General features: G+C 64.2%; 101 protein-coding genes, 2 tRNA genes and 1 riboswitch (2 of these 104 running past the window's edge). Of the genes, 65 read left to right on the top strand and 38 right to left on the bottom strand.

Features of this window, described 5'->3' with window-relative positions; genetic code table 11:
• From ABC729_RS08600 to pbpC, 4 genes are all read left to right on the top strand, one after another.
• A protein-coding gene (locus ABC729_RS08600; protein WP_495607209.1) for an LLM class flavin-dependent oxidoreductase crosses the window boundary here: on the top strand, positions 1-628 show its 3' portion. It extends 362 nt beyond the left edge of the window; the window shows 628 of its 990 coding nt (coding positions 363-990); the start codon falls outside the window, past its left edge; it ends in the stop codon at positions 626-628.
• 145 nt (positions 629-773) lie between these two features.
• A complete protein-coding gene (locus tag ABC729_RS08595) occupies positions 774-1,778 on the top strand; it encodes a sensor domain-containing diguanylate cyclase (protein WP_495607208.1) in 1,005 nt (334 codons plus the stop codon).
• Between the two features lie 87 nt (positions 1,779-1,865).
• Positions 1,866-6,800, top strand: a complete 4,935-nt coding sequence (locus tag ABC729_RS08590) for an alpha-2-macroglobulin family protein (protein ID WP_495607207.1) — start codon at positions 1,866-1,868, stop codon at positions 6,798-6,800.
• Positions 6,797-8,854, top strand: a complete 2,058-nt coding sequence (gene pbpC, locus ABC729_RS08585) for a penicillin-binding protein 1C (protein ID WP_495607206.1) — start codon at positions 6,797-6,799, stop codon at positions 8,852-8,854. The genes ABC729_RS08590 and pbpC overlap by 4 nt, the downstream gene beginning before the upstream one ends.
• Positions 8,855-9,220: 366 nt before the next feature.
• On the opposite strand, the gene ABC729_RS08580 is transcribed toward pbpC, so the two are convergent.
• Both ABC729_RS08580 and ABC729_RS08575 read right to left on the bottom strand, forming a co-directional pair.
• Positions 9,221-10,606 carry an L-serine ammonia-lyase gene (locus tag ABC729_RS08580; protein ID WP_495607205.1) on the bottom strand — a complete coding sequence of 462 codons (1,386 nt, stop codon included), beginning with the start codon at positions 10,604-10,606 and terminating at the stop codon, positions 9,221-9,223.
• Positions 10,607-10,693: 87 nt separating this feature from the next.
• The gene (locus ABC729_RS08575) at positions 10,694-11,764 is read right to left on the bottom strand and encodes a phytanoyl-CoA dioxygenase family protein (RefSeq protein ID WP_495607204.1); all 1,071 of its coding nucleotides are present in this window, start codon (positions 11,762-11,764) and stop codon (positions 10,694-10,696) included.
• A 113-nt stretch (positions 11,765-11,877) separates the two neighbouring features.
• Positions 11,878-11,965: riboswitch (glycine riboswitch) on the bottom strand.
• Between the two features lie 180 nt (positions 11,966-12,145).
• On the opposite strand from ABC729_RS08575, the gene ABC729_RS08570 reads away from it, so the two are divergent.
• The 4 genes from ABC729_RS08570 (at position 12,146) to ABC729_RS08555 (ending at position 25,152) form a co-directional block, all read left to right on the top strand.
• Entirely contained in the window at positions 12,146-13,837 is a 1,692-nt protein-coding gene (locus ABC729_RS08570) for a B12-binding domain-containing radical SAM protein (protein ID WP_495607203.1), read from the top strand.
• Between the two features lie 19 nt (positions 13,838-13,856).
• Positions 13,857-14,654, top strand: coding sequence for an enoyl-CoA hydratase/isomerase family protein (locus tag ABC729_RS08565; protein ID WP_495607202.1), 798 nt, complete (start codon positions 13,857-13,859; stop codon positions 14,652-14,654).
• 106 nt (positions 14,655-14,760) lie between these two features.
• A complete protein-coding gene (locus ABC729_RS08560) occupies positions 14,761-19,971 on the top strand; it encodes a trifunctional serine/threonine-protein kinase/ATP-binding protein/sensor histidine kinase (protein WP_495607201.1) in 5,211 nt (1,736 codons plus the stop codon).
• A gap of 120 nt (positions 19,972-20,091) precedes the next feature.
• A complete protein-coding gene (locus ABC729_RS08555) occupies positions 20,092-25,152 on the top strand; it encodes a hypothetical protein (protein WP_495607200.1) in 5,061 nt (1,686 codons plus the stop codon).
• A 12-nt stretch (positions 25,153-25,164) separates the two neighbouring features.
• Here the strand turns inward: ABC729_RS08555 and ABC729_RS08550 are convergent, their stop codons facing one another.
• Positions 25,165-25,932: a FadR/GntR family transcriptional regulator gene (locus ABC729_RS08550; protein ID WP_495607199.1), complete on the bottom strand. Its 768-nt coding sequence runs from the start codon at positions 25,930-25,932 to the stop codon at positions 25,165-25,167.
• 112 nt (positions 25,933-26,044) lie between these two features.
• The gene (locus tag ABC729_RS08545; RefSeq protein WP_495607198.1) at positions 26,045-26,506 is read right to left on the bottom strand and encodes a MarR family winged helix-turn-helix transcriptional regulator; all 462 of its coding nucleotides are present in this window, start codon (positions 26,504-26,506) and stop codon (positions 26,045-26,047) included.
• A 120-nt stretch (positions 26,507-26,626) separates the two neighbouring features.
• Between ABC729_RS08545 and ABC729_RS08540 the strand changes: the two genes are divergently transcribed.
• Positions 26,627-27,274: a LysE family translocator gene (locus ABC729_RS08540; RefSeq protein WP_495607197.1), complete on the top strand. Its 648-nt coding sequence runs from the start codon at positions 26,627-26,629 to the stop codon at positions 27,272-27,274.
• A gap of 2 nt (positions 27,275-27,276) precedes the next feature.
• Here ABC729_RS08540 and ABC729_RS08535 read toward each other — a convergent pair whose 3' ends face one another.
• Both ABC729_RS08535 and ABC729_RS08530 read right to left on the bottom strand, forming a co-directional pair.
• On the bottom strand, positions 27,277-28,086 hold the full coding sequence (locus ABC729_RS08535; protein WP_495607196.1) for a transglutaminase-like domain-containing protein: 810 nt from the start codon (positions 28,084-28,086) through the stop codon (positions 27,277-27,279).
• A 783-nt stretch (positions 28,087-28,869) separates the two neighbouring features.
• Positions 28,870-29,049: a hypothetical protein gene (locus ABC729_RS08530; protein ID WP_495607195.1), complete on the bottom strand. Its 180-nt coding sequence runs from the start codon at positions 29,047-29,049 to the stop codon at positions 28,870-28,872.
• 132 nt (positions 29,050-29,181) lie between these two features.
• Between ABC729_RS08530 and ABC729_RS08525 the strand changes: the two genes are divergently transcribed.
• The 3 genes from ABC729_RS08525 to ABC729_RS08515 all read left to right on the top strand — a co-directional run bounded on the left by ABC729_RS08525 (position 29,182) and on the right by ABC729_RS08515 (position 31,483).
• Positions 29,182-29,448, top strand: coding sequence for a ribbon-helix-helix domain-containing protein (locus ABC729_RS08525; protein ID WP_495607194.1), 267 nt, complete (start codon positions 29,182-29,184; stop codon positions 29,446-29,448).
• A gap of 71 nt (positions 29,449-29,519) precedes the next feature.
• Positions 29,520-30,359: a hypothetical protein gene (locus tag ABC729_RS08520; protein ID WP_495607193.1), complete on the top strand. Its 840-nt coding sequence runs from the start codon at positions 29,520-29,522 to the stop codon at positions 30,357-30,359.
• A 683-nt stretch (positions 30,360-31,042) separates the two neighbouring features.
• Entirely contained in the window at positions 31,043-31,483 is a 441-nt protein-coding gene (locus tag ABC729_RS08515; protein WP_495607192.1) for a DUF29 domain-containing protein, read from the top strand.
• Between the two features lie 238 nt (positions 31,484-31,721).
• On the opposite strand, the gene metH is transcribed toward ABC729_RS08515, so the two are convergent.
• From metH to ABC729_RS08500, 3 genes are all read right to left on the bottom strand, one after another.
• Positions 31,722-34,403, bottom strand: a complete 2,682-nt coding sequence (gene metH, locus ABC729_RS08510; protein ID WP_495607191.1) for a methionine synthase — start codon at positions 34,401-34,403, stop codon at positions 31,722-31,724.
• Between the two features lie 49 nt (positions 34,404-34,452).
• A complete protein-coding gene (locus ABC729_RS08505) occupies positions 34,453-35,520 on the bottom strand; it encodes a homocysteine S-methyltransferase family protein (RefSeq protein WP_495607190.1) in 1,068 nt (355 codons plus the stop codon).
• A gap of 96 nt (positions 35,521-35,616) precedes the next feature.
• Complete coding sequence (locus ABC729_RS08500) at positions 35,617-37,797, bottom strand: ATP-binding protein (protein WP_495607189.1); 2,181 nt, start codon at positions 37,795-37,797, stop codon at positions 35,617-35,619.
• Positions 37,798-37,968: 171 nt separating this feature from the next.
• Here ABC729_RS08500 and ABC729_RS08495 point away from each other — a divergent pair, with 171 nt between their 5' ends.
• The 6 genes from ABC729_RS08495 to ABC729_RS08470 all read left to right on the top strand — a co-directional run bounded on the left by ABC729_RS08495 (position 37,969) and on the right by ABC729_RS08470 (position 42,980).
• A complete protein-coding gene (locus tag ABC729_RS08495) occupies positions 37,969-38,499 on the top strand; it encodes a pentapeptide repeat-containing protein (RefSeq protein WP_495607188.1) in 531 nt (176 codons plus the stop codon).
• Positions 38,500-38,616: 117 nt separating this feature from the next.
• Entirely contained in the window at positions 38,617-39,039 is a 423-nt protein-coding gene (locus ABC729_RS08490) for a hypothetical protein (RefSeq protein WP_495607187.1), read from the top strand.
• Between the two features lie 148 nt (positions 39,040-39,187).
• A complete protein-coding gene (locus tag ABC729_RS08485; protein ID WP_495607186.1) occupies positions 39,188-39,589 on the top strand; it encodes an STAS/SEC14 domain-containing protein in 402 nt (133 codons plus the stop codon).
• Between the two features lie 76 nt (positions 39,590-39,665).
• Complete coding sequence (gene hisS, locus ABC729_RS08480) at positions 39,666-41,048, top strand: histidine--tRNA ligase (RefSeq protein WP_495607185.1); 1,383 nt, start codon at positions 39,666-39,668, stop codon at positions 41,046-41,048.
• Positions 41,049-41,277: 229 nt separating this feature from the next.
• Positions 41,278-42,048 (top strand): GIN domain-containing protein, encoded by a 771-nt coding sequence (locus ABC729_RS08475; RefSeq protein ID WP_495607184.1) that lies wholly within the window; start codon positions 41,278-41,280, stop codon positions 42,046-42,048.
• 134 nt (positions 42,049-42,182) lie between these two features.
• On the top strand, positions 42,183-42,980 hold the full coding sequence (locus ABC729_RS08470; RefSeq protein ID WP_495607183.1) for a GIN domain-containing protein: 798 nt from the start codon (positions 42,183-42,185) through the stop codon (positions 42,978-42,980).
• A 96-nt stretch (positions 42,981-43,076) separates the two neighbouring features.
• Here ABC729_RS08470 and ABC729_RS08465 read toward each other — a convergent pair whose 3' ends face one another.
• Together ABC729_RS08465 and ABC729_RS08460 are read right to left on the bottom strand one after the other, a co-directional pair.
• Entirely contained in the window at positions 43,077-43,385 is a 309-nt protein-coding gene (locus tag ABC729_RS08465; protein ID WP_495607182.1) for a hypothetical protein, read from the bottom strand.
• A 14-nt stretch (positions 43,386-43,399) separates the two neighbouring features.
• Positions 43,400-43,696, bottom strand: a complete 297-nt coding sequence (locus tag ABC729_RS08460; RefSeq protein WP_495607181.1) for a hypothetical protein — start codon at positions 43,694-43,696, stop codon at positions 43,400-43,402.
• A gap of 147 nt (positions 43,697-43,843) precedes the next feature.
• Between ABC729_RS08460 and ABC729_RS08455 the strand changes: the two genes are divergently transcribed.
• Entirely contained in the window at positions 43,844-44,821 is a 978-nt protein-coding gene (locus tag ABC729_RS08455) for an esterase-like activity of phytase family protein (protein ID WP_495607180.1), read from the top strand.
• Positions 44,822-44,828: 7 nt separating this feature from the next.
• Here ABC729_RS08455 and ABC729_RS08450 read toward each other — a convergent pair whose 3' ends face one another.
• The gene (locus ABC729_RS08450) at positions 44,829-46,628 is read right to left on the bottom strand and encodes a PHA/PHB synthase family protein (RefSeq protein WP_495607179.1); all 1,800 of its coding nucleotides are present in this window, start codon (positions 46,626-46,628) and stop codon (positions 44,829-44,831) included.
• A gap of 169 nt (positions 46,629-46,797) precedes the next feature.
• On the opposite strand from ABC729_RS08450, the gene ABC729_RS08445 reads away from it, so the two are divergent.
• The 12 genes from ABC729_RS08445 (at position 46,798) to ABC729_RS08390 (ending at position 61,280) form a co-directional block, all read left to right on the top strand.
• Positions 46,798-47,247, top strand: a complete 450-nt coding sequence (locus ABC729_RS08445; RefSeq protein WP_495607178.1) for a hypothetical protein — start codon at positions 46,798-46,800, stop codon at positions 47,245-47,247.
• Positions 47,248-47,525: 278 nt separating this feature from the next.
• Positions 47,526-48,755, top strand: coding sequence for an LL-diaminopimelate aminotransferase (locus ABC729_RS08440; RefSeq protein ID WP_495607177.1), 1,230 nt, complete (start codon positions 47,526-47,528; stop codon positions 48,753-48,755).
• Positions 48,756-48,767: 12 nt separating this feature from the next.
• On the top strand, positions 48,768-50,066 hold the full coding sequence (locus ABC729_RS08435) for a homoserine dehydrogenase (protein ID WP_495607176.1): 1,299 nt from the start codon (positions 48,768-48,770) through the stop codon (positions 50,064-50,066).
• A gap of 106 nt (positions 50,067-50,172) precedes the next feature.
• Positions 50,173-51,147 carry a class II fructose-bisphosphatase gene (glpX, locus tag ABC729_RS08430; protein WP_495608662.1) on the top strand — a complete coding sequence of 325 codons (975 nt, stop codon included), beginning with the start codon at positions 50,173-50,175 and terminating at the stop codon, positions 51,145-51,147.
• Positions 51,148-51,373: 226 nt separating this feature from the next.
• Complete coding sequence (gene recJ, locus ABC729_RS08425) at positions 51,374-53,173, top strand: single-stranded-DNA-specific exonuclease RecJ (RefSeq protein WP_495607175.1); 1,800 nt, start codon at positions 51,374-51,376, stop codon at positions 53,171-53,173.
• Between the two features lie 175 nt (positions 53,174-53,348).
• Positions 53,349-54,875, top strand: a complete 1,527-nt coding sequence (locus tag ABC729_RS08420; protein WP_495607174.1) for a hypothetical protein — start codon at positions 53,349-53,351, stop codon at positions 54,873-54,875.
• 95 nt (positions 54,876-54,970) lie between these two features.
• Positions 54,971-55,046: transfer RNA gene (locus ABC729_RS08415), tRNA-Glu, on the top strand.
• A 150-nt stretch (positions 55,047-55,196) separates the two neighbouring features.
• Positions 55,197-55,424: a hypothetical protein gene (locus ABC729_RS08410; RefSeq protein WP_495607173.1), complete on the top strand. Its 228-nt coding sequence runs from the start codon at positions 55,197-55,199 to the stop codon at positions 55,422-55,424.
• A gap of 153 nt (positions 55,425-55,577) precedes the next feature.
• The gene (locus ABC729_RS08405; RefSeq protein ID WP_495607172.1) at positions 55,578-56,006 is read left to right on the top strand and encodes a CopL family metal-binding regulatory protein; all 429 of its coding nucleotides are present in this window, start codon (positions 55,578-55,580) and stop codon (positions 56,004-56,006) included.
• A gap of 69 nt (positions 56,007-56,075) precedes the next feature.
• Positions 56,076-57,719 carry an efflux RND transporter periplasmic adaptor subunit gene (locus ABC729_RS08400; RefSeq protein ID WP_495607171.1) on the top strand — a complete coding sequence of 548 codons (1,644 nt, stop codon included), beginning with the start codon at positions 56,076-56,078 and terminating at the stop codon, positions 57,717-57,719.
• 6 nt (positions 57,720-57,725) lie between these two features.
• Entirely contained in the window at positions 57,726-60,857 is a 3,132-nt protein-coding gene (locus ABC729_RS08395; RefSeq protein ID WP_495607170.1) for an efflux RND transporter permease subunit, read from the top strand.
• Positions 60,858-60,869: 12 nt separating this feature from the next.
• Positions 60,870-61,280, top strand: a complete 411-nt coding sequence (locus ABC729_RS08390; protein WP_495607169.1) for a hypothetical protein — start codon at positions 60,870-60,872, stop codon at positions 61,278-61,280.
• A gap of 18 nt (positions 61,281-61,298) precedes the next feature.
• Here ABC729_RS08390 and ABC729_RS08385 read toward each other — a convergent pair whose 3' ends face one another.
• Positions 61,299-61,613: a type II toxin-antitoxin system RelE/ParE family toxin gene (locus tag ABC729_RS08385; RefSeq protein WP_495607168.1), complete on the bottom strand. Its 315-nt coding sequence runs from the start codon at positions 61,611-61,613 to the stop codon at positions 61,299-61,301.
• Entirely contained in the window at positions 61,610-61,876 is a 267-nt protein-coding gene (locus tag ABC729_RS08380; protein WP_495607167.1) for a CopG family ribbon-helix-helix protein, read from the bottom strand. The genes ABC729_RS08385 and ABC729_RS08380 overlap by 4 nt, the downstream gene beginning before the upstream one ends.
• Before the next feature lie 423 nt (positions 61,877-62,299).
• Between ABC729_RS08380 and ABC729_RS08375 the strand changes: the two genes are divergently transcribed.
• On the top strand, positions 62,300-63,196 hold the full coding sequence (locus tag ABC729_RS08375) for a tetratricopeptide repeat protein (protein WP_495607166.1): 897 nt from the start codon (positions 62,300-62,302) through the stop codon (positions 63,194-63,196).
• A gap of 70 nt (positions 63,197-63,266) precedes the next feature.
• Here the strand turns inward: ABC729_RS08375 and glmU are convergent, their stop codons facing one another.
• Positions 63,267-64,619 (bottom strand): bifunctional UDP-N-acetylglucosamine diphosphorylase/glucosamine-1-phosphate N-acetyltransferase GlmU, encoded by a 1,353-nt coding sequence (gene glmU / locus ABC729_RS08370; protein ID WP_495607165.1) that lies wholly within the window; start codon positions 64,617-64,619, stop codon positions 63,267-63,269.
• Positions 64,620-64,705: 86 nt separating this feature from the next.
• Here glmU and gph point away from each other — a divergent pair, with 86 nt between their 5' ends.
• Complete coding sequence (gph, locus tag ABC729_RS08365) at positions 64,706-65,383, top strand: phosphoglycolate phosphatase (RefSeq protein WP_495607164.1); 678 nt, start codon at positions 64,706-64,708, stop codon at positions 65,381-65,383.
• Positions 65,384-65,386: 3 nt separating this feature from the next.
• Here the strand turns inward: gph and ABC729_RS08360 are convergent, their stop codons facing one another.
• Positions 65,387-66,187, bottom strand: coding sequence for a DUF3108 domain-containing protein (locus ABC729_RS08360; RefSeq protein ID WP_495607163.1), 801 nt, complete (start codon positions 66,185-66,187; stop codon positions 65,387-65,389).
• Positions 66,188-66,359: 172 nt separating this feature from the next.
• Between ABC729_RS08360 and ABC729_RS08355 the strand changes: the two genes are divergently transcribed.
• Positions 66,360-66,434, top strand: a tRNA-Val gene (locus ABC729_RS08355).
• A 74-nt stretch (positions 66,435-66,508) separates the two neighbouring features.
• Here ABC729_RS08355 and ABC729_RS08350 read toward each other — a convergent pair.
• Together ABC729_RS08350 and ABC729_RS08345 are read right to left on the bottom strand one after the other, a co-directional pair.
• Positions 66,509-67,048: a thermonuclease family protein gene (locus ABC729_RS08350; RefSeq protein WP_495607162.1), complete on the bottom strand. Its 540-nt coding sequence runs from the start codon at positions 67,046-67,048 to the stop codon at positions 66,509-66,511.
• Complete coding sequence (locus ABC729_RS08345; RefSeq protein WP_495607161.1) at positions 67,045-67,764, bottom strand: SOS response-associated peptidase; 720 nt, start codon at positions 67,762-67,764, stop codon at positions 67,045-67,047. The genes ABC729_RS08350 and ABC729_RS08345 overlap by 4 nt, the downstream gene beginning before the upstream one ends.
• 234 nt (positions 67,765-67,998) lie before the next feature.
• Between ABC729_RS08345 and ABC729_RS08340 the strand changes: the two genes are divergently transcribed.
• The 4 genes from ABC729_RS08340 (at position 67,999) to gor (ending at position 72,968) form a co-directional block, all read left to right on the top strand.
• A complete protein-coding gene (locus tag ABC729_RS08340; RefSeq protein WP_495607160.1) occupies positions 67,999-68,259 on the top strand; it encodes a BrnA antitoxin family protein in 261 nt (86 codons plus the stop codon).
• A gap of 68 nt (positions 68,260-68,327) precedes the next feature.
• Entirely contained in the window at positions 68,328-70,658 is a 2,331-nt protein-coding gene (locus ABC729_RS08335) for a xanthine dehydrogenase family protein molybdopterin-binding subunit (RefSeq protein WP_495607159.1), read from the top strand.
• Between the two features lie 13 nt (positions 70,659-70,671).
• The gene (cysQ, locus tag ABC729_RS08330; RefSeq protein ID WP_495607158.1) at positions 70,672-71,454 is read left to right on the top strand and encodes a 3'(2'),5'-bisphosphate nucleotidase CysQ; all 783 of its coding nucleotides are present in this window, start codon (positions 70,672-70,674) and stop codon (positions 71,452-71,454) included.
• Positions 71,455-71,600: 146 nt separating this feature from the next.
• Positions 71,601-72,968 carry a glutathione-disulfide reductase gene (gene gor / locus ABC729_RS08325; RefSeq protein WP_495607157.1) on the top strand — a complete coding sequence of 456 codons (1,368 nt, stop codon included), beginning with the start codon at positions 71,601-71,603 and terminating at the stop codon, positions 72,966-72,968.
• A gap of 259 nt (positions 72,969-73,227) precedes the next feature.
• Here the strand turns inward: gor and rpmE are convergent, their stop codons facing one another.
• Complete coding sequence (rpmE, locus tag ABC729_RS08320) at positions 73,228-73,449, bottom strand: 50S ribosomal protein L31 (protein WP_102110875.1); 222 nt, start codon at positions 73,447-73,449, stop codon at positions 73,228-73,230.
• Positions 73,450-73,660: 211 nt separating this feature from the next.
• Between rpmE and ABC729_RS08315 the strand changes: the two genes are divergently transcribed.
• Positions 73,661-75,448 (top strand): ABC transporter transmembrane domain-containing protein, encoded by a 1,788-nt coding sequence (locus ABC729_RS08315; protein WP_495607156.1) that lies wholly within the window; start codon positions 73,661-73,663, stop codon positions 75,446-75,448.
• A 3-nt stretch (positions 75,449-75,451) separates the two neighbouring features.
• On the opposite strand, the gene ABC729_RS08310 is transcribed toward ABC729_RS08315, so the two are convergent.
• Positions 75,452-76,042, bottom strand: a complete 591-nt coding sequence (locus ABC729_RS08310; protein WP_495607155.1) for a TetR/AcrR family transcriptional regulator — start codon at positions 76,040-76,042, stop codon at positions 75,452-75,454.
• Positions 76,043-76,099: 57 nt separating this feature from the next.
• Between ABC729_RS08310 and ABC729_RS08305 the strand changes: the two genes are divergently transcribed.
• Positions 76,100-76,546 carry a VOC family protein gene (locus ABC729_RS08305; RefSeq protein ID WP_495607154.1) on the top strand — a complete coding sequence of 149 codons (447 nt, stop codon included), beginning with the start codon at positions 76,100-76,102 and terminating at the stop codon, positions 76,544-76,546.
• On the top strand, positions 76,488-76,937 hold the full coding sequence (locus ABC729_RS08300; RefSeq protein WP_495607153.1) for a cupin domain-containing protein: 450 nt from the start codon (positions 76,488-76,490) through the stop codon (positions 76,935-76,937). The genes ABC729_RS08305 and ABC729_RS08300 overlap by 59 nt, the downstream gene beginning before the upstream one ends.
• A 4-nt stretch (positions 76,938-76,941) precedes the next feature.
• Here the strand turns inward: ABC729_RS08300 and thiE are convergent, their stop codons facing one another.
• The 3 genes from thiE to ABC729_RS08285 form a co-directional block, all read right to left on the bottom strand.
• Positions 76,942-77,568: a thiamine phosphate synthase gene (thiE, locus tag ABC729_RS08295; protein ID WP_495607152.1), complete on the bottom strand. Its 627-nt coding sequence runs from the start codon at positions 77,566-77,568 to the stop codon at positions 76,942-76,944.
• 141 nt (positions 77,569-77,709) lie between these two features.
• A complete protein-coding gene (locus tag ABC729_RS08290; protein ID WP_444734610.1) occupies positions 77,710-78,639 on the bottom strand; it encodes a class I fructose-bisphosphate aldolase in 930 nt (309 codons plus the stop codon).
• 116 nt (positions 78,640-78,755) lie between these two features.
• Entirely contained in the window at positions 78,756-79,208 is a 453-nt protein-coding gene (locus tag ABC729_RS08285) for a hypothetical protein (protein ID WP_495607151.1), read from the bottom strand.
• A 138-nt stretch (positions 79,209-79,346) separates the two neighbouring features.
• On the opposite strand from ABC729_RS08285, the gene ABC729_RS08280 reads away from it, so the two are divergent.
• The 5 genes from ABC729_RS08280 (at position 79,347) to ABC729_RS08260 (ending at position 83,090) form a co-directional block, all read left to right on the top strand.
• Positions 79,347-79,697: a DUF1428 domain-containing protein gene (locus tag ABC729_RS08280; protein WP_495607150.1), complete on the top strand. Its 351-nt coding sequence runs from the start codon at positions 79,347-79,349 to the stop codon at positions 79,695-79,697.
• Positions 79,698-79,832: 135 nt separating this feature from the next.
• The gene (locus tag ABC729_RS08275) at positions 79,833-80,792 is read left to right on the top strand and encodes a DUF3034 family protein (protein ID WP_495607149.1); all 960 of its coding nucleotides are present in this window, start codon (positions 79,833-79,835) and stop codon (positions 80,790-80,792) included.
• A gap of 4 nt (positions 80,793-80,796) precedes the next feature.
• Positions 80,797-81,267 carry a group I truncated hemoglobin gene (locus tag ABC729_RS08270; RefSeq protein ID WP_495607148.1) on the top strand — a complete coding sequence of 157 codons (471 nt, stop codon included), beginning with the start codon at positions 80,797-80,799 and terminating at the stop codon, positions 81,265-81,267.
• 424 nt (positions 81,268-81,691) lie between these two features.
• Positions 81,692-82,003 (top strand): cupin domain-containing protein, encoded by a 312-nt coding sequence (locus ABC729_RS08265; RefSeq protein ID WP_495608661.1) that lies wholly within the window; start codon positions 81,692-81,694, stop codon positions 82,001-82,003.
• Between the two features lie 559 nt (positions 82,004-82,562).
• Positions 82,563-83,090 (top strand): RNA polymerase sigma factor, encoded by a 528-nt coding sequence (locus ABC729_RS08260; protein WP_495607147.1) that lies wholly within the window; start codon positions 82,563-82,565, stop codon positions 83,088-83,090.
• A 1-nt stretch (position 83,091) separates the two neighbouring features.
• Here ABC729_RS08260 and ABC729_RS08255 read toward each other — a convergent pair whose 3' ends face one another.
• The gene (locus ABC729_RS08255) at positions 83,092-83,430 is read right to left on the bottom strand and encodes a cupredoxin domain-containing protein (RefSeq protein WP_495607146.1); all 339 of its coding nucleotides are present in this window, start codon (positions 83,428-83,430) and stop codon (positions 83,092-83,094) included.
• 132 nt (positions 83,431-83,562) lie between these two features.
• Between ABC729_RS08255 and ABC729_RS08250 the strand changes: the two genes are divergently transcribed.
• The 7 genes from ABC729_RS08250 to ABC729_RS08220 all read left to right on the top strand — a co-directional run bounded on the left by ABC729_RS08250 (position 83,563) and on the right by ABC729_RS08220 (position 90,762).
• A complete protein-coding gene (locus tag ABC729_RS08250) occupies positions 83,563-83,886 on the top strand; it encodes an ArsR/SmtB family transcription factor (RefSeq protein ID WP_495607145.1) in 324 nt (107 codons plus the stop codon).
• Positions 83,879-84,415, top strand: coding sequence for an SRPBCC family protein (locus ABC729_RS08245; RefSeq protein ID WP_495607144.1), 537 nt, complete (start codon positions 83,879-83,881; stop codon positions 84,413-84,415). Before ABC729_RS08250 ends, ABC729_RS08245 begins: the two co-directional genes overlap by 8 nt.
• Before the next feature lie 133 nt (positions 84,416-84,548).
• Positions 84,549-85,793: a Bcr/CflA family multidrug efflux MFS transporter gene (locus ABC729_RS08240; RefSeq protein ID WP_495607143.1), complete on the top strand. Its 1,245-nt coding sequence runs from the start codon at positions 84,549-84,551 to the stop codon at positions 85,791-85,793.
• Positions 85,794-85,857: 64 nt separating this feature from the next.
• Positions 85,858-86,151, top strand: a complete 294-nt coding sequence (locus ABC729_RS08235; RefSeq protein WP_495607142.1) for a type II toxin-antitoxin system ParD family antitoxin — start codon at positions 85,858-85,860, stop codon at positions 86,149-86,151.
• A 6-nt stretch (positions 86,152-86,157) separates the two neighbouring features.
• Positions 86,158-86,514, top strand: a complete 357-nt coding sequence (locus ABC729_RS08230; protein WP_495607141.1) for a type II toxin-antitoxin system RelE/ParE family toxin — start codon at positions 86,158-86,160, stop codon at positions 86,512-86,514.
• Positions 86,511-88,733 (top strand): primosomal protein N', encoded by a 2,223-nt coding sequence (locus tag ABC729_RS08225; RefSeq protein WP_495607140.1) that lies wholly within the window; start codon positions 86,511-86,513, stop codon positions 88,731-88,733. Before ABC729_RS08230 ends, ABC729_RS08225 begins: the two co-directional genes overlap by 4 nt.
• A 94-nt stretch (positions 88,734-88,827) precedes the next feature.
• On the top strand, positions 88,828-90,762 hold the full coding sequence (locus tag ABC729_RS08220) for an alpha/beta hydrolase family protein (protein WP_495607139.1): 1,935 nt from the start codon (positions 88,828-88,830) through the stop codon (positions 90,760-90,762).
• A gap of 46 nt (positions 90,763-90,808) precedes the next feature.
• Here the strand turns inward: ABC729_RS08220 and ABC729_RS08215 are convergent, their stop codons facing one another.
• The gene (locus tag ABC729_RS08215; protein ID WP_495607138.1) at positions 90,809-92,053 is read right to left on the bottom strand and encodes a divergent polysaccharide deacetylase family protein; all 1,245 of its coding nucleotides are present in this window, start codon (positions 92,051-92,053) and stop codon (positions 90,809-90,811) included.
• Between the two features lie 183 nt (positions 92,054-92,236).
• Here ABC729_RS08215 and ABC729_RS08210 point away from each other — a divergent pair, with 183 nt between their 5' ends.
• From ABC729_RS08210 to ABC729_RS08190, 5 genes are all read left to right on the top strand, one after another.
• Complete coding sequence (locus ABC729_RS08210) at positions 92,237-92,839, top strand: anthranilate synthase component II (RefSeq protein ID WP_495607137.1); 603 nt, start codon at positions 92,237-92,239, stop codon at positions 92,837-92,839.
• 19 nt (positions 92,840-92,858) lie between these two features.
• Positions 92,859-93,884, top strand: a complete 1,026-nt coding sequence (gene trpD / locus ABC729_RS08205; protein WP_495607136.1) for an anthranilate phosphoribosyltransferase — start codon at positions 92,859-92,861, stop codon at positions 93,882-93,884.
• Entirely contained in the window at positions 93,881-94,699 is an 819-nt protein-coding gene (gene trpC, locus ABC729_RS08200; protein WP_495607135.1) for an indole-3-glycerol phosphate synthase TrpC, read from the top strand. The genes trpD and trpC overlap by 4 nt, the downstream gene beginning before the upstream one ends.
• Positions 94,696-95,181: a cyclic pyranopterin monophosphate synthase MoaC gene (moaC, locus tag ABC729_RS08195; protein WP_495607134.1), complete on the top strand. Its 486-nt coding sequence runs from the start codon at positions 94,696-94,698 to the stop codon at positions 95,179-95,181. Before trpC ends, moaC begins: the two co-directional genes overlap by 4 nt.
• Positions 95,182-95,285: 104 nt before the next feature.
• Entirely contained in the window at positions 95,286-96,485 is a 1,200-nt protein-coding gene (locus ABC729_RS08190) for a molybdopterin molybdotransferase MoeA (RefSeq protein WP_495607133.1), read from the top strand.
• Positions 96,486-96,500: 15 nt separating this feature from the next.
• Here the strand turns inward: ABC729_RS08190 and ABC729_RS08185 are convergent, their stop codons facing one another.
• Positions 96,501-98,180 carry a methyl-accepting chemotaxis protein gene (locus tag ABC729_RS08185; protein ID WP_495607132.1) on the bottom strand — a complete coding sequence of 560 codons (1,680 nt, stop codon included), beginning with the start codon at positions 98,178-98,180 and terminating at the stop codon, positions 96,501-96,503.
• 371 nt (positions 98,181-98,551) lie between these two features.
• Here ABC729_RS08185 and lexA point away from each other — a divergent pair, with 371 nt between their 5' ends.
• Together lexA and ABC729_RS08175 are read left to right on the top strand one after the other, a co-directional pair.
• Positions 98,552-99,301, top strand: coding sequence for a transcriptional repressor LexA (gene lexA / locus ABC729_RS08180; protein WP_495607131.1), 750 nt, complete (start codon positions 98,552-98,554; stop codon positions 99,299-99,301).
• A 109-nt stretch (positions 99,302-99,410) separates the two neighbouring features.
• Positions 99,411-99,638, top strand: a complete 228-nt coding sequence (locus ABC729_RS08175) for a hypothetical protein (protein WP_495607130.1) — start codon at positions 99,411-99,413, stop codon at positions 99,636-99,638.
• 12 nt (positions 99,639-99,650) lie between these two features.
• On the opposite strand, the gene ABC729_RS08170 is transcribed toward ABC729_RS08175, so the two are convergent.
• Positions 99,651-99,947: an acylphosphatase gene (locus tag ABC729_RS08170; protein WP_495607129.1), complete on the bottom strand. Its 297-nt coding sequence runs from the start codon at positions 99,945-99,947 to the stop codon at positions 99,651-99,653.
• A 117-nt stretch (positions 99,948-100,064) separates the two neighbouring features.
• Here ABC729_RS08170 and ABC729_RS08165 point away from each other — a divergent pair, with 117 nt between their 5' ends.
• Positions 100,065-100,622 carry a GNAT family N-acetyltransferase gene (locus ABC729_RS08165; RefSeq protein ID WP_495607128.1) on the top strand — a complete coding sequence of 186 codons (558 nt, stop codon included), beginning with the start codon at positions 100,065-100,067 and terminating at the stop codon, positions 100,620-100,622.
• Between the two features lie 2 nt (positions 100,623-100,624).
• On the opposite strand, the gene ABC729_RS08160 is transcribed toward ABC729_RS08165, so the two are convergent.
• Entirely contained in the window at positions 100,625-101,917 is a 1,293-nt protein-coding gene (locus ABC729_RS08160) for a hemolysin family protein (RefSeq protein WP_495607127.1), read from the bottom strand.
• Between the two features lie 227 nt (positions 101,918-102,144).
• Here ABC729_RS08160 and ABC729_RS08155 point away from each other — a divergent pair, with 227 nt between their 5' ends.
• A complete protein-coding gene (locus ABC729_RS08155) occupies positions 102,145-103,242 on the top strand; it encodes an alkene reductase (protein ID WP_495607126.1) in 1,098 nt (365 codons plus the stop codon).
• A 133-nt stretch (positions 103,243-103,375) separates the two neighbouring features.
• On the opposite strand, the gene ABC729_RS08150 is transcribed toward ABC729_RS08155, so the two are convergent.
• From ABC729_RS08150 to ABC729_RS08130, 5 genes are all read right to left on the bottom strand, one after another.
• Entirely contained in the window at positions 103,376-105,484 is a 2,109-nt protein-coding gene (locus ABC729_RS08150; RefSeq protein WP_495607125.1) for a transglycosylase domain-containing protein, read from the bottom strand.
• A 126-nt stretch (positions 105,485-105,610) separates the two neighbouring features.
• Positions 105,611-107,746, bottom strand: coding sequence for an NAD-dependent DNA ligase LigA (gene ligA, locus ABC729_RS08145; protein WP_495607124.1), 2,136 nt, complete (start codon positions 107,744-107,746; stop codon positions 105,611-105,613).
• A gap of 81 nt (positions 107,747-107,827) precedes the next feature.
• The gene (locus ABC729_RS08140) at positions 107,828-108,127 is read right to left on the bottom strand and encodes a ribbon-helix-helix domain-containing protein (RefSeq protein WP_495607123.1); all 300 of its coding nucleotides are present in this window, start codon (positions 108,125-108,127) and stop codon (positions 107,828-107,830) included.
• Between the two features lie 144 nt (positions 108,128-108,271).
• Positions 108,272-108,736 carry a ribonuclease HI gene (rnhA, locus tag ABC729_RS08135; protein ID WP_495607122.1) on the bottom strand — a complete coding sequence of 155 codons (465 nt, stop codon included), beginning with the start codon at positions 108,734-108,736 and terminating at the stop codon, positions 108,272-108,274.
• On the bottom strand, positions 108,733-109,701 hold the full coding sequence (locus ABC729_RS08130) for a homoserine kinase (RefSeq protein ID WP_495608660.1): 969 nt from the start codon (positions 109,699-109,701) through the stop codon (positions 108,733-108,735). Before ABC729_RS08130 ends, rnhA begins: the two co-directional genes overlap by 4 nt.
• A 271-nt stretch (positions 109,702-109,972) precedes the next feature.
• Here ABC729_RS08130 and ABC729_RS08125 point away from each other — a divergent pair, with 271 nt between their 5' ends.
• From ABC729_RS08125 to ABC729_RS08115, 3 genes are all read left to right on the top strand, one after another.
• Positions 109,973-110,116 carry a hypothetical protein gene (locus ABC729_RS08125; protein WP_444734624.1) on the top strand — a complete coding sequence of 48 codons (144 nt, stop codon included), beginning with the start codon at positions 109,973-109,975 and terminating at the stop codon, positions 110,114-110,116.
• A 56-nt stretch (positions 110,117-110,172) separates the two neighbouring features.
• Complete coding sequence (locus ABC729_RS08120) at positions 110,173-110,847, top strand: PspA/IM30 family protein (protein ID WP_495607121.1); 675 nt, start codon at positions 110,173-110,175, stop codon at positions 110,845-110,847.
• Positions 110,848-110,923: 76 nt separating this feature from the next.
• Positions 110,924-111,226, top strand: a complete 303-nt coding sequence (locus ABC729_RS08115) for a PspC domain-containing protein (RefSeq protein WP_495607120.1) — start codon at positions 110,924-110,926, stop codon at positions 111,224-111,226.
• Positions 111,227-111,300: 74 nt separating this feature from the next.
• Here ABC729_RS08115 and ABC729_RS08110 read toward each other — a convergent pair whose 3' ends face one another.
• The 5 genes from ABC729_RS08110 to ABC729_RS08090 form a co-directional block, all read right to left on the bottom strand.
• Positions 111,301-111,492: a helix-turn-helix domain-containing protein gene (locus ABC729_RS08110; protein WP_495607119.1), complete on the bottom strand. Its 192-nt coding sequence runs from the start codon at positions 111,490-111,492 to the stop codon at positions 111,301-111,303.
• 372 nt (positions 111,493-111,864) lie between these two features.
• Positions 111,865-112,431 (bottom strand): DUF3833 domain-containing protein, encoded by a 567-nt coding sequence (locus tag ABC729_RS08105; RefSeq protein ID WP_495607118.1) that lies wholly within the window; start codon positions 112,429-112,431, stop codon positions 111,865-111,867.
• Positions 112,432-112,465: 34 nt separating this feature from the next.
• A complete protein-coding gene (locus tag ABC729_RS08100; RefSeq protein ID WP_495607117.1) occupies positions 112,466-113,773 on the bottom strand; it encodes an MFS transporter in 1,308 nt (435 codons plus the stop codon).
• Positions 113,774-113,782: 9 nt separating this feature from the next.
• Complete coding sequence (locus tag ABC729_RS08095; protein ID WP_495607116.1) at positions 113,783-115,018, bottom strand: class I SAM-dependent methyltransferase; 1,236 nt, start codon at positions 115,016-115,018, stop codon at positions 113,783-113,785.
• A protein-coding gene (locus ABC729_RS08090) for a DUF1365 domain-containing protein (RefSeq protein ID WP_495607115.1) crosses the window boundary here: on the bottom strand, positions 115,015-115,343 show its 3' portion. The gene runs 484 nt beyond the window's last position; only the last 329 of its 813 coding nucleotides appear in the window; the start codon falls outside the window, past its right edge; its stop codon occupies positions 115,015-115,017. The genes ABC729_RS08095 and ABC729_RS08090 overlap by 4 nt, the downstream gene beginning before the upstream one ends.

Below are 115,343 nucleotides of genomic sequence, written 5' to 3'. Positions count from 1 at the left end.
CCTGCGTCGCGATCCGGCCAGTGCTGAGAATTTCCCCCGTGACGTGTTGGAGCTTCAGGCCTATCTGGCCCCCGCCACGCCGGGACAGCCGATTGAGGCTGTGCCGGGCTCTGGCACAGAGGTGCCACTCTGGATACTGGGGTCCAGCCTTTTCGGGGCACAACTGGCCGCTGAGCTGGGACTGCCTTTCGGCTTTGCCTCCCACTTCGCCCCTGGCTCCCTGGGTCAGGCGCTGGCCATCTATCGTGAACGGTTCCGCCCGTCGGCGCAGCAGCAACGTCCCCATGCTGTCGTCGGCGTCAATATTGCCGCGGCAGAGAGTGATGCGGAGGCCCGCTTCCTGGTCACGTCCCAGCAAATGTCCTTCACCCATATGGTCCGGGGGGCACGCCGTCTGACCCAGCCCCCCATTCCTGATATTGAAACCTATTGGTCTCCGCGGGAGAAGGCGCATGTGCAGCAGATGCTGGCCTGTTCCATCATTGGCGGGCCAGAGACGGTGCGCGCAGGTATCGAGGCGCTGCTGGAGCGGACCCATGCAGATGAATTGATGATCGTATCGGACATGTTCGATTTCTCCCGCCGGCTGCGCTCATTTGAGATCATCGCGGGACTGATGCGGGGATAATCGACCGGACATCAAATCCATCAGTAGTCGCTGATGCACTGACACCGGTCTACATCTTGGGACCTATCCGAAAAGAGGGCTAGTGCAGCGACACGGTTCGCTGAGAAAATGATGCGCATATCAGGGTGTGAAGCAGGCTTGGGGAATGCCCGTGCAGACGGACCTTCTCGGCAAAGTGTCAGAGACGCTGGGCGCCGCCCGGACGGTGGAGCAACTCACACGGCCCCTGCTTGAGTTGCTGGAACTGGTGACGGGGCTTGAAAGCACCTACCTGACCCATATCGATACCGGCGCCGGGTTGCAGACCATCGTCTTTTCCCGCAACAGCCGGACCATGCAGATACCGGAAGGTCTATCGGTTCCCTGGGGCGACACGCTGTGCAAGCGCGCACTGGAGGAAGGGCGGGCTTATACCGAGGATGTCGCCGCCTGCTGGGGTGATTCCGAGGCGGCCAAGGCCCTTGGCATCCAGACCTACGCCTCCACGCCCGTCTATCTGGGACGGGATCACCTTTACGGCACGCTCTGTGCCGCCAGCAGCGACCGGCAACCGCTGACGTCGCAGGGGCAGCAGGCCCTGTCGCTGTTTTCTACCCTGATCGGTCAGCAGTTGGAGCGTGAGCGTCTGCTGGAGGAGTTGCAAAGGGCCAATGCGGCGCTGGAGACCGAGTCCGCCACCGATGCCCTGACCGGTCTGCCGAACCGCCGCTGCGCGCTGACGGAACTGGACCGCCTGTTCGCCATCGGCCGGCGCACGGGACAACGGGTTCTGGTCGCCTTCATCGACCTGGACGGTTTCAAGAAGATCAACGATTCCCATGGCCACGACGCCGGTGATGTCTTCCTGGTGGAGGTCGGGCGGCGTTTGTCGAAGGGATTGCGGGCCGGTGACATGCTTGGCCGCTTGGGCGGGGACGAATTTGTCGTCATCGGCCTGACGTCTCCTGGCGATGGTGATACCGACGACGCGCCGCAGCGCCGGCTGGCCCCGTTGATTCAGGGTCGCTACGATCTGGGCACCGCAGTGGTCGACTATCCAGGTGCCAGTTTTGGTGTCGTGCATGCTGATCCGCATCGCTTGACCCCTGATGAGGCCCTGCGGCAGGCGGATGCGCGCATGTATGAGAACAAGCGCAACCGTCGTTCGTAAGACATACGTCCAGCCCTGACCGTTGTATTGCCATAAAGCTGTGGGCACTCTCTCAACCGGGACTGTACGGGGGAGGGAATGATGGCGGTGTCCAGGCGTATGGTGCTTGCGGCTGTCGGGCTGCTGGCCTTGGGCGGTGTTGCCTTCGCCGGGTGGCAGGCCATGCGGCCCGCCGACCGGGCGGCGGAAACCCTGACCCCGCCACCAGTGACCGCGACACAGCCGGTGACGGCCAGATCCCTGCCGCCCGCAACACCGGACGACCGTGCCTTCCGTTTTACCCGCGTCACGACGGAAGCAGGTGGTGCCGTTGCGGAGGCCTGTCTGGTCTTCAATAAGCCATTGGACGAGACCGGTAGCGTCAATTACGCCGATTATGTCGAGTTGCCCGCCGACACCCGCGCCGGCTTCCGGGTCGCGCGGGAAAAACTGTGCCTGTCAGGCCTGACCTTCGGCACCGAATATCAGGCCACCCTGCGCCCCGGTTTGCCGGCAGGGGCCGGTGGTGGCACGCTGGAGGCGGCGGCGACCGTCGCCCTGACCCTGACTGACCGGCAGCCGGCGGTGGCGCTGGGTCAGGGCTTCATCCTGCCACGTGAAATGGGCGACGGCCTGCCAATCACCACCGTCAATGTCGACCGGCTCGCCATCAAGCTCTACCGCATCGGTGACCGCATGCTGGCCCGCATGCGGCAGGATTTCGTGGATGAACGCAGCTTCTACCCCTACAGCGCCAGGGAGGTGGAGCAGGATGAGGGCCGTCTGGTCTGGCAGGGCGAGGTGGCCGTGACGGGCCCCCGCAATAGCGCCGTCACCACCCTTTTCCCGCTGGCCGATGCCATCGGCAAGACGGAACCCGGTGCCTATCTTCTGGTTGCCACCAACCCCGACGCACCGCGCCAGGATGGGGATGATAGCTACTATTATTCCGACGATTACCGGCCCCAGGCCGGGCAGTGGGTGGTGCAATCCGATCTGGGCCTGACCAGTTTCCGTGGGGCGGATGGGCTGACCCTGTCCGTGCGCTCCCTGTCCAGCGCCAAGCCCGTGAGCGGTGTCCGCCTGTCCCTGGTCGCCCGCAACAATGACGTGTTAGGGGAGGCGAAAAGCGACGGCAAGGGGCTTTTCCATTTCGACGCCGGGCTGCTGCGCGGCGAGGGCGGTCTAGCGCCCGTTATGATCATGGCCTATCGCGAGGATGGCGATTTCAACTTCCTGGACCTGCGCCGCCCCGGCTTCGACCTGTCCGACCGTGGCGTGGAGGGGCGGCCTCCCTCTGCGGCGGCGGATGCCTTCCTTTATACCGAACGCGGCATTTATCGTCCGGGAGAAACGGTGGAGCTGACTACCCTGCTGCGCGACGCGCAGGCCACGGCCCTGCCGGGCCGGCGCTTGACCATCAAGCTGAAACGCCCGGACGGTAAGGAGCATCAGCGGTTGGAAATGCCCGATGGCGGCGGGGCGGCGGGGCATATGTCCATCACCCTGCCGGCCAGCGCCAACCGGGGGCAGTGGGAGGCGGTGGCCCACGCCGACCCCGACGGGCCTGCTATCGGGTCCGTTCGTTTCCAGGTACAGGATTTCGTGCCGCAGCGCCTGGACGTCGCCATCGATAACAAACCGGCCCGGCTGGCACCCGGTGAGGCGCTGAGCCTAAATGTCAGTGCCCGCTTCCTCTATGGCGCACCCGGTGCCGCCCTGGGCGGTGAGGCGCGGCTGACGCTGGAGCCGGACCCGGCACCGTTCCCCCAGCACAAGGGCTATCAATGGGGAACCCCTGCAGACAGTTTCGATGTCGAGCCGGTGGACCTGACCGTGGCGGCGACAGATGCGGTGGGCAAGACGCAGGTGACAGGTATGATCCCGGCGCAGGTGCCGGGGACAAGGCCGCTGCGCGCCGACATCTATGTCGCCATCCGGGAACCGGGTGGGCGGGCCACCGCCGAACATGTCTATGTGCCCGTCCCTGTGACGCCGCTGTCCATCGGTATCCGCCCGCAATTCCAGGAGGCGGTGCCGGAAGGCGCCAAGGCGGGGTTTGAGGTCATTGCCGTCGATGCCGATGGCAACACGGTTGCCGCCAAGGGCCTGTCCTGGCGGTTGATCAAGGATACCTCCACCTGGCAATGGTTCCGCAGTGGTGGCACCTGGAAATACCAGCGGGTGCCGCGTGAGAAAGTGATCGCCAGCGGCACGCTGGACATTGCCGCCGACAAGCCATCGGTTCTGTCGCAGGCCGTGACGTGGGGCGGATACCGGCTGATCGTGGCCGACAGCGCCAGCGTGGCTGCCACCTCCGTTGCCTTTTCCAGCGGATGGTATGGTGAAACGGGGCCGGACCGTCCCGACCGCCTGAAACTGGCTGCCGACCTTGCTGGCTATGCCCCCGGCGACACGGCCCGTCTGCGCATCGACAGCGAGGTGGCGGGAGAGGCGCTGCTGGTCATCGCCAACGAGACCGTGCATGAGACACGCAGTATCGCCGTGCCCGCGGGTGGTGCCGATGTCAATGTGAAGGTCGGGGCGGATTGGGGGCCGGGTGCCTATGCCCTGGTTACCCTTTACCGTCCGCTCAACGCCGCGCTGGGCCATGCGCCGGTGCGGGCGGTGGGCGTTGCCTGGCTGGGCATGGATGCGGGCCGCCGGACGCTGGATATCGCCATCGCGGCCCCGGATAAGGTGCTGCCGCGCCAGACCATCACAGTTCCCATCGCGGTCAAGGGGGCGGGGGCCAAGGCGCATGTGACGCTTGCCGCAGTTGATCAGGGCATTCTGGGCCTGACCCGCTTTGCCACCCCCAAACCGCAGGATTATTTCCTGGCCAAGCGGCAACTGGGTGTGTCGATGCGTGATGATTATGGCCGCCTGATCCGGGCGCAGGCCCAGGGCGATGATCAGGGCGGTGACGGGTTCGGCGGGCGCGGCTTGGACGTGGTGCCGACCCGTACCGTCGCCCTGTTCTCCGGCATCGTGGCGCTGGACGCGGCGGGCAAGGCCAATATTCCCCTGACCATCCCGGATTTTCAGGGCGAACTGCGCCTGATGGCCGTCGCCTGGGACGCTGACAAACTGGGGTCAGCCGAAAAGCGCATGACGGTGCGGGACCCGGTGGTGGCAGAGGTGATCCTGCCCCGCTTCCTGTCCCCATCGGACCGGGGCCGCGCGACTGTCCTGATCCATAATGTGGAAGGGTCGGCAGGCGACTATCGCCTGTCCTTGGCTGCCAAGGGCGCTGTCACGGGCGGGCAGGCGGACAGTTCCATCACGCTTGCCACCGGCGAACGGCAGGTCTTCACCGCGCCCCTGGATGGCGCCGAAGCCGGGATCGGAACCGTCACCCTGTCGGTCTCGGGACCGGGCGGGTTCCAGGTGGAACGGTCCTGGCCGATTCAGGTGCGTCCGCCACAACTGCCCGTGACGCGGGAGATCGTGGCGACACTGGCACCGGGGGAGAATGCTGTCCTGCCCACCGATCTCCTGACCGGGCTGGTGCCGGGGACGGAGGCGGTGTCGCTGTCCGTCTCTCGCTGGCAGGGGATCGATGTGCCGGGCATGCTGCGCTGGCTGGACCGGTATCCGTTCGGATGTCTGGAACAGACGGTCAGCCGGGCCATGCCCCTGCTCTGGTTCAATGATCTGGCCCTGCTGGCGGGCACGAAGCAGGACAAGGCCATTGCCGACCGTGTGCAGGACAGTATCGACCGCGTCCTGTCCATGCAGGACCCGGAGGGAGGCTTCCGCACGTGGGGTCAGTATGGCGACGCCGCCGATCCCTGGCTGTCGGTCTTCGCCATGGACTTCCTGGAACTGGCCTCCGACCAGGGCTTTGTGATATCGGCGGACGCGCTGGTGCTCGGCCGGAACTGGCTGGGCGACGCCTCCAGCCGATCCTACCCGCCGGCGGTGCGGGCCTATGCTGCCTGGGTCCTGGCCCGCAAGGGCAAGGCCAATGTCGGCGACTTGCGCTATTTCCATGACAGCAACATGCCCGAACAGGCCCTGGCCGCCGCCCATCTGGGTGCGGCCCTGGACGCCGTGGGTGAGCGGGCACGGGCCGGCCAGTCGTTCGATGCTGCCCGCCAGAAGCTGGCCGATTGGGCCGCGAAGGAGGCGGAGGAGGATGCGGCGCGCGACATGGCGCGGCGGACGGGCAAGCGCCCCAAGCTGCCGGTCCGTACCGACACCTATGGCAGCCGCCTGCGCGACACCTATGCCATTGCCAGCCTGATGGCGGCGGGTGGGCGCGGCGTGGCGATCCCGGCCCTGCTGGACACCGCACAGGTCCTGGATACCCGCGCGGAGGAGACGAACACCCAGGAAAAGGTCTGGATCCTGCGGGCTGCTGCCGGACTGGCCCCTAAGGGGGCGAAGCTGGCTGTCAGCCTGGATGGAGCGCCCGTTGGTACCGGCGATCCGGTATCGGCGTCCATCCCGCTGGACCGGCTGCGCGCCGGTCTGACACTGGCCAACCAGGGCGATACGGGCCTTTACCGTACCCTGTCGATAGAGGGCGTACCGGTGGAGCCGGTGCCGGCGACGGAGGCCGGGATCGCCCTGCGCAAAAGCCTCTATACCGCTGACGGGCAGCCCGTCGACCCGGCGACTATCAAGCAGAATGACCGGATCATCGTGGTGGTGGAAGGAAATGCCGGCATGGCCGCCGTTTCCGGCGACTATGCCATCCTGGACCTGCTGCCCGCCGGGTTGGAGGTGGAGGGCGTGATCAAGCCGGAGCAGGCTGGCTATGGCTGGCTGGGCACGCTGTCTGGCACCAACATTGCCGAGGGGCGTGACGACCGGTTTGTGGCGGCCCTATCCCTGCCCGCCGACCGGGAAGGGGACAAGGGTGCCGCCGGTATTTCCGGCTTCAAGATTGACGCTCGCTGGGGCTTCCGCGTCGCCTACGCCGTCCGCGCTGTGACGCCGGGGTCCTTTGCCCTGCCGGCGGTGGTGGCGGAGCATATGTATGTGCCCAAGGTGAAGGCCCGGACGGCAATGGGCCGGATTGAGGTGGCGGAGTGATCAGCGGGCGCCGCCGGCGGGTGCTGGCAGCGGTCCTGCTGGCCCTGACCGGGCTGGCGGTGACCGCCGATCTTGCCCTGCCGCCCGATATGGGCCGGTGGGACGGGCGGTCGGCGGAGGTGCTGGACAGCGAGGGCCGGCTGCTGCGCGCCTTCCCAACGGCGGAGGGGGCGTGGCGGCTGGCGACCGACAGCGCCCGCATTGACCCGCTTTACCGGGCCATGCTGCTGGCCGTGGAGGATCGCCGCCATGGCTGGCATCCCGGCGTCGATCCGCTGGCCATCGTCCGCGCCATGGGGCAGGCGGTGCGGCACGGGCGGGTGATCTCTGGTGCTTCCACCCTGACCATGCAGGCGGCCCGCCTTTTGTCGCCGCAGCCGCGCACCCTGCCGGCTAAGGTAACGGAGGGGCTGCGGGCCTTGCAGCTGCGCCGCCGGTTGGGCGGGGACGGGGTCCTCTCGCTCTATATGAGCCTGGCCCCCTTTGGCGGGCCGCTGGAGGGGGTGCGGGCCGCTTCGCTGGCCTGGTTCGGGCGGGAGCCGGACCGGCTGACCCCGGCGCAGGCGGCCCTGCTGGTGGCCCTGCCGCAATCGCCGGAAAGGCTGCGGCCTGACCGGTATCCGGATGCGGCAAGGGCGGCGCGGGCCAAGGTGTTGGACCGGGCCGTGGCGGCGGGCCTGATCGCGGCGGATGTGGCGGCGGCGGCCAAGGCTGAACCGCTGCCCACCACCATGCTGCCCCTGCCCATGCTGGCCCCGCATCTGGCCGAACGGCTGGTCGCTGGGGCCCAGCCCGGCGAAGTCATCCGCACCGGCGTGCGGGCCGACCTGCAACGCGCGCTGGAGGCCGTGGGTCGGGCGGAGCAGGCGCGGATGGAGGCGGGGGGCGACCTGTCGGTCTTGGTCATCGCCAACCGGGATCGCCGCATCCTGGCCTATCTGGGCAGCGGGGACTGGCGGACGCGGCAGCTGGACCTGTCACGGGCCGTGCGGTCGCCGGGATCGGCGCTGAAGCCCTTCATCTATGCCTTGGCCTTTGACGATCTGTCCCTGCATCCCGGCACCCTGATCGACGATGCGCCGCAGCGGTTCGGGGACTGGTTGCCGCGCAATTTTGATGATGGCTTTCACGGGGTGGTGACGGCGCGCGACGCCCTGCAACGCTCCCTCAACATCCCCGCTGTCCGGGTGTTGGAACGGGTGGGGCCGGCGCGGTTGGCGGCCCTGTTGACCATTTCGGGAGCAGAATTATTGTTGCCGCCGGCAGCAGAGCCGGGGTTGCCGCTGGCGCTGGGCGGTGTCGGCATCCGGCTGGCCGACCTTGCCATGCTCTATTCCGCGTTGGGTGATGATGGCATCACCAGACCGTTACGATACCGGATTGATCTGCCGGAACCCCCCGCTAGTGGCCGGCTGGTCGGGACGGCGGCGGCGCGGGCGGTTCTGGCCGTGCTGCGCGACAGTCCCGTTCCCGATGGTCTGGCCGGGGGGCAGGGGATTGCCGGGCGGCGGCGGGTGGCGTTCAAGACCGGTACCTCCTTTGGCTTTCGCGATGCCTGGACCGTCGGTGTATCCAGCGATTACACCGTGGCCGTCTGGGTTGGCCGGGCCGATGGTGCGCCCCGGCCCGGTGCGGCGGGACGGCAGGCGGCGGCCCCCCTGCTGTTCCGGGGGTTCGACCTGCTGCCCCCCGACGGGCCGGCGCGGCCCCTGCCGGAACCCGATCATGCCCTGCTGCGGGCGACACCGCCGCCGGGTCTGGCCCGCCTGGATGGGGGTGGGCCGGTGGCGGCATCCCAGCGCGCTGAACGCCTGCGCATCCTATTCCCGCCCGATGGGGCGGAGGTGGAGGCGCTCGCCGATGGTGTCTCCCTGTCAGCAGCGGGCGGTCGCCCGCCTTACCGCTGGGTCGCGGATAATGTGCCGCTGCCCGATGACAGCCGGTTCTGGCGTCCCGCCGGCCCCGGCTTTTCCCGCCTGACCGTCATGGACAGCACCGGCCAGCGCGCCAGCGCCGCCATCCGGGTGCAGGTACCGGGACCGCCGGAAAATTAACCCTGTGCAACATTGTGGAACATGAAATCGATGAGTGTTTCAGAGCGCGGCGTTCCCGTTGCGAATGCCGTAAGCTGTGAATTCCTGCGATTGTCTGTCAGGTCGAGGCGTGAGCCTCGCCCTGACAGACAAGGATTGAAAGCCTTTCCTGTCAGGGCTCGCCTTGCGGCTCGACCTGACCTACGGGTGCTGAATCAGTTCAGGGCAGACATGGTTTGATCCGCGCTACGCAACCAAGTGAAACACAAAATCGATGGGTGTTTCAGAGGCGCATGGCACTCCAACTCCGAAAGCCATGCGTTCCGAATTCGTGCAGGTACAGTTTTAGCGTTGAGGCGAACAGCATAACAGGAACCACGCGGAAAGTCAGCATTCCGGGACGTTTACGGCAAGGCCGCCCAGCGAGGTTTCCTTGTAATGCTCGCTCATATCCGCCCCGGTACGGCGCATGGTTTCGATGACGCGGTCCAGTGAGACATGGTGGGAACCATCGCCCATCATGGCCAGACGGGCGGCGTCCACGGCCTTGATGGCACCCATGGCGTTGCGTTCGATGCAGGGGATCTGCACCAGACCGCCGATGGGGTCACAGGTCAGGCCCAGATTGTGCTCCATCCCGATCTCGGCGGCGTTTTCGATCTGCGCCGCCGTGCCGCCCAGGGCGGCGACCAGGGCGCCGGCGGCCATGGAACAGGCGACACCCACTTCGCCCTGGCATCCGACCTCGGCCGCCGAGATGCTGGCATTGCGTTTGTAGAGGCCACCGATGGCGGCAGCGGTCAGCAGGAAGCGGTGGCGGCCCTCCCGGCTGCCATTACAGAACCGGTCATAATAGCGCAGGACCGCGGGCACCACGCCCGCCGCACCGTTGGTGGGGGCCGTCACCACCTTGCCGCCGGCGGCATTTTCCTCATTCACGGCCAAGGCCCAGAGGTTGATCCAGTCCAGCACGGACAAAGGATCGGTCAGCATGCGTTCCTGACGGGCCACCAGATCGCGGTGCAGGCGCCCGGCCCGGCGTTTCACCTTCAACCCACCGGGCAGAAGGCCGTCCTGGCGCATGCCACGGTCGGTGCAGGCCTCCATCGCGGACCAGATGGCGTCCAGGCCGGCGCGTACTTCTGCTTCCGGCTTCGTCGCGCACTCGTTCGCCAAGATGATGTCGGGGATCGACAGCCCCGTCTCCGCCGCGATGGACAGCAGGCCATCGGCGGTTTCGTAATAATGCGGGGGCGGGGTGGGGCCGTCGCTGCCGCCATCGCCCTGGTTCTGCCGCGCCTCATCCTCGTCCAGGACGAAGCCGCCGCCGATGGAATAATAGGTGCGGGCGGCGACCAGGGTGCCGTCGGCATCAAAGGCACGCAGCAGCATGCCATTGGGGTGAAAGGGTAGGCGTTCTGACCCGCGCCATTCAATGTCGCGTTCAGGGTCGAACGCAATCTCCCGTGTCCCACCCAGTGGCAGGCGGTGGTTGTCCGTGACCGACCGGACCAGCGCCTCTGCCGCGTCGGGATCGACCGTGGCCGGCTGAAATCCTGCCAGACCGGTGATGGCAGCACTGTCGGTGGCATGGCCACGCCCCGTCAGTGCCAGCGAGGCATAGAGCGTGACGGTGACACGGTCGGTATGGGCCAGCCACCCCGTTTCCGCCAGCCGGGCGGTGAAGCGGAAGGCCGCCGTCATGGGGCCCATCGTGTGCGAGCTGCTGGGCCCAACGCCGATCTTGAACAGGTCGAAGACGCTGATGGTCATGATGGATCATTCCGGGAGAAGGGCGCAGGTATCCGCCCGGCCCGGCAAATGCCGGCCGGCGCGGGCGTACCCGAGCGCGAGATTGGATCAGGACTGTATGTTCAACCTTTCCATCGCCAGAGCCTGTAGCTCCGCCGACAGAGGGTACATATGCTTGTATTGCAGAATCTGCTTACATATCAGTGAGATACGGCGTTCCATCCCGGGGACGGTCATGGGCGGCAGCAGGGGGCGGTTGAAGGGGTCCACCTTCGTCAACTGAAACTCAAAGGCGATGCTGACCCGAGGCTCTGTCGCGCGCGGCGAACTGCGCGCACCCCAATGCAGTACGGCTTGATTCCAGCAGAAAATATCACCGGCCGTAGCAGGCAGCGCCCGAATATCCGGCAGGTTCGGAGCCCACTGCCGCTCATTTTCCGTGTTGTAGGTCTTATCCCGATCCGCAGGCAGCATATACATGCAGCCGTTGAGCGGATTGGCATTCGACAATGGCAGCCAGATTGTCAGGCTCTTGGGTGTGCCATCCGGAAACAGCGACTGGCGGCCCTTATCCCGGTGTGGCGACCATCCAGCCTCGCCCGCGCGCGGGTCCACATGCCAAGCCCAGAAATCCGGCAACATCATGTAATCATCGCCCAGGATCGCCTGAATGAGGTTATGCAGTCTGGCGAAAATGACCCAGAATTCGTCATAGGCATAGGCGAAGACCGGCGACAGCCCGGCACCTTTCAGGTTACCGACCGCATCGCGCATCGCGTCGAGGGGCAGCCCCCAGGGAATGGGTCCCGGAAGATGGATGTACCCCTCACGCAAAACCAGTTCGCGTGCCCGCTTCGCCAGATCAGCATCGATGTTGAACGGCGTGAACGTGCTCAGGAACTGACCATCCGCCACGTGCAGGCGTGGATTCATCCCGAGCCAGAAATCCGGAGTCACGAGACTCTTTGCGGTCAAGGGGCTGTCCAACACGGCAACGCTCATCGTGTCAATCTTTCCTGATGGGGCCAGATCATATCCGGCACGGCGCCGGCGCGCCGAGAGCATAGTGCGGCACCCCTGCGTTTGGAAAGTGGTCGGTAAAGCCCACGCATGGGTTGTCGCGTTTGGCAGGTGGCAGGCATGGCTTTCCTTTCCCACCGCATGGGTGGTTGGTTGCATGCCCCATCCGTATCTGGGCCTGAGAGTTTCGCCATCGGTGCGGCATGCACCGGCGGCTTTCTCCTTCGGCGGGGCGGGCGGCGGTGCCATCCCGTCCACTCTTCGGATGTCATCGGCCCCATGCGGTTCGGGTGCCTGAGAGATTCCGGGGCGGTTGCTCCTTCGGCGGCGGCTTTATCCGCGCTCTCCCGCATGGGTGTGGGGATGATCTGGCCTGACTGGCCCGTCCGGGTCAAGTGCTTCCGGCGGGGCATGGTTTGCTGACCCGATGCCCCTTTCCGCATGTCGGGAGAAGGGCATATGACCAAGGTGGCTTGACGAAGCGACCGGTCACGGTTGTACTGGCTTCCACAATGGAAAACAGGGTTAACGGGGGCATTCATGGAAGGGATCAGCAAACTGGCTGCTGAGGAACGGGCCGCTGCCTTCTGGGGGCCTGATCCGATGCCGCCGGTCAGCCCGAAAACGCTGGATATCCTGTTCCTGCATCCCAAGACCCTGATCGACAGCTGGCCCATTCCCGTCGATACGTTGGGCGAGATGGTGAAGATGCCCAGTGCGGTCTATCCCATCCTGGTTTCCTCCATCGCGGACCTGTCCATCGATTATGAGATTTTCGATGGCTATGTGGCGCGTGAGACCTTTGCCGCCTATAAGCACCGGCTGGCAAAACCTGACATCATCTGCATCAGCGTAATGACATCCCTGAAGGCCATGGACACGGAAATGACCATCCGTCTGGCCCGCGAACTGAACCCCAAGGTCAAGATCATCCTGGGTGGCAACCATGCCAGCGCCTGGCCCGAACGCTGGCTGGCGCTGGGTGCCGATTATATTGTGGTGAAGGAGGGGGAGATCCCCTTCCGCCGCCTGATCCAGCATCTGACGGGCTGGCAGGTGGATCTGTCCGACGTGCCGAACCTGTGGTGGAAGGGTGCCGATGGCGCGGCGCAGAAATCCAATGCGCAGCTCCCCCTGATCGACATTAACAAGGCGCCGGTCCCGGACTGGAGCCGGTTTGACTTCGCCCCCTATGGCATGGGCATGAGTCAGGGCTTTGCGGCTGCGGTCGAAATCTCCCGCGGCTGTCCGCAGCGCTGCGACTTCTGCAATATCAACAAGTTCTGGGACTACAAGCAGCGCTACAAATCGGTGGAGCGGGTGCTGGAGGAACTGACGGCCTTGCATGCCAAGGGGGTGCGGGAATTCATCTTCACTGATGATAATTTCGGCGGCGACCACCGGCATACGATCAAGCTGCTGGAAGGTATGGTGGAGCGGGGGCTGGACATGCGCTGGGGCAGCTTCCTGCGCGGCGATACGGTTACCAAGACGCCGGGGTTCGAGGTGCTGGCCGCCAAGGCGGGCCTGCGCTTCTGCATGATGGGCATCGAAAGCCTGGACCCGGCCTGGCTGAAATCCCACCGCAAGGGGGTGCGGGCGTCCGACGTGGTGGGCATGTATTCGGATGTCTATAAGCGGCTGAACAGCCAGGGTATCTATGTCGTCGGCCTGTTCATCTCTCCGCCGCAGGGGGAGCGGAGTGACTTCTCCGGCACCGGTGCTTGCGGTGTCGTCTGCGATTACCATTACTCGGCCAACCTGATCGCGCAGAAGGGCAGCCTGCTTTATGACGAGTATCTGGCGCGCAACGCCGTGGGCAAGGACATGTTCTATCACGACTGGAACCTGTCCAGCATCGTGCTGAATGACGGTCGGGTGCAGAAGAACCAGAAATCGCTGTGGGATGAGGTGAAGGAGGCCTTCACCGGCTATGGCATGCGCTCCGCCCTGTTCGGGTCGCGCTTTGCCCGGCGGTTCCGCTGGCGTCCCATTTTCGTGGTGGGCGAGCGCATGCTGTGTACGACGCCGGGCGACCTGAAACGCTGGCGCCTGGCGCGGGATAAGAGCCTGGGCCTGCAGGAGCGCCAGGATCGGATTCTGGAGACGGCGTTGGGGGATGAGAAAATCAGGCGGCTGGCCAAGCGGCGCTTCTGGATCAGCCCGCTGTCCCTGCGTACCGGCCTGTGGCGGGGCAAAGCAAAGCGGGCTACGCTGACGCCGTCCATCTGACCGACGGGAGACAGCCCCCATGACCTTCGAAAAGCTGCGGTTTGAGCGTGAGGGGCGGGTGGCGCTGGTTACACTGAACCGGCCGGAGGCGCAGAACGCCATCGACCGGGCGCTGAATGCCGAACTGCATGCGGTGTGGGAGGCGTTTGCCCGTGATGACGGGCTGGATGTCGCGGTATTGACCGGGTCCGGCCCCGCCTTCTGCGCCGGGGCCGATCTGGCCGATTATATCCCGCAGTTCCTGGATGGCGACATGCTGACGGTGCGCGCCAATGTGCCCACGGGTCTGGGCGGCATCACGCGCGGGCAGCACCGGCTGGCCAAGCCGGTGATCGGAGCGGTCAATGGCTGGGCGCTGGCCGGCGGTTTCGAACTGGCATTGGCCTGCGATATCCGCATCGCGGCGGAGGGAGCGAAGTTCGGATCCTATGAAATCCATCGCGGATTTCACCATGGCGACGGTGGCATCGTGCGCATGGTGCAAAGCATCGGCGTGGCGCGGACCATGGATATTGTCCTGACAGGCCGCGACGTGACGGCGGCGGAGGCGCTGTCCATCGGGCTGGTCAGCCGGGTGGTGGCACCGGAGATGCTGCTGCCCACGGCCATGGAACTGGCGGGGCGTATATCAGGCAAAAGTCAGGTCGCCATCAGGTCGGCAAAGGAAACCATCCTGGAAGTCGCCGGCCGCACCCTGGATGATGCGCTTCGACTGGAAGCCCTTTACGGCTATTCCAGCGGGGATGTCGGCGAAGTGAAGCGACAGCTGCAGCGGTTTTTCGCGAAGTCTGGGGCTTCCCAAGACTTGAAGAACTGAAATCTTTGATAGGGGGTTGGCCATCCTGTCTTGCAACCTCTGACATGCCATGTTCTGATACATCCAAGGATATGAAAGACCAGAATAAGGTCGGGGTGGAACGGGCATGGCGCCGTCGGAATCGCCGCTGAAACTGTCGGACGAGATACAGCGCGATACGCGCACCATCCTGTTTCGCGGCACCTATGGTGCCGACAGCCAGCCTGTGCGGGTGCGGGTGCCGGCCCTGCGTCAGGCCCGCGATATTGCCGCCATCCACCGTGAACATGACATGCTGGCCCGGTTCGGGTCAGCCCGCATTGATGCCGTGCTGGCCCTGACGGAGTCTGCGCATGGGCCGACATTGGTGCTGTCCGACCGGTCGGAGACTTGCCTTGGCGACCTGATCCCCGTGGGTGGCATGCCGCTGGATCGCTTCCTGCCGCTGGCCCATGACATGGCGGTTGCGGTGGAGGAGGTGCATGCCGGCGACATGGTCCACCGTGATATCCGGCCCGCCAGCTTCTGGGTGGCCGATGCCGACGGGTCGGTGCGGCTTGGCAATTTCTGCCGCGCGTCGCTGGTCCCGAACGAGGCGGCGCTGGGCCTGGGGGCCGGGCGGCTGGATGGCGATCTGCGCTATCTGTCGCCTGAACAGACGGGGCGCATGAACCGCGTCGTCGATTACCGCAGCGACCTTTATTCGCTGGGCCTTTGTTATTACGAGATGCTGACGGGGCAACTGCCCTTCAATGCCGGCGATGCCGTCGGCTGGGTCCATTGCCATATCGCGCGGGAACCACGGCCCATCCGCGACCTGCGCCCCGATCTGCCGGGACCGCTGGCTGATCTGGTCATGCGCCTGCTGGCCAAGGCGGCGGAGCAGCGGTATCAGCAGGCCGCTACCCTGAAATCGGACTTGGCCACGGCCATGCTGGAATGGCGGGCCACGGGCCGGATCATCCGGTTCCAGCCGTCGCGCGGCGACCGTCCGCGTCAGCTGGTGCTGCCGCAGCGCCTGTTCGGACGCGATCAGGAGGTGGGGCAACTGATCGGTGCGTTTGAGCGGACCTGCGAGGGGGATGTCGAGCTGCTGGCTGTGGCGGGCGGGTCGGGCATCGGCAAATCAGTGCTGGTGCGCGAGGTGCAGCGTCCCCTGACCGCGCGGCGCGGCTATTATGCCGAGGGCAAGTTCGATCAGCTGCGCCGCGACGTGCCGTTCCTGGCCTTGATTCAGCCTTTGCGCGATCTGGTCAAACAGGTGCTGACCGAACCGCCGGAGGTGCTGGCCCATTGGGCAGCGCGGCTGTCCCGCGCGCTGGGCCGCAATGCCGGGGTGCTGGCACAGGCGTTGCCGGAACTGGAACTGGTGCTGGGGCCGCAGGCGGTGCCGCAGCCGTTGCCGCCCATCCAGGCGCAGAACCGGTTTCAGCAGACGGTGTCGGCCTTTCTTCTGGAATTTGCCGGGGCCGAACATCCGCTGGTCCTGTTCCTGGATGATCTGCAATGGGCGGATGTGGCGTCGCTGAAGCTGCTGGAAAGCCTGCTGATTGATCCGGAGGCCCACCACCTGCTGGTGATCGGGGCGTTCCGGGACCAGGAGGTGGATGGCGGCCATCCGCTGACCCGCATGCTGGGTCTGGTGGAACGCAGCATCAATGTCACCACCATCGTGCCGCAGCCGCTGGCCCCTGACCATGTCCGCGCCTGGTTGGTGGAGGCGTTGGGCGGTGATGATGCGGAGGTGGCGCAGCTTGCCACCCTGCTGACGGCCAAGAGCGGGGGGAACCCGTTCTTCCTGGGTCAGTTGTTGACGGCCCTGGCTGCCGCCCACGTCATCCGGTTTGACGCACAGGCCGGGTGCTGGCGCGGGGATGTGGCGGCGGTGGAACGGGCCAGCCTGCCCGATGATGTGGCCGATCTGCTGGCCGCCCGGCTGGGCCTGCTGCCGGATCAGACGCAGGATGTGCTGCGACTGGCGGCCTGTATCGGCAACCGGTTTGAGCTGGGCCTGCTGGCCACCATTTGCCGTTTATCGACGGAACTGTGCCTGAGCCGTCTGGAACCGGCGCTGCGCGATGGCTATTGCGTGCTGGTGGAGGATGAGGGGGGGGCGGCCAGCGTCTACCGCTTCACCCATGACCGGCTGCACAAGGCCGCCTATTTGCTGACGCCGGAGGCGGAGCGGGCGCGGGTGCATCTGGAGCTTGGGCGGCGCTTGCGCGACGATGCCGCGCTGGCCGTCCGCCTGCCGTTCGAGGTGGTGCGCCATCTTAACCTGGGCAGCGGCCTGATCACCCAGGGCGAGGAGAGACGGGGTCTGGCGCAGCTGAACCATGCCGCCGCCATCAAGGCGCGGGGATCGGCGGCGTTCGACATCGCTCATGGCCTGTTTCGCATGGCCATGGCGCTGCTGCCCGACGGTGATGGCGAGGCGCGGTGGCGGCTGTGGATGGACGCGGCCGAAGGCGCCTATCTGGCTCAGGATTTCCAGGCGTTCGAGGCGCTGCGGGCCGAGCTGTCGGCCATGGCGCCTGACAATGCGCGCCGGGCGGAGCTGTGTGAGTTGGTGGTGCTGGCCAATGAGGCGCGCAACAATTTCGGCGATGCGCTGGATGCCGCCCTGGAGGGGCTGCGGCTGCTGGACCTGCCCTTGTCGGCGGACAATGCCAAGCGCGATACGCTGCGCCTGATTGCTGCCCTGTTCTGGCGGATGGGCAGGCGCGGTGCGGCGGAACTGGCAGCGCTGCCGGCCATGGACGATCCGCGCATGCTGCAGGTGATGCGGCTGCTGGCATCCGCCATCCGCACCGCCTATTCGCTGGCCTCTCCCCTGCTGCCGATCCTGTCGCTGAAGGGGGTGTTGCTGTCTTTGCAGCATGGGATGACGCCGTATGCCACCAATTGCTTCACGGGCAGCGGGGTCATCTTCATCGGGGCCTTGAACGATATCGCCCGTGGCAGCCGCCTGGGCGAGGTGGCGATGCGGCTGGGCGAACGGTTCGGCACGGTGGTGCATGTGCCCAACCATGTGGTGGTGGTGCAGCATTGGACCGCGCATGTGCGCGAGATGGCGACCCTGGCCGGCGAAGTGTCCAAGGAACTGCTGGCCAATGGCTTCTATGACCGGGCCGGTCTGTGCGCCATGGCGGAGATGACCTGCCATACGGTCTGCCGCACCGATCTGGATATGGAGCTGAAATCCACCCAGGCGGCCATGGCCTTCGCGATGCGCCGCGACCTGCGCCTGATCGCGGAGACGGCGCGCAATCCGCTGCTGCTGATTGAGCGGCTGCGGCGGCCGGAACTGGGTGGGCTGAACGAGATATTGCCCTATGAGGGGCTGGCCGACAGCCGGACCGGCGAAATCGCCTTCAAGATCAGGCAGATATACACGCTTCTGGTGTTTGATCGGGCTGATCTGGCCCGGACCCTGGCGGCAGAGGTGCGGCCACAGCTGCGGTCGGTGCTGGCGTCGGCCTGGGTGGCGCCGTTCAATTGGTATGAGGCGCTGGCCCTGCTGGACGGGTTGGCGACGGGTGCCAACTGGCTGGACAAGCGGGCGGCGCGTCGGCAGGTGCGGGCCGACCTGAAGCTGCTACGCCGCTGGGCCCGGCACGCGCCGGCCAACAATGCCCACCGTGTGCGCCTGCTGGAGGCGGAACTGGCCGCTTTGACGCCGGCCAGGGACGGGCTGTCGGCCTTTGCGGATGCTGTCGATATGGCCCTGGCGGAGGGGTTCGTGGGCGATGCGGCGCTGGCCGCCGAACGCCATGGCCGCGCCCTGCTGCGCCTGGCCCGCGACCGTCAGGCCGCCGCCCAGATGCGGGAGGCGTGGCTGCTGTACCGCCGCTATGGCGCCCTGGGCAAGGCGGCGCAGCTGGCGGGTGAGTTTCCCGATGCGCTGGAAGGGCTTTCCGGCGATGGTGGAGCGGACGAGGCCGGGACACATCAGGCGCTCGACGTGTCCACCGTCACGAAGACCGGGCAGGCCATCGCTGGTGAGATCGTTCTGCACCGTCTGACGGGTCGGGTGCTGGACCTGGCCATGGAGAATGCGGGCGCGCGCTATGCCGCCCTGACCCTGACCGAGGATCAGGGGCGCACCCTGGTGGCCGAACGCAGCCTGGGCGAGGGGGAGCGGGCGGACGACACCGGCCCCGTCGGGGTGCGGCTGCCGGAGCCGCTGCTGCTCTATGTGGAACGCACGCTGGAAACCGTGCTGATTGAGGATGCGCGAGTGCAGACGCGGTTCCCCAGCCACCGCCGCTGGGACCGGTCCAGTGCGGTTTCGGTGCTGGGCGTGCCGGTCGTGCATCAGGGCCGTTGCATCGGCGTTCTTTACCTGGAGAACGACCTGACGGCGGGGGCGTTCACGGCGGATCGGGTGGAGCTTCTGCGCGTGCTGGCGGCACAGGCGGCCATCGCCATCGCCAATGCCCGCCTGTTCGATGAACTGGACCGCGCCCGTACCGCGCTGCAGGAGTATAATTCCCGTCTGGAACAAGTGGTGTCGGATCGCACCGCCGATCTGGCCCGGCGGTCGGCGGCCCTGGAACAGTCGCTGACCGAATTGCGGGCCACACAGGCGCAACTGGTCCAGAAGGAGAAACTGGCGTCGCTGGGCGGGCTGGTGGCCGGCGTGGCGCATGAGATCAATACGCCGCTGGGCGTGGCGCTGACCGGTGCCAGTTTCATGGAGGAACGGGTTCAGGAACTGGCAGCCCAGATCGTCGAAAAACGGCTGACCCGAACGGGCCTGGACGGGTTCATCGACGATGTGGGGGAGACGGCCCGCACGGTTGTCAACAATCTGCGGCGGTCAGCCGATCTTGTGCAGAGCTTCAAGCAGGTCGCCGTCGGCCAGTCGGACGAACAGCATGAGGATCTGGATGTGGCGCAGTATCTGCGGGAGATATTGCCCAGCATCGAACTGCTGCTGCGTAACAGCCCGATCCGATTGGAAACCAGACTGGAGGAGGGGCTGCTGCGGCATGTCGTGCCGGGTGCGATCACCCGCACGGTCACGCATCTTGTGCAGAATGCCGTGATGCATGCGTTTGACGGGGTGGCGGACCCGATCATCCATCTGGAACTGCGCCTTGAGGGGGCGGATATCATCCTCCGGGTGTCTGACAATGGCGTGGGCATGGAAGAAGCCGTCCGGGTCCAGGCCTTCAACCCGTTCTTCACGACGCGCCGTGGTTCCGGCGCTGCCGGCCTGGGGCTGCATATCGTGCATAATCTGGTCTCCGGCACCCTGGGCGGCACTGTGGAATTGATCACCGCGCCGGGGCAGGGAACAATGGTGACCGTGCGGCTGCCCCCTGCGGCCTGATCCCGGCGTGGGTGCCCCTGCGGCGGGGCAAATTTTTCCGTTCAGTCAGTTCCAAAAGTTGGCCCGACCCTTGCATTAAGGGTTTCCGTTGGAATTCTGATTGAATGGAAGAACCAAATCATGGTTGCGATTGGCCCGATTAGCGAACTGACCCCGCAGAGAATGGCGGCCCTGACCGCCGCTCAGATCAGTTCCTTTTCGCTGAGCGATATTGGGCAATTGTCCAAGACGCAGATCGCCGCCGTATCCGTCAAGCAAATCGGGGGCTTTACCGCTGCCCAGATCGGCGCCCTGAACAGCAGCCAGATCGGCTTTACCGCCGCTCAGCTGGCCGCCATGAATGATGACCAGTTCAACGCGTTTGAAGCCGAAGACATTGCGGCAATGAGTGTCGCCCAGATCCGGGGCCTTACCCCCCGTGAGGTTTCGCTTCTGACGGCGGAAAAAATTGCCGCCCTGTCCACCACCCAGGTGGCGGCCTTGACCGCGCCACAGATCAAGGCGCTGCGCAACGATCAGCTGGATAATTTCAGCGACGATCAGATGGCCGCATTCTCTGGCGCGCAGCTGATGTCCATGTCGGGCGATCAGCTGAACAATCTGTCAGAAACGCAGCTGAATGCCGTTTCCACTACCAAGATCAAGAGCCTGACGACGGCGCAGCTGCGCGCGTTGAACAGCACGACCCTGGGCAGGCTGACCACGGAGCAGGTGTCCGCCCTGACCGGTGCCCAGGTGAAAAGTCTGACGGGCGATCAGCTGAACGCGCTGGATACCGCGCAGTGGACGGGCTTTACGCCCGCGCAGATCGGCAGCCTGACCACCACCCAGATCAAGGGATTGTCAGCCGATACCGTTTCCGGTCTGATGAACAGTCAGATCAAGGGGCTGACGGCTACCCAGATTTCCGCGATGACCACGACGCAGTTCGCGGCCTTGTCCGGAGAGCAGGTGGCGGAATTCAGCAGCGCCCAGATGAAGGGGCTGACGCAGACGCAGTTCGGCGCAATGACCGATCAGCAGCTGATCTCGTTCTCGCCGGCTCAACTGACGGCGATGACGGCGGCACAGGTGAAGTTCTTCAGCCCGGCCCAGCTTGCCACTCTGTCGCCGTCGCAGGTGGCCGGTTTCAACGCCACGCAGTTGGCGTCGCTGTCCACGGCCCAGTTCGCAGGCTTCAATGCCGATCAGATCGGATCGCTGACCCCGGCACAACTTGCCTCCCTGAGCCCGGCAAAGATCGCCATCCTGACCAATGAAAAGCTGTCGGCGCTGACCACCACGCAGATGGCAGGCCTTACCGCCAATCAGATACGCGGTTTCACGCCCGAACAGCTGGCCGGTCTGACGGATGATCAGTTCGCGGGCCTGGGCCGCGCCCAGATCGCCGCCCTGACCGCCACCCAGATCAAGTCCCTGGCCGAAGGGCAGCTGGCCGGTATCAACACCACCCAGTTGGCCGGCATGTCGGCTGCCCATATCGGTGCCCTGACCGAACAGCAGGTATCTGGTCTGGCGGGAACGCAGATTGAGGCGCTGAAGCCCGAGCAGCTGCGCGCCCTGACCACCACGCAACTGAACGCCATGAATGGCGCACAGTTGGCGGCGCTGACCGAGCAGCAGGTCGCGGCATTGAGCCCGGCGCAGGTGCGCGGTCTGTCGCAGGACCGGCTGGTCGAACTGTCTGCTACGCAGGTTTCCGCCCTGTCGGCGGCGCAACTGGCGGCCCTGACGGGCACCCAGATGGGCACGCTGACGGAAACGCAGATCGCCAGCCTGACCAGCACGCAGCTTCGCAACCTCACGGCGACCCAGATGGGCGGCCTGACGCCCGAACAGGTGGGCGGCCTTACCACTACGACCCTGTCGCAGCTCAGCGCTGCACAGGTGCGCGGCCTGTCAGGCGCGCAGGTCATGGTTCTGGACAACACGCAGTTGGCGGCGCTGAGCCGTACCCAGATCGCCAGCCTGACGCCCGCAGCCCTGTCCGCCCTGACGAACGCCCAGCTCTCCAACCTGACGTCTGAACAGCTGGAAGGGCTGACGGCGACGCAGATGGCAGCCCTGGACGATGGGCAGGTCGCGGGTCTGACCGCCGACCATATCGCCAATTTCACCAATGAACAGGTGAAGGCCCTGACGCCGGCAGCCCTGGCCGCCCTGACGGCCGATCAGATATCCTCGCTGACCTCCACGCATCTCAGCAACCTGTCGGCCACGCAGGTCAAAGGCCTGACTGCCGAACAGGTCGGCAGCCTGACGACCACACAGCTGGCCGGGATGACCACCACAGGCATCAGCAGCCTGACCAGCAGCCAGATCGCCGCCCTGACCGGCGAGCAGATTGCCAGCCTGTCGGCCACCCAGATCAAAAGCCTGTCATCCGCCCAGATCGCCGTATTGCAGGCCGAGGAAATCACCGCCCTGACGGCGGAGCAGATCGGCCAGATGTCCGTGGCACAGGTCAAGGGCCTGACCGCCGACCAGATTTCGCTGCTGACCAACGAACAGGCATCGGGTCTGACCCCCGCCCAGCTGGCCGAACTGTCGGCGACGCAATTGAACGCTCTGAATGGCGAACAAGTGGCGTCGCTGACAAGCGAGCAGATCGCTGGACTGACCGCGACGCAGATCGCGGGCCTGTCGGAAGAGCGGATCGGGCGTCTGACGCCAGATCAGGTCGCGGGCCTGTCGAACAACCAGATCAAGGCGCTGTCGGTCGGGCAGCTGAACAGCCTGGACGATGCGCAGGTGCAAGCCCTGACGCCCCAGCAACTGTCGGCCCTGTCGGTGACGCAGGTTGCCGGCCTGGACCCGCAGCTGCTGTCCACCTTGAGCGTGGAGCAGTTTGGCGGCCTGACCGCCGCGCAGTTCGCGGGGATGACGGTCGGTCAATTGAACGCTTTCACCGACAGCCGGTTCGCACAGATTTCCGCCGACCAGCTTTCCGGACTGACGGCGGCCCAGGTTGGGGGACTGAGCCTGAACCGTATCGCTGCCCTGGGCGAGGAGCAGTTTGCCAGCCTGAGTGTGGCGCAGCTGCGCGGCCTGAAGGCCGACCAGATCAGCGTGCTGAACATCAACCGTCTGAATCAGCTGACCCCGACGCAGTTCGCGGAATTGTCGCCCGCCGCCCTGTCCGGCATGACGGCCAGCCAGCTGCGCAACCTCAGTTCTGATCTGTTGACCGGCATGACGGCCCCGCAGATTGCCGGCCTGTCGGCGGAGCAGGTGTCATCCCTTTCCAATGAACAGCTGGGCAGCCTGAATACCACGCAGTTGAGCGGCATCACGGCGGCGCAGGTATCGGCCTTGAGCCCCGATCATCTGTCCACCATGGCGCCCTGGCAGATTGCAGCGTTGCCGCCGGCGGCCATCACCGGCCTTTCCGCCGGCCAGATCAGCGCCATGCCGTCGGACCGCACCGGTGCCCTGACAGCTGCCCAGATGGCCGTTCTGACGCCCACGCAGATGGCGGGCTTCGGCTGGGATCAGGTGGAGACGCTGACGCCGGAGAAGATCGCCGGCCTGACGCCGGCGCAGTTCGCCGCGATCGATCCCAGCCATATGCCGGTTCTGCGCGATGACCAGATCCAGGCCATGACCACCGCACAGTTTGCCGCCTTGAGCAGCGCCCATATCGGCAGTTTCAATGAATATCAGATCCCGTCGATGAGCCCGGCCAAGCTGGCCGCCCTTACCACGACGGCAGCCGCCGGTCTGCGCACGCCGCAGCTCAACGCCATGACGGGCGCCCAGATGGGGGCGTTGTCGGCAGCCCATATCAAGGCGATCCCGGCTTCCCAGACCGCCGGTCTGGATACAGAGCGGCTGGCGGCACTGACCACCACGCAGATCGCGAGCATGACATCTGCTCAGATCAATGCCTTCAGCACCGGCCATATCCAGCTGATGTCCAACACGCAGATCGCGGCCATCGCGCCTTCCGTGGTTTCCACCATGTCGTCGGGCCTGCTGAACGCCCTGTCGGGTTCGCAGATCGCGGCGCTGACCACACAGCAGGTGGCGGCCCTGACGTCGGATCAGACGGCGGCGCTGGATGCGGCCAAGTTCCACGCCATCACCAGCGGGCGTCTGTCATCGATGACGCCGGCGCAGCTCGGGGCGCTGACCCAGGCGCAGTTGCAGTCCTTCACGAGCACGGAAATCGGCTCCCTGACCTCTACCCAGCTGGGCGGGTTGACGGCGGCGCAGGCATCCTACCTGACGACCGACAAGATTGCGGTGCTGGACAGCACCCAGATCAAAGGCCTGTCTGCCGGCTTTGTGGCGGCACTTTCCACCAGCCAAGTGGCCGCTCTGTCGGGTGGCCAGATCAACGCGCTAACCAGCACGCAGTTCGCGGCCATGACGCCGACCCAGATCGCCGCCCTGTCGCCGACGCAGCTGGGCCAGCTGACGGGCAGCCGCCTGAATGAGATGAGTGCCGGCCAGCAGGCGGCCATGACGGGCCTGCAGTTCGATCAGCTGTCCAGCACACAGCTGTCCAGCCTGGGCACGGCCTTCCTCAGCCGCATGACCTCCACGCAGCTGGGCTCGCTGCTGACCAGCCAGATCGGTGCCCTGTCGGCTGAACAGGTCGGTGGTCTGGCCCCCGCCGCCCTGTCCGGCCTGACCGCTGGCCAGATGGCAGTCCTGTCATCTACCCAGGTGGCGGGCATGAGCAATGCCCAGCTTCAGGCCCTGTCGGTGGAGCAGGTTCAGTCGCTGACCACCACCGCGGTGGGGGGCATGACCGCCAGCCAGCTGTCGGGCCTGCTGCGGGTACAGCTGCGCGGCATGACGAACCAGCAGATCGCGGCGCTGTCGCCAAGCCAGATCAGCGGTATCAGCAATGCCCAGATCGCCAACCTGTCGGGCACGCAGCTGCAATCGCTGACCAGCGCCCAGTTCGCGCAGCTGACGCCGGCGCAGATTGCGGCCATGCCCACCACCCAGACCGCCAGCCTGACCCCGGCGCAGGTGGGGCAGTTGAGCGCCCTGCAGATCACCGGTCTGACGGCGGCGCAGGTGGCGAACCTGAGCAGCGGCCAGATCGCGTCGCTCAGCACCTATCAGATCCATTCCATGTCCACGACCCAGATCGCGGCCTTCAGCCCGGCCCAGGTGTCGGGGATGACGGCGGAGCAGCAACAGGCGCTTCAGGACGCGGTGGCCTGATATAAAACTTCCTCAGATGGCGGCGCGGCGGGCGAATTCGGTCCGCTTGGCCGCGACCTCCATCTGGGCGCGCTGCAACGCCTCCAGCTCGGTCGCGGTCAGCAGGTTCTCAATAACCGTGCCCAGATGGTGGTGCATGGCGGCGCGGGCCTTGCGCGGGTCGCGGGTGCGCAGTGCCTCAACAATGTCGCGGTGATCATCGATCAGGGGACGCACCCCCACCTGCCGCGACCGCTCCAGCATGGTCCGGCACAAGGGCGACTTGTCCCGCACATCCCACAGGGTTTCGACGACCAGGGTGATGGCGCTGTTGCGGGTACTTTTGGCGATGGCGACATGGAAGCGGCGGTCGGCCTTCTCCCCCGACACGTTCTTCAGGTTTTCGTCGGCCATGTCGGCCAGGATCACCTCCAGCTCCGCCAGCTCCGCATCCGTGATGGTGGTGGCGGCCAGGGCTGCGGCCTCCCCCTCGAACAGGCGCCGCGCCTCGGTCAGTTCGAAGGCGCCGATATCCAGGTCGGTGGCGGCGGCGGCCACGGCCCCCTCGGGACGGCGGTTGGTGACATAGATGCCGGAGCCGTGGCGCGGCTCCACCAGCCCCATGATGTCCAGCGCGATCATCGCCTCGCGCACCGTGGGGCGGCTGACCTCAAACTCTTCGGCCAGATCCCTTTCGGGGGGCAGGCGCTGACCGGGCTTGTAGGTGCCGGACTGGATCGCGTTGGAGATGGCGGTGACGACTTTCTGATAAAGCTTGCGGCCGTCGTTCTGCGGGGTCATGGCGGTGAGGGCTTCTGGTCATGCGGGGCCGGGATGATAGCGCAACCAGCGGCCCCGCGCCAACCGCATTGGTTAATGTCCTGGCCAATCTGGTCATGCCAATGCGCGGGTGTCATGTGACGGGCATCCCCGTCAGGCTGCGATGGGCCACAACCCGGCGCAGCGCCCCCTCCATCGCGGCTTTTTCCTCCGCCGTCAGGATGGCGAAGAACTCCGCCTCATTCTGATCGGCCAGCCGGGCCAGGGTGGGGACCAGGGCGTTGCCGGCATCGGTCAGGGAAAGCGTGTGGGCGCGGCCATCATCGGGGTCGGCGGTGCGGGACAGCAACCCCTTGTCCAGCAGCCTTTCGGCCAGCTTGGAGATGGCCCCGCGCGTCATGCCCATGCGGTCGGCCAGCCGCGACGGGGGCAGGGGATCGGCACCAAACAGCTCCCGCAGCATCACCCATTCCGCCACCGTCACGCCCTGTCCATCCAGCCGGCGGGCAAAGGCGGCGGAGACATGGTTGGACACCAGCCGCAGCCAGAAACCCAGATGATCCTGTAGCCCGGTCGGGGTCGTATCGGCCTGCATCGCATCCTCCTTGTTGACAAGGAAACTAGCGACCCGACAGCAACCGATCAACCGGCCTGTGCGGCGGTGGGAGGAGCTGTTATCAAGGGGGCAGCACCCCTTGCCGGAGGTCCCGAACCGATGCCGAGCCTGTTCACGATCCTGCCGTTCGACATTATGGTCACCTTTGTCACGGCGGCCTTGCTGCTGGCCTTTGCACCCGGACCCGACAATCTGTTCGTCCTGACGCAATCGGCGCTGAAAGGGCCGTGGAAGGGCGTGGTGGTGACCTTGGGCCTGTGTACGGGTCTGATCGTGCATACGGCAGCGGTGGCGCTGGGCGTGGCGGTGATTTTCCAGACGTCGATGCTGGCATTCACAGGGCTGAAGATCGTGGGGGCGCTGTATCTGCTGTATCTGGCCTGGGGCGCGTTCCGGGCGAAGCCGGAAGCGTTGGGGCCGGGTGCTGCGGATGCGCCGGGCGAATGGGGGCGGCTGTACCGGCGCGGCATCCTGATGAACATCACCAACCCCAAGGTTGCCATCTTCTTCCTGGCCTTCCTGCCGCAATTCACCGATCCGGCACGGGGCAGCGTGACGGCGCAGCTGTTCGTGCTGGGCGGCCTGTTCATCCTGTCGGCGCTGGCCGCCTTTTCCACCATCGCCTTTGCCGCCGGCGGGATCAGCCGCTGGCTGCGCGCATCCGACCGGGGGCAGGTGCTGCTGAACCGCGTGGCGGGGCTGGTCTTTGTCGGGCTGGCCGTGAAGCTGGTGATGGCGGAGCGGTGACTTCATGGCAGGGGGGCGGTCCAAACCTTGAACCCCGCCAGCGTATTGGCCCCGAACGTGTGGGTCAGGGGCACGTCGGCGGCGTCGCGGCCCGTGGCGATCAGGATGCGGCCGATGCGCCGTTGATTATTGCGCGGGTCGAACACATGCCAGCGCCCGCCCAGATACACCTCCATCCAGGCCGCGAAATCCATTTCCCCATGGGGTGGGGGCTGCCCGATATCGCTGATATAGCCGGTGCAGTAACGAGCCGGGATATTCATGGCGCGGCAGAAGGCGACGGCCAGATGCGCATAGTCCCGGCAGACGCCGCGCCGCTCCGCATAAGCCTCTGACGCGGTGCGGGTGGGGCGGGAATGTTCATAGCCGAAGCGGATATGGGCATGCACAAAATCGCAGATGGCCTGCACCCGGCCCCAGCCCAGGGGGGCACCGGCGAACAGCCGCCAGGCCTCCGCCGACAGATTATCCGTCTCGCAATAGCGGCTGGGCAGCAGATAGAGCAGCGTGTCGGCGGGCAGGTCCTGCACCGCATGCTGCATGGCGGAATAATCGACGGGATCGGGCAGCCCATCATCGCGGATCACACTGTCGGTACCCAGCACCAGCCGCCCCGCCGGGGCCAGCAGGCGCGAACACCAATTGCCGAAACTGTCGCGGTAAGAGGTGATGGGCACCGCCGGATCGGTGATCAGGTGATCGGGCCGTTCCAACTGCGCCACGCGCGAATAATGCACGTTCAGCATGACGATCATGGCGGTTGGTTGCGGAAAATCATAGGTCAACTGGCAACCCAGATGAATGCGCGGCATGCCGCCCCCTGTGGTCGGAAATGTCTGCCGGACAAGCGGAAAAATTCCCCCTGCTGTCTTGATGACCGTTCCCCGCGCCGCCACGGACCCCGATAACCACGCCCGACCCGACCAGGGACGCGGGGTCCATGCTACGCCCCATGTTGCACTGCGGCCATGGTTAAAGCGGGGCGGGCGTGGGAATTCGGTGGCGGCGGGGGTGGGGCGGGCCTGTGCAACATGGTGAAACAGTTTTTCAGGGGGTGTTGCACGGGTGGCGGGTGGGGCCGTCCGCGCAACGCTGTGAAACATCGGCGCGTTGCATGTTGCACAGGTGCGGGGGCGGGAACGGGCGGAAAGCCGTGCGGATAGGGGCAGCGGGCGGGGGTCTGCGCAACGAAGTGAAACACGATGAAGGCCGGTGTTGCACAGGGTGAGGGGAGCGGGGTGGGTCCTGTGCAACATTGTTAAACACGGATTTTGTGTCTCACCCGTGGGGTGCGGTGGCTCCTGCGCAACGCTATGCAACATCGTGCGAGGGGATGTTTCACAGGGCGTGGGGGCGGGGATCGCCGGGGTAGGACGCCGCGTCGCGGGGGGATGGGGTGGGGGTGAGGCGGCGGACATGGGGGCGGTGCTGGGGTGGTTGATAGGATCAAAAGCCTACCATGGATGGGGTGGGGCGGACAGAGTTAGGGCGGGCGATGCCGCTACCGCCCCTCAGCGCACCTTAAACCGTCATCCCGGCGAAAGCCGGGACCCAGGGGCCAGGGGATTGGCGGCTTACGGTTGGTGACCCGCACGTCAGCGCTGTTCCAGCGCTTCCCAGGCGGCCAGTTCATCGGCGGACAATGGTTCCAGAAAGTCCGGGGCGGTGCCCAGCTTGTCTTTCAGGAGGCCGATCTTGAAGGTGGGGGCTTTCGGGTCATTGTTCGCCCTGCCGCTGTGCAGGGGCGGGGTGTTCTGATGCGTCGCGTTATCCATGATCCGCCTCGCCCATCCCTTGCCGCGAACGCGAATAGGGTGGCAGACGAGACGTGAGAAGGGAAGGGCATTTGCCGGTTTGTCACTGACATGCGATAATCCCCCAGTAAACAACCTGCGGGAATAACGGCGATGCGATCCGTATCGGTGCCGGACCATCTGGGAAGGATTTTTGATGAACTGGTGGCGCGGGGTCAATACCCCAATGCCGGTGCTGTGATGCAGGCCGCCATCCAGGCCCTGCGTGACCGCGACGACGCAGTTGAACAATGGCTGCGCGATGAGGTTGCCCCGACATTTGATGTCATGAAGGCCGACCCGGCGCGGGGGATCAAGGAGGTGGATGTGGACGCGGCGATAGTGGCGCACCATGCGCAGGCCATGGTCATTTTGACCTGAAGAACCAATGCACTAATGACATTATGAATAATCAAATGCGCTATAATTTTTGTATAATAAATGAATAAAACATGGAGATTAATATGTCGTTAAATCTATCTGGTGATAGCAATCGTGAATCAAATCCAGAATTGGGCTTTCGATCTGCGGAATTGAAAATTTCTAGGGCTAGAAAGCACTTTTCAGATTTAAAATTAATTGTATCTAATTATATGAAGTTATCTCCATTTAGATTGTGCGTTGGCTACGATAGCGATAAAACCAACACCATTGTAAGTATGAAGCAGATTCATGAAGTTCCAGAAGAAATATCGGTCGTTGTTGGGGATATATTCCATAATCTTCGATCATCTCTTGATGTAATTGTTTATGGCCTTGTTTCTCATAAAGCTAAAAATAAACGGAAAATTCAGTTTCCATTCTCCGATAGTATGGAGAAGTTAGATAGTCGTATTTTTGACTGTCAAATCAGCGAAAGCGATAAAATACTTATTGATTTGATCAAAGAAATGAGGCCATATCCGTCAGGGAATAATTTTTTATTTTGCGTAAATGAACTAAATAACATAGATAAGCATAGAGTAATTTTTCCGGTAGCTACTCTAGTTTGTTTATCTGCTAGCGAGCTAAAAAACATACATCCAGCATTTTCATTTATTGATGGGGATGGAGTTTTAATTTTTTCTTCAGTTGAGATATTTAGAGTGCCACTTAAAAATCTAAACAGAAACGAGCGCAGATGGGAAAAATCATTTCATGGAGAATTCAAGAAGGACCACATGTTTAAATTGTCTTTTAGGGGATTGACAGCATCTTCTCCTGATTTTATTGAATTAATTGATAGATGCATTGGTGAAATAGAAAGTGCTGTATCGTTAATCAAAGCTGCAACGATAATTCATAAACTATAGAAATTTTAGTTAGTATTAATAAAATAGAAATTATTAATTATTAGTAAATTGTAAATATCGTAGATGTCGCTAAGTTTAAATTCGATTTCTATATGCTTAGATATTTTGAATCGCCATAAAATCAGATAATAATACGAATTGTCTCTTATAGGTGTTGTTGAAAATTTCCCCAACCACTTGCGCGTTCGGCTAGCTACCCAGTAGTTCCATGGGTAGGTAAACTCAGCCGAGATAGGGCGCGCTCTCGGTCGCCCATAACGGTTTCGGCCATGGTCAGGATGCGGGTGTCGGCATCCGGTGGTATATCCTGAAACGTCGGGTCAGTCATGGCGTTCCCTTCCGTAGGTTGTTCCAATCACTGTGGCATCTTGCGTTGGGGTGGGCAAGGTTCGGGGGAAGCCGGTTTGCGAGCGGTGAGTCATATTGGCGCTGATCGCGCCTTACGCTGAGTCCCGGCTTTCGCCGGGATGACGGTGGGGGATGGGGTTGACGGTGGGTTGGGGGTGACGGTAGGGGGGCTGGCGCTGTCATTGGCGTCGATTTCTGCCATCAAGGTCCCTTGGTTCCGGCGTGACTGGCAGAAACGGTGGCTGCTGCCTGCCCTTGTGGCCTCAGGGGGCTTGCTGGACAGGGTTTGGTCTGGCCCCTATGATCCAAGCTGTTTCGATGGGTAGAGGTGCGCCATGAGCGGGAATCTTTATGAGACGGATTTCTATGCCTGGGCCAATGAGCAGGCGGCCCTGCTGCGGGCGGGTAAGCTGTCGGCGGCGGACATCGAGAATATTGCCGAGGAAATCGAGAGCATGGGCAGGACGGAGAAGCGTGAGCTGGTTAGCCGACTGACGGTTCTGTTGCTGCATCTGCTGAAATGGCAGTTTCAACCGGTGCGGCGAGGGGCTTCCTGGGAGGCGACGATCAAGGTGCAGCGGCGGGACCTTGTCGTTCACCTGAACGATAACCCCAGCCTCAAGGCCAAGGTGGGGGAGGCGATTGAGCAGGCTTACGGTACGGCCCTGATCCAGGTGAGCGCAGAAACCGGTCTGGCGGAAACGACGTTTCCGGCGGAATGCCCGTGGTCGTTTGAGCAGATCATGGACGCGGGGTTTTGGCCGGATGGGCACTGATCGGGTGCGGGTCTGGCGGTGGCGTGCTGAGTTATATCGGCGCTGACCGCGCCTTACGCTGGGTCCCCGCTTTCGCGGGGATGACGTTGGGGGGTGGGATGACGGATGGGGGGCAGTGAGGGGGGGCGTAGCGCGGATTAGGCGGTAGCCGTAATCCGCGGAAACCTGCTGCTCGGCGTTGTTCCGCGGATTACGCTTTGCTAATCCGCGCTACGGGTGCGGGTGCAGCGTTCATCCTTTACGCCGCCGTCACCGCCGCTCGGTCTGCCGCATCGGGGTCGTAGTTCAGGTTGGGGGCCAGCCAGCGTTCCATGTCGGGCAGGGTCATGCCCTTGCGGGTGGCGTAGTCGGCGACCTGGTCGCGTTCGATCTTGGCGACGCCGAAATATTTGGCGTCGGGGTGGGCGAAGTACCAGCCGCTGACCGCTGCCGTGGGCAGCATGGCGAAGCTTTCGGTGAGCGTGATGCCGGCGATGTTGGTGGCGTCCAGCAGGCGGAACAGGGTGGCCTTTTCCGTGTGGTCGGGGCAGGCGGGGTAGCCGGGGGCGGGGCGGATGCCGCGATATTCCTCGGCGATCAATTGCTCATTGGTCAGGGTCTCACCAGCGGCGTAGCCCCAGAGTTCGGTGCGCACCCGTTCATGCAGCCGTTCGGCAAAGGCCTCTGCCAGACGGTCGCCCAGGGCCTTTAGCAGGATGGCGCTGTAATCATCGTGCGCGGCCTCAAATTCCTTGGCGCGCTCGTCCAGGCCGATGCCCGCCGTGCAGGCGAAACCGCCGATCCAGTCGGCCACGCCGCTGGATTTCGGCGCGATGTAATCGGCCAGTGAGAGGTTCGCCCGCTCCCGCCCCGGATCGCGGGCCATCTGCTGGCGCAGCATGTGCAGGCGGTCCAGCACGGTCTTGCGGGTGTTGTCGGTGTACAGCTCGATATCGTCGCCGATGCTGTTGGCGGGCCACAGAGCGACCACGGCGTTGGCGCGCAGCCATTTTTCGCCCACGATCTGTTGCAGCATCGCCTGCGCATCGGCCCACAGGGCACGCGCACTTTCGCCGACCTTCGCATCCTCCAGGATGGCGGGGAAATTGCCGTGCAGTTCCCAGGCCTGGAAGAAGGGCTTCCAGTCGATGCGGGCCACCAGTTCGGCTAGATCGTAATCGTCAAACACGGTGACGCCGGGCTTCAACGGCTGCGGGGCGCTGTAGCTGGACCAGTCCAGTTTCAGGGCATTCGCCTGGGCCTGGGTGAAGGGCAGGCGGCTGCGGGTCAGTTGGCTGGCGGCGTGCGCCTCGCGCATCTGAGCGTAATCGGCCTTGATGCGGGCGGTGTAGGCGGGGCCGTTGGTGGGGTTCAGCAGGCTTTGCGCCACGCCGACGGCGCGGCTGGCATCCAGCACATGCACCACGGGGCCGTCATAGTTGGGGTCGATCTTGACGGCGGTATGGACCTTGGACGTGGTGGCCCCGCCGATCAGCAGGGGCATCGTCATGCCGGTGCGCTGCATCTCGCGGGCGACATAGACCATCTCGTCCAGGGACGGGGTGATCAGGCCGGACAGGCCGATGACGTTGCAGTTATGGGCCTTGGCCTCGTCCAGGATTTTGGCGCAGGGGACCATGACGCCCAGGTCCACCACCTCAAAATTATTGCACTGAAGCACCACGCCCACGATGTTCTTGCCGATATCATGCACGTCGCCCTTGACGGTGGCCATCAGGACGCGGCCCGCCGGTTCGGACTTGGCCCCGTCCTTCTCCGCCTCGATATAGGGCAGCAGCCAGGCCACGGCCTTTTTCATGACGCGGGCGGATTTCACCACCTGCGGCAGGAACATCTTGCCGGCACCGAACAGGTCGCCGACCACGTTCATGCCATCCATCAGGGGGCCTTCGATGACGTGCAGGGGACGTTCGGCGGCAAGGCGCGCCTCCTCCACATCGGTATCGATATATTCATCGATGCCGTGGACCAGGGCGTGGGCCAGACGTTCCTTGACGGGCAGGCTGCGCCAGGACAGGTCGGCGGCCTTCTTCTTCTCACCGCCCTTGTACTTGTCGGCCACTTCCAGCAGGCGGTCGGTGGCGTCGTCGCGGCGGTTGAGGATCACATCCTCCACCCGCTCCCGCAGTTCCTCCGGGATATCGTCATAGACCGGCAGTTCACCGGCATTGACGATGCCCATATCCATGCCCGCCGGGATGGCGTGGTAGAGGAACACGGAATGCATGGCGGCGCGCACGGTATTGTTGCCGCGGAAGCTGAACGAAACGTTGGACAGGCCGCCGGAAATATGGGCACCGGGGCATTCGCGGCGGATGTCGCGCGTCGCCTCAATAAAGTCCACGGCGTAGTTGTTATGTTCCTCAATGCCGGTGGCGACGGCGAAGATGTTGGGGTCGAAGATGATGTCTTCGGGCGGGAACCCAACCTTGTTCACCAGCACATCGTAGGAACGCTTGCAAATCTCCAGCTTGCGGGCGCGGGTGTCGGCCTGGCCCTTCTCGTCAAAGGCCATGACGACGACGGCGGCACCATAGCGGCGGATTTTCTTCGCCTGGGCGACGAACAGTTCCTCGCCTTCCTTCAGCGAGATGGAATTGACGATGGGCTTGCCCTGGACGTTTTTCAAACCGGCTTCGATCACGCTCCATTTGGAGCTGTCGATCATCACCGGGACCCGCGCGATGTCGGGCTCAGAGGCGATCAGGCGCAGGAAGCGGACCATCGCCGCCTCGCTGTCCAGCATCGCCTCATCCATGTTGACGTCGATGACCTGCGCGCCGTTGGTCACCTGTTCACGCGCGACGTCGAGGGCGGCCTCGTAATTGCCCTCCAGCACCAGCTTCTTGAACTTGGCCGAGCCGGTGACGTTCGTGCGCTCGCCGATATTGATGAAGCTGGCGGTGCGGGGGGCGGTCATGATCTGGCTCTGTCGCTGAAAGGGAAGGGCAGGGGCGGGAAGGTATAGGTCAGAACGCGGGCATGGTGAACGGTTCCAGACCGGACAGGCGCATGGAGCGTTCCGGGTTGGCCGGTTCACGCGGCGGCAGGCCCTTCACCGATTGGGCGATGGCGCGGATATGGTCGGGCGTGGAGCCGCAGCAGCCGCCGACGATGTTCACCAAGCCATCCTTGGCCCAGCCCTGGAGGTCGGCGGCCATATGTTCGGGCTTTTCGTCATACTGCCCGAACTCGTTCGGCAGGCCGGCATTGGGATAGGCGGAGACGAAGACATCGGCGATGCGCGACAATTCCTGGATATAGGGGCGCATCAGGTCGGCACCCAGGGCGCAGTTCAGGCCGATGGAGAAGGGCTTCACATGGCGCAGGCTGTTCCAGAAAGCCTCCGTCGTCTGACCCGACAGGGTGCGACCGGAACGGTCGGTGATGGTGCCGGAAATCAGCACGGGCAGGTCCAGGCCCTTTTCCTCAAGCACTTCCTCAATCGCGAACAAGGCGGCCTTGGCGTTCAGCGTATCGAAGATGGTCTCCACCATCAGCACATCGGCCCCGCCATCGATCAGGCCCGCCGTCTGTTCCTTATAGGCCAGACGCAGTTCGTCAAAATCGACATTGCGGAAGCCGGGGTCGGTGACGACGGGGCTGATGCTGGCCGTGCGGTTGGTGGGGCCAAGGGCACCCGCGACATAGCGCGGCTGGGTCGGGTCGGCGGCCTCCGCCGCGTCGGCGGCCTGCCGGGCCAGCTTCGCCCCTTCAAAGTTCAACTCATAGGCCAGCTTCTCCATGCCGTAATCGGCGAGGCTGATGCTGGTGGAATTGAAGGTGTTGGTTTCGATGATGTCGGCACCAGCATCCAGATACTGGGCATGGATGTCATAGATGATCTTCGGCTGAGTCACCGACAGAAGGTCGTTGTTGCCCTTCACATCATGGGCCCAGTCCTTGAACCGCTCACCCCGGTAATCTTCCTCTTCCAGCTTGTGCCGCTGGATCATGGTGCCCATGGCGCCGTCGATCACCAGGATACGCTGACGTGCAATATCACGCAGCCGGGACAGCCGTTCAGCCCTGGTCATCTCAAGCCCTCCATCATCCAACAGCCGGACGCAGCAAGGCGTCCCTGGCATTGGTTTTAGCGCCGGGGCATCTCGCATGCAAACATAAAGATATCTTTATGTGATGATGGCTGACATGCCGACAGCGCCCACACGGGGGATGGCGGGGGGAGCGGTGGTTTCAGCCTCCGTCCGGGGGGTGGCGGGCAGGCGGACATGCACGCTGGTGCCGCCATCGGGCCGGTCGGTTACCGAGACGGTGCCGCCCAGGGGACCGGCCACCAGCGTATAGACCATGTGCAGGCCCAGGCCCGTGCGGCCATCGGCGCGGCCCGTCGTGGTGAAGGGCTCGAACAGGCGCGGGCGGATATCAGGATCAACGCCGATGCCATCATCCTCCACCACCAGATCGACGGAACCGTCGGTGGTCAGGCTGGCCGAGACGCGGACAATGCCGGGACGCTTGTCAGGGAAGGCATGGTCCATGCAGTTGGACAGAAGCTGGCCCAGAACCTGGGTCAGGGCGCCGCCATTGGTTTCCAGCACCAGACCCGGCTTGCTGTCCAGGACGAAACGCACATGCGGCGCGTCGGTCCGCACCTCCATCGCGGGGCGCAGCTCCATCAGCAGGTCGTGCAGGTCCAGGCGGCGGCGGGTTTCGTCCGAGCGTTCGGTGGCGATCTGCTTGAAGCTTTGCACCACGGCGGCGGTGCGCTCAACCGTGGTGGTCAGCAGGTTCGCCGCTTCCTTCACCTCCAACAGGAAGTCGGAGAGCTGCCGCCGCGTCATAGTGCCGGCGGCCATCGCCTCCTCCGCCGCTTCCACCTGCTGTGCCAGATGGGTGGCGGTGGTCAGGGCGGTGCCGACCGGGGTGTTCACCTCATGCGCGACACCGGCGACAAGGCGGCCCAGGCTGGCCAGTTTCTCCGACTGTACCAGCCGGTCCTGCGCCAGTTGCAGGCGATCGACGGTTTCCGACAGGTGCTTCGTCCGGTCGGCCACCTGATCCTCCAGCGCGCCATTGAGGGCGGCGAGACGGGCGTTGGACTGTTTGGCCTGATCCAGCATGTGGCGCAGCCGGTCGATCAGTAGCGCCGCCTGCAGGAACAGCATGAAGCAGTACCCGGCCTCCATGATGCCGGTGAAGCCGACGCGGTGGACCAGGGCCAGATTGGAAATGCCCAGCACGGTCCAGGCGATGGCCATGGGCAGGGCCAGGGGCTGCCGCTGCCGCGCCGCAGTCAGGGTGGCGACGATCAGGGTCATCATGGCCAGGATCAGGCCGATGGTGGCCGTCCAGGTCAGCAGCCAGGGGAATTGCAGGGTCCACAGGCTGGCCAACGGCACCGCCAGGATGCACAGGAAGGAGGGCCAAGCCAGCCCCCGGCGCAGGGAGCCGGGGAACAGCAGGGCAGCACTGGCGAGACAGGATAGCCAGACGAAGGGGAACATCACATTATTGAGGAAACCCAGCAGCTGCCCCGGCAGGGAATACAGCACCTCGCTGCCCAACGGTGTGTTGGAAGTCAGCTGTACCAGGGCGATGGCCACCGACATGACGGCGAAGACCAAACATTCCCGGTCACGCGGGCGCAGAACGTAAAGGATCAGGTACAGAAGGCCGATGGATAGGCAGACCGAGAGGAAGGCCGTGCGGAAGGCCAGTTCCTGCTGCCAGTCGCCATACATGCTGTCGGCATCGCCCAGCAGCAGGGCGCGTGGAATGCCACCATAGCCGCCGAAGGCCGCCACCTGCACCGTGATATCCAGCACCCCGTCGATGGGCCCGACGGCGGAGATGGCCTTCTGCCCGGCGCTGTCCGTGCTGTCGGCATCGGTCCCGACATTGCCGGCATAGATGGCGCGTTCGCCATTGACCAGGACGTTCCAGGCCACGAAGCGCTGATTATGGCGCATGGCCAGCGGCGGCGCATCCTTGGGCAGCAACACGCGCAGGTGATAGGTGCCAATGCCCTCCGCATTCAGCGGTACGCCGTTCACCCGCTGGCTGGTCCAGCGACCGGGCACCTCCAGCAGGGCCGGCACCGGGGCCGCCCCCGCCGTGATTTCCGCCGGGGATACCAGCCGGTCGCGCCAGAACTGCCAGTCGCCCTCCAGGAAGATCTGCCCGTCCTTACGGAAGTCCCAGCCGCGCAGGTCCAGCACGCCATCCGCGGCCAGCGGTCGTTGCGTCAGGGCGGCGGACAGACCGACCCACAGGGATGAAAGGATCAATGTCGCGACAAGAGGCGCCCAGAACCAGCGCATCATACCGGAATGGCCCAAATAACGCCGCACGGCCATATTTCCGCACTATCCCACAATAGAAGTTTCCCTGGAGTGACTTTGCGACAGTCGCAGCCATGTTGCAATCCGCGCAAACGCCATATCCACCCCCTGTTTGCAGAAAAGAGATCATTTTCAGGGCCGGCGGTTGCGCCGGCGGGGGGCGATCCTTATTTTCATGACATGAAAGACCTTCCCTCATCGTTTGTTGCAAATATTGCTAATCTGAAACGTGTCGTCGGCCTGCTGATCATCATGGTCATCGGGGCGGGGCATGCCATAGCCGCCTGTACCGATGCGGCTGCCGACAATGTCAATTGGCGACGCTGTTACATGGATGGGCGTGACCTGAAGGGTGTGTCGCTGGGTCAGGCGATGCTGCGCGAGGCGACGTTCCAGCGCAGTGATCTGTCGGATGCAAAGCTGTCAGGGGCGGATGCCTATCGCGCCAAGTTTCTGTCGGCCCGCATGGCGCGGACGGTGATGGACGACACGCGCCTGATTGAGGCGGACCTGACCCGCGCCGATCTGTCGGGTGCCAGCCTGAAGGGGGCCGATCTGCGCAATGCCAAGCTGGTGGGTGCGGTCATGAAGGGGGCCGATCTGACGGGTGCGCGGCTGGAAGGGGCAGACCTGCGCAATGCCGACCTGACGGGTGCCCGCTGGGCCGATGGGCGGGTCTGTGGCGATGGGTCGGTTGGGCAATGTCATTGATTATCGCTGTGTGATACGTCACGGCAGCGATGCACCAATCATGTTAAGGCTCACATTGAAAAATGCCTCAGGTTCGGCAATGTTCGGGCCGCCCCACGGGACAGCGGGATTGCATTGATGTTTTCAGTCGGCTTTCGTGCAGGATTTATTACTGTCTCAAGACAGGATGATGTCATCTCCCTGCTGGTCACGGGGGAGGCTGTGCCGACGGATGTCGACTTGGCCGTCGAGATCGGGCACGAGGCAGGCCTTTATCATGAAGGGCGGGGCGTTCTGATCGACCTGCATCGGTTTTTCGGTGTTGTCGATTGGGATGTTGTTCGCCGTATGGGGCGGCATGCCCCCTGGGTGCATGATCAGGGCGTGAAACTGGCCTATGTCCTGCGGGAAGAGGGAATGGCCCTGATGGCGGTGGCCGCCTGTTATTATCCGCAGGCCCAGCATCGGGCATTCCCGGATGAAGATATGGCGCGGCAGTGGTTGCAGGATGGGCGGCCTATCCGGCCGCCCCTCGGGCCGGTCGTTGATATCGCGGCGTGATGTTGACGCAACCCCTTATGAAGGGTTTGCGGAAGGCCGAAACGGATTTCGAGAATAATCGTATAAATTATCTTCGCCACCATTGACGGAATGAGTGGTGGAAGCCATAGTGCGCGCCGCTTTCCTGGTTAGGTGGATTGCCGGCCCCATGTTTTCCGTTGGTCACCGATCCGGCTTTATTTCCATCGCGTTAAGCGAGGGTTTTCTTTGTTTCCATCTGGCGGGTGATGTGATGCCAGCGGACATAGAAATGGCCATGGAACTGGCCGTAGAGGATGGGCTGCTGCGGCCCGACAACCGTGTGCTGGTGGATATCCGCCGGTTCACGGGGTCCGTTGACTGGGGCATGATCCGCGACCTGCGCCGACATGCACCCTGGACCCTGACGAACCGGCAAAGCGTGCGCTGCGCCTATCTTCTGCCCGACAATTACCCGCGTTTCCTGATCATCCTGGCCAGTTTCTATCCGGGTGCCAAGCATCGCGCCTTCAAGGATGAGGCATCGGCCCTGCGCTGGCTGGCCCAGGGACCGGCAAGCGCCTGCGCGTGAGGATGTTCGGGCATGGCGCCCCTGCCGCCGATGAGGCTGGCGGGCGACGCGGCTGACCGGTAAAAGGCTGGACAGATTGTTGAAATTCCGTCCGGAACAGACCGACATGGCCCTGATCACCCCCCGTACCCCCGCCGGCACCATGGAACTGCTGCCGCGCCGGCAGATCACTTTTCAGCGCATGCTGGACACGATCCGCCGCAATTATGAACGGTTCGGCTTCATCCCCCTGGAGACGCCGGTGTTCGAGGTGGCCGATGTGCTGCTGTCCAAATCGGGCGGGGAGACGGAAAAGCAGGTCTATTTCGTGCAGTCGACGGGCGCCATTGAACAGGGGCACAAGCCCGATCTGGCCATGCGCTTCGACCTGACGGTGCCGACCGCCCGCTATGTCGCGCAATATGAACGCGAGTTGGCCTTTCCCTTCCGCCGCTATCAGATGCAGCGCGTCTATCGCGGCGAGCGGGCGCAGAAGGGCCGGTATCGCGAATTCTATCAGTGCGACATTGATGTGATCGGCAAGGACAGCCTGCCCGTCGCCTATGACGCGGAAATGCCCGCCGTCATCTATTCCGTGTTCACGGAACTGAATGTCGGGCCGTTCCAGATCAACTTCAATAATCGCAAGATCCTGCTGGGCATGTTCGAGGCGCTGGGCGTCACTGATCCCGGCATCCGCATCCTGGTGCTGCGGCAGGTGGACAAGCTGGACAAGCTGTCACGTGAAGAAGTTCTGAACCTGCTGACGGGGGAAGGGATCGGCCTGTCCCCTGATCAGGCGGCCAGCGTGCTGGACATGATCGGGTTCAGCGGATCGTCGGCGGATACGCTGGCGCATCTGGACCGGTTGGGTCTGGACAATGATCTGTTCAAGGAAGGCGTCGAGGAACTGCGCCAGGTGGTGGCCGCCCTGATCGCGTTCGGCGTGCCGGAGACGCATTGGCGTATCAATCTCGCCATTGCCCGTGGCCTGGATTACTACACCGGCACCGTCTATGAGACGTTCCTGACCGACCACCGGTCGCTGGGTTCCGTCTGCTCCGGCGGGCGGTATGAGAATCTGGCCGGGCTTTACACCAAGTCGAAGCTGCCGGGTGTCGGCATCTCCATCGGTTTGACGCGCCTGTTCTATGCGCTGGAACAGGCGGGGATCGTCCAGGATGGCGATAGCTGCGTGCAGGTACTGGTGACACAGTTCGATCAGGCCCTGCTGACCGATTATCTCTCCATCGGTGCCGCCCTGCGGGCCGGTGGGGTGAATACGGAGATTTATCTGTCTCCTGATAAGCCGGCCAAGCAGTTCAAATATGCCGACAAGGCCGGCATCCGGTACGCGGTCATCATGGGCAGCGACGAGAAGGCCAAGGGCGAGGTGCTGGTGAAGGACATGGTGGCCGGCACGCAGGAGGCTGTGAAGGTCGAGGAACTGGTGGGGTGGTTTAAGGATGATCTGGTGTGATCTGTAGCGCGGATTAGCGAAGCGTAATCCGCGGGCCCACATTGGGGGCGGGGTTCCACGGATTACGGCTTCGCCTAATCCGCGCTACGGATGATGATTTTCGCCACTTTGTCGTCGTATTCTCTATCACTCCGCCAGCCGCCCCACGCATTTCCGCCCTTTTTCGGCTTGGCACGGGCGTTGCTGTAGTGAGGTCAGAACCAACCGATCCTATCGGAGCCTGACCATCATGTCGCTGAAAGCCGCCCTGTTCGCCACCGCCCTGACCTTGACCGCGCTGCCGGCGCTGGCCTTTGGCCCGCAGGATTATGCTGCCCGCGAGGTCACGCTGGACGATATTGTCGGGCAGGTGCAGGTGAAGGTCGATAGCGGCGCGTCCAAGGTGACCGCCGCCGTGACCGGCCCCGACCGCTGGGTGCAGCTGGTCGAAGTGAAGATGCAGGGTGACGATCTGGTCATCCATCAGAAGGACAGCCCGCGTGAGCGCCGCTGGCGCGACAAGGATGACTGGATCACCGTTACCCTGACCGTTCCCGCCGGCACCAAGCTGGAGATTGACGGGTTCACGGGGGAGGGCACGGTCGGCGATCTGCGCGGTGCCCTGTCCGTGGATGGCATGAATTCCGGTAAGCTGAGTGTGGGCCGGGTGTCCACCGCCAGCATCGGCATCGACGGGTCGGGCGATGTGAAGCTGGGCGATGTCGACCGCGACATCGAGATCGAGATCAATGGCAGCGGTTCCGTCGCCACGGGCCGCACCAGCGGCAAGGCGGCCCTGTCCATCAACGGGTCGGGCGAGATCACCCTGGCCCATGCCAATGGCGCCATCAATGCCGAGATCAACGGGTCTGGCGATATCCGTATCCAGTCCGGCGTGGCCGATCCGCTGGCCGTGGAGATCAATGGCTCGGGTTCGCTGCTGCTGGACGGCGTCGCCCGCAACCAGAGCATCGACCAGTCCGGTTCCGGCAATGTCCGGGTGACCGGTCGGAGCAGTTAAGTTCGCCCTCAAGCGCCGGGCCTGCCCGGTATCGGTCGGTCTTAAATTCGATATGCCGTTCCATCCCGCCGCCATCGGTGGCGGGAAACGGGGAAGTTCTGCCCGCAAACCTGGGCCGTGGGGGGCCGTTGATCATGCGTAAATCTGCTTCCATCCTTCTTGCCAGCATCGCATTCGTGGCCCTGACGGGGGCGGCCCAGGCCGAGAATTCAGGGCCGATGCGGTTCGATGGATCGTCCCTGACCGTCCGCGATGTGGTGGGCGAGGTGAGGGTGAATGTCGATCCGTCGGCCAAGGGCATGACAGTGACCATTGATGCCGAACCCGAGGAATTCCCCCTGCTGTCGGCGCGAGCCGGCGATGGCGGCGTGGTTGTCGCCCGGTCAAAGCCGATCGACAAGCAGGGCCACCGGAACTGGAAAATCGAGGATGGCGACGTAATCATCACCATCACCATTCCCAAGGGTGGCGCCATCCGTATCGACGATATGATCGGCAAGCTGGAAGTGGGAGATCTGGATGGCCCGCTGACCGCCGACATCCGCGCCGCCGCCGATCTGAAAACCGGTCGGTTGAGCCAGGCCCGCATTGATGTGGCGGGGGCCGCCGGCATCCATACCGGCGATATCGCCGGCAAACTGGACCTGAACATCGCCGGAGCGGGCGATATTGATATCGGCACCGTGCGACAGGGCGCAGATATCAGGATCGCCGGGTTCGGTAATGTTGATGTCGCCGGCGTCAATGGCCCCGTCTCCGTGAGGGTCAGCGGCGTCGGCGATGTCGATCTCAATGACGGCAAGGTCGATCTGCTGGACGTGTCCGTGTCCGGCCTCGGCTCTGTCAGTTTCAATGGCGAGGCCAAGGACCGGCGCATCAGCTCTTCCGGGCTGGCCAGCGTCAAGGTCAATGGCAAAAAGATTTCTGGATAGGACCGACCAGCCTGTCCAGAACAGCAACAGCCGGATGTCGGGGGACATCCGGCTGTTGTTTTTTGGGTCTATCCAAGTTGCCTTGGTGGTCGGCTTTCAGCTGAACAGGCGCGCGAAGAAGCCTTTGGGCTTTTCGGCGGCTTTTCCGGCCTGCTTGGGCGCGTTGTAGGGTTTGCCCAGCACATATTCGGTGCGGAACCGTTCAAAATCTTCCTTGCGGCCGAACTTGAACAGGACCTTCAGCACATTGCTGCGCAGGCCGGTATCGACGCTCATCTCTTCCTGCATGCCCAGGAATTCCAGGGCCCAGAGACCTTTGATATTGGCGCTGATCCAGTCTTCCGCCTTGTCCATATCGCCACGATTCTTGAACTTCATCGTGGTCTCGAAATTATAGCCGCTCATGCCATCGACCCTTTTCAGCCGAACAGGTGGGACAGCACGACAAGCACGACGATGCCGCCGATCAGCGACAGTACGGGGTTGTTGCGCACGAATTCATTCAACGGCTCCAGAAAGGCCGGGGTGCCGGGCGGTGCCGAGGCGCTGGCCGGGCCGGCGGCAGCGGGGGCCGGTTCCGGGTCGCGCGGCGGCGGCAGGGCGGCACCGGCCCCGGCGATCCGGTCCTCCAGCGCTGCCAGTCTTGCTTCGATCCGGTCCAGGCGGGAGGTTTCCGCCGCAGGATCGGGTTGCAGGGTCAGTTCACTGTCACTCATCGCGCCAACCGCCTGTGATTGTCATACTGTTGCCATGGCATTGAACAGGATAAACGTTTCGCATCCGCGATAGGAAGGGGGGATGACATACCCCCATCCGATGGAGATACGCCCGTCGCCCCCGCTTCCCCTGAACGGAGTAGTTGAATGCCGCGCCCCCTTCTGCGTCTGCCCGCCGCCCTGTTCCTGGCGCTGACACTGGCTGGCTGTGCCATCGGTCAGGACGGGCCGCCCAGCGTGCCGGTGGCCCTGCTGGAGGAAGCGACGGCACCCCTGCGGGCGGGGGAGCTGGTCTGGCGCGGGACCCTGCATCTGCGTGATGCGAATCCAGATTTCGGCGGCCTGTCGTCGCTGCGCGTCAGCCCGGATGGCAGCCAGTTCGTGGCGATCAGCGACCGGGGCAAGCGTGTTGCGGGGCGGTTATCCTATGGCCCGTCGGGGGAGTTGGTCGCGGCGGGGGATTACAGCATTGATCCGCTGCTGGGCAGCGACGGACAGGGGTTGCCGGGTTTCTTCAACGATACCGAAGGGTTGGCCCTGATCGGGGTCTGGCCGGGGGATGGCTGGGCCGTGTCGATGGAGCGTCGGCATTCCATCCTGCGCTATCCGCCGGCCCTGGCGGGATCGGCGGCGGTGGAACTGCCGGTGCCGGACGGGTTCGCGGGCCTGCCGTTCAATTCAGGGATTGAGACGCTGCTGTCGCTGCCCGATGGCCGCCTGCTGGCCATTGCCGAGGATGGGGACGGGGAGGGACGGCACAAAGCCTGGATCGGCGTGCCGGGGGCGTGGGGTGAATTCAGCTATCAGGCGCTGTCGCCCTTCCTGCCGGTCGATGCCGCACGGTTGCCCGATGGCGGCATCCTGGTGCTGGAGCGCCGGGTCGGCCTGCTGGGTGGCTGGGGCAGCCGCATCGTGCGGGTCGAAGCCAAGGACCTGACGCCGGGTGGCGTGGTGGAGGGGCAGGAGATCGCCCGGTTGCAGCCACCCATGGCGACAGAGAATTATGAAGGGATCGACACGCGACCCCTGCCGGGCGGCGGGGTCGCGGTCTATCTGGTGTCTGACAATAATTTCAAGCCGGTCATTCAACGGACATTGTTGACCATGTTTGAGTGGCGCCCGTGAGGGTGGATCACTCCACCACCCGCACCTTTACATAGGAGCCGGGGGCCGGCTCGATCGGCTTCAATTTGCCATCGCCGGGTTGCCGTGCCGGGACCTTGGGGCCGGCATATTTCTGCACCCACTTGGCATATTCCGGCCACCAGCTGCCCTCCACCTGTTTGGCACCGGCCAGCCACTGTTCGGGGTCCTTGGGCAGCTTGGTGTTCAGGAAGTGGCTGTATTTATTGGCCGATGGCGGGTTGACGACGCCGGCGATATGGCCGGATGCGGCCAGCACGAACTTCACCGGGCCGCCATAAAGCTGGGTGGCGGCATAAGTCGACTTCCAGGGCGTGATGTGATCCTCACGCGTGGACAGCATGAAGGTCGGGATCTTGATCTTGCCCAGATCAATCTCCACGCCCTTCAGGGTCAGGGCGCAGGGCTTCACCAGCAGGTTCCGCTGATACATGTTGCGCAGATAGAAACTGTGCATGGCGGCGGGCATGCGGGTGGCGTCGGAGTTCCAGTACAGAAGGTCGAACGGGAACGGGTCCTTGCCCAGCAGGTAGTTATTCACCACGAACGACCAGATCAGGTCGTTGGCGCGCAGCATGTTGAAGGTGGTCGCCATGGACTGCCCATTCAGGTAGCCCTGGCTGTTCATCTTCTCTTCCAGCGCCGCCAGCTGTTCCTCATCAATGAAGACGGACAGTTCACCGGGCTCGGTGAAATCGGTCAGGGTGACGAGATAGAGCACACTCTTCACCCGGTCGTCGCCCTTTTCCGCCATATAGGCCAGGGTTGAGGCCGTCAGCGTCCCGCCGATGCAGTAGCCGACCATGTTGATCTCACGCTCCCCCGTCGCCTGTTCGATGGCGTCGATGGCGGCGAGCGGGCCGGCGGTCATGTAATCTTCCCAGGTCTTGGTCGCCAGATGTTCATCCGGGTTGACCCAGGAGACGATGAACACCGTATGCCCCTGATCACACAGCCATTTCACCAGCGAATTGGCGGGGCGCAGGTCCAGGATGTAGAACTTGTTGATCCAGGGCGGCACGATCAGCAGCGGGCGCTTATGCTGCTGCTCCGTCGTCGGGTTATACTGGATCAGCTGCATCAACTCGTTCTGATAGACGACCTGACCGGGTGTGGCGGCGATGTTCTTGCCCACCTCGAACTTTTTATAGTCGGTCATGGAGATGGCGAGCTGGCCCTTGCCGCGCTCCAGATCGCCCAGCAGGTTCTCCAGCCCCTTCACCAGATTCTCACCACCCGATTCCATGGTGGCGCGCAACACCTCGGGATTGGTCATCACGAAATTGCTGGGGGCCATCGCGTCCACGAACTGGCGCGTATAGAAATCCACCTTCTTGGCCGTCTTGTCGTCCATGCCCTCCACCTCTTTCACGGTGGATTGCAGCCAGCGGGCCGTCAGCAGGTAGGACTGCTTGATATAGTCGAACAGGGCGTTTTCATCCCAGGCGCTGTCCTTGAAGCGCTTATCCTCCTTGGCTGGCGCCACCACGGGGGCGGCTTCCTGGCCCAGAAGGCGCTGGGTCGTGCGCTGCCACAGGGACATGTAATCCTGCCACAGCGACATCTGCGCCTGCATCAGCTTGGCCGGATCGGCCATCAGGCGGGCCGTCATTTCCATGAAGGCGGCACCGATATGCATCATGCTCTGGGAAGCCGACGCGTCGCCGCCATTCTGCCGTTGCAGGAAATCCGACACCAGCCGCTGGCTCTGTTCGGCGATGCGCGCCATGTTGCGCGACATTTCGACCGGATCGGGGATCTTGATCTCGGGGCTTTGCGGCTCGGCCATGCTGAATTCCTTGACGACACGTTTCCCAGGCACGGGGACATTGCCGATTCTGCATCACCCCGGGGTGGGGCCGTCGGCTTTGTCCAGGATCGGTCCCGCATGCCAGCCTGTCCGATGGCGGTATGGCGGGCGGGTTGCCGTCCCGCTTTTTTTCATACACGATCCGCCCATGATTTTCACCGCCGCATACGTATCGCCCCGACATCTTCGCCTTGCAGCCCTTCTGGCCCTGCTGGGCCTGTCGGCCTGCGCCCAGGTGCCCGTGCCCGACATCGTGTTTGATGATGGCCCGGCCCCTGCGAAACCGTCGGAAATCACCGATGCCGACCCTGTGAAGGCCCTGACCGGTGCCCGGCCCATCCGCCGCGCCGACCCGACCTTGAAGGGCAAGGCCAATCTGGGTTCCGTGCCGGCCCGGCCGGAGGAATTCTCCAACCCCATTGAACGCCAGGCCCTGATCGACCGGTTGCAGGCCGACCGTGCCGAGGGGGAGGCGGCGGGCAACGCGCTGCGCGCCCGGTCCACCGATCCGCGTGGTCGGCCGGAAGATGTGCCCGACGTGCCCGATGCACCGCCGCCGGTGCCGCAGGCATTGCCGAGGGTGCCGGAGGGGAGTTAGCAGGCACCAACTGCCTCCCCGGCGAAGGCCGGGGCCCAGGGGCCGCAGGCTCACAGTCGCCGCAGCGGTGATGAACGCTGCCGATAGGTCGGGCGCTTGGCCCCTGGGTCCCGGCCTTCGCCGGGAAGGCGAGGTGTGATGGTGAACTTCATAATCCCCCGCCATCCCGCCCGCTCATGGCAGATTGGCGTGGCTTCCGCGCAAAATCATGTCGCGGGGGGCTGTTGCGGTGCGCTACATATTTCGCCCCTTTCATTTTCAACCCGGTGCCCAGGTCCATGAGCGACACTGAATTCCACCGCATCAAGCGGCTTCCGCCCTACGTCTTCGCTGAAGTGAATGCGATGAAGGCGCGAGCTAGGGCCGCCGCGGAGGACATCATCGATCTCGGCATGGGTAACCCGGACCAGCCGACGCCGCCGCATATCGTGGCGAAGATGATCGAGGCGGTCCAGAACCCCAAGACCCACCGCTATAGCCAGAGCCGCGGCATTCCCGGCCTGCGCAAGGCGATCAGCGCCTATTACAAGCGCCGCTTCGATGTCGATATCGACCCCGAGACGGAGGCGATCGTCACTATCGGTTCCAAGGAAGGCTTGGCCAATCTGGCGCAGGCCATCACCAGCCCCGGCGACGTGATCCTGGTGCCGAATCCGTCTTACCCGATCCATCCGTTCGGCTTCATGCTGGCCGGGGCCGCTCTGCGCCACATTCCCGTGAATAACGGCCTGGATGATTTCGTGCCGGCCCTGGAACGCGCCATCCGGCATTCGGTGCCCAAGCCCACGGCCCTGATCGTCAGCTTCCCCGCCAACCCCACGGGGCAGACGGTGACGCTGGATTTCTATCGGCCCATCGTGGATCTGTGCCTGAAGCACGGCATCTATATCCTGTCCGACATCGCCTATGCCGAGATCTATTTCGACGGCAATCCGCCGCCGTCGGTGTTGCAGATCCCGGAAGCGCGCGACATCACCGTGGAATTCAACAGCCTGTCCAAGACCTACAACATGCCCGGCTGGCGTGTCGGTTTTGGCGTGGGTTCCAAGAAGCTGGTCGGCGCGCTGGCTAAGTTCAAATCCTATGTGGATTACGGCGCCTTCACGCCCATTCAGGTGGCGGCCACCGCCGCCTTGAACGGGCCGCAGGATTGCGTGCTGGAGATCCGCGAGATGTACAAGCAGCGACGCGACGTGCTGATCGAAGGGCTGCATCAGGCCGGTTGGATGGTGCCGTCGCCCACCGCCTCCATGTTCGTCTGGGCCGAAATCCCCGAGCCGTTCAAGCATTTGAGCAGCCTGGAATTCGCCAAGGTCCTGATGCAGGAGGCCAAGGTCGCCGTCAGCCCCGGCATCGGGTTTGGCGAATATGGCGACACGCATGTGCGGTTCGGGTTGGTGGAAAACACCCAGCGCATCCGGCAGGCGACGCGCAACATCAAGATTTTCCTGGACAAGGCGCGCAAGGTCAACGCGCCCATCACGTCCGAACCCGGCATTGTCGACTGAGGATCAATTCTGATGGTTGATGGCAAAGTCTTGCGTATTGGCGTCGCTGGCTTGGGCACGGTCGGCGGCGGGGTTCTGAAGCTGGTATCGGCCAATGCCGATCTGCTGTCCAAGCGGACGGGCCGCCCCATTCAGGTGGTGGCCGTTTCCGCCCGCGACCGCAGCCGCGACCGTGGCGTCGATCTGTCCAATGTCCGCTGGTATGAGAATGCGGCCGATCTGGCCGTTGATCCTGATGTGGATGTGTTCGTCGAACTGATCGGCGGGTCCGACGGTATCGCCCGCCAAGCGGTGGAAGCGGCGCTGGCCGCCGGCAAGCATGTGGTGACGGCCAACAAGGCGCTGCTGGCCCATCACGGTGCTTCATTGGCCGCCAAGGCCGAGTCTGCCGGCCTGACCCTGGCGTTCGAGGCGGCGGTGGCCGGCGGCATTCCCGCCATCAAGGGCCTGCGCGAAGGGTTGGCGGCCAACAATATCCGTGAAGTCCACGGCATCCTGAACGGCACCTGCAATTACATCCTGACCGAAATGCGGACCACGGGCCGCGATTTCGCCGATGTTCTGGCCGATGCCCAGCGCCTGGGCTATGCCGAGGCGGACCCGTCCTTTGACGTGGATGGCGTTGACGCCGCGCATAAGCTGGCGGTCCTGACCGCTGTGGCCTTTGGCGCGCATGTCGATTTCAAGTCGGTGCATATCGAGGGCATCCGCCACGTCTCCGCCCTCGACATCAACTATGCCCAGGAACTGGGCTACCGCATCCGCCTGCTGGGCATTGCCCGGCGCACCCCGGATGGCATCGAACAGCGCGTGCATCCCTGCATGGTGCCGATCACCAGCCCCTGCGGTGCCACCGATGGCGTGTTTAACGCCGTCGTGGCTGATGGCGATTTCGTGGACAAGGTGGTGCTGGTGGGGCGTGGTGCTGGTGCCGGCCCGACCGCGTCCGCCGTTGTCGCCGATCTGGTGGATATCGCCCGTGGCCGTTCCACGCCGACCTTTGGCGTGCCGGCGGGTGAGCTGGAGCCGGCCAAGGCCGCGCCGTTGAGCCGCCGTCGCGGTCGCTATTATGTCCGCCTGATGGTGGTCGATCGTCCCGGCGTGATTGCCGAGATCGCCGCCACCTTGCGCGACCAGAATGTCTCCATGGAGGCCTTCCTGCAGCGCGGGCGGGCACCGGGCGAGGCGGTGCCGGTCGTCTGGACCACCCACGACACGGACGAGGCCGCCATGCAGCAGGCGCTCGCCACCATCGCGTCGTTGGACAGTGTTCTGGAACCGCCGCGCATGATCCGCATCGAGGATTTCTGATACACACTCAACCCAGGAACGGCGCAATCAACAAGACGCCGATCTCAGCCATAGGGGAACGATAATGAGTGAGAAGAGCAATCCGAAGGGCGATTTCTCCCTGGTGATGGATCGCAATCTGGCGCTGGAAGTCGTCCGCGTCACCGAGGCGGCGGCCCTGTCGGCCTCGCTGCTGATGGGCCGTGGCGACGAAAAGGCCGCCGACCAGGCCGCCGTGGACGCGATGCGCAAGGCCCTGAACAGCCTGTCCATCGACGGAACCGTCGTGATCGGCGAGGGTGAGCGCGACGAAGCCCCGATGCTCTATATCGGGGAAAAGGTCGGCACCGGCAACGGCCCCAAGATCGACATCGCCCTGGACCCGCTGGAAGGCACGACCATCTGCGCCAAGGGCGGCCCCAACGCCCTGGCCGTCATTGCGATGGCGGAGGCCGGTGGCTTCCTGAACGCGCCCGACGTCTATATGGAAAAGATCGCGGTGGGCGGTGGCCTGCCGGGTGGCGTGGTTGATCTGGATGAGAAGGTCGAGACCAACCTGCGCAACCTCGCCCTGGCCAAGGGTGCGGACGTGTCGGAGCTGGTGGTCTGCATCCTGGACCGTCCGCGCCATGCCGAACTGATCGCCCGCGTGCGCGAGGCGGGTGCCCGCATCATGCTGATCGGCGATGGTGACGTGTCGGGCGTGATCGCCACGGCCCAGCCCAATGCCGGCATCGACCTGTATATGGGGTCGGGCGGTGCGCCGGAGGGGGTTTTGGCCGCTGCCGCCCTGCGCTGCATCGGCGGGCAGTTCCAGGGCCGTCTGATTTTCCGCAACGATGCCGAGCGGGAGCGCGCCAAGCGCTGGGGCGTCACCGATCTGGACAAGAAGTACAGCCTGTACGATCTGGCCCGGGGCGACGTGATGTTCTGCGCCACCGGCGTGACCACCGGCCCCATGCTGGGCGGCGTGCGTCGCTTCCCCGGCGGGGCCATCACCCATTCCGTGGTGATGCGGTCCAAGTCGGGCACGGTGCGGTACGTTGAGGCGCACCACAATCTGCGCACCAAGACCAGCATGATCCCGGAAGCGAAGCGGTAAATCTGCTTCCCAGGGTCGAGCGTACTTTTAGCGTACTTTTATTGTCATCCCCGCGAAAGCGGGGACCCAGCGTAAGCGGCGTCTGCCGCGATACGAGTCATATCGGCGCTGACCGCGCCTTATGCTGGGTCCCCGCTTTCGCGGGGATGACGATTTTTGGGCATTGCGGCGTGATTGCTCTCTATTCTTTCCTGACCTCCCCTCGCATTACCCCACGGGTATCCCCATGACCAACCCCGCCTTCCTTGGCGTTGAAAGCTCGCTCACCGGCCGCCGCTGGAAGGCGCGCAACAGCGATGACCGGCTGGCCCTGACCTTGGCGCAGGCGCATGGGTTACCGGAGCTGGTGGGGCGGTTGCTGGCCGGGCGTGGGGTGGGGGTGGAGGAGGTGGAGCGGTTCCTATCGCCCACCTTGCGCGCCTTCATGCCCGACCCTTCGGTGCTGCGCGACATGGACAAGGCCGCCGACCGTGTGGCCCGCGCCATCCGCGATGGGGAGAAGGTAGCGGTCTTTGGCGATTATGATGTGGATGGAGCGACCTCCACCGCCCTGCTGAACCGGTTCTTCCGGGCTGTGGGGCGGCAATTGCGCGTCTATATCCCTGACCGGATCGAGGAAGGGTATGGGCCAAACCTGCCAGCCCTCCTGAAGCTGAAGGAAGAAGGCATCGATCTGGTCGTCACCGTCGATTGCGGGGTGACCAGTTTCGATCCGCTGCACGGGGCCGTGGCCGCCGGGTTGGAAGTGGTGGTGGTGGACCATCACAAGGCCGAACCGCGCCTGCCCGAGGTGACGGCGGTGGTGAACCCCAACCGCATGGATGAACCGGCGGGCGGGCCGCTTTCGACATTGGCCGCCGTGGGGGTTACTTTCCTGCTGATCGTGGCGGTCAACCGGCTGCTGCGCGGCAGTGGGTTCTATGGCAATGGGCGCAGTGAGCCGGACCTGATGTCCTGGCTGGATATCGTGGCGTTAGGCACTGTCTGTGACGTGGTGCCACTTGTCGGGCTGAACCGGGCCTTCGTGGCGCAGGGGCTGCGCGTCATGGGCAAGCGGGCCAATATAGGCATCTCAGCGCTGGCCGATGTGGCGGGCGTGAACGAGGCGATGGATGCCTATCACGCTGGATATATTATCGGGCCGCGCGTGAATGCCGGCGGACGGGTGGGCCGGGCCGATCTGGGCACGCGGCTGCTGGCCACGGAGTCGCCGGCGGAGGCCGCCGATCTGGCCAAGGAACTGCACGCGTTTAACGCTGAACGCCGGGCCATTGAGGCTTCGGTGCTGGAAGATGCCATCGCCCTGATGGAAACCAGCGTGGATGACAGTCCCGAACTGGTCCTGGCCGTGGGGGAGGGGTGGCATCCAGGCGTCATCGGTATCGTCGCGTCGCGCCTGAAGGACCGGTTCAACCGCCCGGCCTGTGTGGTGGCGCTGGACGGTATGGTGGGCAAGGCATCGGGCCGGTCGGTGCGCGGTGTGGACCTGGGATCAGCCATCATTGCGGCACGTCAGGCAGGCCTGCTGGTGGCCGGCGGCGGGCACGCCATGGCGGCAGGCTTTACAGTGGAGCGGGAAAAGATCGACGACCTCCGCACCTTCCTGCGCGAACGGATTGCCCGGCAGCTGGAGGATACAGGCCCGCTGGTGCCGTCTTTGTCGCTGGATGGTGCCCTGTCGGTGCGCGGGGCCAATACTGAGCTGATGCGCCATCTGGAACGGCTGGCCCCCTATGGCACTGGCAATTCCGAACCGCGCTTCGCCGTCACCGACGCCCGCATCGTGAAGGCCGATGTCGTGGGCGGGGAGGGCAAGCATGTGCGCTGCATCCTGACAGGCAGCGACGGCAGCCGTTTGAAATCAATCGCCTTCCGCGCCATGGACAGCGATCTGGGTCCCGCTTTGCTGCAAAGCGGTGGGCGGCCCCTGCATCTGGCGGGCACTTTGCGGCCCGACCGTTGGAACGGTAATGACGGGGTACAGTTGTTGATTGATGATGCAGCGGTTTCCGGCAACGCCGGGTAAAGGAAACCTGAGTGTCTATTCATTCAATCGCCATCGGTCTTTAACAAATTATTGCCAATTCGTTAAAGACAGCTATCGCCGCATAGCATATAGTCGCCCATCGCCCAGTTGCCGCTTGCATGATCACTGCCGGGGCAGGGCGGTCGCGTTGGTTTTGTGCGGGGCGATCGGGGTCATGAATGTACGCGCGGCGGGGGTGCCGGCCGAAAGGCCGGATACGGGCAAGATGAAGGAAACCACGGTCACACCGCCCGAGCCCACTTCTGCCGTGTCCAAGCTTCAGGCCCATTTCGAACAGCTGGATGAGAATTCGCTGCTGCGCGTGGCGCGCGCGGTGGAACTGGCCCGGGCCGCCGAACGCCGTGACCCGACCGACGAACAGATCCTGGAGACGCTGCGCCCACGCCTGCGCAATCTGCGCCCGGCCCGCGTGCCGACCTTCCAGCGCGCCATCTGCGTGGCGCTGGAGATTTTCCTTTATGACGGCGACCTGCATGAGGAAAAGCGTAAGGGTGCGCTGGCCCGGCAGGTGCTGAACCCCTGGTGGCGGGTGCTGCTGGCCTCCCCGCACCGGGCCGCGCTGGCGGCGCTGGAGGGGGAGTATGGCAAGGCCGTGCGCGAACAGCGCTGGGCCGACCTGCCCGCCATCGCCGACCGGGGCGTGATCGCGGCGGCCGATGCGACCAACACCCTTCTGGCCGAGGCGCAGAAATCCTATGGGCGGCGGGGGGAGCTGTCCTCCATGCTGGGCGGGGACCGCGCGCTGGAGGATATGCGGGAGATCGGGGTGCTGCTGGGCCTGCACAGCCAGCTGACCCCGGCGCTGGAGCGGGTGCGCCGCATGGCCGGGGTGGAAGGCGCGGGCCGTATCGCCGACTTCACCCCCGCTTCCGTGGTGGCGGCGCGCACCGCCTATATGAACATCCATGATCGGGGTGCCGATCTGGTTGAGTATTTCTTCTTCGGGCTGATGACGCTGCTGATGCAGCCTTTCCAGGCGCTGCGTCTGGTCCGCATGCTGTCGCAGGATCTGAGCCATGTGTCCGGCAACCATCCGGCCCGCCTGATCCCGGCCCGCCTGTTCTCCGACCTGACCCGCACCCTGTCGGAGATCGGCAAGGCGTCGGCGGGGCCGGTGATGGCGCGGCGCGTTTGGCTTTTGACCTGCGCGCGGCTGGTGTCGGATGCGCAGCTGATGATCAAAAGCTTGGCGGAAGAGGTTCAGGTTGAGCCGAATCCGGAATGGCAGAAGCTGCTGACCGAGGCGCGGGGCCGGGTGATGCAGGCCGTGGATACGTTCCTGATGGCCGCCATCCAGGATGCGGTCGTGGTGCTACCGGTCAAGCCGTTGCAGGAGAAGAAGGGCGTGGAGGTCCGGCTTGAACCCGACATGGCCCATGTCCCGACCGAGGAGGAGGTGGGCATCGCCCAGGCCGCCACGGTTCTGTTCACGGCGGTCAAGAAGCTGATGGAACAGGAAGGCCAGGACCGGTTGATGCGGTCCAAGGAGGCCGATCTGGAACAGCGGCTGGAGATCGGGATCAATTTCCGCGTCGAGTATCTGCGCGCCCGGCCGAAGCATATGGTGGCCATCGCCCATCTGCGCGGGGTGCAGAAGGTGTTGAAGGGCCTGCCCTCGTTCAACATTATCCGCGATCTGGAATATCGTGTCGAACGGACCCTGGACCGTTATAAGAATTGATCGAAGTCGGGTCCGGCATGGGCGTTATGCAAGAAAGTGAAAAAAAGTGCTTGAACAGCCCGGCGGGTCCGGCTAATTAACCGCCCACCGACGACGTCCCCATCGTCTAGAGGCCTAGGACACCAGCCTTTCACGTTGGTAACACGGGTTCGAATCCCGTTGGGGACGCCACCTTCCAAGACACGAGTTCTTGGTTTCCGGTGGCGGTGCCGGATGGATGACTTGAGCACCATTTGGCGGATACGGAAAAAGCCCCGCGCCGAAAGGCCGGGGCTTTTTCGTTGCCAAACCAGCATCAGCTTTTTCAACAAGGGATTGATCATGCGTTCTTTGGAAGGACAGCGCAGCGACAACCGGCCCCTGAAGCGCAACGATGACGAAAAGCGCCGGGCCCTGTTGCAGCTGGAAGCGGCCTATGCCGCGCTCGGTCCGAAGCCGACGCCGGGCCTGAAGGAAACCATGGCGGAGCGTATCCGCGCGCTGAAGGCCGAAATCGCCGACGGTGCGAACAAGCCGCCCCGCCGCGAACGTGATCGCGACCGGGGCTGAACAACAGCAACCCAGAAGAAGGGCGGGCATCGCAGCAGGCGGTTCCCGCCCTTTTTTCATGACGGCATGAAACACTGTTATAGGCCGCTGATTGGCCTTGCGTGTGCCGCCGCCTGATACCATGTTGGGATGGTTGCTTCCAAAGGCAGGGCCATGCGCCGTATCGCATCATTCTGGACAGGGTTGCTGAAGGCTGGTGCGGTGGCACTGGTCCTGGCCCTGTTCGGCTTTGCGACGGCATCGGCGCATGAGAATCATGACGGTCACGCCAAGGCGTCGGCCCATCAGCATCACGAGATGGCGGCGCAGACCGATTGCCACGAACAGCAGGGCGTGCAGCAGGCCGCCGCCAGCCCCCATGACCATGCCCACAAACATGGGCAGGGCATGGCAGATGATTGCTGCAAGGATGCCTGCACCTGTGGCTGTGCGGCCAGCTGTGCCGCCCATGTCGGGACAGGCTTGCCGGTGGTGACGGCCCTGACCTTGCCGGTGCCGGCGGGCCTGCTGCTGCCGGGCCGGGCGATTGATCCGGCGGGTCTGACCACGCCGCCCGACCCACGACCGCCGCTGACCATCTGACACGCCCCCGCTGCACCCGCGCGCTCGCGCCGCCGGTGCCTGTTCTGCGTTGTCAGATGGAATCATCCCATGAAAATCCTGTCGCGCCTGTTGCTGGCGGCGGCTTTGTTCCCGGCCCCGGCCCTGGCCGTATCCGCCCATGAAGGGCATGACCATGGCGCCGCCGATGCCGCCGCCACCCCGGCCCCGTCTCCCACCGCTGTCCCGACGCTGGAAACAGATGGTGGGGATGTGCAGCTGGTCGCCCTGTTGCAGGGCGGGAACATCACCCTGTTCATTGACCGTCTGGCCGATAACAGCCCCGTGACGGGGGCCGCCGTCACCATGTCCGCCGATGGCGGTACGCCGGTTACCGTGCCGGCGGCGCCCGATGGCACCTACCGCGCGCTGGCCCCCTGGGCCAAACCGGGCGAGCATGCCCTGAACTTCACCGTCACGGGTGATGGAGTGGCCGACCTTCTGGTCGGCACCCTGACGGTACCGGCGGCGGCCCCGGTCGCGGCGGCATCCACCGGCTGGGGTGCGATCCTATGGGCGGCGGGCGCGCTGATCGCGGGCATGGTGCTGGGGGCGGGGCTGTTGTCGCTGCGGTCGCGCCGTGCCGTGCCGGTCCTGCTGCTGCTGCTGGCCGTGGCCCTGCCGACGGAGCGGGTGCTGGCCCATGAAGGCCATGATCATGGTGCGCCGGCACCGGAGCCGGTGGCGGGCAACACTCCCCGCCGCCTGCCCGATGGCGGCCTGTTCGTGCCCAAGGCAACGCAGCGCCTGCTGTCCATCCGTACCCAGGAACTCACCAGCGGTGAGGTATCGCCCACGGTCACGCTGACGGGCCGGGTGATCAATGACCCTAACCGGTCGGGCCGGGTTCAGGCACCGCAATCGGGCCGCTTGATGCCGCCCGATGGTGGCTTCCCCCTGCCCGGCACCCTGGTGAAGGCGGGGCAGGTGCTGGGCTATGTCGAGCTGGTGCTGCGGGCCGAGGATGGCAGCGGCATTTCCCAGCAGCTGGCAGCATTAGATAAGGATATCCGGTTGGCGCAGCAGCAATGGAACCGTCTGTCCAACCTGAAAGGGGCCGTGGCGCAGGCGGAGATTGATGACGCACGCGCCACCCTGGACGGCTTGCTGCGCGAACGGGAGGCCATGGCCCGTGCGGTGGCAAAGCGCGTGCCCCTGACATCCCCCATCGATGGGGTGATCAGCAGCAGCAACGCCGTGCCCGGCCTGATGATCGAGGATCGCGACATCACCATCGTGTTCGAGGTGACGGAACCGGGCGCCGTCATGGTGGAGGCTCTGTCCTTTGACGGGCCTTTGCCGGATGGGGCGATGGTCACGGCGAAGGTTGGTACCACGACGGTGACAATGACGCTGGTGGGGCAGGGGGTGGCCCCGGTGCCGGGGGCAACGCGCCTGCTGCTGCACGCCCAGGATGGCGGCTGGGGCGGGGCGGTGCCGGTGGTCGGCACTATGCTGACCCTGTCGCGGCCTGCCGGTACGCCCGTGGCGGGGCTGCTGGTGCCCCGTGACGCCTTGGTGCGTGGGTCGGACGGGTTGCCGGCGGTGCTGATCCATGAGACGGCCCAGCGCTTCACGCCGCGCACCGTGCGGGTGGAGCCGGCGGGGGCCGATGCGGTGCGCCTGCTGGCCGGAGTGGAGGAAGGTGCGCGCGTCGTGGTGCGCGGTGCCACTCTTCTGAACCAGATCCGATAGGGGGCGATGATGTTTAACGCAATCGTCTCCACCGCGCTCCGCAACCGGCTGATGGTGTTGGTCGCAGCGTTACTGCTGACGCTTTATGGCGCGTTCACGCTGGGTCATCTGTCGGTGGATGTGTTCCCCGACCTGAACCGGCCCACCATCACCTTGATGACCGAAAGCCCCGGCATGGCCCCGGAGGAGGTGGAACGGCTGGTCAGCTTCCCCATCGAAACCGCCATGAATGGCATGCCGGGGGTGGAACGGGTCCGATCCACATCTTCCGCCGGTCTGTCGGTGGTGACGGTGGAGTTCGGCTGGGGCACCGAGATCTATCGCAACCGGCAGCAGGTGACGGAACGCCTGTCGCTGCTGACCGGGCAGTTGCCGCCCGGCGTGGTGCCCCATATGGGCCCCATCTCCTCCATTATGGGAGAGATCATGCTGGTGGCCCTGACCCCGGCGCAGGGAGCCGCCATCGACCCGATGCAGTTACGCGATGTTGGTGATTGGACCCTGCGGCCCCGTATCCTGTCCATCCAAGGTGTGTCGCAGGTCATTCCCATGGGCGGTGAGGTGCGGCAGTTCCGGGTGGCCCCCGATACAGGCCGCATGGCCTTGCTGGGCGTTAACCTGGAACAGGTGCGCACAGCCCTTTCTGACTATGGTGCCAATGTCGGCGGCGGCATCGTGGAACGGCGGGGCGAGGAGCTTCTGGTGCGCGGCATCGGTCGGACCAGCCGGCTGGATGATTTGCGCAAGCTACCCGTGGCTGCTACCGATGGGGCCACCATCGTTTTGGGTGATGTGGCGGATGTTGACCATGCGGCCCGTCCGCGCCGGGGCGATGCTGGCCTGAACGCCGCCACCGCCGTGCTGATCTCTGTGCAGAAACAGCCGGATGCCGATACGCTGACCGTCACCCGCGCCGTGGAACGGGCCTTGGCGGAGCTGACCTCCGGGTTGCCGCAGGGGGTGGCGGCCCCGGTCGTGGTCTTCCGTCAGGCCGATTTCATTGAGAACAGCGTCGATAATGTCGAACGCGTGTTGGTGGAGGCCGGGATCGTCGTTGCCGTCATCCTGTTCCTGTTCTTAGGTAATTTCCGCACGACCATCATCAGCCTGACGGCCATTCCCATCTCGCTGCTGGTCGCCGTGCTGGTGTTCAAGGCGCTGGGCCTGACCATCAACACCATGACGCTGGGCGGGCTTGCCATCGCCATTGGTGAGTTGGTCGATGATGCCGTGGTGGATGTGGAGAATATCTTCCGCCGCCTGCGGGAGAATGCGCTGCGTCCCGAACCGCTGCCCGTCCTGTCCATCGTGCTGTCGGCCAGTACGGAGGTGCGGTCGGGCATTGTCTATGCCACGGCCATCATCGTCCTGGTCTTTGTGCCGCTGTTCGCCCTGTCGGGGATTGAGGGGCGTTTGTTTGCGCCGTTGGGCATTGCGTACATCGTGTCGATCCTGGCCAGTCTGGTCACGGCCATCACGGTCACGCCGGTGCTGTGTTACTACCTGCTGCCGAAACTGGCGGACAGCGTGGAACATGATGGCTGGCTGGTCCGTAAACTGAAGGCGGGCAATGATCGGCTGCTGGACTGGGCCTTTGCTCACCGGTCGCTGGTCATGGGAAGCGTGGCGGGTGCCGTGCTGGTGGCACTGGTTGCGGTGCCCTTCCTGCCGCGCGCCTTTCTGCCGGATTTCAACGAAGGCACCCTGACCATCAGCATGGCGATGCAACCCGGCATCTCTCTGGAGCAATCATCAGAGGTTGGGCGCATGGCCGAACGGTTGATCGCCCAGGTGCCAGAGGTGACCGCCGTCGCCCGCCGTACCGGTCGGGCCGAACTGGACGAACATGCCATGGGGGTGCATGCATCGGAGATTGACGCCCATCTGAAGCCGTCGGACCGGCCCAAGGCCGATATCCTGGCCGATGTGCGTGCCCGCCTGTCCAGCCTGCCCGTGACGGTGAATATCGGGCAGCCGATTTCCCACCGTCTGGACCATATGCTGTCAGGTGTGCGCGCCCAGTTGGCCGTAAAGCTCTATGGCGACGACATGGTCGCGCTGCGGGCGCTTGCCGGCGGGTTGCAGCAGAAGCTGTCCACGGTTCCCGGTCTTGTCGATTTGCAGATCGAAAAGCAGGTCCTGATCCCGCAATTGCGCGTCGATGTTGATCCCGACCGGGCGCGCGCGCATGGCATCACCCCGTCCGCCATTCTTTCCGCGGTGCAGACCCTGTCCAGCGGTGAGGTGGTAACGGAGATCATCGAGGGCGACCGCCGCCACGACCTTGTCCTGCGCCTGAAGGATGAGGCGCGGGATCCGGCGACGCTGGGCCGCGTGCTGATCGACACACCGTTAGGCCCCGTGCCCCTGTCACAGCTGGCAGAGGTGAGCGAGGGCGATGGCCCGAATGAGGTGATGCGGGAGAATGGTCAGCGGCGTCTGGCCCTGCTGGGCAATGGCGATGGCAAGCGCGACATGGCGGCCATTGTGGCCGATATTCGCGCCGTCCTGGATGCCACGCCCATGCCTGCCGGCACGCATGCCAGCCTGGAAGGCACTTTCCAGGCGCAGGAACAGGCGGCCCGCACCATTGCCGCCCTGTCGGTGGTCTCCTTCGCCCTGATCTTCCTGGTGCTGTACAGCCGCTACCGTGCCGCCGTGCCGGTATTGATCATCATGGGGACGGTGCCCATGGCCCTGGTCGGGTCGGTGGCGGCCTTGTGGCTGGCGGGTTTGCCGCTGTCTGTGGCCAGCATGGTGGGCTTTATCACGCTGGCTGGCATCTCCACCCGCAACGGCATCCTGAAAATCAGCCACTACATCAATCTCTGCCGGATCGAAGGGGAGGTGTTCGGCCCCGCCATGATCCGGCGTGGCAGCCGGGAACGGTTGGTGCCCGTGCTGATGACGGCCTTGTCGGCGGGTCTGGCGCTGGTTCCCCTGCTTGTGGGGGCCGATGCGCCGGGCAAGGAAATCCTGCACCCCGTCGCCGTCACCATCTTTGGCGGGCTGATCAGCGCCACTGTGCTGGACACTGTTCTGACCCCGCTTCTGTTCGCCCGCTTTGGTGGCCCGGCCGTGCAACGGCTGCTGACCACCAGCCCATCCACGCCCGGCCAGGTTGCCGAGGCCTTTTAAGGAGTGATCATCATGAAGTTCAACGCTGCCACCCTGGCGCTTGCCACGTTTCTGACCTTGGCCCCCGCCGCCGCCTTCGGCCATGCCCCGCCGGTGGGCGTGCATGGCGGGATGCAGGTGCATGCGGGGCCCTTGCACCAGGAACTGGTGATCAAGGACAAGGTCCTGACCGTTTACATGAACACCATGGAAGACAAACCCATCGATACCGCCGGTGCGACCGGCAGCGTCACCCTGTTGATTGACGGCGCCCCGGTGCAGGTGGCACTCGCCCCCGCCGGTCCCAACAGCCTGTCTGGCAAGATCGACCGCGAGGTGCCGGTGGGCACCCGCATCGCCACAATGGTGACGCTGGCCGGCAAGGGGCCGGTGCAGGCGCGGTATGAGTGGAAGCCGGCGGCGGGGGAGCATGCGGGACATTGAGGGGAGGGGCCGCCGCTGTCAGGGCGGCGGCCACTTGTCCTTTTGCCAGTCTCTCGCGGTGTGGATCACGCGCAGAATGACGATCTGTTCACCGCCTCTGGGACTGGCGGAGAGGGTGTAACAAATAATGTAGGGCAGGCCTGCAACTAGCTTTTCCAACGTCCCCGCGATCCGTCCGGGGCGGCCCAGGGAACGTTGGCCCATCGCGTTTCCGGCCGCTCTGATGCTCGACGCGACTTTGAGGGCAGCGGCTGGATTTTCTGCCGCGATATGACGGACAATTGCCGTGAGATCGTTCAGTGCGCTGGGTAACCACTGAACAGGGCGGCTCAATTGCCGCCCCGTGAGGTGATTACTTCTGCAATCGCTGCATCAAGCTGATCCATGGCCTCGTCATGCGGGATTAGTGTGGCCGTTCGCATCTCAACCAAGGCGGCCTCTATTGCCGCTACATCCTGGCTTTCGCGGCACAGGTAGCTTTCGATGGCCTCGGTCAGCAGTGCATCCTGGCTGCGGTGGGTGCGTGCGACCAGGTGCGAAAGCTGGGCTTCCGCCTCTGGCGACAGGTTTACCGTCAATGTCGTACCTTCCGGCATGGGCGGAGATTCCGATATCAGTATCAGAACCGGAGGATAGCATATTCACCCGCTCACCAAAAACACTTCCGACATCGGATGATTTCCCCTTGACGACAGGTCCAACCTGACCCATCTTCATGATGTTGTTTCAACATACTGAAAGGAGGTGATCCGATGTCTCGTTCCACTTTGCGGACCCGCGCGGATCTCTCCGGCATCCGGTCTTTCGCCGGCTGATCGGAAGATGTCCGCTGGCGGGGTCCACCGCCAAAGCGGATCGTCCATGCGCAATCATGGAAGGCAGGGCCGGTTCCCCGGGGGACCGGCCCTGTTTTATGTGGAAAACCGCTGTTGGCGGCCCGTTCCTTGGTTCCGTTTTGCCGGCGGGCTTGCTATCAAGGCCCAAGCATAAGAGTTCCACCAAAAATCCGGGTCCTTTTGATGAATCGCCAAGATCGCCGCCGTCAGCTTTCCGATTTGGCCAAGTCGGATGCGATGTATTCCAGCTTCCCGTCCGATATGCGGGCGGCGACGGAGTTGCATCGTCAGGGCCGTATGAAGGAAGCGGCGGATACGCTGCGCAAGATCACCAAGGTCTATGCCGACCACCCGGATGTGCGCGTCGCCTGGTCCAACCTGGGCGCCACTTTGCAGGGCCTGGGCAAGCTGGACGATGCCGTCACGGCCCTGAAGAAGGCCCGCGCGCTGAAGCCCGATCATCCGCCGCCGCACCACAACCTGGGCATGGCGCTGGCGCAGCAGGGCAAGCTGGACGAGGCCATTGAGAGCCTGCAGCGCGCCTGCGAGCTGGACCCCAATTTCCGTGACGCCTGGGCCGGGCTTGCGCTGGTGCGGGAACAGACGGGCGAGATCCCGCTGGCCGCCGAGGCGTGGCAGCGTGCGGTGCAGGCCGATCCCAACGCGGTGGAGCCGCTGTTCAATTTTGGCAACTGCCTGTTCCGCCTGGGCATGCTGCAAGAAGCGGCCAATGCCTTCCAGGGCTGTCTGGCCCGCCGGCCCAACATGCCGGAAGCCGTCTATGCGCTGGGCCGCGTGCATGAAGAGGCCGGCAGCTTCGACACCGCCGCTGAGGCCTATCTGGCCGCCACCCGCATCGCCCCGCAGGTGGGCCAGGGCCATGCGCAGCTGGCCGGGCTGATCGTGCATATCGCCGGCAGCGATCTGGCCAAGGCGCAGGGCCTTGCCGATACCTATCGCCAGACCCATCCCGACAGCCCCATCGTGCCGCAGCTGTTCGGCCGCCTGGAAGAGATCGCCAAGGCGGCGGCGGATGCACCTGCTGCGGAGCCGGCGGAAGAGGCAAAGGCCGAGGGCTGATCGCTTCACCGAATCATGAGAAAGGGCGGCGTGGAGATGGTCCGCGCCGCCCTTTCTTACATTCGGGTGTTCACTTCTTCTTCGCCTTCAACGCCAGCTTCGCCGCGCGGTAGCGCGATGCCCAGCCGGGCTTTTCTTCCTGCGGGGCGCGGGCAATGGACAGGGCGTCGGGGGCGACATCGCGGGTGACGACGGTGCCCGCTGCTGTGTAGGCACCATCACCCACCGATACCGGGGCGACCAGCGTGGAATGGGTGCCGATGAAGACATCCGACCCAATGCGGGTCCGGTGCTTCAGCACGCCGTCATAATTGCAGGTGATGGTGCCGGCCCCGATATTGGAGCCGCCGCCGACATCGGCGTCGCCCAGATATGTCAGGTGGTTGGCCTTGGCACCGGCCCCGAAAGCCGTGTTCTTCAGTTCCACGAAGTTGCCGATATGGGCCCCCTCACCGACATCGGTGCCGGGGCGCAGGCGGGCATAGGGGCCGATGATGGCGCGGGCCCGGACGATCACGCCCTCCAGATGGCTGAAGGGCTTGATCTCCACCCCATCCTCCACCGTCACGCCGGGGCCGAACACGACATTCTGGCCCACGGTGACGTCGCGGCCCAGGACGGTGTCGGCGGCGAAATAGACGGTGTCGGGGTCCAGCAGGGTGGCGCCATTGGCCATGGCGGCCTGACGCAGGCGGTTCTGGAAAATCTTCTCGATCCCCGCCAGCTCCGCCCGACTGTTGACGCCGGCGGTATCGTCGGTGGGCCCTTCGACCACGGCGCAGGTCCAGCCGTTGCCCCGCGCGACCGCCACGGCATCGGTCAGGTAATATTCGCCCTTGGCATTGTCATTGCCGATGCCGGACAGAAGCGCACCCATGCGCGCCCCGTCAAAGGCCATGAAGCCGGCATTGCAGAGCGTCACGGCGCGTTCATCGGCGCTGGCGTCCAGGAATTCGACAATCTTCTCCAGCCCGCCATCGGTGCCCAGGATCAGGCGGCCATAGGCGCCGGGATCGGCGGGTCGCATGCCCAGTACCACCACCGCCGGGTCGCCGGCACCATTGCGGGCCGCGACCATCTTCGACAGGGTGGCAGCGGTGATCAGGGGCGAGTCGCCGTAAAGCACCAGCACATCACCGCTAAAGCCCGCCAGTTCGCCCAGCGCGGCCTTCACCGCATCGCCGGTGCCCAGCTGATTTTCCTGCACCACGGTGGGGTGCGGGGCGACGGTGGCGGCGACATTGTCCATGCCGGGGCCGACCACCACCACGATCTTTTCCGGCGACAGGCTCTGCGCCGCCGCCACCACATGGCTGACCATGGGCAGGCCCCCCAGCGGGTGCAGCACCTTGGGCAAGGCGGACTTCATGCGCGTACCCTTGCCGGCGGCAAGGATGATGCAGGCGAGCGGGCGATGGGACATGGTGGCGGGCCGCGTGGCAGTTTGTCTAAGCTGGCCCCCTGTATCATACAGACCTTTGTGAAAGCCAAGCGGAAGCGGCAGTGACAATGAGCATCCTGAAACGGTTCCCCGCCCTGATCTTCGATTTCGACGGGACCCTGATCGATAGCGCGCCTGATATCGCCCTGGGTCTGAACCGGCTACTGGTCCAGGAAGGGCGGCGGGAATTGCCGCTGTCGGATGTGCATCTCATGATCGGGGATGGGGCGGGGCGGCTGGTGGAACAGGCCTTTGTCGCCACGGGTGCGGCGCTGACGCCGGAAGAGGCGGGGCCGATGACAGAGCGGTATCTGGCGATCTATGGCGCGCTGCCTGTGGACCGGTCCTGTATCTATCCCGGCGTGGTGGAGACGCTGACCGCCCTGAAGGCGGCCGGGCATCGCCTGGGTCTATGTACCAACAAGCCGGCGGGGATCAGTGTCGATCTGCTGCGTGAGCTGGGGATGGGTGACCTGTTCGATGCGGTGGCGGGCGGGGACAGTGTGGCGCGCAAGAAGCCGCATCCCGACCCGCTGCTGTTCGTTATGGAGCGGCTGGGCGTGGATGCGGGCGGGGCGGTGATGGTGGGCGACAATGCCAATGATGTGGCGGCGGCGCGGGGGGCCGCCGTACCGGTGGTGGCCGTGGCCTATGGCTATCCGCGCATGGCGCTGGAGGCGCTGGGCGCGGACGTGATCATTGACAGGTTCGCGGATTTGCCGGGGGCGCTGGCCCGGTTGGGGTGAGGGTCAACCGGCCTTCACGACAGCCAGATGCACCTTCACGGCGCCCAGCGGGCTGTCCATTTCCAGGCGCACAGGCACGGGCGGGCCGCCGGCGATGGCGGGGGCGATGTAGAGGGTAACAGGCACGTCCTTGCGCTTCGCCCCCTCCCGGTCGCGGTCGCGTTGCCGGTTTTCCTTCCAGCGACCGGCCAGCGGCTTATACTTGACCGAACAGGCGGTGGCAGGGCCGGCATAGACGGACAGGTCCGTTGCCTCCAGCGTGGCCGGCCCTTGCGTCGCGAAGACCAGATCATAGCGTTGCCGCCCGTCATAGACGGGGACGGTGATGTCGCAATCGCCCTTCTTTGCCACCTGATCCAGCACGGCGACGATGGCGGAGACGGGATCGACGGTGCCCAGGCGCAGGTCGGCGGGAACCGGTTCGCGATCCTTCTCCGGCTCCGGGTCGGCGAGCGTCAGGGTGGGGGTGCCGTCGGGCGTGTAATCGACCGTGGTCAGGCGCGGCTGGTCACGCCAACTGCCATGGGCCGTGAACTGACGCGGGCGGGGCAGGGGGCCGGATAGGTGGCCCTGTGCGCGCACATCCGTCTTCCATTGCGCCACCCGGCCCAGGAAACCGTCAGTTTCCATCTTCAGGCCGGCGCGGTAGCCATCGGGCCCCAGTGCCATGTCGGCATTGGCGTCCAGCACATGCACACCACCAATATGGATGCCATAGGTCAGCGACAGATCATCCGCCTTCTGTGCCAGGGCCGGCGAGGTGGAGACCAGAAGGGCCAGTGGCAGGTAGCTCAGGGCGCGCATAGGGTTCGGCCTCCCAATGGTTCTGGTGGCATGCATAGCGGCAATGTGGGTTGGAAAGGCGCGGGCCACAAGGCTTTCGCGGCTTGGGTGGAAAAATTTCCTGATGACGCCGCTTTTTCCCTTTGACAGGCCGCCGCCAACCCCCTAAAACCCCGCTCCACCGACGACGGATGGGCGCGTAGCTCAGCGGGAGAGCATCGCCTTCACACGGCGGGGGTCGCAGGTTCAATCCCTGCCGCGCCCACCATCCTCCGGTTCCTCAAAAAGCCCCTGGCCAAAAGCCGGGGGCTTTTTGCGTTATGGGGCCAGGAGGGGTGGGGTTTACTGTCCCCCCGCCTTCTTCGGCTTGCGCATCTCATCCAGCTTCTGCGTTGTCTGCCGCGACCGCCACAGCCAGGGCGGTTCCACCCGGCCCGCCCAGAGGCCACGGCGGAAGGAGAGGGCACGGGCTTCGATGCCGACATAGTCGAAGCTCAAGGGGCGGTAGGCCAGCGCCATGCCGCGTTCGACCATGGCATAGGCCAGATCATCGCCATTTTCCGCCCGGCAGACGGCCAGTTTCGGCCCCGTGGCGGGCGATTGGCCGCGTGGCGTACACTCAATCTCCCGGTTGTTGATCAGCAGGCTGAGGATGCGAGTCGACATGTCGAAGCAATCATATTGCTGACCGCGCACATTCTCACAAGTTTGGCCCTTGTCGGGCGCGTCGATTCCGAACAGGCGGAATTCCTGGCCCTTGACGGTGACCAGATCGCCCTCCTTGGCGGCCCCCGGCCCCTTGACGGGCGTTTTGTCTGCCTGGGCCAGGGCATCAGGGACCAGAGCCAAGGCCAGCAGGAGTGCCACCAGGACGGACCTCATATCAGGCTTCCCATGGCGGGGGCCGGTGCTGCCCCCGGCTGATAGGGGGCCAGAAGGTCAGCATTGTCGTTGCGCACGGCATTGACCAGCGGCGTGACGGGCCGCAGCACCAGCGCACCCGCCGCCGGTGCCCGCATCATTCCATGGCGGGCAATCTCCGGCGTGTCGGGCGACAGCCAGTTCGCCAGGGCGGCATCATCCATCAGCATCACAGGCGTGCGTTCATGGATCACCGCCATCTCATCATTGGCGGGGGCGGTCAGGATGCAGCAGGTGAAGAGCGGCCCGTCATCGCCGCCGCGCCAGATGTCCCACAAGGCGGCGAAGCCCATGGGGCGGCCATCGGCATGGGACACGTACCAGGGCTGCTTGCGGTCGCCCTTCTGCGGCCATTCATAGAAGCCGTCGGCGGGTATCACGGCCCGCCGCTTCTGCCAGGCCTCGCGAAAGCTGGGCTTGTCGGCAGCACTTTCGCTGCGGGCATTGATCATGCGGGCGGCACCTGTGGCATCATCGGCCCAGGAGGGGACTAGGCCCCAGCGCATGGCGGTCACCGTGCGGGCACCGGAGCGGTCCAGCCCGATGACGCCGATTTCGGCGGTCGGCGCGATGTTGAAGCGTGGGTCCAGCAGGCGGGGCGGCAGGTCGGACCGCAGCCGCGCGTCAAACGCGTCCGCCAGATCCTTCAGGTTCTTCTGCACAAACCGCCCGCACATGCCCGGCCATCACCCATTCTGTTCTAGCGGTTCAGTCTACAGTCCCCGGCCCCGGCCCGGAAGCGGGGTTAACACCTTTGCCCCCTTGTCCGCCCGACAGGCGTTTCCAATATGAACCGTGAAGGATTGGTCACAATGAGGTCACAGGGCGGACCCGGAACCTTCCTTTATCTTTTCCGTTGGGGCGACAGGGGCATCAACAGGCTGGCCGGGAGGGCCGGCGGGAGAAGGCACATGTCATTTCCAGGCGGAATGCTGATCACACCGGCCGAACGCGCGGCCCTGCTGGGCCTGGACCGGCCCGAAACGGTGACCACGGCCAGCCTTTGGCGGCCAAGTCGCCCGCGCGGCGTGGAACGGCGGGTGGTGAGTTTGCGGCTGGATGGCGATCTGGTTGACTGGTTCCGCCGCCATGGCGGCGGCGACCGCGCCATGGCGGCCCGCATCAACACGGCCCTGCGCGCCTATATGGCCGACCATGATGATGGGGAGTGACCGGGAAGGTTGCTCCCGCCGCGCCATCCCCTATGATCGGGCGATCCTTCGGCCAGGAGCGTTCGCCCATGACCAAGTTCGGTATCGGACAGCCCGTCCCGCGTAGTGAAGATACAAGGCTGCTGCGTGGGGCCGGTCGTTACACGGATGATGTACGCATGCCCGGCCAGAAGGTCGGCTATGTCCTGCGCAGCCCGCATGCCCATGCCGCCATCCTGTCCATCGATACCGACGATGCCGCCTCCATGCCCGGCATCCACGCCATCTTCACCGCCGCCGACCTGAAACAGGCAGGCATCAAGGATATTCCCTGTGTCGTGCCGCTGCGCGTGCGGGCGGGCACCACCCTGCATATGAAGCACCGGCCCGTCCTGGCCGATGGCTTCGTGCGTCATGTGGGGGAGCCGGTGGCCTTCATCGTGGCCGACAGCCTGTATGAGGCGATGGACGCCGCCGATGCGGTGATGGTCGATTACGACATGCTGGACGCCGTGGCCGATACCGCCGCCGCCATGACCCATACGGCACAGGTGCATGGCGATGTGCCCGCCAACACGGCCTATGACTGGGAAAAGGGGAACCGGGCGGCGACGGAGGAGGCCTTTGCCAGGGCCGCGCGCGTTATCCGCCTGGACCTGATCAATAACCGCCTGTCGGCCAACCCGCTGGAGGGGCGGGCCTGCATCGCCGACCATGATGCCGGGGCCGATATCACCCGCCTGACTGTGGGCAGCCAGGGCGTGCATGACATGCGCGACATGCTGGCCGATGTGTTTGGGGAGGATGCGGCCCGATTCCATGTGCTGACGCATGAGGTGGGCGGCGGATTCGGGATGAAGCTGTTCTGCTATCCCGAATATGTGCTGGCCTGCTTTGCCGCACGCAAGGTGGGCGCGCCGGTGGCGTGGACCAGCAGCCGGGCGGAGGCGTTCCTGTCCGATGATCATGGCCGCGACAATGTCAGTGTGGCCGAATTGGCGCTGGACGCTGATGGCCGCATCCTGGGCCTGCGCGCTGATATCATCGCCAATATGGGCGCGTATCTGTCGAACTACGCCACCTATATCCAGACCGATGGCCAGACCAAGATGCTGTCGGGCGTCTATACCATCCCCGCGATCTATGCCCGCGTGCGCGGCGTCTATACGCACACGCAGCCTGTGGATGCCTATCGCGGCGCGGGACGGCCAGAGGCGGCCTATCTGGTCGAAAGGTTGATCGACAAGGCGGCGCGGGAGATCGGGCAGGACCCGGCGGCATTTCGCCGCCTGAACATGATCCCGGCATCTGCCATGCCCTATCGAACCCCCATGGGCCATGTCTATGACAGCGGGGATTTCGCCGGCACGCTGGACGCAGCATTGGAACGCGCCGACAGGGCGGGGTTTCCGGCACGCCGGGCCAGGGCGCGCGAACAGGGCCGCCTGCTGGGCCTGGGTATCGCCACCTATATTGAGGCCTGTTCCGGCGGCGCACCGGAGGCGGCGGAATTGCTGGTGAAGGCTGATGGCTCCGTCCTGCTGCTGATCGGCACACAATCGAACGGGCAGGGGCATGAGACGGCCTATAAACAGGTCATCGCGGACGTTTTGGGCATTGCGCCTGACGCCATTGCCATGGTGCAGGGTGACAGCCAGCGCGTGAAGACCGGTGGTGGCACCGGCGGGTCGCGGTCCATCCCCACGGGTGGGGCCGCCGTGCGCGACGGGGCGACGGATGTCATCAGTCAGGCCCGGCCCGTGGCGGCAAGGCTGCTGGAGGCGGATGAGGATGCCTTGCTGTTTGAGGTGACGGACGCGGGCGGGGGCTTTGCCGTCGCCGGTTCCAACCGTTTCGTGCCATTCGCGGAGGTGGCGGCAGCGGCCACGCCGGACGCAGACGGCCATGTCTTTCGGGGTATGGGCAAGTACAGCCCACCGTCAAACACCTTTCCCAATGGCACGCATATCGTTGAAATCTCGGTCGAGATTGATACGGGCGTGCCGCGTATCGAACGCTATACGGTGGTCGATGATTTCGGCACGGTGCTGAACCCCCTGCTGCTGGAAGGTCAGGTGCATGGCGGCATCGCACAGGGGATGGGGCAGGCGCTGCTGGAACTGATCCGTTTTGATACGAATTCGGGGCAGTTGCTGACCGGGTCCTTCATGGATTACGCCATGCCGCGCGCTGACCATCTGCCCATGATCGATTTCAGCCTGCGGCCCGTGCCGTGCGCCACCAACCCGCTGGGCCTGAAAGGGGCGGGGGAGGCGGGGGCCATCGGGGCCTGTCCCGCCATTATCAATGCCCTGGTCGATGCACTGGCCGATCATGGCGTTACCCATGTCGATATGCCGGCCACGGCACCGGTGCTGTGGCACCTGATCCATTCCAAGAAGGCCGCGCAGGCGGCGTGATGAGAGTTTGAGAATGCTGTCTTCCGAAGAACTGGCGGCCCTGCTGCCCGCCGTGCGCGCCGCTGCTGAACGGGCGTCTGCCGCCATCCTGCGCCATTATGAGGCAGGGGCGGAGGCAACCCAGAAGGCCGATGGCAGCCCGGTCACCGCCGCCGATAATGATGCCGACGCCATCATCCTGGCCGCATTGCGCCAACTGACACCCACCATTCCGGTTGTGACGGAGGAGGAGGTGTCGGCGGGCCGCATCCCGGATATCAGTGCCGGCACCTTCTGGCTGGTCGATCCGTTGGACGGGACCAAGGAATTCATCAAACGCAATGGCGAGTTCACGGTGAATATCGCCCTGATCCAGGGTGGCGCGCCGGCGCTGGGCGTGGTGATGCTGCCGGTCGGGGGCACGATCTATGCCGCTGCCGGCCCTGGCACGGCGGTGCGTGGCGGGGCGGGGCAGAAGGATGAGCCGATCCAGGTTCGCCCCGTGCCGGCGGCGGGCCTGACCGTCCTCACATCGCGCAGCCATGCCGATGATGCGGCGGTGGAGGAGTTCCTGACCGGTCGCCGCGTGGCGGCACGGGTGGCGGCGGGCAGTTCGCTGAAATTCTGCCGTGTGGCCGAAGGGGTGGGGGATGTCTATCCGCGCCTTGGCCCCACCTGTGAGTGGGATATCGCGGCGGGGCATGCCGTCCTGATCGGGGCGGGCGGGTCGCTGACCCTGCTGGAGGGTGAGGCTTTCCCCTATGGCAAGGCCCCGGACTTCCGCAACCCGCATTTCGTGGCCTGGGGTGGGGTGTGACGTCTGTCGCATGCGGGCCTTCGCCCTTATGCGACCTACAACAACATCGTAGGTCGCATAAGCGCAGCGCATGCGACATGACCTTGCCCAAGCCGCTTCCGGCCTCCCATATCTCCTGAACCGACCCATCCACAGGAACCACACCCATGTCCCAGTATGATTTCGACCTTTTCACCATCGGCGCCGGCTCTGGCGGGGTGCGGGCGTCGCGCATTGCGGCGGGGCATGGGGCGCGGGTGGCGGTGGCGGAGGAACGCTATTTCGGCGGGACCTGCGTCAATGTCGGCTGTGTACCGAAAAAGCTGCTGGTCTATGGCGCCGAATATGGTCAGGCCTTTGCCGATGCCGCCGGGTTCGGGTGGAGTGCCGATAATGTCCGCCATGACTGGAGCGCCCTGATCGCTGCCAAGGACACGGAGATCAACCGGCTGAATGGCATCTATCGCCGCCTGCTGGAAGGTGCTGGCGTCACCATCTATGAGGGCCGCGCCACCATCGTGGATGCCCACACGGTGGAGGTGAATGGCAGCCGTGTGACGGCAGAGCGCATCCTGATCGCCACCGGCGGCTGGCCGGAACTGCCGGAACAGCCGGGAGCCAGGGAATATGGCATCACCTCCAACGAGGTCTTTTATCTGAAGGAGTTTCCGCGCCGTGTCGTGGTGGCGGGCGGCGGCTATATCGCGCTGGAATTTGCCAGCCTGTTCAATGGCCTGGGTGCCAAGGTGACGCAACTGTATCGGGGTGGTCAGATCCTGCGCGGTTTTGACAAGGATGTGCGCGATTTCGTGGCGGATGAGGTGCGCAAGGCCGGCATCGACCTGAAACTGAACATCATCATCAGCCGGATTGAGAAGGTGGAAGGCGGCCTGATCGCGCATCTGTCGGACGGCAGCAGCCTGGAATGCGATGCGGTGGTCTATGCCATCGGGCGCAAGCCCATGTCCTATGGCCTGGGCCTGGAGAATGTGGGCGTGGAGACGGACAAGGCCGGGGCCATCACGGTCAATGACCAGTATCAGACCTCGGTTCCCTCCATCTATGCCCTGGGCGATGTCACCAACCGCGTGAACCTGACGCCGGTGGCCCTGGCGGAGGGGCATGTGCTGGCCGACCGCCTGTATGGCAATCGCCCGCGGGATGTGAATTACGACAATATCCCCACCGCCGTCTTCTCCATCCCCCCCGTTGCCACGGTCGGCATTACGGAGGAGCAGGCCCGCGCCACCCTGCCCGGTGGCGTTGATATCTACCGCACCAACTTCAAGCCGATGCGCCATCAGCTGTCAGGCCGCGATCAGCGCACCTTCATGAAGCTGGCCGTGGACCGAGCCACGCAGAAGGTGGTGGGTTGTCACATGGTGGGCACCGACACGCCGGAAATGATCCAGGGCATCGCCGTCGCCATGAATGCCGGGGCCACCAAGCAGGTGTTCGACAATACCATCGGCCTGCACCCGACAGCGGCGGAGGAGTTCGTGACGATGCGGACGAAGGTGCCGGACCCGGCGTGAGGGGAGGGCTTACTGGAAGCCCCCTGTCGTCATCCCGGCGAAAGCCGGGAACCAGCGCATAGCGGCGTCTGCCGCGACATGAGCCATATCGGCGCTAAACGCGCCTCACCCTGGGTCCCGGCTTTCGCCGGGATGACGATCAGGTGTGGTAGCAGTTGACGGAAATACGCTGAACCTGACCGACGGCAAAATCCCAAACACAAAAAGCGCCGCCAGGATGCCCCGGCGGCGCTTTTCGTTTGCCTTGCGGCCAAGCTGCTTACTTCAGGCCGAAGCTCTGGAAGCGCTTGTTGAACTTGGCGATCTGGCCGCCGGTGTCCAGCAGCTTCTGCACGCCCGTCCAGGCCGGGTGGGACTTCGGATCGATGTCCAGACGCAGCGTGTCGCCGGCCTTACCCATGGTGGTACGGGTCTTGAAAGAGGTACCGTCGGTCATGACAACGGTGATCTCGTGGTAGTCGGGGTGGATATCAGGCTTCATGGTCCGCAGTCCCTAAATCGAAGCCGCGCTTATATACAAAGCCCGGGGTTAAGGCAACCCCATCCCACCCTGCAAGGACGCAGGGCTGGGCTGATCACATTCGGCGCGGCAGCTATGTCAACGGGGCGTTGTTATTGCCCTGACGCGGCCATGCGGTTACCACGGGATGGCGTGGATTTCCACCCGCTTTCTCACTTGCGGAGCAACTTCCTTGGTCTTTCGTGACAGCAGCGCCGAACGTACCGCCCCCGAAGGCCGCCAGCGCCGCGATTTGAAGCCATTGCGCATGCTTTGGCCCTTTCTGAAGCCCTATCGCGCCCGGATCGCCGGCGCTACGGCGGCGCTTGTGGTGGCGGCGGGCACGGTTCTGGGCCTGGGCCAAGGGTTGAAGGCGCTGGTTGATCGTGGATTCGCGGCGGGGAATGCCGATCTGCTGAACCAGGCGCTGCTGGTGCTGCTGGTCGTCATCCTGCTTCTGGGCGTCTCCACCTTCAGCCGATTCTACCTTGTCTCCTGGATCGGGGAGCGGGTGGTGGCTGATATCAGGCGCAAGGTGTTCGACCATCTGGTCACGATGTCGCCCGCCTTTTTCGAGACGACGAAGACGGGCGAGATCCTGTCGCGCCTGACCACTGACACCACCTTGCTGCAACAGGTGATCGGCACCAGCGTGTCCATCGCGCTGCGCAACTCCCTGATGCTGGTGGGCGGGCTGGCCCTGCTGCTGCTGACCAGCCCGAAACTGACGGGTCTGGTGCTGCTGGTGGTGCCGCTGGTGGTGGCGCCCATCGTGATCTTCGGGCGCAAGGTTCGCACCCTGTCGCGCGCCAGCCAGGATGCGGTCGCCAATATCGGCACGCGCGTGGATGAGGTGCTGGGCGGTATCCGCACGGTGCAGGCCTTTGGCCGCGAACCGCTGGAGATCGACCGGTTTGCCGGATCGGTGGAGGATACGGTGACGGTGTCGCTGCGCCGCATCCGGGCGCGATCCTGGCTGACCATGCTGGTCATCATGCTGGTGTTCGGGGCCATCGGCACCGTCCTGTGGATCGGTGGACATGATGTCATCGCGGGCCGGATCAGCGGCGGGCAGCTGTCGGCCTTCATCTTCTATGCCGTCATGGTGGCGGGGGCGGTGGGTGCCCTGTCGGAAGTGGCCAGCGATCTGGCCAATGCCGCCGGGGCTACCGAACGGCTGTTCGACCTGCTGTCCAAGGTGCCGGATATCCGCGCCCCCGCCCATCCGCTGCCGTTGCCCACACCCACGATGGGGGAGGTGCGGTTTGACGGGGTGCGGTTCAACTACCCCTCCCGGCCCAAAGATAGCGCGCTGGATGGCCTGACCCTCACTGTCCGTCCGGGGGAGCGCGTGGCCCTGGTCGGCCCGTCGGGGGCCGGGAAGACGACGATTTTCCAGCTGCTGCTGCGATTCTATGACCCGCAGGAGGGGTCGGTGCGGCTCGACGGCGTGGATATCGCGCAGGCCACCCCCGCCGATCTGCGGTCACGCATCGGCATCGTGCAGCAGGATTCGGTGATCTTTTCTGCCAGCGCCCTGGAGAATATCCGCTATGGCCGCCCGGAGGCGAGCGATGCCGACGTGCGGGCCGCCGCCGCAGCTGCCCATGCGCTGGACTTCATCCAGGCGATGCCCGAGGGATTCGATACGTTCCTGGGCGAAAAGGGCGTGCGCCTGTCGGGCGGACAGCGTCAGCGTATTGCCATTGCCCGCGCCATCCTGCGCGACGCGCCCGTGCTGCTGCTGGATGAAGCCACCTCCGCGCTGGACGCCGAAAGCGAACGGGTGGTGCAGGAAGCGCTGGAAACCCTGATGAAGGATCGCACCACCCTGATCATCGCCCACCGCCTGGCCACCGTCGTCAATGCCGACCGCATTCTCGTGCTGGAGGGCGGCCGGGTGGTGGAGGAGGGGACGCATGAGGAATTGCTGCGCCGGGAGGGGCTTTATGCCCGACTGGCGGCGTTGCAGTTCGCATAATGGTCAGGGGTTTGGGGCGGTCAGGATGGTGACGGCGTTTTCGGCCAACCGCTCCGCGAAGGCCGCGTTCAAAGGCTGGTGCCCTGCCAGGATGCGGTAAAAGACGGGGCCGTAGACCATATCCAATAGGGTTTCAATCTCCACCGGCGGCGGGATTTCACCGCGCCGTGTGGCGTCAATGATCAGGGTTCGCCCCGCCTCCCGGCTGGACAGGATGACCCGGTTCCGGAAGGCCCGCGTCATTTCGCTTTCCGGGTCGGCAGCGGCCAGCGTCATGGCGATCTGCCGGCCGCGTGTGGTGGCAAAGGCCTTGACCAGCGCCTGCATCTGCGCCGTCAGTGCCGCTTTCAGGCCTGTCTCCCCGCCTGCCTGTACCAACGGCACCCCATCGATCAGGGCCGCCATGGCCAGCTCACAGGCATTGGTCCAGTTGCGGTAGAGGGTTGCCTTGCCCACGCCTGAACGGGCGGCCACAGCCTCCACCGTCAAACGGCCAAACCCTTCCTCCATCAGGATCGCATGGGCCGCCGCCAGGGCCTTTTCCCGGGCGGCGGTGCTGGGCGGGCGACCGCGTGGCTTTGCATCATTCATCATTGACTCATTTCGAAACGAAACGTATCGTAATTAAAATTAAACGACAGCAGGTGGAAAATGTCCAGCATCACGGCGGTTATGCCCTATTTCACGGTGAAGAATGCCTCTGCGGCCATCGATTTCTACTGCCGCGCCTTTGGGGCGGTGGAGATTTTCCGGATGACCGATCCCATGGATGGTCGCGTCGGCCACGCCGAGCTGCGCCTGGGGGACAGCACCATCATGCTGTCGGACGAATATCCCGATTTCGGCGCGCTGAGTCCCGATACGGTCGGTGGTACGCCAGTCACGCTGTATCTGGTCACCAAGGCGGTGGATGAGGATCTGGCGCGCGCGGCGGAGGCCGGGGCGATGGTTATCCGGGCCGCCGCGAACCAGAGCTTTGGCGAACGCAGCGCCATGATCATGGACCCGTTCGGCCATCGCTGGATGCTGTCCCAGACCATTGAACAGGTCAGCCCGGAAGAGATGCAGCGCCGCTGGAACCAGGAGACAGGGGCATGAGCGAGCCGACATCATCGCCCTTCCGCCCGGCGGCGGTCGCCGCTATGCCCTGGGGGACGGGCTGACGGCCCTGTTCCTGGCAGATGAGGCTGAGACGGCGGCTGGCTATTCCATCTCGCAATGGTGGATGGAACCGGGCCAGCCGGAAATCGGCGCCCATGCGCATGCGGAGAATGACGAGATTTTCTACGTCCTGGCCGGGACGCCGGAAATCCTGATCGGCGCGGATTGGCGACGCTTTGCCACCGGATCCTTCGTGCGTATCCCACCCGGTATCGACCATGATTTCCGCAATCCGGGCATCGATCGTGCCTGTCTGCTGAACCTGTTCATTCCCGGCGGTTTTGAACGGCGGATGCCCGCCATCGTGGACTGGTTCGCCAACCGCTGAGGGATCACGCCCCCGCGATCACCTTGTTGAAGGCCTTCACGGCGGCGGCGGCACCATCGGTATGGTTCCAGACCCCGCCGCTGACGGCCAGGAAATCGGCCCCGGCATCGATCAACACGGCACAATTCTCCACCGTGATGCCGCCGATGGCGACGCAGGGTACTTCCATCATTTCCTGCCACCAGGACAGAATCTCCGGCTCGGCCCGCGCCTTGGGGTCCTTGGTGGTGGTGTCGAAGAAAGCACCGAAGGCGACGTAGTCCGCCCCATCCTCCCCCGCCACCATGGCCAGATGCCGGCTGTCATGGCAGGTGACGCCGACGATGGCGTCGCGGCCCATGATCTTGCGCGCCTGGGCATAGGGCGTATCTTCCTGCCCCACATGCACGCCGTCACAGCCGCCGGCAGCGGCCAGGTCGGGGCGGTCATTCAGGATGAAGGCCACCTCCCGACTTTGCACCACGGGGCGCAGGGCGTCGATGGCGCGGCGCACCACATCATCGCCGATATCCTTCAACCGCAACTGCACGCATGCCACATCGCCCGCATCCAGCGCCGAGGCCAGCAGGGCAGGAAAGGTAGCAAGGTCAATCTTGGGCGGGGTGATCAGATACAGGCGGCAGTCGGACATGGTTTTCTCTGAACGATAAAGAAAAAGGCCCGGCGGGTTGAACCACGCCGGGCCCCTTAACGGGCACTATATAGCAAGGGTCAATGCACTTGACCCTTGCTATCCACGCCGGGCGGCGCAGAAGGTAACAAGGGCCAACCCTTATTCCTTGTTCTGGTAGATGCGCACCAGCTTGTCCAGCAGGGCCAGCGCGTCTTCGCGGGAACGCTGGAAGGCGTTGCGGCCGATGATGGAGCCGTTGCCGCCGCCGTCGCGGATGGCGCGGGCATCTTCATACACCGCATCCTCGCCCTTGGCAGCGCCACCGGAGAAGACGACGATGCGGCGGCCGTTGAAACAGGCCTGGGTGATGTGCTTCACGCGGTCGGCCAGCGTGTCGCGCGGGATATTGTGCTTTTCATAGATCTTGCGCGCCTCGTCCTGTTCCAGGTCGGCGGTCGGCAGCTTGACCTTGATGATATGGGCGCCCAGCAGAGCGGCCATGTGGGCGGCGTAGGCATCGACGTCCAGCGCCAGCTCACCCTTCTTGGAGATGTCGCCGCCGCGCGGGTAGGACCAGATGACGGTGGCGATGCCCTTGGACTTCGCCTCACGCGACAGCTCGCGGATTTCCTCATACTGGCCGAACATGGCGTCGGAGCCGGGATAGATGGTGAAGCCGATGGCAGAGCAGCCCAGGCGCAGCGCGTCATCAACGCTGGCGGTCACGGCCTGATCGGCGGCTTCCTTCTGGCGCGACAGGCTGTTGGCGCTGTTCATCTTCAAGATCAGGGGGATGGAGCCGGCGAAGGTGGCGGCGCCAGCCTCCAGCGGGCCCAGCGGGGCGGCATAGGCCGACAGGCCGGCATCGATGGCCAGCTGGAAATGGTAATGCGGGTCATAGGCGGCGGGGTTCATCGCGAAGCTGCGCGCCGGCCCATGTTCGAAACCCTGGTCGACGGGCAGAATCACCAGCTTGCCGGTGCCGCCCAGGCGGCCTTCCATCAGGATGCGGGCGAGATTGGCCTTGGTGCCGGGATTGTCGCTCTCATACCAGGAAAGGATTTCCTTAACGCGGCGGGTCAGCTTCATCTTCGTTTTCCTGCCATTTCTGCGGGGCGGCGGCCCCTATGTCGGTGCGGGTTTGATATCCCACGGGCGGGTGTAAAGCAACGTGACGGCGTTGCGGGGTAATGTCTGAAATTCCGTTACATTTGTTTGAAATCAAGAACTTGTGTCAGGTGTTGCCGTAGGGTGGCACCACGGTTGCGCCGCCAGCACACCTCTGTCACAGGCTGGGACAAGCGGTGCAGACGGGCCCCATGCGCCTCTGTCAACGATGTCAGACGCGTGTCAACGCTGTCACCGATTCCAGGGCCGGGCGAAATCGCGATGTCGGTGCAGCCGGCCCGCAACGCGCCCAGCACCAGACCTGGCAGATCGGCGCAGTCCAGCACGGCCAGGAACGGGCCGGTTGCAATATTACCCCATTCGTCTTGCAGTGCCGCCCACCAACCGGCCCCGGCCAGGCCTGCGATACCGGGATATGAGATGAGGCGTACTGGCCGTCCGCTTGCGATCTCCAGCACGATCCGCCCGGCCTCCAGCCCATCCACGCGGATGGCGGGCGTCTGGGGCCAGTTGATATCGGGCGGGGTCATGGGGTGGTTCCGGCAGTTGCAATGCATTCAAGAAAGGCCATCAGCGTAATTGATGCAAAAAAAATCGCTGCCCCTGTCGGGTTGGTCAGGGCACCATCGTCCTTGGGGAATGGTCAATCAACGCTGAGGGAGGTTTTCATGTATGTCGATGGTTTTGTGGTGCCGGTGCCGAAGGATAAGCTTGATGCCTATAAGGATCTGGCGACCTTGGCGTCCCAGGTCTGGATGGACCATGGAGCGCTTTCCTATGTCGAATGCGTAGCCGATGACGTCCCCTATGGCGAGGTGACGTCGTTCCCCCGGTCAGTACAGGCCACTGAGGATGAGATCGTCATTCTGGCCTGGATCACCTATCCCTCGCGCGAAGTGCGCGACGCCTGCAATGCCAAGGTGATGGCCGACCCACGCATGAAGTGCGACCCGACAAACATGCCCTTCGATGCCAAGCGCATGTTCTTCGGCGGCTTCACCTCGCTGGTGGTTGCCTGAGGGGTAAAATTACATCGTCCTGCATCTGATTTCTTTTTTTGGGGATTAGATGCATCCGCCTGAAGCGTCCTCTCGTAATCAGGATGACGGTCGCGGATGACCGCCGGCCTTGGCAATGAGAAGGCGAAAGTACGAATGACGATGTTGGACGGTCGCATACATGTTGCGCCGGCACTGGTTGTCGGCGCGACGATGATGATGCTGGCATGGCCGGCGAATGCCCAGATCGCGGTTGGAACCCCGACGAAATCGGCGAGTATGCCGACGCGACCGCTGGATACGGGGCCACGGGAGATGACGGGCGGCAAGCTGCTAGCCACAGGCGGTGTCAGCCAGCTGGAAGGTGCTGCAGGTGGTGGTCTGACGCCATGGGCAGTGATCGGCGGCTATGGCACGGCCGACCAGGTAGGGGCCAATGCCTTCATCACCAAGGTCTATGCCGATAATTATCGCCTAACCACCTATGGTGGTGCCGTCGGCCTGTTTGACCGTGTCGAGATTTCTGCCGCCAAGCAGGTGTTTGACACACGTTCCGTTGGTGCGGCGCTTGGGCTGGGCAAGGGCTACGAATTCCGCCAAACGGTGCTGGGTGCCAAGGTTCGGCTGTTCGGCGATGCTGTATTGGACCAGGATACCTGGCTGCCGCAAGTGTCGGCGGGTATCCAGTACAAGGATAATGAGCGCGACACGCTGTTGAAGGCCATCGGTGCCAATAGCGGCAATGGTACCGATTTCTACCTATCGGCAACGAAACTTATCCTTGATTATAATCTGCTGCTGAACGGCACTGTTCGCATGACCAAGGCGAACGAGATCGGCATCTTGGGGTTCGGTGCCAGCAACGACCATGATTATGAGCCCATGGTGGAAGGGTCGGTCGGTTACCTGATCAACCGGAACCTCGTGGTGGGTGTGGAATACCGCTCCAAGCCCGACAACCTGGCCATCGTCAAGGAAAGCGACTGGTTCGATGTCTTTGTGGCCTGGGTGCCGACAAAGAACGTGTCGCTGACTGTTGCCTACGCCGATCTGGGTACGGTCGCCATCAAGGACGACCAGAAGGCCCTGTATCTCTCTCTCCAGGTGGGGTTCTGATCCGATGAAGATCACAAAGATGCTGATGGCGGTGATGGTCGGGGCCGGAATGGTTATGGCGGTCCCATCGATGGTGCCAGTACAGGCACAAACGGCGGATATGGCCGCCTTCGAGGCCTTTGGCGGGAAGGAAGGTATCGACAAGGTCGTTGCCGATTTCGTCACCCTGATCTTCGAGAACCCGCATATCGGGCCGTTTTTCAAGGACAGCAGCCCGGAGCGGCTTCGCAAGACACTGGCCGAACAGTTCTGTGCCGAACTGTCGGGCCCGTGCAAATATACCGGTCAGGGCATGAAGCAGGTCCATGCCCGGTTCGATATCCGCCGTGAGCACTTCAATGTGCTGGTGGAGGAGTTGCAGGTGGCCATGAACCGCCAGGGCGTTCCCTTCTGGGCGCAGGGCAAGCTCCTGGCGCGTTTGGCCCCTATGTACCGTGACATTATCGACAATGGTGACAAGGTAGTCACCAAGTGAGCGGAACTGATCCAGATCGGTCAGCATTGCTGGTCGGTCTGGCGGTTGGCAGTTTGCATCGACGGTTTGATATCCGGTTCTGTCCCGCCAACCCCTGGGTGGACAGCCTCTGTGTCGGGGGGACGGACGGCTGGTTGCCAGCGGGTTATCAGGACGTGGGCCATAAGAACGGATATGATTGCGGAAAGCATCATGACGACAAGGTGCCGGACACGTGACGGATGACGAGAAGAAGGAACGCGCCCTGCTTGCCGGCTTGGCTGTGCTGGCCGCAGAACCCGTTCCCGCCGAACTTAACGATGCCGTTGAAGGATGGCTGACTATCTTCGGTGCGCTGGCTGAAACCCTGCCGCCGCAATCCCCGCCTGACGGTAGCTGGGACAGGCTTGAAGCGCGTCTGCCACCGGAAAATGGTTTGCGGACCATGGTTGGCGTTGTCAATGGGCCTTGGGAACCGGCGGGTCCCGGCGTTTCGCGCCGAGTCCTGTTGCGGGCTGCTGATGGCGAGCCTCTGGCTTTTCTGCTGCGGGTCGAGGCGGGAGGCCGGGTCCTGGCCCATCCGCATGACCGGCGGGAAGAATGCATGTTGATCCAGGGCGACGTAAGGATTGCTGGTGCCGACCTTCGTCCGGGCGATTTCCTGGTTGCTGACGCGGGCAGTACCCATGCCGAGATGACCACTCAAGGCGGCATGTTGGCCTACATCCGGTACTTGGATTTACCGTCGGCGGCCTGATAGTCGGTTCCGTGTACGTTTTCCTTTTGCCTGCGCTGATCCGGTCGTGTTTGCGGCCGGAAGCGCCCCTCTCTATCCTGATCGAATGGACGACAGATGTTTTCTTCGCCGCGTGTATGGTGTTGTCTTCTGGTGCCGGTTTTGTTTTTCCAAACCGGGACCGCATTAGCGGATGGCGATGCCGTGGTCGGCGCGCGGTCCTATCAGCAGCGGTGCGGCGGTTGCCACACGCTGGATACCGATCGTTTCGGCCCCCGTCATCGCGGGGTCATCGGGCGCAGGGCCGGTGGCGTACCGGGATACGCCTATTCCCCGGCGTTACAGGCAGCGACCATTGTCTGGAATGCAGACAACCTTGACCGGTGGCTCGCGGACCCGCAAGCTCTCATCCCTGGACAGCGAATGAACGTGGTTACGCGCGACGCCAAGATACGCGCCGATATCATTGCCTATCTGTCGGCACAATCGGCGGAACTGACCGCTGGTGCGCCCTGAGGGTTTTCGTCGCATTGCAGGGGCGCCGGAATTGGACAAGGCCGCGCTTATTAAAGATCTGCTGGTGAGGGTTGGTCGTGATGCGGACCGCGAGGCTTTTCGCGCGTTGCACAATCTGACCGCGCCGCATGTCTATGCCGTTTGTCTGCGCATGATGCGTGTGCCGCATCACGCGGAGGAGGCGATGCAGGAGGCTTTCCTGCTGATCTGGCGCAAGGCTAGTCAATATGATCCCAACCTTGGTCCGGCCTTGCCCTGGATGCTGATGGTTTGCCGCAACCGTGCGGTCAGCATGTTGCGCATGCTGCCGCCCCCTGCGACCGATATTGACGAACATATCGACCTGCCCGATGACGTGACACCGCCCATCGATCAAGTGGTCGGTGACATCGAAATCAGCCGCGCGGTGCGTGCCGCACTGTCGCTGTTGCCGGAAAAGCCCCGCCACGCCTTGGAACTGGCCTTTTTTGAAGGGCTGGAGCATCCGGCTGTGGCGGCCCGGATGGGCGTGCCGCTGGGGACGGCGAAAAGCTGGATTCGCCGCGCCCTGATCAGTCTGCGTCAGCAATTGCCCGCAGAGTACCAACCCTGATCTATTCCTCCACCGTCACCGCGACTTCCATGCGCGGATGAATGTCGCAGCCCACGATGACCTTCCCCGCCTTGGTGAAGGTCATCGCGTTTTCGGTGCCCGGCTGTTGCAGGTCCAGGTCAAAAGGGAATAAGGGCGTATGGGAGACGACATGATGGGCCATGTTGTCGTCATTGCGGAAAATTACCGTATCGCCGACCTTTACGGTCAATTCTGCCGGCCCGAACTGCCGGTTCTGCTGCGTAACAACATGCGTGCCCGCGGCGGATACATCGCCTTGCATCATCAAAATGGGCGCTGCCGTCGACAGAAGGGTCAGGTAGGCAAGGGTGCGCGACATGAGACAGTCTCCAGGAAAGGTCGTTGCAATTCGATTACGCGGGTACAGGCATCGCGGATGCATCTGCCGAACCCCGGGCATGGATTGTATTTTTTGTTTGACTTAATTAAGCAAATAACGAAATATCATCCCATGGACAGCTTCACCGCCCTTGCCGACCCGACGCGGCGTTCGATCCTGGAAATGCTGGGGCATCGCGCCCTGGGCGCCGGGGATATTGTCAGCCGGCTTCAGGCCCAGGGCAGCATCAGCGCGCCCGCCGTTTCCCAGCATCTGAAGGTGCTGCGGGAGGCGGGGCTGGTGCGGGTTCGGGTGGAGGGGCAGCGCCGTATCTACAGCCTGGACCCGGCGGGTCTGGACGCGATGGATGCCTGGATCGCGCGCGTGCGCGGCTTCTGGGTGTCGCGCCTGGATGCGCTGGAACAGGCCCTGCTGGAGGATGATCGGGATGAGTGATTTCGGCGTGGTGACGGAAGCGGGTGCCGTGCGGTTTGAACGGCTGCTGCCGGGGCCGGTGGAAAAGGTCTGGTCTTTCCTGACGGACAGCGAGAAGCGGGGACGCTGGCTGGCCTTTGGCGAGATGCAGGGCAGGGTGGATGCCCCCTTCCGCCTGGAATTCCACAATACCAAGCTGGGGCCGGGTGACAGTAACATTCCAGCCAAGTATCGCGACAATTGTCAGGACGGGGTCTCCACCCATGGCCGTATCCTGGTCTGGGAACCGGGGCGGCTTCTGTCCTTCACCTGGGCGGAGGAGAGCCAGCCGTCTGAAGTCACCATCGAATTGTCGTCTGTCGGGGACAAGGTGCGCCTGATCCTGACCCATCGTCGTCTGGACGGGCATGGCATGATGATCAGCGTGGCCGGCGGTTGGCATACGCATCTGGACATTCTGGCGGCGCAACTGGACGGGCGTCCCGCCCCTGGCTTCTGGACCCGGCATACGGCGCTGGAGGCGGAGTACGACCGTATGCTTGCCGGGTAGGGGTAAGGCGGCTGGCCATGCGGCGGGCGGGCGGCTGCCATCGGGACTGTCGGGGTGTGCGGTGCGAAAGGCGGTGTTTTAATTAACGCACCGCCCGGTTCCGACCGGGTGCCGGATTCAGGATCAGCACATCATGCGCAGCAGTGATATCGGGAGCATTTCCACCGAACAGGCGGCGGGCGGCCAGTCCGTTGCCGTTGGCGGCGGATTGCCACCCGGCACCAGCTTCACATGGTTCGTGCTGGTCATGGGTTTCCTGACCATGTTCGGCCCCATGGCCATCGACATGTACCTGCCGGCCTTGCCCGCCATCGGTGCCGACCTGGGCGCCGATCAGGCGAAGGTGCAGATGACCCTGTCGATATTCCTGATCGGCTATGGTGCTGGACAGTTGCTCTGGGGGCCTTTGGGTGACCGGTATGGCCGCAAGGGGCCGGCGGCGATTGGCATCGTACTGTTCATTCTGGCCAGCGCCGGTTGCGCGCTGGCGCCCGACATCTGGTCGCTGACGGCGTGGCGGTTCCTGCATGGCGTCGGGGCCTGCGCGGCCCCCGTCATCGCCCGCGCCATGGTGCGCGACAGTTTCGACCGTGATCGCGGTGCGTCGGTCATGTCGTTGATGATGCTGGTCATGGGGGTGGCCCCCATGCTGGCACCGTTGGCGGGTGGGCAGGTGCTGGACCATATGGGCTGGCGCGGCATTTTCTGGTGTTTGTGCGGGTTCGGCCTGCTGGCGGGGCTGGGGCTGCTGACGGTCAAGGAAACGGCGCGGCCTTCGGGCAACAGGTCGGGCGGGTTGCTGTCCAACTATGCCCTGCTGCTGCTGGACCGACGGTTCATGGGCTATGCCCTGTCGTCGGGCTTCGTGTTTGCCGGCATGTTCGCCTACATCTCCGGTACACCCTTCGTCTATATCGAACATTTCGGCGTGGCCCCGGAACATTTCGGTTTCCTGTTCGGCATCAATGTTGTGGCATTGATGATCGCCAATGTCGTGAACAGCCGGCTGGTCCTGCGGTTCGGCGTGGACCGTATGATGGGCTGGGGCATCCTGGCCACCGCCGGGATCGGCGCGGTTCTGATCGTTACTGGCGGGTTCGGTATCGGCGGCATCTTCGGCGTGGCGATCCCGCTGTTCTTCTATCTGGGCGCGCTGGGTCTGGTGGGGGCCAATGGCATGGCGGGGTCGCTGGCGGCCTTTCCCCATATGGCGGGCACGGCATCATCGCTGTCTGGTGCCTTGCAGCTGACCATCGGGGCGGTCGCGGGCGGCATCGTGGGGGCACTGTCCACGGGTGGATCGCCGTTGCCCATGTGCGCCGTGCTGTGTGGCTGCGCCCTGGCCGGGCTGGCGTCTGACCGGCTGCTGAAGCGGTAAGACCGGTTTCATTGGCATGATTTGCCAATTATGGGAGAATGGGGAACCTGAATGGAGGTACCCCATGCCCACGCGCAATGTCGTTCTGACCGACCATCACGAAAAGGTGATCGAGGAACTGGTGCGTTCCGGCCGCTACCAGAATGCCAGCGAGGTGCTGCGCGAAGGCATCCGCCTGATCGAAAAGCGCGAGGCAGCGGATAAGGCCAAGCTGGAGGCGCTGCGGGCGGCGATCCAGGTAGCAGATGCCCAGATTGCCAATGGCGAGTATCTGGAGTTTGATGAGGAAGGCCTGTCCGATTTCTTTGACAGCATCGAAGCAGAGATTGACCGGCCCGTGACAGCGCCGGTGCGGTGAAAGCCGATGGCGCGATATCGTCTTGCACCCGCCGCCCGTTCCGACGTGGCGGAAATTCTGATCTACAGTCACCAGATGTTTGGCCCTCTGGCCCGGAGCCGTTATCGCGGCCTTATAGAAACGGCGTTCCGGTTGGTGGCTGAGCAGCCCCGGAGGCCGGGTGCCGCTGTGCGCCCTGATCTTGGAGAGGGGCTTATGCGGTTCCATCTGCGCCATTGCCCAGACGCAGCACTACGTGACGGACGGGTTCAGCGTCCCTGCCATGCCGTCTACTACCGCGTTGTGGAGTTGGGCCTGATCGACATTCTGCGCGTCCTGCATGATCGCATGGACCCGCGCCGCCACGTGGATAACGACAATTGACCGGTGATCTGCTTTCCGGGGTGACGGCGCCATCGGCGCGCGTGCGGGTGCAGCTGCCCTTGCCGCTGCCTGAACCCTATGATTACCGCGTGCCGGGGGACATGGCGCTGGTGCCCGGTTCCTATGTGGAGGTGCCGTTGGGGCCGCGCCGGCTGTTCGGGGTGGTCTGGGCGGACGGTGAGGGACAGGGGGAGCGGGTGGAGGAGCGAAAGCTGCGTCCCGTCATCCGCGCCATCGAACTGCCGCCCATGCCGGAGATCACGCGGCGGTTCGTGGAATGGGTCGCGGCCTACACCATGTCGCCCGTGGGTGCCGTCCTGCGTATGGCGGTGTCGGTGTCGGCAGCGCTGGAGGACCCGCGCGCCCTGACCGCCTATATGCGCAGCGATGCGCCGGTGCCCGATGACCTGCGCCTGACGCCGGCGCGCAAGCGCATCCTGGAAATCCTGTCCGACGGGCCGCCGCGTCTGGCCGCTGATGTGGCGGCGGAGGCCGGTTGCGGGACGGGGGTGGTCAGGGGGCTGGCAGAGGCAGGCGTGCTGATGACCGTGCCCATGCTGGCCCTGCCGCGCTTTCCCCGGCCCGACCCGGATGCCAATCCCAAGACCCTGTCGGGCGCACAGCGTCTGGCTGCCGAAGACCTGACGGCCAAGGTATCGGCGGGTGGTTATTCGGCCACGCTGCTGGACGGGGTCACCGGGTCGGGCAAGACCGAGGTCTATTTCGAGGCGGTGGCGGCGGCCCTGCGTGCCGGTAAACAGGCGCTGGTGCTGCTGCCGGAAATCGCCCTGTCGGCACAATGGCTGGACCGGTTTGCGCAGCGGTTTGGGGTGCGGCCCGCCGAATGGCATTCTGAAATGGCCCCGCCCCTGCGCCGCCATACCTGGCGGGCGGTCGCCAAGGGGGAGGCGCGGGTGGTGGTGGGTGCCCGTTCCGCCCTGTTCCTGCCCTATCCCGATCTGGGCCTGATCGTCGTGGATGAGGAGCATGAAGCCGCCTTCAAGCAGGAAGACGGTGTCATCTATCATGCCCGCGACATGGCGGTGGCCCGCGCCCATCTGGGCCGGTTTCCCATCGTTCTGGCGTCGGCCACACCCTCGCTGGAAACGCTGGTGAATGCGGAGGGTGGGCGGTACAGCCGCATCGACCTGCCATCGCGCCATGGCGGGGCCAGCATGCCCGATGTCACCCTGATCGACATGCGGCGCAAGGAACAGGCCCCGCCGGCTAGGGCCTGGCTGTCGCCTGTGCTGCGCGAGGCACTGGCCCAGACCATGCTGGCCGGGGAGCAGGGGATGCTGTTCCTGAACCGCCGGGGTTATGCGCCGCTGACCCTGTGCCGGAGCTGCGGCCACCGGCTGCAATGCCCGAATTGTACCGCCTGGCTGGTCGAACATAGGCTGACCAAGCGGCTGCAATGTCATCATTGCGGGTATCAGGCGAAAAGCCCCGATGCCTGCCCGGAATGCGAGGCGGAAGGCAGCTTTGTCGCCTGCGGCCCCGGCGTAGAGCGGGTGGCGGAAGAGGTGGCGAGCCTGTTCCCCGATGCCCGCATCGCCATGATGACATCCGACACATTGTCCGGCCCGCGCGCCTTGCGAGAGGTGATTGAGCAGGTGAAGGACGGGGCCGTCGATCTGCTGATCGGCACGCAGGTCATGGCCAAGGGCCACCATTTCCCCATGCTGACCCTGGTCGGCGTGGTCGATGCCGATCTGGGGCTGGCCGGTGGTGATCCGCGCGCGTCGGAACGCACATTCCAGCTGCTGCATCAGGTGGCGGGACGGGCAGGGCGTGAGGAACGGCCCGGTCGCGTGATGCTGCAAACCTATATGCCGGAAAACCCGGTCATGCAGGCGCTGGCCAGCCATGACCGCGACAGTTTCCTGTCGGTGGAGGCAGAGCAGCGAAGGCAGCTGGAAATGCCACCCTTTGGCCGTATGGCGGCGCTGATCGTGTCGGGTGAGGATGAGGGGGCGGTCGATGCCATCGCCGCAGCCCTGGGCCGGGCGGCCCCGCGCGACCGGGAGGAACTGACGATTCTGGGTCCGGCCCCGGCCCCGTTGGCGATCTTGCGCGGGCGATACCGCCGACGGTTGCTGATAAAGGGGCCGAAAACGGTGTCATTGCAACCGATCCTGTATGATTGGCTGACCCGGATCGAGGTGCCTGCATCCATACGTGTGCAAGTTGATATTGATCCTTACAGTTTCCTCTAGGGCGTGTGCTGAGGCCTTTACCGGGCCTGAGAGAATATTCTAGGCTCCTTCCCAGTCCAAGGCGTTGGGGAACGCCATAGAACGGGGTGTGGGAATGCGGAGATTGTGGGGTGCGGCCCGGATTGCCGGGGCGTTGATGGCCGGTATGTGTGCGGGTGCGGCACTGGCAGAGGCGGCACCGGAAATTCCGGTGGAATATTTCGCCCACCGGCCCGTGATGGCGGATGTCGATCTGTCGCCCGACGGCAGCCATGTCGCCTTCCTTGCCCCGGTCGGCGGCCGGTTGCATCTGGTGGTTCGTAAACTGCCCATGGCATCGGGGGACAAGCCCGCTGTCATCGGCCCGTCGGATGCGGAAATCATCGGCTTCGACTGGATCAGCAATGAACGGCTTCTGGTCCGTATCCTGACGACCGAGAAGATGAACACCAGCGACGGGCGCAAGCCCCTGCGCTTCACGCGGACCGTTTCCATGTCCCGTGATCTGCAGGAAATGAAGGTGCTTTTGCAGCGACCGCCCGACAATGGCTATTTCCTGCAGCACACGCCGATCCTGCAATTCATTGATGATGAGTACGTCCTGGCCGCCTATCCGACCGAGGATGGCCCCTGGCCGGGGGTGGTGAAGCTGAATGTCATTACGGGCGGTTTCACGCGTGTGCGCCGACCCATCCGCAACGTCACCGAATATATCCCCGACCCGACCGGGGAAATCCGCATCGCGGAAACCTATGACGATCGCAAGCTGGAAAGCCGTTACCTGCGCCGCGTTGCCGGTGGCGATTTCGAACTGATGATGAAGGACAAGGTGCTGGAGGATGATGGCGGCTTCGGCATTCTGGGCTTTGATGCCACGGGCCAGAATCTTTTCGTCGTTTCCCGGCACGAGGGCGACCGTTCCGCCATCTACAAATATGATCTGGCCAATGACCAGATGGGCGAGAAGGTGGCCAGCGACCCGCGTTTCGATGTGAATACCGCGATCATCCATCGCGGTGCTGTCGTGGCCCTGGCCTGGATGGATGATCTGCCGCGCCGGCAATGGCTGGACCCCGCCGTTCAGCGGCTTCAGGATGCGCTGGACAAGGCCCTGCCCGAAAGCCGGGAGATCGTGATCGACACGGCGGCCGACGGCAATCTGGCCCTGGTCGCCAGCTTCGCCGTGGACGCGCCCACCACCTATCGCCTGTTCGACCGGCGGACCAAGGAATTCTCTCTGTTTGGCGATACCTATCCCGGCATCGCGCAGGAGAATGTCAGCAAGCGCCAGCCCGTGACCTACAAGGCCACAGACGGCACCGACATTCCGGGATATCTGATCCTGCCGGTGGGTGTGGAAGCCAAGAACCTGCCCTTCATCATCATGCCCCATGGCGGCCCGTTCGCGCGCGATAACGGCACCTTCGACGTGATGGCGCAGTTCCTGGCCAACCGTGGCTATGGCGTGCTGCAACCCAATTTCCGGGGTTCCACCGGCTATGGCGCTGCCTTCAACAAGGCGGGCGAAAAGCAGTGGGGCGGGTTGATGCAGGATGATGTGACGGATGCCGCCAAATGGGCCGTTGCCCAGGGCTATGCCGATCCCAACCGCATGTGCATCCTGGGCTGGTCCTATGGCGGCTATGCCGCCCTGATGGCGGCGGTGAAGACGCCCGACCTGTTCAAATGCGCCGTGGCGACGGCGCCTGTGTCCAATCTTGAACGGCTTTATGAAGAGGTGCGGTCGTCAAACTTTACCAACTGGACGCGCGGCCTCTATTTCGGGGACAATCCCGAGGCCTTGAAGCCCATCTCCCCCTATCATCAGGCGGACAAGATCAAGGTGCCGGTCCTGCTGGTGCATGGCGACCTGGACTATCAGGCCTCCGTCGCCCACAGCCGCGACATGAACCGCGCCCTGGAACGCGCCGGTAAACAGGTCGAGTATGTGGAGATCAAGGGCATGGACCATTCCCCCATCGTCACGGCCCAGATGAAAACCGTGCTGGAGGCCTGGGAGAAGTTTTTGAAGACGCACCTGGGGAAGTGAGCCCACCAAACAGGAAAACGCCCCGGTCGCATGGCCGGGGCATTTTTCATTTCACCGCCGCCGTCAGCGGCACCAACTGGAAGCCCTTTTCCGGCAAGGTCGGCAGCCATTGGGTCAAGGCGGCGATGGTGACGTCGTGGGGGTGGCCGATGGCGATGGCGAGGCCGTTTTTACGCGCGATTTCCTCTACCTTGGCCAGCGATGCCGCCACACCCTGCGCCGTCATCACATGGTCGAGGAACACGTCGCGCGACAGCATCGGCACTTGGTAATGGACCGACAAGGGGGCGGCGGCGGTGTTGGCCGTGGTGCGGCTGTCCAGGAACAGCAGGCCGCGTGCGCCCAGTTCGGCCATGACCACAGCCATGCCCGCACGGTCGGCGGTGAAGCGGCTGCCCATATGGTTGTTGATGCCGACAAAGCCCTGAAAGGCGGACAGGTTGGTGGCCAGACGTTGGCGCAAGGTCCCCTCATCCAACCGGGTCAGAAGGGCACCGGGGCCGGGATCATCCTTGCCGGTTGGCTCCATGGGCATATGTACGATCAGTTCATGGCCGTTGGCGCGGGCCTTTCCCGTCTGCTGTGGCAGATCACGGGCATAGGGCAGCCACGCCAGGGTCAGGGGGCCGGGCAGGGAGGCCACCTTTTCCGACCGGTGCCGGTCCACGCCCATATCGTCGATGACAATCACGATGCGCGGATGACCATTGGGGGCGGGTGCCGCCACCGCGAAATGTTTCCAGGTGGGCGTGCCGGCGGGGGCGGCGACCAGCGGGGGCAGGGGACGCGGCGGGGCGGCGGGCAGGGAAGCCACCTGTGCCGGCGGTGCGGCGGGCGTCGCGGGTTCTATCGATGCCGGTGCCGGTGCGGGGAAACCGGGTGGTGCGGCGGGCACGGTCGGTGCCGCACCGGGGCGGGTGGGCAGGTCGGCGGTTTCCGCCGCCTCCTCATCGCTGGCATCTTCCGGTTCGTCGGCACCGCTGGCGTCCGCTTCCTCCTCCATGGGCGTCAGGGCGGGGCCGGCGGCGACGGGGTGATAGCGTTCCTGGCCCAGCAGTGCCGTCATGCCACCCGCCACCAGCACAAGGGCAGCCACGGCCAGCGCGATGCGCCCGCCCGTCCCCAGGCGCGACAGCCAGAGCAGGGCCAGACGGCGGGCGCGGACCACGCTGTCGCGGCCCCGTTTAACCGCCCCAGCACCATTGCGCACGCGGGGACGCTGTGCCCCCTTGCCACCGCCGGTACGGGGGCGGTTGCTGTTTCCGGCGGGTCGGGGCTTCTGGGGCGGCATGGGCGAACGACCTTGGCATCGGGAACTGGAACGATTTACTGCTACAAACACGGGGCCCGGCGCAATGCCCCTGCCGCAATGCCGCCCGCCGCCGGGGACAGGGCTGCACAGGCTGGAAATCATCGCTGTCAGTCTGTAGGCTTCGCGGTCCAAGGCCCTGGGGGCCGATGCCGGAATAGAGCCATGCTGCTGTTCATCGACAATTACGACAGTTTCACCTGGAACCTGGTGCATTATCTGGGCGAATTGGGCGCTGAGATGGCGGTTTGGCGTAATGACGCGCTGAAGGTCGATGAAGCTTTGGCGTTGAAGCCGGAAGCCATCGTGCTGTCGCCCGGCCCCTGCGACCCGGACAAGGCCGGCATCTGCCTGCCCCTGATCCATGCGGCGGCGGAACATCGCATCCCCCTGATGGGTGTGTGCCTGGGCCACCAAGCCATCGGTCAGGCCTTTGGCGGTCGGGTGATCCGCGCGCCGGAGCCGATGCATGGCAAGCTGTCGGACGTATTTCATGAAGGTCGCGGCCTGATGGCCGATCTGCCCAGCCCGTTCAAGGCCACGCGTTACCATTCCCTGATCGTGGAGAAGGAAACGCTGCCGGATTGCCTGGAGGCGACAAGCTGGCTGCCCGACGGCATGATCATGTCGCTATCGCACAAGACCCTGCCCATCCATGGCGTGCAGTTCCACCCGGAAAGCATTGCGTCCGAACATGGGCACAAGATCTTCGACAATTTCCTGAAACTGGCCGGCGTGACACGCGGTCCGCAGCTGCGCGTGGCGTGAGGGCCGGATGTCAGGGGATATGGGAGATTTCAAGGCGCTGCTGGCGAAGGTCGCCACCGGTGCCAATTTGAGTGAGGCGGAGGCCGAACACGCCTTCGCCATCATCATGTCGGGCAATGCCACGCCGGCCCAGATGGGCGGGTTCCTGATGGCGCTGCGCGTGCGTGGTGAGACGGTGGAAGAGATCACGGGTGCCGTGCGCGCCATGCGCGCCAAGGCCCTGAAGATCGAGGCACCGGACGGGATCATCGATACCTGCGGCACCGGGGGCGACGGGGCGCATACCTATAACATCTCCACTGCCGTGGCCTTCGTCATTGCCGGCTGCGGCGTGCCGGTGGCCAAGCATGGCAACCGCGCCATTTCGTCCAAGTCGGGGGCGGGGGATGTGCTGTCGGCGCTGGGCGTCAATCTGGATGCCGATTTCGCGCTGGTCCGCCGCGCCCTGTTCGATGCCCATATCGGTTTCCTGCTGGCCACGCGTCACCATACGGCCATGCGCAATGTCGGGCCGACGCGGGTGGAACTGGGTACGCGTACCATCTTCAACCTGATGGGGCCGCTGTCCAACCCGGCGGGGGCCAAGCGGCAACTCATGGGCGTCTATGACGCGAAATGGGTGGAGCCACTGGCCCAGGTGCTGCGCAATCTCGGCTCCACCCGCGCCTGGGTGGTGTCGGGGGCCGATGGCCTGGACGAGATCACGACCACCGGCCCCACCCATGTCGCCGAACTGCGCGATGGGCAGGTGCGCCGGTTTGAGGTGACGCCGGAGGAGGCGGGGCTTTCCCGCGTCACCCTGGCCGACCTGCGCGGCGGCACGCCGGAGGAAAATGCCGAGGCGTTGCGGGCGGTTTTGGCGGGTGCCAGCGGTCCCTATCGCGATATCGTGCTGCTGAACGCCGCCGCCGCCCTTGTCGTGGCCGATGCCGTGCCCGACCTGAAGACGGGTGTGGCCAAGGCCGCCGATTGCATCGCCTCCGGTCAGGCCACATTGGCGCTGGACCGGCTTGTCTCCATCACCAACACACCGTTGACGCTATGAACAGCCAACCCGACGTCCTGGCCCGCATCAATGCCGACAAGGCAGAGCACGTGGCCCGCGCCAAGGCGGCCCGACCGCTGTCTGTCGTCACCGACCTCGCCAAGGAACAGCCCGCTCCGCGCGGCTTCGCCAAGGCCCTGGAAAACACCGTCGCGGCGGGCCGCTGGGCCCTGATCGCGGAGATCAAGAAGGCCAGCCCGTCCAAGGGCCTGATCCGCGCCGATTTCGATCCGCCGACCCTGGCGCGGGCGTACCGGGATGCCGGTGCCACCTGCCTGTCGGTGCTGACCGATGTGCCGTACTTTCAGGGGGACGATGCGTTCCTGGTGGCGGCCCGCGCGGCGGTGGAGTTGCCGGCCCTGCGCAAGGATTTCATGATCGATCCCTATCAGATCGTGGAAAGCCGGGCGCTGGGGGCCGACTGCATCCTGCTGATCATGGCTTGTCTGGATGATGTCCTGGCCCGCGAACTGTATGACGCCACGGTCGAACTGGGCATGGATGTCCTGGTGGAGGTCCATGACGAGGCGGAGATGGAACGCGCCTTGATGCTGCCGGGCGGCTTGCTGGGCGTGAATAACCGCAATCTGAAGACGCTTTCCATCGATCTGGCGACCACGGAACGCCTGTCGGCCATGGTGCCGGCGGGCCGGCATCTGGTGGCCGAAAGCGGCATTCACAGCCCCGCCGACCTGACCCGTCTGGCCCAGGCGGGGGCGCGGCGCTTCCTGATCGGCGAAAGCCTGATGGCAAAGCCAGACGTGACGGCGGCCACCAAGGCCCTGCTGTCCACCCCGATGATCGAGGCGGCATGAGCAACCCCCTGACCCATTTTGACGAGGCCGGCAACGCCGCCATGGTCGATGTCTCGGCCAAGGATGAAACGGTGCGCATCGCCATGGCGCGCGGCCATATCGCCATGAAACCGGAAACCCTTGCGCTGATCCGCGATGGCGGCATGGAAAAGGGCGATGTGCTGGGCGTGGCGCGGCTGGCCGGCATCATGGCGGCCAAGAAGACGCCCGACCTGATCCCGCTCTGCCATCCCCTGATGCTGTCCAAGGTTTCCGTCGATTTCACGATCGACGAGGCCGGATCCAGGGTGGAAATTGAGGCGACGGTCAAGCTGAAAGGCCGCACCGGTGTGGAGATGGAGGCGCTGACTGCCGTGTCGGTGGCGGCCCTGACCATCTATGATATGTGCAAGGCCGTCGATAAGGGCATGGTCATTGGTGGCGTCCACCTTGCCTATAAGGAAGGCGGGAAAAGCGGGACCTATGTCGGATCGGCGGCCTGAGCCTTCCCGTCGGCGAAATATCGGCTTTCCATCACGCTTGCCCCGTTGCGGGGCGTGATATATGCGCCAATATGTCGAAGCTGTTTGACAGACGGAGCATGTGATTGATCCCGCTTTCCGAGGCCCGCGCCCGCATCCTGGCGGCGGCGAAGCTGCTGCCCGCTGAACAGGTGCCCATCACCCAGGGGTTGGGCCGTGTTCTGGCTGCCGATGTGGTGGCGCGCGTCACCCATCCGCCGACGGCGGTCAGCGCCATGGACGGCTGGGCCGTGCGTACCGCCGATATCGCCAGCTTCCCCGTCACCCTGACCCGCATCGGCGAAGCCCCGGCGGGCCGGCCCTTCACGGGCACTGTGGGGCCGGGGCAGGCGGTGCGCATCTTCACGGGCGGGGCGCTGCCCGATGGTGCCGACACGGTGGTGGTGCAGGAAGATGCCGATGATCATGGGGCGACCGTCACGCTGAAGGATGGGGGCGGTCCCGGTCGCTGGGTGCGTCCGGCGGGGCAGGATTTTGCGACGGGTGATGTCGGCGTGCCCGCAGGCCGCCGCCTGACAGTGCGTGATCTGGCGCTCACCGCCTCCATGAATGTGCCGTGGCTGCGCGTGCGGCGGCGTCCGCGCGTGTCGATCCTGGCCACGGGCGACGAGGTGGTGATGCCCGGCGATACGTTGTCGCCGGGTCAGATCGTCAGTTCCAATTCATTGGCGCTCTGTGCCCTGGTGCGGCAATTGGGCGGGGAGCCGGTGGATCTGGGCATTGCCGGCGACAGCGCCGACAGCCTGTCCACCCTGGTCGCTGCTGCCTCGGGCACCGACTTGCTGGTGACCATCGGCGGGGCCTCGGTGGGGGAGCATGATCTGGTCCGCTCCGTTCTGGGTGCGGCGGGTCTGGAACTGGATTTCTGGAAAATCGCCATGCGGCCGGGCAAGCCGCTGATGTTCGGGCAGATGCATGGGGTGCCCATGATCGGCCTGCCGGGCAATCCCGTCTCGGCCCTGGTCTGCGCCTGGCTGTTCCTGCGACCGCTGTTGCTCGCTATGCAGGGGCTGCCAGCCGATGATGATCTGCGCGATGCCATCCTGGCCCGCGACATGGGGGCCAATGACAGCCGCGCCGATTTCATCCGCGCCAAACTGTCGAAGGATGGGGAAGGGCGCTTGGTCGCCGAACCCTTCCCCAAGCAGGATAGCGGCATGTTGAGCCGTCTGGCCTGGGCCGACTGCCTGATCCTGCGGGCACCCCATGCCCCAGCGGTCAAGGCGGGGGACAGGGTGCAGGTGATGCCGCTGGACGCGCTGTAATAACACCAGACGGGGTTACGCTCCGATCCGCGCTGCCTCCTGTGCGGCGCGGTTCATGTTGGCGGACATTTCGCCGGCTACCGCACTCTGCTGTTCCACGGCGACGGCGATGGAGCCGACATAGTCGTTCACCTGTCCGATGGCGCTGTGGATGCTGCCCAGGGTGGTCACGACCTGTGCTGCCGTTTCGCGCAGGCCGCCAATATCATCGGCGATGCGGTCGGTGGCGGCACGGGCCTGTGTGGCCAGGCTTTTCACCTCCTGCGCCACCACGGCGAAGCCTTTGCCGGCCTCCCCGGCGCGCGCCGCCTCGATGGAGGCGTTCAGTGCCAGCAGGTTGATTTGGCCGGTGATCCCGGTGATCAGGTTCACGATATCAACCATGCTGTCTGACAACTGGGTTAGGCGCGAGGTGACGGTGCCGGCGGCATCGACACGGCGGTTGGCCGCCTCCGCCTCGTCCCGTGACTTGCGCATGCTGTCCGCGATTTCACGGATGGAGGCGTTCATTTCCTCCGCACCGGCGGCCACACTTTCCATCATGCCGCGCACATATTCACTGCGCTGGCGGGCCAGCACCTGCCGTGTCACGTCGCTGGCATATTTCACAACCTTGTAGTGCTTGCCATCCAGCCCCAGGACGGGATTGTAGGAGGCCTGAATCCAGACATCCTGCCCGTCCTTGGCGCGCCGCCGGAACTCGCCCGCCTGATATTCGCCGGCCGCCAGCTTCTGCCAGAAGGTACGGTAGTCGGCACCGTCCCGCTCCCCCTCCGGCATGAACAGGGAATGGTGTTTCCCCTGGATTTCATTCAGCTGATAACCCAGGGCGGACAGGAAATTCGGGTTGGCGGTGATAACGGTGCCATCCAGCGTGAATTCGATGACGGCCTGGCTTTTGGATATGGCGGCCAACTGGCTGGCGCGGTCGGCATTGAGCCGCTTCTGTTCGGTGATGTCACTGGCGAACTTTACGACCTTGGCGACATTTCCATCCGTGTCCAGGATGGGGGTGTAGGTCGCCTGAATCCAGATATCGCTGCCGTCACGGCGAAGGCGCCGGAACTCACCACCAAAAAATTCGCCGGCGGCCAGCCGTTCCCAGAAACGTTGATACTCCTGGCTTTCCCGCTCGTCCGCCGGCATGAACTGCCGGTGATGCCTGCCCTTGATTTCCGTCAGCGTATAGCCCATCGCCGTGAGGAAATTGTCATTGGCGGTCAAGACCTCCCCGCCCGGCGTGAACTCGATCACGGCCTGGGTACGGTTGATGGCGGCCACCTGTCCGGCCATGTCGGCGTTTCGTTGCACAGCGTCGGTAATGTCGGTCGCCAGCTTCACCACACGCACAACCCGACCAGAGCGGTCCACAACCGGGTTGTAGGTGGCCCTGATCCAGACATCCGCTCCCCGGCTGTCGACCCGGCGAAACACGCCAGACTGGAATTTGCCATGATTAAGCGCATCCCAGAATTGGCGGTAGTCCTCCCGCTGATGATCCTGGGGGCGCAGGAACATGCGATGGTGTTTCCCAACCACCTGTTCCGGCGTATATCCAAACGACTGAAGGAAATTATCATTAACTCCTAATATAAAGCCATTGCCATCAAACTCGATGATGCATTGGGAGCGTTCAATAGCATCCCGTAAGGCTTGATTTCGGCGCAATTGTTGAGAGTTAAACAAAAGCCGCATGCTAAAATTTCCTTGTGGAAACGCCAATGTGATCAGCCGGAATCAAGGCCTTTGACACTTCGGCACGGAATTATTCATGCCTTGTGGTCGATTGGGTAATCCTTTAGGAAAATCTTATAATCGACTGTATCGGCCTGTGCTGAATAAACAGAATTACACCACACGTCCATATCGCGAAAGGAATAGTGTGATTAATGAACTGAATGGCTGCGGTCGAAGGTTGCAGGCGGGAGTGGCGTTGTCACGCCCACAACGGATGGGTTGTGCGAACCAAAATAGAACATTGCCTGGTGTTCCGTTATTGTTCTATAGTGATGATGGTCACAAGACGGTGCCGGATGGGCGGCCGCCGTCGCGGGTGAGGGAATGCCATGCTGACGCGCAAGCAACAGGAACTCTTGTTCTTCATCAATGAACGGCTGAATGAGGGCGGGGTTTCCCCCTCCTTTGACGAGATGAAGGACGCGCTGGGCCTGAAATCCAAATCCGGCATCCATCGCCTGATCACGGGTCTGGAGGAACGGGGCTTCATCCGCCGGCTGCCCCACCGCGCCCGTGCGCTGGAGGTGCTGCGCCTGCCGGAAAAGCCGATGCCCAAGGCAAAGGCGGCACCCGCCGCTCCGGCTCCGTCACCCATGGCGTCCCCTGCGGCGGAGGTGTCGCCACGTTTCAAGCCCAACGTCATCAAGGGCGATTTCCGCAACAGCTTGCCCGGTCGTCAGGCCAGCAACGATGCCGAGGCGGTGGCCCTGCCGCTTTACGGGCGTATTGCCGCCGGTCTGCCGATTGAGGCGATGCGCGACAATTCCGTGACCATCGATATTCCCGCCTCCATGCTGGCCGCTGGTGACCATTACGCGCTGGAAGTGGCCGGCGACAGCATGATTGACGCCGGTATCCTGGATGGCGACACCGTCATTATTCAGCGGTGTGAGACGGCGGAGAACGGGACCATCGTTGTCGCCCTGGTCGATCAGCAGGAGGTGACCTTGAAGCGTCTGCGCCGCAAGGGCAATTCCATCGCCCTGGAGCCGGCCAACCCGAATTACGAGACGCGGGTCTTCGGGTCCGACCGTGTGAATGTGCAGGGCCGTCTGGTCGGTCTGATCCGCCGCTACTGAACGCGGTCGGGCGGTACGCGCCTTAATCCTGTCATGGGCCGGCCCCGGTTTCGCCGGGTGCAGGGTTCAGGTTGGGGATCATTACCCCTGTCTGGATTGGTCCGGCCCCATGCATCATGTCCCGACCCTGTCGTCCCGCCGGCTGTTGCCGCTGCTTCCCCTGCTGTTGATGCTGTCGGCCTGTGCCAGTCCGTGTCAGCGGATCGACAATGAGTTGCGGCAACTGAACGCCGATACGATCCGCGATCCGGCCATGGCATCCGATGGCCGCTACCTGTCCCGGTTTCAGGAGCTGGCGGCGCAATCGGTGGAGAAGGGATGTCTGGGCGGGCCATAGGCCCAGCCCGCGTTATTCCGTCGGGCGCTGATCGAAGCCGGTGGTGCCGGGATCGGCGGCTTCCGTCACCTTCACATTGATGACGATGGCGCTGGGCGGGCCCTTCCAGCAGGCATCCAGCATGGCGTCGACATCGGCGCTGTGGCCGATGAACAGGGCCTCGACGCTGCCGTCGGTCCGGTTGCGGACCCAGCCATCCAGGTTCCGGGCACGGGCCTGTTCCACGGTCCAGCCGCGATACCAGACACCCTGGACGCGGCCCGTCACAATCACGCTGACGGCGCGCCGATCTTCCATGGGATTTGTCATGAATGTCTCGCTTTGTTTGAGCCTATCCAGCCCAAGCGAGGCGTCCTTGTCAATCACCCTCGCCAAGTCCGCGTTTCTGGGGCAGCATATGGATGGCTGACCCATCCGGAGGGGGGCATGACCACAAGCCTGATCCGTCCCGCGACCGTTTCCGACGCCGCCGGCATCGCGCATGTGCATGTCGAAAGCTGGCGGTCCACCTATCCAGGCATGTTGCCCGACCGCTATCTGGTGGGCCTGTCCACGGCTACGCATGAAAAGCGCTGGCGCGGGTTGCTGACCGGTGCGCCGCCGCGGGGTCGCCGTACCTATGTGGCACAGGTCGGCGGACGGATCGTTGGTTTCGCCTCCTGTGGGCCGCAGCGGACGGGTCTGCCGGGATTCGGTGGTGAGTTTTATGCTCTGTATCTGGTGGATCAGGCACAGGGCATGGGGATGGGGCGTCGCTTCCTGGCCGCCATGGCGCAGCATTTCCTGGCCGCCGGCACCCAGGCGGCCATGGTCTGGGTGCTGCGCGAAAACCCGTCACGCTATTTCTATGAAAGACTGGGCGGGCAGTTGCTGGCCGAACAGCCGATCAGTTTTGCCGGCGCCCGCCTGATGGAGGTGGCCTATGGCTGGACTGATCTGGTGCCGCTGGCCCGCCTTGCCGCCGATCCGCCGGTGGAGGGGTAGGATCAGGCATCCGGCGTTGGGGTGACCAGAACCTTGTCAATGCGGCGGCCATCCATATCGACCACTTCAAAGCGATAGCCGTCATGGTCAGCATATTCGCCGGCGGTGGGAATGCGGCCCAGCTTGAACAGCAGGAAGCCGGCCAGCGTATGATAGCCGCTATCCTCGTCCCGCAGGCTTTTCAGGCCCAGATGCGCCTCGACTTCCTCAACGGCCATCATGCCGTCGATCAGCAGGGAGCCATCCTCGCGCCGGACAATGTCGCTGTCTTCCCCGCCATCGTCGGGCAGTTCACCAGCAATACCCTCCAGCACGTCGGTCAGGGTCGCGATGCCTTCGACCGTGCCATATTCATCCACGACGATGGCCATATGTTCGCCGGACTGTTTGAACAGGTCCAGGAGGCGCATCACCTCCGTGCCGTCATGCACGATCAGGGCGTCGCGGACGACGGCGCGCAGGTCGAAATTCCCGCCCTGCAACAGGCTGTTCAGCAGGTCCTTGGTGTGGACCACGCCCATGACATCGTCAAAATCGCCGCGACAGACGGGGAAGCGGCTGTGCCCGGCTTCCCGGATCTCCCGCTTGATATTCTCATGCTCGTCATCAATGTCCAGCCACATGACCTCCGGCCGGGGGGTCATCAGGGAGCGGACGGTACGGTCGGCCAGACGCATGACGCCTTCGATCATGCGCTTTTCGCCAGGATCGAACACGCCACTGGCCGTGCCTTCGGCGATCAGGCTTTTCACCTCTTCTTCGGTCACCGTCTGCTCGGCCTTTTCCGGCACGCGCAGCAGCTTCAACATCGCCTCCGTGCTGGCGCCCAGCAGCCAGACGAAGGGGGCGGTGGCGCGCGACAGGGAGCGCATGATGGGGGCGGCGAAGCATGCGATGGCTTCGGCCTTGTTCAGCGCGATGCGCTTGGGCACCAACTCGCCAGCGATCAGCGACAGATAGGTGATGGCCATGACGACCAGGGCGATCGATATCGTCTCCCCATAGCCGGTCAGGGCGGGGATGGCGTCAAGCACGGGGGACAGGCGTTCGGCCAGGGTGGCACCGCCGACAGCGCCGTTGATGACGCCGATCAGCGTGATGCCGATCTGCACCGTGGACAGGAAGCGCGAGGGGTCTTCCTGCAAAAGCAGTGCTGCGGCGGCACCACGGCGCCCTTCCTCCGCCATCTGCTGAAGCCGGATTTTCCGGGCCGAAACAACGGCCATTTCCGACATGGCAAAGAACCCGTTCAACAGGATCAGGAACAGGACCGCGGCGAGTTCGAGCGAAACCATCTTCTCTGTTATGTCACGTGGGCCCAATGCGGCCCGCGCCACATCCTATCGCATTGCACGCGAAATGCGAGTGGTGATCATGCGCTGTCGTCGTTTCGTAACGAAAGACGGGGGGTGACCGCTATCACTTGCCGGAAAGCAATCATCGATTAGATCAAGGCCCATGACCTGGTGCGCCGCCGCAATGGCCGTGACGCACCGCAACCTTCCCCAAAGGGGCCCTTGAAATGAGCAAACCCGATCTTCTGTCGCCCTTCATGCTGGGCGATGTTGAGCTTCCCAACCGCGTCATCATGGCGCCGATGACCCGGTCGCGGGCCGGCAAGGGCGATGTCGCCACCGCCGCCACCGCCAAATATTACGTACAGCGGGCCAGTGCTGGTCTGCTGATCACCGAAGGTACCCAGATTTCGCAGCAGGGCCAGGGCTATGCCTTCACGCCCGGCATCTATAGCCCGGAACAGGTGGCGGGATGGCGCGGCGTGACCGACGCGGTTCACACCGCCGGCGGGCGCATCGCGGCCCAGCTGTGGCATGTCGGACGGCTGTCGCACCGGGTGCTGCAGCCGGGTGGCGCGCTGCCGGTGGCCCCGTCGGCCCTGAAACCAGACGGTCAGGCATTCACCCCACAGGGCATGCTGGATTACGAGACGCCGCGCGCCCTGGAAACGGACGAGATTGCAGGCATCGTGGCCGACTTCGCGAAAGCGGCAGAGAATGCCAAGGCAGCCGGCTTTGACGCGGTCGAACTGCATGGAGCCAATGGCTATCTGATTGATCAGTTCATCCGCAGCGGCACCAATCTGCGTACCGACCGCTATGGCGGGTCGGTGGAGAATCGCAACCGCTTCATGTTGGAAGTGGTGGCCGCGGTCACGGATGTGCTGGGTTCTGGGCGTGTTGGCATCCGGTTCAGCCCGAACGGCGCCTATCACAACATGTCGGACAGCGACCCAGCGGCTACCTTCGGCTATGCCGCTGAGCAGTTGAACCGCTTCAATCTGGCATTCCTGCATGTTATTGAGCCGCTGGTGGATGACCATAATATGAGCCCGCCGCCGGGTGCCAAGCGGGTGGCGGGCCTGCTGCGCCAGACCTTCAAGGGGCCGTTCATCCTGAATGGCGGTATCACGCGGGAGGTGGGTGACCGTCTGATCGGTGATGGTGCCGCCGATGCCATCGCCTTTGGCGTGCCCTATATCGCTAATCCCGATCTGGTGGAACGGTTCCGCCGCAACGCCCCGCTGGCCAAGGCCGACCGCGCCACCTTCTATGGTGGGGATGAACGGGGCTATCTGGACTATCCGGCGCTGGACGCGGCGTGAGTTTGGCGTGTGGCCGGCGGCGGGGTTTCTGCGGATTACGGCTTGCGCCTAATCCGCGCTACGAATTTCCCGTCGTCGGTCCGTAGCGCGGATTAGCGGAGCGTAATCCGCGGCCCGGCAAGGCAAGGGCGACCTACTGTTTGCCCGTCAGCCGCCGCAGCAGATTGCCGATGGGATCGCCGCCTTCTTCAGAGGGCGGCGGTTCCGGCGGCGGGGTGCCTTCGGCGGTCTGCACGATGGTGCCTTCGGCAGGAAGCTCGCTGGCCACCGGCATGTCGGGGGCGGGCGGAGCGTCGTCCGCGGCGGAAGGGCTGCCATTCAGGCCGGGCAGGTCGCGCGGTGGCAGGCCCTGATGTGCCTCCATCATGATCGCGTGCCAGAGTTTGGCCGGCAGGCCGCCGCCCGTCACCTTCTTCATGGGCGTGCCATCATCATTGCCCAGCCAGACGCCGCCCACCAGATCGGCGGTATAGCCCATGAACCAGGCATCCTTGTAATCCTGGGTCGTGCCGGTCTTGCCCACCGTCGGGCGATCCAGGTTCGCGGCCTTGCCGGTGCCCGTGGTGACGGGGCCCAGCAGCAGACGGTTCATCGCCTCCACATCCGGGGCGGCGACAGCGTAGCCGGCGGACGATCCCTGGCGCTGATACAGAATGCCGCCATCCATGTCGCGGATTTCCAGGATGCCATAGGGGATGACCGCTTCCCCGCCATTGGCCAGCGTGGCATAGGCACCCGTCAGGTCCAGCAAAGTCACTTCCGAGGTGCCAAGCGCCAGCGACAGGTCGCGGCGCATGGCCGTGGTCAGGCCCAGGCGCTTGGCCGTCTGCCGCACATTGTCGATACCCACTGCTTCGGCCAGCCGGATGGTGGCGGTGTTCAGCGAATTGGCCAGGGCGTCATGCAGGCTGACATCGCCCCGGAAACGCCCGTCATAATTGCCGGGGTTCCATTTGCCCTTGCGATAGGTCGCATCCAGGATGGTGCTGTATTCGTTCCAGCCTTCCTCCAGTGCCGTCAGATAGACGACGGGTTTGAAGGCGGAACCCGGCTGTCGCAGGGCCTGGGTGGCGCGGTTGAACTCGCTGCTGGAATAATCCTTGCCACCGATCATGGCGCGGATCGCACCGTCGGGCGTCATCACCAGGGCGGCGGCCTGGCTGACCTTGGCTTCCGCCCCCGGCCCGCGCAGCATCTCCGTCACCTTCTGTTCGGCGGCGCGTTGCAGCCCGGGATCAAAGGTGGTGTAGACGATCAGGTCACCATGGTCGGCCCCGACAAAGGCCGGCAGCTGATCGGCCACCCAGCCCGCGAAGTAACGGCCATCGCCATCCTCGCTCTGTTTGCGCGGCGGGGGCGGGGGGGCGGCCATGGCGGCGTCATACTGCGCCTGATTGATATAGCCTTCATCCAGCATGGCACGCAGCACCACGCCCATGCGCTGCGTCGCGCGGTTCAGGCTGGCCGTGGGGGCATAGCGTGAGGGGGCCTTCAACAGGCCGACAATGATGGCCGATTCCCGCAAGGACAGGTCGCGGGCCGACTTGTTGAAATAGGTCCGCGCGGCGGCATCCACGCCAAAAGTGCCGGCCCCCAGATAGACGCGGTTCAGATAGGCGGTGAGGATCTGTTCCTTGCTGTATGTCGCCTCCAGCTGTACCGCCAGCAGCGCTTCCTGTGCCTTGCGCTTGAAATTCTGGTCGGGCGTCAGGAACAGGTTCTTGGCCAGCTGCTGCGTCAGGGTGGACCCACCCTGGACGGTGCGTCCGGCGCGGTAGTTGGAATAGGCGGCGCGCAGGATGCCGACCGGATCGACACCGAAATGACTGAAGAACCGCCTGTCTTCGGTGGCGACCAGGGCGTGGACGAAATGCGGCGGCAACTGGCTGACATCCAGCGTTTCCCCGCGCAGGTCGCCCAGGCGCTGAAACTCCGTCCCGTCCAATGCGACCAGGGTGATGGCGGGCCGGCGCGACGCCTCCGCCACCTCGGAAATGGCGGGCATGTCATGGGCGACATAGGCGACGGTGCCCGCCGCGACGATGACGCCCCAGATGGCGGTGACGATCAGGCCCGACAGGATACGTTTGCCCCAGCTTTTGCGGGGACCGGCCTTGCGCGGCTTCTTATCGCCGCCGTCACCACCATTGCCCCCACCCGGCGGGGTCGGGCCGGATGGGCCGCGCTTGGCCGGGGCGGCAGCGGCAGGGCGGAAACGGGTGGGCGCGTTCAGGCTGCTCAAGGCACGTAGTCCGGCAAGGGGCTTTATCAGGATCGACGGCCAGGATAGGGCCGGGCCGCCAACCCCACAAGCTGATGCACCCTCATTGCGGCGATTTCAGGGATGATGCGGCGGCATGTGTGGGGTTTATCCCCCGATCAGCGTCGCCCATTCCTCTTCCGACAGGATGGTGACGCCCAGCTCCTGGGCCTTGGCAGCCTTGGACCCGGCGTCGGCACCGACGATGACATAATCGGTCTTACTGCTGACCGATCCGGCGACCTTGGCACCCAGTGCTTCGGCCTTTGCCTTGGCCTCCGACCGTCCCATGGTGGTCAAGGTGCCGGTGAAAACTACCGTCTTGCCGGCAACGGGGGACGTGGTGGCCGCCGCCGGCGGTACATATTCCTCTGGCCTCACCTGTGCCAGCAGGGCGGCAACGGCGTCCAGGTTATGTTGTTCACGGAAGAAATCGGTCAGGTCGTCGGCCACGCTCATGCCGATCTGTTCGATGGCGCACAGCTCGGCATAGGCCTCGCCCACCAGTTCCGGCTTTTTCTCCTCGCGCTTTTCCGCCCGCTCGGCAGCGGCGGTGACCATGCGGTCGCGCCAGTTTTCCGCCGTGCGATAGGCCTTGGCCAGCAGCTTGGCCGTGGCTTCGCCAATCTGGCGGATGCCGAGCGCGAAGATGAACCGGTCCAGCGCAATGGTGCGCCGCGCCTCGATGGCGGCGAACAGTTTCTCCACCGACTTCTTGCCAAAGCCGGTCATGCTGATCAGCCGGTCCAGCCGCTGTTCTTCGCGGGCTTCCAGCGTGAAGATGTCGGCGGGCTGCTTGATGCGGCCCTGTTCAAAGAACAGCTGGATACGTTCAATCCCCAACCCTTCGATATCGAAGGCATTGCGTGATACGAAATGGCGCAGTCGCTCCACCGCCTGGGCCGGGCAGATCAGGCCGCCGGTGCAGCGGGTGACGACCTCGCCTTCTTCCCGCACGGCCATGGACCCGCATTCGGGGCAGCAATCGGGGAAGGCGAAGGGGGCGGCATCGGCGGGGCGCTGTTCGGGGACGAAGCCCACGATCTGCGGGATTACGTCGCCCGCGCGCTGCACGATGACCAGATCGCCGACGCGGATATCCTTGCGCTCAATCTCGTCCTTATTATGCAGGGTGGCGCGGCTGACCACCACACCGCCGACATTCACCGGCTCCAGTTCCGCCACGGGCGTCAGGGCACCGGTGCGGCCCACCTGGATGCTGATGGCCTTCAGGCGGGTGGTGGCCTGTTCGGCGGGGTATTTATGCGCCGTGGCCCAGCGGGGCGAGCGGGAGATGAAGCCGAGCCGCTCCTGCAGGGCCAAGCTGTCGACCTTGTAGACAACACCATCAATGTCAAAGGGCAGGGTGGGCCGCTGCTGCCCGATCATCCGGTAATAGGCCAGCAACGCCTCTGCGTCGGTGCAGAGTTCGGATGGCGAGGACAGGGTGAAGCCGAACCCTGCCAGCCGCTGGCGGCTTTCCCATTGCGTCGTTCCCAGCGGTTCCGACAAGGCACCCCAGGCATAGGCGAAGAAGCGCAGGGGGCGGCCCGCCGTGACGGTGCTGTCCAGCTGACGCAGGGACCCGGCGGCGGCATTGCGCGGATTGGCGAAGATCTTGTCGTTCTTTTCCGCCTGCGCCCGGTTCAGGTCCAGGAAGTCGGCGCGGGTCATATAGACCTCGCCCCGCACCTCCACCAGATCGGGGAAGGGGGCCTTCAGTTCGTGCGGGATGTCACGGATGGTGCGGACATTGGCCGTCACATCCTCCCCCTCTGCCCCGTCGCCACGCGTGGCGGCCTGCACCAGCCGGCCCTTCTCATACCGCAGGGACAGGGACAGGCCGTCGATCTTGGGTTCGGCGACGAAGCTGACGGCCATGTCGTCGGACAGGTTCAGGAACCGGCGGATGCGGCCCACAAAGTCGCTGACATCCACATCTTCGAACGCGTTGGAAAGCGACAGCATGGGCACCGCATGCTTCACCTTGCCAAAGCCGGAAGAGGGGGCGGCACCCACCGTCTGGGTCGGGCTGTCGGCGGTCACCAGTTCGGGGAACCGCGCCTCCAGTGTGGCCAGGCGCTTCTCCAGCTTGTCATAGTCCGCGTCGGACAGGGACGGCGCGTCCTTGGCATAATACAGCTCACGGTGATGCGCGATTTCCGCCGCCAGAGCCGCATGTTCGCTGGCCGCGTCCTCCAGGGTCAGAGCGTCAATGTCGGTCAGGCGGTGGGGGGAAGACATATCGCAACGCTCTCTGTCAAAGGGGGCGGTTGCGGTCCCTTTTACGAGAGCGGACGGCGACGGGCAATGGCCGGATGCCGGTCAGCAGGGCAGAAGGTTCGCGGGTTCCACATCACGCAACCCACCGGCCGGCAGGCTGGCCGTTTGATAATAGGTGATGGCGAACAGGTCGAGTTCCAGCGAAAGGCTGCGCCGACCGCAGCGGCGGGCGACATTGGCGATCAGCGTTTCCAGGCTGACGCCTTCCAGCATGCTGATATCATCCAGCGCGTTCCAGCATTCCTCGCTCACGCAAATGCTGACCCGGCGGCCATCGACGGTGAATTCCCGTCGCCGCTGTTCATAAGAGGTCTGCCCCAGGATGCGCAGAATATTCTGCACGGGTCGCCTTGGTCTGAATGGTTAATGCACTACACATTTATATAGGGATGGCGGACAGAATGCAAAAGCCCAAGAGTCACTTTCGTATACGTTAAGCACTTTCTTGATGTGCTTTAAGCGCAGACATTGTGGCTTTGGGTATCCTCAACCACCATCGCGGGCTTCGCGCAGACCATCGCGCGCCAACTGGTCGGCGCGTTCATTCTCCACATGGCCGGCATGGCCCTTGACCCAGTGGAACTCGACAGTGTGGCGGGCGACCAGATCGTCCAGGCGCCGCCACAGATCCTCGTTCTTCACCGGGTCCTTGGATGCGGTTTTCCAGCCGTTTTTCTTCCAGCCATGAATCCAGGTGGTGATCCCGTTCTTCACATATTGGCTGTCCGTATGCAGCCGGATGGGAACGGGGCGCTTCAGTGCTTCCAGCGCGCTGATGGCGGCCATCAACTCCATGCGGTTATTGGTCGTGTCTGGCTCCCCGCCCTTCAGTTCCTTTTCGGTCCCGTTCCAGCGCAGCAGGACACCCCAGCCGCCCGGACCGGGATTGCCGGAACAGGCACCGTCGGTGAAGGCGTCGACCACAGTCCCGGTGCTGGTCCCCTCGCTCACGACAGGTCCAGCCCATAATCGGTGACATGGCGGATCTGCTGGTGGAAGCGCAGCTTGTGCAGATATTCCAGCGGGTCCTTGCGTTTCACCATGGCACCGGGCGGCGTGTTCAGCCAGTCATAGAGGCGGGTCAGCAGGAAACGGATGGCGCTACCGCGTGCCAGAATGGGCAGTGCCTCACGCTCCGCCGCCGACAGGGGGCGGATACGGTTGTAATGGGCCAGCAGCAGCCGGGCTTTGGTGACGTTGAAGGCGCCATCCGCCTCAAAACACCAGGCATTCAGGCAGATCGCCACGTCATAGGCGAACAGGTCGTTGCAGGCGAAATAGAAATCGATCAGGCCCGACAGCGCGCCATCTGCGAAGAAGACATTATCGGGGAACAGGTCGGCATGGATGATCCCGGCGGGCAGTTCCCTGGGCCAGTTGGCCTCCAGATAATCCAATTCCTCGGCCAGCGCGTCGGCCAGACCGGGCTTCACCTCATCCGCACGCCAGCGCGATGCCTCAAACAGGGGGCGCCAGCCGCCGACAGACAGGGAGTTGCGCCGTGTCAGGGTGAAGCCGTCACCCGCCAGATGCAGACGCGCCAGACCTTCGCCCAGGCCGGCGCAATGATCGGCCAGGATGCGGCGCGGCCACATGCCTTTCAGGAAGGTGACGATCACCGCCGGACGGCCACACAGGCTGCGCAGCGCCACGCCATCGGTGCCGGCCACCGGCTGCGGACAGGTCAGGCCGTTGGCGGCCAGATGATCCATCAACCCTAAGAAGAAGGGCAGGTCCGCCGGGTCCACCCGCTTTTCATAAAGCGTGAGGATATAGGGACCTTTGTCGGTCACCAGCAGGAAGTTGGAATTCTCCACGCCCTCGGCGATGCCCTTGCAGGACACCACGTCGCCCAGATCATACTGGGCAACGAACGCGCGGACATCCTCGTCGGAAACTTCGGTATAGACGGCCATGGCGGGATGGGTAGCCGGTTCCGGCACGCCGGTCAATCATGCATGAAAGCCATGCATGACCGTTCCAATTGCAACGAAAATCGGCGCGATGGTGGTTTTCGCCACTCGGTGGCGGAATTTGCTATCGACCTGCTTGGTGCTAGGGGGATGTAAAAATAAAAATGGCGGAAATCAGCCATTCTTGAGGTCTTCGGAGCACTTGGCACGGTGCTTGCTTTTATGTCGGCATGGCTGAAACGGCCACCGAAATTCGAACCCGATGGAGACGATAATGAGCACGATGACCTTCTTCGCCAAGCGCGCCGCCCGCACCAACAAGGTTACCGGCGACCTGAACATCTCCAGCCTGACCGAGATGGTCCCGGCCCTGGTGGTCGCGGTCGTCATGGTCCTGATGCTGAACATCCTGGTCTGACCGACGCTTCTTCCTCCAGCCCGCCTATCCCACCTGTTTCAGAAGGAGCCCCGAAAATGGGCCTGATCGACCGCCTCGGTGATGTCATCAATGCCAACCTGGCCAGCTTGCTGGACCGGTCGGCCGACCCGGAGCAGACGCTGAACCAGGCGATCCGGGAGATGGAAGACACCCTGTCCGAAGTACGCTGCGGCACCGTCCGCATGATCGCGGAAAAGAAGGAACTGGCCGCTAACTGGCGCGCGGCCGAGTTCGAGATGCTGGAATGGGAACGCAAGGCCGAAATCGCCCTGGCCCATAACCGCGAGGACCTGGCCCGCGCCGCCCTGGCCGCCAAGGATGAGATCCGCCGCGCCGCTGCCCCGGCTGAGGCGGAGATCAAGGCCCTGGAAACGGCCATCGCCCGGATGACGGAAGATGCCCGCGCCCTGGAGGACAAGCTGGCCGAGGCGCATGCCCGCCGCCGCAGCCTGGCCGCCCGCTACCGCGGTGCCGTCGACCGGCTGCGGGCCCGGACCAGCCTGTATGATGGCCGCCTGGACGAGGCGCTGGCCCGGTCCCGCGAACTGGAACGCGAGATCGATCATGTGGAGGCCGCCGGCGATGCCTTGTCCATGGGCCGCCCCCGCACCCTGAAGGACGAGTTCGCGACCCTGGAGGCCCGTGGCCGGGTCGAAGATGAACTGGCCGCGCTGAAGAAGCGGGTGGCCGAGCGTGGGTCCGCCGCCTGAGTTGAGTTGCATTTCACCCCTGGCGCCGGGATAGGCGACGGGGTCCTGCCAAACCGATGAAATGATGGAGAGAAACGTGAGCCGCTATAACCGCCATTTCGACCGCTTCGCCAGCCGCTTCCAGGGTGGAAAGCTTTACAAGGACAGCACCAACGGCATGCTTTTCGGCGTCTGCGCCGGGGTGGCCGAATGGCTGGGGATCAGCCGCCTGTGGGTGCGTATCGCCGCTGTGCTGTCGATGGTCTTCCTGGGCGGCACGCCGATCCTGGCCTACTTCGTGGCGGCCCTGGTCCTGTCCAACCGCCCCGCCGGCCGTCATGACCGCTACGACCGTTACGCCCGCGCCTTTGGCGAGGATTACCGGGAGTGGCGCCGCTAAGCCAGCGGCGCCCACTTCGGGGGGAGGAACAGGCGGCTTCGGGGGGAGCCGCCTGTTTCGTTTTGGGGTCTGGGTCAGGAAATACGGGCGCTCAGTGTCACACCGAGCGCGCGGGCGCCTTCTGGCGTGCCGCGAGCACGGGCAATAATCCCCAGCACGTCCGCGATATAAGCAGCGTTTCCGCTCGCAACGGCGTCGTCCAGGAGTTCTTGCTGTGCCTCAGGCTCCGTCATGTACTTTGCGGGATCGAACGGTTTGTTCATCATGAACGGGCCTTTGTTTCAGCGAATGATGCAGATAACGACGAACCCGATTTGAACTCCATTGCCCTCCAAAGGCAACCTTGTAGCTAACTGAGCGGTTTATCGTAGACTGGAAACACGCTTCCTTCGTCATCCCGGCGAAAGTCCATGGGCGCTAACTTAGCCCCTTGGAATAAGGTGCCTTCCCCGCGAAAGCGGGGATCCAGGGGGCCGCCGGGAACCCCATCGTAGTGCCCTTGACCCCTGGACCCCCGCTTTCGCGGGGGAGGCAGGGAGGGTGCGATAGGTTTAAGTTAGCGCCTATGGGCGAAAACCGGGATGACGGAAACGGCTGCTGTGCCGATCAGCAAGCACTCGCCCTTACTTTCCCATTGTCTACTCCGCCGCCCGCGCCGCTTCCTTGAAGGGGGTTTCCTTCTTGAACGCGATAGTGACGGTGGCCAGATGGATGCTGAACTTGCTCATGGTGGCGCGGTTCAGCAGCACGCCGTCGGGCATCAGGAACATCCAGTCATCGAACCGCACCTTGGTCCGGCTGCCATCCATTTTCAGGTTGAAATCATAGACCATGTTGTAGGCATTGCCCGATACGCGGCCCTTGGCGGGGCCGATGGCGTCGGCGGTGGTGCCGGTCCAGTCATTGGGGGTGGGGCCGTCGCGGGTCAGGCGCCAGATGCGCTGTTCCAGCTCCCCGTCATTCCAGACGAAATCCTCGGTCAAGGCCAGGACCTTGCCGTCCCATTCGCCCTTGATATCGACGGTGAAGGTGCGGCGGACATTGCCGAACCGATCCTCCACGATGCCATAGGCGCGGGTATGGCCGTCGAAATATTCTTCCAGGGCCAGGGCGGGTTTTTGATTGGCGAATTGTTCGGGTTTCATGTTGGTACACCCGGATAGGGCCAGACAAAGGCCGGCCAGCAGGAACAGGCGGCGAAACATGGCGCTCTCCGCGTCGGGTTTCGGGGGAAGGAGATCAGGTACGGGCGGCGATGCGGGCGCGCAGGGCGGCCTGTGTCACAGCGTCGATGGGCCAGCGCCACAGGATGGCGATGGCCGTCAGTTTGAAGACCACAGGCACCAGGGCGTACAGCGCCAACAGCGCTGTTTGCCCCATCTCGGTTCCGCCCGTTACGGGGTCGAAGCCGAACAGACCCGCCACGGTCAGCCCCAGCGCCGCCAGCGCCGTGGCCAGCTTGGTCGCCAGACCCCAGAAGGCAAAGTACAGGCCAGTACGGGCGCGACCGGTGCGTGCGGTATCCATGTCCACCACGTCGGCCTGCATGGAAGATGGCAGGATCAGATCGGCACCCAGCGACATTCCCGTCATCACACAGATGACCAGGAACGCTGTGAAGTCGCCCGGACCCAACAAAGGCACCGCCAGAAACCAGCCGATGTTCCAGAACATCGCCCAGCGCCAGACGACATGCTTGCCGTATTTTCCGCTCAACCATAGCCACAGCGGCACCGCCAGAAGACCAGATGCGAAGTAGGACAGCAACAGCAGGCCCGCGCGTTCCCCTTCCATCAGCAGATGCTGAACGAAAAACAGGAAAAGTTGTGCGGGCAGGCCGTTCGCCACGCCATTGATGACATAGGCCGCGATCAGTTTTCGGAAAGCCCTGTTTGCGAAAATCACTTTCATCCCGCGCCGGAATTTCAGCGGTGACTTGATGGGCTGCGGATACTCAGGAACACTGAGGAGCGCGATTACTGTAAAGAGCGGCAGAACCACAAGCAGAACAAGGGCCAGCAGGCGCAACGCATCGCGTTCCTGTCCCGCCGCTCCCACGCCCAGGGCAAAGGGGAGGGTCAGCGCCAGAACTGTACCGACAATGGCGGCACCTTCGCGGAAACCCGCGATGCGTGTGCGCTGATGATAATCGCCCGAAAGTTCAGCCCCCCAGGCTGTCAGGGGCACGATCATCATGGTCCAGCCCAGGAACAGGGCGAAGGACCAACCCAGGAGGTGGACCGCCCCAACCCCGTCGCCGGGCACCATCAGGAACCACAGAGACAGCAAGGTCAGGGGCAGGCCCGCCGCGATCCAGGGCTTACGCCGCCCAAACCGGGTCACGGTCCTGTCAGAAAGCGCACCGACCAGCGGGTCGGTCACCCCGTCCCAAAGGCGGGCCAGCAACAGGACGATGCCGATGCTGGCCAAGGACATTCCCGCCTGGGCATAGGCCGATGGCAGGAACACATAAACGGGCAGGACCAGAACCGCCAGCGGCAGGGCCGGAAGCGCATAGGCCAGCAGATGGCGAAGGGACAACGGCACGAGAGGCCCTCAGCCCTTCGAAATCCCGACATGCACAAGGTCGATGGTCCCGACCTTGAACCCCGCCTCGCAATACCAGAGATACTGTTCCCACATGCGCTTGAACCGCGTGTCGAACCCTTCCTTGATCTCCGGCCAGGCCGCCTGGAACGTCCCCTGCCATTCGCGCAGCGTGCGGGCATAATGCAGGCCATAGCTTTCGGTACTGTCGAAGTTCAGGCCCGCCGCCTCCACCTCTGCCTTCAGGCGGGTGGGGCTGGGCAGCATGCCGCCGGGGAAGATGTAACGCTGGATATAGTCGGCCCCCTTGCGGTAGCCCTCGAAATGATCCTCACCGATGGTGATGATCTGGAGCGAGGCCTTGCCGCCGGGCTTCAACCGGTCGCGCAGCGTGTTGAAATAGGTGGGCCAATAGCGTTCGCCCACGGCCTCGAACATCTCGATGCTGGCGATGCGGTCGAACTGTTCGGTGATGTCGCGATAATCCTGCAACCGAATATCGACCATGTGCGACAGGCCGGCGCGTTCCATGCGGGCGACGGCATAATCATGCTGCGCCTTGCTGATGGTCACGCCGGTGACGCGCGCCCCCACCACCTTGGCCGCATATTCAGCAAAGCCGCCCCAGCCGCAACCGATTTCCAGCACATGTTGACCCGGTTGCAGGTCCATGCGGGCCGCGATGGCGGCATATTTGCGCTGCTGCGCCTCGTACAGGGGTTCGGTCTTGTCCAGGTCGGCATAGACCGCCGCCGAATAGGTCATGGAGGGGTCCAGCCAGCGTTCGTAGAAGCTGTTCCCCAGGTCGTAATGATAGGCGATATTGCGCTTGGACCCTGACTTGCTGTTGGGCTTGGCTGCATGCAGCAGGAAGTTCAGCGCCCGGACCCAGGCCTTGCCATTCATGGCGCGGTCCAGTTCCGTCTCGTTCAGCAGCGCCATCTCGAACAGGGCCGGCACATCCGGGCTGGTCCAGTCGCCATCCAGATAGCTTTCGCAGAAGCCCAGCTTGCCGCCCAGCAGCATGCGCCGGGCCAGCCGGTCATTGCGGACATAGAGCACGCCATGCGGGCCGGGGGCCGTGCCGTCGAAACGGTGGCTGCGCCCGTCGGGCAGGACAATGGTCAGGGAGCCGACCCGGATCGATGGGGCCAGCGAGATCAGCAGCCGCATCATGCGCGACGGGCGGTAATGGATGGCCGTCTGGCCCAGGCCCAGGAGATGGCTTTCGGTCTGTTCGGTCATGGTTCCACCATTGTTTGGCCGGTGGTTGAGATGGAGCGGGCGGGTCGTTCGGCAAGCGGCTTAAGACGAACGGGCGGTTCCGGACGACGGTGGAACCGCGCGCCCTTGCGCCACAGTTTCAGCGCTTCCCAATGAATACCGGCGATGACCTTCAGCGTGACCAGCGGATGACGTGCGATGGCCGCCCACAGGGTGCGGGTGGTCAGGGGCCGGCGTTCCCCCATCTGGGTGGCCACCAGCAATTCGCCCTGTTCATCGCCATAGCGGATATCGATACCGATCCGGTCGCCCGGCAGCGACAGGCGGAACCGATAGCCACCTTCGA

This window comes from Niveispirillum sp. CC-CTL257, assembly GCF_059489915.1.
The sequence above is the reverse complement of the archived record's forward strand: the minus strand, read 5'-3'. Positions and strand labels throughout refer to the sequence as shown.

Excerpts from the sequence above, each read along its gene's own strand:
- ABC729_RS08305 (WP_495607154.1), top strand. The coding sequence starts at position 76,100 with ATGTCCAGCATCACGGCGGTTATGCCCTATTTCACGGTGAAGAATGCC.
- ABC729_RS08255 (WP_495607146.1), bottom strand. The coding sequence starts at position 83,430 with ATGTCGCGCACCCTTGCCTACCTGACCCTTCTGTCGACGGCAGCGCCC.
- ABC729_RS08570 (WP_495607203.1), top strand. The coding sequence starts at position 12,146 with ATGGAAGGGATCAGCAAACTGGCTGCTGAGGAACGGGCCGCTGCCTTC.
- ABC729_RS08340 (WP_495607160.1), top strand. The coding sequence starts at position 67,999 with ATGTCATTTCCAGGCGGAATGCTGATCACACCGGCCGAACGCGCGGCC.
- ABC729_RS08170 (WP_495607129.1), bottom strand. The coding sequence starts at position 99,947 with ATGACAAATCCCATGGAAGATCGGCGCGCCGTCAGCGTGATTGTGACG.
- thiE (WP_495607152.1), bottom strand. The coding sequence starts at position 77,568 with ATGTCCGACTGCCGCCTGTATCTGATCACCCCGCCCAAGATTGACCTT.
- ABC729_RS08105 (WP_495607118.1), bottom strand. The coding sequence starts at position 112,431 with ATGTTTCGCCGCCTGTTCCTGCTGGCCGGCCTTTGTCTGGCCCTATCC.
- ABC729_RS08235 (WP_495607142.1), top strand. The coding sequence starts at position 85,858 with ATGCCCACGCGCAATGTCGTTCTGACCGACCATCACGAAAAGGTGATC.
- gor (WP_495607157.1), top strand. The coding sequence starts at position 71,601 with ATGTCCCAGTATGATTTCGACCTTTTCACCATCGGCGCCGGCTCTGGC.
- ABC729_RS08530 (WP_495607195.1), bottom strand. The coding sequence starts at position 29,049 with ATGGATAACGCGACGCATCAGAACACCCCGCCCCTGCACAGCGGCAGG.
- ABC729_RS08280 (WP_495607150.1), top strand. The coding sequence starts at position 79,347 with ATGTATGTCGATGGTTTTGTGGTGCCGGTGCCGAAGGATAAGCTTGAT.
- ABC729_RS08335 (WP_495607159.1), top strand. The coding sequence starts at position 68,328 with ATGACCAAGTTCGGTATCGGACAGCCCGTCCCGCGTAGTGAAGATACA.
- ABC729_RS08495 (WP_495607188.1), top strand. The coding sequence starts at position 37,969 with ATGAAAGACCTTCCCTCATCGTTTGTTGCAAATATTGCTAATCTGAAA.
- ABC729_RS08240 (WP_495607143.1), top strand. The coding sequence starts at position 84,549 with ATGCGCAGCAGTGATATCGGGAGCATTTCCACCGAACAGGCGGCGGGC.
- glmU (WP_495607165.1), bottom strand. The coding sequence starts at position 64,619 with ATGTCCCATCGCCCGCTCGCCTGCATCATCCTTGCCGCCGGCAAGGGT.
- ABC729_RS08555 (WP_495607200.1), top strand. The coding sequence starts at position 20,092 with ATGGTTGCGATTGGCCCGATTAGCGAACTGACCCCGCAGAGAATGGCG.
- ABC729_RS08275 (WP_495607149.1), top strand. The coding sequence starts at position 79,833 with ATGACGATGTTGGACGGTCGCATACATGTTGCGCCGGCACTGGTTGTC.
- ABC729_RS08490 (WP_495607187.1), top strand. The coding sequence starts at position 38,617 with ATGTTTTCAGTCGGCTTTCGTGCAGGATTTATTACTGTCTCAAGACAG.
- ABC729_RS08360 (WP_495607163.1), bottom strand. The coding sequence starts at position 66,187 with ATGCGCGCCCTGAGCTACCTGCCACTGGCCCTTCTGGTCTCCACCTCG.
- ABC729_RS08535 (WP_495607196.1), bottom strand. The coding sequence starts at position 28,086 with ATGCCGCGCATTCATCTGGGTTGCCAGTTGACCTATGATTTTCCGCAA.
- ABC729_RS08525 (WP_495607194.1), top strand. The coding sequence starts at position 29,182 with ATGCGATCCGTATCGGTGCCGGACCATCTGGGAAGGATTTTTGATGAA.
- ABC729_RS08580 (WP_495607205.1), bottom strand. The coding sequence starts at position 10,606 with ATGACCATCAGCGTCTTCGACCTGTTCAAGATCGGCGTTGGGCCCAGC.
- trpD (WP_495607136.1), top strand. The coding sequence starts at position 92,859 with ATGGGAGATTTCAAGGCGCTGCTGGCGAAGGTCGCCACCGGTGCCAAT.
- ABC729_RS08230 (WP_495607141.1), top strand. The coding sequence starts at position 86,158 with ATGGCGCGATATCGTCTTGCACCCGCCGCCCGTTCCGACGTGGCGGAA.
- ABC729_RS08345 (WP_495607161.1), bottom strand. The coding sequence starts at position 67,764 with ATGTGCGGGCGGTTTGTGCAGAAGAACCTGAAGGATCTGGCGGACGCG.
- ABC729_RS08450 (WP_495607179.1), bottom strand. The coding sequence starts at position 46,628 with ATGGCCGAGCCGCAAAGCCCCGAGATCAAGATCCCCGATCCGGTCGAA.
- moaC (WP_495607134.1), top strand. The coding sequence starts at position 94,696 with ATGAGCAACCCCCTGACCCATTTTGACGAGGCCGGCAACGCCGCCATG.
- ABC729_RS08175 (WP_495607130.1), top strand. The coding sequence starts at position 99,411 with ATGCATCATGTCCCGACCCTGTCGTCCCGCCGGCTGTTGCCGCTGCTT.
- ABC729_RS08210 (WP_495607137.1), top strand. The coding sequence starts at position 92,237 with ATGCTGCTGTTCATCGACAATTACGACAGTTTCACCTGGAACCTGGTG.
- ABC729_RS08120 (WP_495607121.1), top strand. The coding sequence starts at position 110,173 with ATGGGCCTGATCGACCGCCTCGGTGATGTCATCAATGCCAACCTGGCC.
- trpC (WP_495607135.1), top strand. The coding sequence starts at position 93,881 with ATGAACAGCCAACCCGACGTCCTGGCCCGCATCAATGCCGACAAGGCA.
- ABC729_RS08375 (WP_495607166.1), top strand. The coding sequence starts at position 62,300 with ATGAATCGCCAAGATCGCCGCCGTCAGCTTTCCGATTTGGCCAAGTCG.
- ABC729_RS08410 (WP_495607173.1), top strand. The coding sequence starts at position 55,197 with ATGCGTTCTTTGGAAGGACAGCGCAGCGACAACCGGCCCCTGAAGCGC.
- ABC729_RS08125 (WP_444734624.1), top strand. The coding sequence starts at position 109,973 with ATGAGCACGATGACCTTCTTCGCCAAGCGCGCCGCCCGCACCAACAAG.
- ABC729_RS08185 (WP_495607132.1), bottom strand. The coding sequence starts at position 98,180 with ATGCGGCTTTTGTTTAACTCTCAACAATTGCGCCGAAATCAAGCCTTA.
- ligA (WP_495607124.1), bottom strand. The coding sequence starts at position 107,746 with ATGTCTTCCCCCCACCGCCTGACCGACATTGACGCTCTGACCCTGGAG.
- ABC729_RS08455 (WP_495607180.1), top strand. The coding sequence starts at position 43,844 with ATGCCGCGCCCCCTTCTGCGTCTGCCCGCCGCCCTGTTCCTGGCGCTG.
- ABC729_RS08095 (WP_495607116.1), bottom strand. The coding sequence starts at position 115,018 with ATGACCGAACAGACCGAAAGCCATCTCCTGGGCCTGGGCCAGACGGCC.
- ABC729_RS08470 (WP_495607183.1), top strand. The coding sequence starts at position 42,183 with ATGCGTAAATCTGCTTCCATCCTTCTTGCCAGCATCGCATTCGTGGCC.
- recJ (WP_495607175.1), top strand. The coding sequence starts at position 51,374 with ATGACCAACCCCGCCTTCCTTGGCGTTGAAAGCTCGCTCACCGGCCGC.
- metH (WP_495607191.1), bottom strand. The coding sequence starts at position 34,403 with ATGACCGCCCCCCGCACCGCCAGCTTCATCAATATCGGCGAGCGCACG.
- ABC729_RS08460 (WP_495607181.1), bottom strand. The coding sequence starts at position 43,696 with ATGAGTGACAGTGAACTGACCCTGCAACCCGATCCTGCGGCGGAAACC.
- ABC729_RS08220 (WP_495607139.1), top strand. The coding sequence starts at position 88,828 with ATGCGGAGATTGTGGGGTGCGGCCCGGATTGCCGGGGCGTTGATGGCC.
- ABC729_RS08505 (WP_495607190.1), bottom strand. The coding sequence starts at position 35,520 with ATGACCAGGGCTGAACGGCTGTCCCGGCTGCGTGATATTGCACGTCAG.
- ABC729_RS08290 (WP_444734610.1), bottom strand. The coding sequence starts at position 78,639 with ATGAAGCTGACCCGCCGCGTTAAGGAAATCCTTTCCTGGTATGAGAGC.
- ABC729_RS08390 (WP_495607169.1), top strand. The coding sequence starts at position 60,870 with ATGAAGTTCAACGCTGCCACCCTGGCGCTTGCCACGTTTCTGACCTTG.
- ABC729_RS08395 (WP_495607170.1), top strand. The coding sequence starts at position 57,726 with ATGATGTTTAACGCAATCGTCTCCACCGCGCTCCGCAACCGGCTGATG.
- ABC729_RS08575 (WP_495607204.1), bottom strand. The coding sequence starts at position 11,764 with ATGCAACCAACCACCCATGCGGTGGGAAAGGAAAGCCATGCCTGCCAC.
- lexA (WP_495607131.1), top strand. The coding sequence starts at position 98,552 with ATGCTGACGCGCAAGCAACAGGAACTCTTGTTCTTCATCAATGAACGG.
- ABC729_RS08250 (WP_495607145.1), top strand. The coding sequence starts at position 83,563 with ATGGACAGCTTCACCGCCCTTGCCGACCCGACGCGGCGTTCGATCCTG.
- ABC729_RS08550 (WP_495607199.1), bottom strand. The coding sequence starts at position 25,932 with ATGACCCCGCAGAACGACGGCCGCAAGCTTTATCAGAAAGTCGTCACC.
- ABC729_RS08110 (WP_495607119.1), bottom strand. The coding sequence starts at position 111,492 with ATGATGAACAAACCGTTCGATCCCGCAAAGTACATGACGGAGCCTGAG.
- ABC729_RS08545 (WP_495607198.1), bottom strand. The coding sequence starts at position 26,506 with ATGCAGGCCGATACGACCCCGACCGGGCTACAGGATCATCTGGGTTTC.
- ABC729_RS08265 (WP_495608661.1), top strand. The coding sequence starts at position 81,692 with ATGGTTGGCGTTGTCAATGGGCCTTGGGAACCGGCGGGTCCCGGCGTT.
- ABC729_RS08485 (WP_495607186.1), top strand. The coding sequence starts at position 39,188 with ATGTTTTCCGTTGGTCACCGATCCGGCTTTATTTCCATCGCGTTAAGC.
- ABC729_RS08595 (WP_495607208.1), top strand. The coding sequence starts at position 774 with ATGCCCGTGCAGACGGACCTTCTCGGCAAAGTGTCAGAGACGCTGGGC.
- ABC729_RS08245 (WP_495607144.1), top strand. The coding sequence starts at position 83,879 with ATGAGTGATTTCGGCGTGGTGACGGAAGCGGGTGCCGTGCGGTTTGAA.
- ABC729_RS08475 (WP_495607184.1), top strand. The coding sequence starts at position 41,278 with ATGTCGCTGAAAGCCGCCCTGTTCGCCACCGCCCTGACCTTGACCGCG.
- ABC729_RS08565 (WP_495607202.1), top strand. The coding sequence starts at position 13,857 with ATGACCTTCGAAAAGCTGCGGTTTGAGCGTGAGGGGCGGGTGGCGCTG.
- ABC729_RS08560 (WP_495607201.1), top strand. The coding sequence starts at position 14,761 with ATGGCGCCGTCGGAATCGCCGCTGAAACTGTCGGACGAGATACAGCGC.
- ABC729_RS08420 (WP_495607174.1), top strand. The coding sequence starts at position 53,349 with ATGAATGTACGCGCGGCGGGGGTGCCGGCCGAAAGGCCGGATACGGGC.
- ABC729_RS08285 (WP_495607151.1), bottom strand. The coding sequence starts at position 79,208 with ATGACCCCGCCCGATATCAACTGGCCCCAGACGCCCGCCATCCGCGTG.
- ABC729_RS08465 (WP_495607182.1), bottom strand. The coding sequence starts at position 43,385 with ATGAGCGGCTATAATTTCGAGACCACGATGAAGTTCAAGAATCGTGGC.
- ABC729_RS08270 (WP_495607148.1), top strand. The coding sequence starts at position 80,797 with ATGAAGATCACAAAGATGCTGATGGCGGTGATGGTCGGGGCCGGAATG.
- ABC729_RS08165 (WP_495607128.1), top strand. The coding sequence starts at position 100,065 with ATGACCACAAGCCTGATCCGTCCCGCGACCGTTTCCGACGCCGCCGGC.
- ABC729_RS08445 (WP_495607178.1), top strand. The coding sequence starts at position 46,798 with ATGATTTTCACCGCCGCATACGTATCGCCCCGACATCTTCGCCTTGCA.
- ABC729_RS08540 (WP_495607197.1), top strand. The coding sequence starts at position 26,627 with ATGCCGAGCCTGTTCACGATCCTGCCGTTCGACATTATGGTCACCTTT.
- glpX (WP_495608662.1), top strand. The coding sequence starts at position 50,173 with ATGGATCGCAATCTGGCGCTGGAAGTCGTCCGCGTCACCGAGGCGGCG.
- ABC729_RS08380 (WP_495607167.1), bottom strand. The coding sequence starts at position 61,876 with ATGCCGGAAGGTACGACATTGACGGTAAACCTGTCGCCAGAGGCGGAA.
- ABC729_RS08350 (WP_495607162.1), bottom strand. The coding sequence starts at position 67,048 with ATGAGGTCCGTCCTGGTGGCACTCCTGCTGGCCTTGGCTCTGGTCCCT.
- ABC729_RS08160 (WP_495607127.1), bottom strand. The coding sequence starts at position 101,917 with ATGGTTTCGCTCGAACTCGCCGCGGTCCTGTTCCTGATCCTGTTGAAC.
- ABC729_RS08405 (WP_495607172.1), top strand. The coding sequence starts at position 55,578 with ATGCGCCGTATCGCATCATTCTGGACAGGGTTGCTGAAGGCTGGTGCG.
- ABC729_RS08400 (WP_495607171.1), top strand. The coding sequence starts at position 56,076 with ATGAAAATCCTGTCGCGCCTGTTGCTGGCGGCGGCTTTGTTCCCGGCC.
- ABC729_RS08440 (WP_495607177.1), top strand. The coding sequence starts at position 47,526 with ATGAGCGACACTGAATTCCACCGCATCAAGCGGCTTCCGCCCTACGTC.
- ABC729_RS08435 (WP_495607176.1), top strand. The coding sequence starts at position 48,768 with ATGGTTGATGGCAAAGTCTTGCGTATTGGCGTCGCTGGCTTGGGCACG.
- ABC729_RS08515 (WP_495607192.1), top strand. The coding sequence starts at position 31,043 with ATGAGCGGGAATCTTTATGAGACGGATTTCTATGCCTGGGCCAATGAG.
- rpmE (WP_102110875.1), bottom strand. The coding sequence starts at position 73,449 with ATGAAGCCTGATATCCACCCCGACTACCACGAGATCACCGTTGTCATG.
- ABC729_RS08130 (WP_495608660.1), bottom strand. The coding sequence starts at position 109,701 with ATGGCCGTCTATACCGAAGTTTCCGACGAGGATGTCCGCGCGTTCGTT.
- ABC729_RS08310 (WP_495607155.1), bottom strand. The coding sequence starts at position 76,042 with ATGATGAATGATGCAAAGCCACGCGGTCGCCCGCCCAGCACCGCCGCC.
- ABC729_RS08155 (WP_495607126.1), top strand. The coding sequence starts at position 102,145 with ATGAGCAAACCCGATCTTCTGTCGCCCTTCATGCTGGGCGATGTTGAG.
- gph (WP_495607164.1), top strand. The coding sequence starts at position 64,706 with ATGAGCATCCTGAAACGGTTCCCCGCCCTGATCTTCGATTTCGACGGG.
- ABC729_RS08520 (WP_495607193.1), top strand. The coding sequence starts at position 29,520 with ATGGAGATTAATATGTCGTTAAATCTATCTGGTGATAGCAATCGTGAA.
- cysQ (WP_495607158.1), top strand. The coding sequence starts at position 70,672 with ATGCTGTCTTCCGAAGAACTGGCGGCCCTGCTGCCCGCCGTGCGCGCC.
- ABC729_RS08215 (WP_495607138.1), bottom strand. The coding sequence starts at position 92,053 with ATGCCGCCCCAGAAGCCCCGACCCGCCGGAAACAGCAACCGCCCCCGT.